Origin of the sequence: Novosphingobium sp. UBA1939 (assembly GCF_002336885.1) — a bacterium.
Taxonomy (GTDB): Bacteria; Pseudomonadota; Alphaproteobacteria; order Sphingomonadales; family Sphingomonadaceae; genus Novosphingobium.
Map to the genome: position 1 here is coordinate 1 of NZ_DDFB01000091.1, position 103,016 is coordinate 103,016.

104 protein-coding genes, 2 tRNA genes, 1 pseudogene and 2 riboswitches are annotated in these 103,016 nt (G+C 65.9%); of the genes and pseudogenes, 70 read left to right on the plus strand and 37 right to left on the minus strand.

All coding sequences use genetic code 11. The features are described 5' to 3' along the window. From B3547_RS11885 to gcvPB, 9 genes are all read left to right on the plus strand, one after another. Nucleotides 1–636 (plus strand): NAD(P)(+) transhydrogenase (Re/Si-specific) subunit beta (locus B3547_RS11885; RefSeq protein WP_292963361.1); only part of this gene is annotated, 636 nt, incomplete at its 5' end. Between the two features lie 13 nt (nucleotides 637–649). Beyond that, nucleotides 650–976 (plus strand): hypothetical protein, encoded by a 327-nt coding sequence (locus B3547_RS11890; protein ID WP_124807436.1) that lies wholly within the window; start codon nucleotides 650–652, stop codon nucleotides 974–976. Between the two features lie 129 nt (nucleotides 977–1,105). Further along, nucleotides 1,106–1,798 carry an aspartate/glutamate racemase family protein gene (locus tag B3547_RS11895; protein ID WP_124807435.1) on the plus strand — a complete coding sequence of 231 codons (693 nt, stop codon included), beginning with the start codon at nucleotides 1,106–1,108 and terminating at the stop codon, nucleotides 1,796–1,798. Between the two features lie 9 nt (nucleotides 1,799–1,807). After that, complete coding sequence (locus B3547_RS11900; RefSeq protein WP_292963365.1) at nucleotides 1,808–2,980, plus strand: deoxyguanosinetriphosphate triphosphohydrolase; 1,173 nt, start codon at nucleotides 1,808–1,810, stop codon at nucleotides 2,978–2,980. Beyond that, entirely contained in the window at nucleotides 2,973–3,647 is a 675-nt protein-coding gene (locus B3547_RS11905; RefSeq protein WP_125955440.1) for an NAD(P)H-binding protein, read from the plus strand. The genes B3547_RS11900 and B3547_RS11905 overlap by 8 nt, the downstream gene beginning before the upstream one ends. 103 nt (nucleotides 3,648–3,750) lie before the next feature. Then, nucleotides 3,751–3,853: riboswitch (glycine riboswitch) on the plus strand. After that, nucleotides 3,854–3,970, plus strand: a riboswitch (glycine riboswitch). It abuts the riboswitch before it with no gap. 32 nt (nucleotides 3,971–4,002) lie between these two features. Continuing rightward, on the plus strand, nucleotides 4,003–5,160 hold the full coding sequence (gene gcvT / locus B3547_RS11910; protein ID WP_292963368.1) for a glycine cleavage system aminomethyltransferase GcvT: 1,158 nt from the start codon (nucleotides 4,003–4,005) through the stop codon (nucleotides 5,158–5,160). Then, the gene (gene gcvH, locus B3547_RS11915; protein ID WP_292963371.1) at nucleotides 5,160–5,531 is read left to right on the plus strand and encodes a glycine cleavage system protein GcvH; all 372 of its coding nucleotides are present in this window, start codon (nucleotides 5,160–5,162) and stop codon (nucleotides 5,529–5,531) included. Before gcvT ends, gcvH begins: the two co-directional genes overlap by 1 nt. A gap of 4 nt (nucleotides 5,532–5,535) precedes the next feature. Continuing rightward, nucleotides 5,536–6,894 carry an aminomethyl-transferring glycine dehydrogenase subunit GcvPA gene (gene gcvPA / locus B3547_RS11920; RefSeq protein ID WP_292963373.1) on the plus strand — a complete coding sequence of 453 codons (1,359 nt, stop codon included), beginning with the start codon at nucleotides 5,536–5,538 and terminating at the stop codon, nucleotides 6,892–6,894. Continuing rightward, nucleotides 6,891–8,444, plus strand: coding sequence for an aminomethyl-transferring glycine dehydrogenase subunit GcvPB (gcvPB, locus tag B3547_RS11925; protein ID WP_292963375.1), 1,554 nt, complete (start codon nucleotides 6,891–6,893; stop codon nucleotides 8,442–8,444). Before gcvPA ends, gcvPB begins: the two co-directional genes overlap by 4 nt. Nucleotides 8,445–8,496: 52 nt before the next feature. On the opposite strand, the gene B3547_RS11930 is transcribed toward gcvPB, so the two are convergent. Next, nucleotides 8,497–8,631, minus strand: coding sequence for an entericidin A/B family lipoprotein (locus tag B3547_RS11930; RefSeq protein ID WP_124807428.1), 135 nt, complete (start codon nucleotides 8,629–8,631; stop codon nucleotides 8,497–8,499). Nucleotides 8,632–8,725: 94 nt separating this feature from the next. Then, on the minus strand, nucleotides 8,726–9,616 hold the full coding sequence (locus B3547_RS11935) for a DMT family transporter (protein WP_233497704.1): 891 nt from the start codon (nucleotides 9,614–9,616) through the stop codon (nucleotides 8,726–8,728). A 68-nt stretch (nucleotides 9,617–9,684) separates the two neighbouring features. Between B3547_RS11935 and B3547_RS11940 the strand changes: the two genes are divergently transcribed. Then, nucleotides 9,685–9,891, plus strand: a complete 207-nt coding sequence (locus tag B3547_RS11940) for a hypothetical protein (protein WP_124807426.1) — start codon at nucleotides 9,685–9,687, stop codon at nucleotides 9,889–9,891. 15 nt (nucleotides 9,892–9,906) lie between these two features. Here the strand turns inward: B3547_RS11940 and B3547_RS11945 are convergent, their stop codons facing one another. After that, nucleotides 9,907–11,439, minus strand: coding sequence for a CpaF family protein (locus tag B3547_RS11945; RefSeq protein WP_190287042.1), 1,533 nt, complete (start codon nucleotides 11,437–11,439; stop codon nucleotides 9,907–9,909). 228 nt (nucleotides 11,440–11,667) lie between these two features. Here B3547_RS11945 and B3547_RS11950 point away from each other — a divergent pair, with 228 nt between their 5' ends. Continuing rightward, on the plus strand, nucleotides 11,668–12,675 hold the full coding sequence (locus B3547_RS11950) for a glycosyltransferase family 2 protein (RefSeq protein WP_292963383.1): 1,008 nt from the start codon (nucleotides 11,668–11,670) through the stop codon (nucleotides 12,673–12,675). Further along, nucleotides 12,648–13,376, plus strand: a complete 729-nt coding sequence (locus B3547_RS11955; protein WP_292963385.1) for a class I SAM-dependent methyltransferase — start codon at nucleotides 12,648–12,650, stop codon at nucleotides 13,374–13,376. The genes B3547_RS11950 and B3547_RS11955 overlap by 28 nt, the downstream gene beginning before the upstream one ends. Before the next feature lies 1 nt (nucleotide 13,377). Here B3547_RS11955 and B3547_RS11960 read toward each other — a convergent pair whose 3' ends face one another. After that, nucleotides 13,378–14,820, minus strand: coding sequence for a hypothetical protein (locus B3547_RS11960; RefSeq protein WP_292963387.1), 1,443 nt, complete (start codon nucleotides 14,818–14,820; stop codon nucleotides 13,378–13,380). Between the two features lie 174 nt (nucleotides 14,821–14,994). Between B3547_RS11960 and B3547_RS11965 the strand changes: the two genes are divergently transcribed. From B3547_RS11965 to B3547_RS11975, 3 genes are all read left to right on the plus strand, one after another. Beyond that, complete coding sequence (locus B3547_RS11965; protein WP_158453982.1) at nucleotides 14,995–15,393, plus strand: GtrA family protein; 399 nt, start codon at nucleotides 14,995–14,997, stop codon at nucleotides 15,391–15,393. Nucleotides 15,394–15,471: 78 nt separating this feature from the next. Further along, complete coding sequence (locus B3547_RS11970; RefSeq protein ID WP_223806403.1) at nucleotides 15,472–16,380, plus strand: DMT family transporter; 909 nt, start codon at nucleotides 15,472–15,474, stop codon at nucleotides 16,378–16,380. Continuing rightward, nucleotides 16,377–16,655, plus strand: a complete 279-nt coding sequence (locus B3547_RS11975; protein WP_124807420.1) for an HNH endonuclease — start codon at nucleotides 16,377–16,379, stop codon at nucleotides 16,653–16,655. Before B3547_RS11970 ends, B3547_RS11975 begins: the two co-directional genes overlap by 4 nt. On the opposite strand, the gene B3547_RS11980 is transcribed toward B3547_RS11975, so the two are convergent. Genes B3547_RS11980 through B3547_RS12000 form a run of 5 tightly spaced genes read right to left on the minus strand, consistent with a single transcriptional unit; the run spans nucleotide 16,652 to nucleotide 21,972 of the window. Then, entirely contained in the window at nucleotides 16,652–17,494 is an 843-nt protein-coding gene (locus B3547_RS11980) for an HAD-IIA family hydrolase (protein ID WP_292963394.1), read from the minus strand. The genes B3547_RS11975 and B3547_RS11980 overlap by 4 nt on opposite strands. Continuing rightward, entirely contained in the window at nucleotides 17,491–18,963 is a 1,473-nt protein-coding gene (locus tag B3547_RS11985; protein ID WP_125955450.1) for a biotin carboxyl carrier protein, read from the minus strand. Before B3547_RS11985 ends, B3547_RS11980 begins: the two co-directional genes overlap by 4 nt. Further along, complete coding sequence (locus tag B3547_RS11990) at nucleotides 18,960–20,306, minus strand: acetyl-CoA carboxylase biotin carboxylase subunit (protein WP_292963400.1); 1,347 nt, start codon at nucleotides 20,304–20,306, stop codon at nucleotides 18,960–18,962. Before B3547_RS11990 ends, B3547_RS11985 begins: the two co-directional genes overlap by 4 nt. Then, complete coding sequence (locus tag B3547_RS11995) at nucleotides 20,303–20,758, minus strand: acetyl-CoA carboxylase biotin carboxyl carrier protein (RefSeq protein ID WP_292963405.1); 456 nt, start codon at nucleotides 20,756–20,758, stop codon at nucleotides 20,303–20,305. The genes B3547_RS11990 and B3547_RS11995 overlap by 4 nt, the downstream gene beginning before the upstream one ends. Further along, entirely contained in the window at nucleotides 20,755–21,972 is a 1,218-nt protein-coding gene (locus tag B3547_RS12000) for a Tm-1-like ATP-binding domain-containing protein (protein WP_292963407.1), read from the minus strand. Before B3547_RS12000 ends, B3547_RS11995 begins: the two co-directional genes overlap by 4 nt. Before the next feature lie 112 nt (nucleotides 21,973–22,084). On the opposite strand from B3547_RS12000, the gene B3547_RS12005 reads away from it, so the two are divergent. The 15 genes from B3547_RS12005 (at nucleotide 22,085) to B3547_RS12070 (ending at nucleotide 36,059) form a co-directional block, all read left to right on the plus strand. After that, nucleotides 22,085–22,888 carry an IclR family transcriptional regulator domain-containing protein gene (locus B3547_RS12005; RefSeq protein WP_292963410.1) on the plus strand — a complete coding sequence of 268 codons (804 nt, stop codon included), beginning with the start codon at nucleotides 22,085–22,087 and terminating at the stop codon, nucleotides 22,886–22,888. An 86-nt stretch (nucleotides 22,889–22,974) separates the two neighbouring features. Next, the gene (locus B3547_RS12010) at nucleotides 22,975–23,988 is read left to right on the plus strand and encodes a zinc-dependent alcohol dehydrogenase family protein (protein ID WP_292963412.1); all 1,014 of its coding nucleotides are present in this window, start codon (nucleotides 22,975–22,977) and stop codon (nucleotides 23,986–23,988) included. A 116-nt stretch (nucleotides 23,989–24,104) separates the two neighbouring features. Beyond that, nucleotides 24,105–24,647 carry a VOC family protein gene (locus tag B3547_RS12015; RefSeq protein ID WP_125955486.1) on the plus strand — a complete coding sequence of 181 codons (543 nt, stop codon included), beginning with the start codon at nucleotides 24,105–24,107 and terminating at the stop codon, nucleotides 24,645–24,647. Nucleotides 24,648–24,775: 128 nt separating this feature from the next. Beyond that, nucleotides 24,776–26,053 (plus strand): MFS transporter, encoded by a 1,278-nt coding sequence (locus B3547_RS12020; protein ID WP_292963415.1) that lies wholly within the window; start codon nucleotides 24,776–24,778, stop codon nucleotides 26,051–26,053. Nucleotides 26,054–26,065: 12 nt separating this feature from the next. Next, nucleotides 26,066–26,998: a helix-turn-helix domain-containing protein gene (locus B3547_RS12025; RefSeq protein WP_125955488.1), complete on the plus strand. Its 933-nt coding sequence runs from the start codon at nucleotides 26,066–26,068 to the stop codon at nucleotides 26,996–26,998. A gap of 150 nt (nucleotides 26,999–27,148) precedes the next feature. Continuing rightward, nucleotides 27,149–28,168, plus strand: coding sequence for a TonB-dependent receptor plug domain-containing protein (locus B3547_RS21990; protein ID WP_349676488.1), 1,020 nt, complete (start codon nucleotides 27,149–27,151; stop codon nucleotides 28,166–28,168). Beyond that, complete coding sequence (locus B3547_RS21995) at nucleotides 28,158–29,618, plus strand: TonB-dependent receptor (RefSeq protein WP_349676490.1); 1,461 nt, start codon at nucleotides 28,158–28,160, stop codon at nucleotides 29,616–29,618. The genes B3547_RS21990 and B3547_RS21995 overlap by 11 nt, the downstream gene beginning before the upstream one ends. Before the next feature lie 27 nt (nucleotides 29,619–29,645). Then, complete coding sequence (locus B3547_RS12035) at nucleotides 29,646–30,215, plus strand: 2,4'-dihydroxyacetophenone dioxygenase family protein (RefSeq protein WP_292963419.1); 570 nt, start codon at nucleotides 29,646–29,648, stop codon at nucleotides 30,213–30,215. 15 nt (nucleotides 30,216–30,230) lie between these two features. After that, entirely contained in the window at nucleotides 30,231–30,767 is a 537-nt protein-coding gene (locus tag B3547_RS12040; protein ID WP_125955490.1) for a 2,4'-dihydroxyacetophenone dioxygenase family protein, read from the plus strand. A gap of 14 nt (nucleotides 30,768–30,781) precedes the next feature. Further along, nucleotides 30,782–31,315, plus strand: a complete 534-nt coding sequence (locus B3547_RS12045) for a 2,4'-dihydroxyacetophenone dioxygenase family protein (protein ID WP_124807408.1) — start codon at nucleotides 30,782–30,784, stop codon at nucleotides 31,313–31,315. 131 nt (nucleotides 31,316–31,446) lie between these two features. After that, a complete protein-coding gene (locus B3547_RS12050; protein ID WP_292963424.1) occupies nucleotides 31,447–32,517 on the plus strand; it encodes an aromatic ring-hydroxylating dioxygenase subunit alpha in 1,071 nt (356 codons plus the stop codon). A gap of 28 nt (nucleotides 32,518–32,545) precedes the next feature. Then, on the plus strand, nucleotides 32,546–33,385 hold the full coding sequence (locus tag B3547_RS12055) for an SDR family NAD(P)-dependent oxidoreductase (RefSeq protein WP_292963427.1): 840 nt from the start codon (nucleotides 32,546–32,548) through the stop codon (nucleotides 33,383–33,385). Further along, a complete protein-coding gene (locus B3547_RS12060; RefSeq protein WP_124807405.1) occupies nucleotides 33,382–34,284 on the plus strand; it encodes an MBL fold metallo-hydrolase in 903 nt (300 codons plus the stop codon). The genes B3547_RS12055 and B3547_RS12060 overlap by 4 nt, the downstream gene beginning before the upstream one ends. After that, nucleotides 34,272–35,036, plus strand: coding sequence for an SDR family NAD(P)-dependent oxidoreductase (locus B3547_RS12065; RefSeq protein ID WP_292963432.1), 765 nt, complete (start codon nucleotides 34,272–34,274; stop codon nucleotides 35,034–35,036). The genes B3547_RS12060 and B3547_RS12065 overlap by 13 nt, the downstream gene beginning before the upstream one ends. Before the next feature lie 15 nt (nucleotides 35,037–35,051). After that, on the plus strand, nucleotides 35,052–36,059 hold the full coding sequence (locus B3547_RS12070; protein WP_292963434.1) for an alcohol dehydrogenase catalytic domain-containing protein: 1,008 nt from the start codon (nucleotides 35,052–35,054) through the stop codon (nucleotides 36,057–36,059). A gap of 8 nt (nucleotides 36,060–36,067) precedes the next feature. Here B3547_RS12070 and B3547_RS12075 read toward each other — a convergent pair whose 3' ends face one another. Beyond that, nucleotides 36,068–37,366: a sensor histidine kinase gene (locus B3547_RS12075; RefSeq protein WP_124807402.1), complete on the minus strand. Its 1,299-nt coding sequence runs from the start codon at nucleotides 37,364–37,366 to the stop codon at nucleotides 36,068–36,070. Nucleotides 37,367–37,376: 10 nt separating this feature from the next. Then, a complete protein-coding gene (locus B3547_RS12080; RefSeq protein WP_223806400.1) occupies nucleotides 37,377–38,126 on the minus strand; it encodes a response regulator in 750 nt (249 codons plus the stop codon). A gap of 256 nt (nucleotides 38,127–38,382) precedes the next feature. Here B3547_RS12080 and B3547_RS12085 point away from each other — a divergent pair, with 256 nt between their 5' ends. The 8 genes from B3547_RS12085 (at nucleotide 38,383) to B3547_RS12120 (ending at nucleotide 46,783) form a co-directional block, all read left to right on the plus strand. Continuing rightward, nucleotides 38,383–40,020, plus strand: coding sequence for an alpha-amylase family glycosyl hydrolase (locus B3547_RS12085; protein ID WP_292963437.1), 1,638 nt, complete (start codon nucleotides 38,383–38,385; stop codon nucleotides 40,018–40,020). A 107-nt stretch (nucleotides 40,021–40,127) separates the two neighbouring features. Further along, entirely contained in the window at nucleotides 40,128–41,567 is a 1,440-nt protein-coding gene (gene zwf, locus B3547_RS12090; protein ID WP_124807400.1) for a glucose-6-phosphate dehydrogenase, read from the plus strand. After that, a complete protein-coding gene (locus B3547_RS12095; protein WP_292963439.1) occupies nucleotides 41,560–42,186 on the plus strand; it encodes a 6-phosphogluconolactonase in 627 nt (208 codons plus the stop codon). Before zwf ends, B3547_RS12095 begins: the two co-directional genes overlap by 8 nt. Then, the gene (edd, locus tag B3547_RS12100) at nucleotides 42,186–44,006 is read left to right on the plus strand and encodes a phosphogluconate dehydratase (RefSeq protein ID WP_292963562.1); all 1,821 of its coding nucleotides are present in this window, start codon (nucleotides 42,186–42,188) and stop codon (nucleotides 44,004–44,006) included. Before B3547_RS12095 ends, edd begins: the two co-directional genes overlap by 1 nt. Before the next feature lie 22 nt (nucleotides 44,007–44,028). Further along, nucleotides 44,029–44,997, plus strand: a complete 969-nt coding sequence (locus B3547_RS12105) for a glucokinase (RefSeq protein ID WP_292963440.1) — start codon at nucleotides 44,029–44,031, stop codon at nucleotides 44,995–44,997. 115 nt (nucleotides 44,998–45,112) lie between these two features. Beyond that, nucleotides 45,113–45,895, plus strand: coding sequence for an enoyl-CoA hydratase-related protein (locus tag B3547_RS12110; protein ID WP_292963442.1), 783 nt, complete (start codon nucleotides 45,113–45,115; stop codon nucleotides 45,893–45,895). Nucleotides 45,896–45,959: 64 nt separating this feature from the next. Beyond that, nucleotides 45,960–46,337 (plus strand): tRNA-binding protein, encoded by a 378-nt coding sequence (locus tag B3547_RS12115; protein ID WP_292963444.1) that lies wholly within the window; start codon nucleotides 45,960–45,962, stop codon nucleotides 46,335–46,337. Then, nucleotides 46,337–46,783 (plus strand): DUF488 family protein, encoded by a 447-nt coding sequence (locus tag B3547_RS12120; protein WP_292963447.1) that lies wholly within the window; start codon nucleotides 46,337–46,339, stop codon nucleotides 46,781–46,783. The genes B3547_RS12115 and B3547_RS12120 overlap by 1 nt, the downstream gene beginning before the upstream one ends. An 8-nt stretch (nucleotides 46,784–46,791) precedes the next feature. Here B3547_RS12120 and aroB read toward each other — a convergent pair whose 3' ends face one another. Beyond that, a complete protein-coding gene (gene aroB / locus B3547_RS12125; RefSeq protein ID WP_292963448.1) occupies nucleotides 46,792–47,901 on the minus strand; it encodes a 3-dehydroquinate synthase in 1,110 nt (369 codons plus the stop codon). Nucleotides 47,902–47,910: 9 nt separating this feature from the next. Next, nucleotides 47,911–48,492 (minus strand): shikimate kinase, encoded by a 582-nt coding sequence (locus tag B3547_RS12130; protein ID WP_292963451.1) that lies wholly within the window; start codon nucleotides 48,490–48,492, stop codon nucleotides 47,911–47,913. Nucleotides 48,493–48,725: 233 nt separating this feature from the next. On the opposite strand from B3547_RS12130, the gene B3547_RS12135 reads away from it, so the two are divergent. From B3547_RS12135 to B3547_RS12150, 4 genes are all read left to right on the plus strand, one after another. Beyond that, nucleotides 48,726–50,612: a hypothetical protein gene (locus B3547_RS12135; protein ID WP_292963453.1), complete on the plus strand. Its 1,887-nt coding sequence runs from the start codon at nucleotides 48,726–48,728 to the stop codon at nucleotides 50,610–50,612. A gap of 5 nt (nucleotides 50,613–50,617) precedes the next feature. Continuing rightward, entirely contained in the window at nucleotides 50,618–51,541 is a 924-nt protein-coding gene (locus tag B3547_RS12140; RefSeq protein ID WP_292963455.1) for a tyrosine recombinase, read from the plus strand. A 32-nt stretch (nucleotides 51,542–51,573) separates the two neighbouring features. Next, on the plus strand, nucleotides 51,574–52,518 hold the full coding sequence (locus B3547_RS12145) for an acetyl-CoA carboxylase carboxyltransferase subunit alpha (protein WP_124807390.1): 945 nt from the start codon (nucleotides 51,574–51,576) through the stop codon (nucleotides 52,516–52,518). Between the two features lie 117 nt (nucleotides 52,519–52,635). Next, nucleotides 52,636–54,120 (plus strand): M48 family metalloprotease, encoded by a 1,485-nt coding sequence (locus B3547_RS12150; RefSeq protein ID WP_292963458.1) that lies wholly within the window; start codon nucleotides 52,636–52,638, stop codon nucleotides 54,118–54,120. Nucleotides 54,121–54,211: 91 nt separating this feature from the next. Here the strand turns inward: B3547_RS12150 and B3547_RS12155 are convergent, their stop codons facing one another. The 3 genes from B3547_RS12155 to B3547_RS12165 all read right to left on the minus strand — a co-directional run bounded on the left by B3547_RS12155 (nucleotide 54,212) and on the right by B3547_RS12165 (nucleotide 55,002). Then, nucleotides 54,212–54,406 (minus strand): Flp family type IVb pilin, encoded by a 195-nt coding sequence (locus B3547_RS12155; RefSeq protein WP_292963460.1) that lies wholly within the window; start codon nucleotides 54,404–54,406, stop codon nucleotides 54,212–54,214. A 153-nt stretch (nucleotides 54,407–54,559) separates the two neighbouring features. Further along, nucleotides 54,560–54,751, minus strand: a complete 192-nt coding sequence (locus B3547_RS12160) for a Flp family type IVb pilin (RefSeq protein WP_194920867.1) — start codon at nucleotides 54,749–54,751, stop codon at nucleotides 54,560–54,562. Between the two features lie 95 nt (nucleotides 54,752–54,846). Further along, entirely contained in the window at nucleotides 54,847–55,002 is a 156-nt protein-coding gene (locus tag B3547_RS12165; protein WP_255530414.1) for a Flp family type IVb pilin, read from the minus strand. Between the two features lie 166 nt (nucleotides 55,003–55,168). Here B3547_RS12165 and B3547_RS12170 point away from each other — a divergent pair, with 166 nt between their 5' ends. The 7 genes from B3547_RS12170 (at nucleotide 55,169) to B3547_RS12200 (ending at nucleotide 61,974) form a co-directional block, all read left to right on the plus strand. After that, nucleotides 55,169–55,570 carry a (deoxy)nucleoside triphosphate pyrophosphohydrolase gene (locus tag B3547_RS12170; RefSeq protein ID WP_292963465.1) on the plus strand — a complete coding sequence of 134 codons (402 nt, stop codon included), beginning with the start codon at nucleotides 55,169–55,171 and terminating at the stop codon, nucleotides 55,568–55,570. A gap of 41 nt (nucleotides 55,571–55,611) precedes the next feature. Next, nucleotides 55,612–55,688 (plus strand) — tRNA-Arg (locus tag B3547_RS12175). A gap of 541 nt (nucleotides 55,689–56,229) precedes the next feature. Next, a complete protein-coding gene (gene pdhA, locus B3547_RS12180; RefSeq protein WP_223806425.1) occupies nucleotides 56,230–57,240 on the plus strand; it encodes a pyruvate dehydrogenase (acetyl-transferring) E1 component subunit alpha in 1,011 nt (336 codons plus the stop codon). Nucleotide 57,241: 1 nt separating this feature from the next. Beyond that, nucleotides 57,242–58,606: a pyruvate dehydrogenase complex E1 component subunit beta gene (locus B3547_RS12185; RefSeq protein ID WP_292963469.1), complete on the plus strand. Its 1,365-nt coding sequence runs from the start codon at nucleotides 57,242–57,244 to the stop codon at nucleotides 58,604–58,606. Nucleotides 58,607–58,684: 78 nt separating this feature from the next. Beyond that, nucleotides 58,685–59,254 (plus strand): hypothetical protein, encoded by a 570-nt coding sequence (locus B3547_RS12190; protein ID WP_292963472.1) that lies wholly within the window; start codon nucleotides 58,685–58,687, stop codon nucleotides 59,252–59,254. A 207-nt stretch (nucleotides 59,255–59,461) separates the two neighbouring features. After that, complete coding sequence (locus tag B3547_RS12195) at nucleotides 59,462–59,929, plus strand: hypothetical protein (RefSeq protein WP_292963475.1); 468 nt, start codon at nucleotides 59,462–59,464, stop codon at nucleotides 59,927–59,929. 77 nt (nucleotides 59,930–60,006) lie between these two features. After that, nucleotides 60,007–61,974: an alpha/beta hydrolase family protein gene (locus B3547_RS12200; RefSeq protein WP_292963478.1), complete on the plus strand. Its 1,968-nt coding sequence runs from the start codon at nucleotides 60,007–60,009 to the stop codon at nucleotides 61,972–61,974. Between the two features lie 39 nt (nucleotides 61,975–62,013). Here the strand turns inward: B3547_RS12200 and trmFO are convergent, their stop codons facing one another. After that, entirely contained in the window at nucleotides 62,014–63,372 is a 1,359-nt protein-coding gene (trmFO, locus tag B3547_RS12205) for a methylenetetrahydrofolate--tRNA-(uracil(54)-C(5))-methyltransferase (FADH(2)-oxidizing) TrmFO (protein WP_292963481.1), read from the minus strand. Nucleotides 63,373–63,444: 72 nt separating this feature from the next. Here trmFO and B3547_RS12210 point away from each other — a divergent pair, with 72 nt between their 5' ends. After that, nucleotides 63,445–64,116 (plus strand): lysoplasmalogenase family protein, encoded by a 672-nt coding sequence (locus B3547_RS12210; protein ID WP_292963484.1) that lies wholly within the window; start codon nucleotides 63,445–63,447, stop codon nucleotides 64,114–64,116. A 2-nt stretch (nucleotides 64,117–64,118) separates the two neighbouring features. Here the strand turns inward: B3547_RS12210 and B3547_RS12215 are convergent, their stop codons facing one another. From B3547_RS12215 to gyrA, 3 genes are read right to left on the minus strand one after another with little or no spacing between them, the layout of a single operon-like run. Then, nucleotides 64,119–64,763: a hypothetical protein gene (locus B3547_RS12215; protein WP_292963487.1), complete on the minus strand. Its 645-nt coding sequence runs from the start codon at nucleotides 64,761–64,763 to the stop codon at nucleotides 64,119–64,121. Between the two features lie 8 nt (nucleotides 64,764–64,771). Continuing rightward, nucleotides 64,772–65,149: a DUF952 domain-containing protein gene (locus tag B3547_RS12220; RefSeq protein WP_292963490.1), complete on the minus strand. Its 378-nt coding sequence runs from the start codon at nucleotides 65,147–65,149 to the stop codon at nucleotides 64,772–64,774. Continuing rightward, on the minus strand, nucleotides 65,146–67,881 hold the full coding sequence (gyrA, locus tag B3547_RS12225) for a DNA gyrase subunit A (RefSeq protein WP_292963493.1): 2,736 nt from the start codon (nucleotides 67,879–67,881) through the stop codon (nucleotides 65,146–65,148). The genes B3547_RS12220 and gyrA overlap by 4 nt, the downstream gene beginning before the upstream one ends. A 320-nt stretch (nucleotides 67,882–68,201) precedes the next feature. Here gyrA and B3547_RS12230 point away from each other — a divergent pair, with 320 nt between their 5' ends. Continuing rightward, the gene (locus B3547_RS12230; RefSeq protein WP_223806397.1) at nucleotides 68,202–69,545 is read left to right on the plus strand and encodes a hypothetical protein; all 1,344 of its coding nucleotides are present in this window, start codon (nucleotides 68,202–68,204) and stop codon (nucleotides 69,543–69,545) included. Nucleotides 69,546–69,628: 83 nt separating this feature from the next. On the opposite strand, the gene B3547_RS12235 is transcribed toward B3547_RS12230, so the two are convergent. After that, nucleotides 69,629–70,282: a carbonic anhydrase gene (locus B3547_RS12235; RefSeq protein ID WP_125955541.1), complete on the minus strand. Its 654-nt coding sequence runs from the start codon at nucleotides 70,280–70,282 to the stop codon at nucleotides 69,629–69,631. 66 nt (nucleotides 70,283–70,348) lie between these two features. Between B3547_RS12235 and lipA the strand changes: the two are divergent. Both lipA and B3547_RS12245 read left to right on the plus strand, forming a co-directional pair. Next, nucleotides 70,349–71,294 (plus strand): annotated as a pseudogene (lipA, locus tag B3547_RS12240) (lipoyl synthase). A 6-nt stretch (nucleotides 71,295–71,300) separates the two neighbouring features. Next, the gene (locus B3547_RS12245) at nucleotides 71,301–71,762 is read left to right on the plus strand and encodes a type II toxin-antitoxin system RatA family toxin (protein ID WP_124807376.1); all 462 of its coding nucleotides are present in this window, start codon (nucleotides 71,301–71,303) and stop codon (nucleotides 71,760–71,762) included. On the opposite strand, the gene B3547_RS12250 is transcribed toward B3547_RS12245, so the two are convergent. Genes B3547_RS12250 through B3547_RS12260 form a run of 3 tightly spaced genes read right to left on the minus strand, consistent with a single transcriptional unit; the run spans nucleotide 71,723 to nucleotide 73,998 of the window. After that, entirely contained in the window at nucleotides 71,723–72,226 is a 504-nt protein-coding gene (locus B3547_RS12250; RefSeq protein WP_124807375.1) for a CinA family protein, read from the minus strand. The genes B3547_RS12245 and B3547_RS12250 overlap by 40 nt on opposite strands. 18 nt (nucleotides 72,227–72,244) lie before the next feature. Further along, complete coding sequence (locus B3547_RS12255) at nucleotides 72,245–72,802, minus strand: hypothetical protein (RefSeq protein ID WP_292963501.1); 558 nt, start codon at nucleotides 72,800–72,802, stop codon at nucleotides 72,245–72,247. Nucleotides 72,803–72,813: 11 nt separating this feature from the next. Beyond that, nucleotides 72,814–73,998, minus strand: coding sequence for a bifunctional 2-C-methyl-D-erythritol 4-phosphate cytidylyltransferase/2-C-methyl-D-erythritol 2,4-cyclodiphosphate synthase (locus B3547_RS12260; RefSeq protein ID WP_292963504.1), 1,185 nt, complete (start codon nucleotides 73,996–73,998; stop codon nucleotides 72,814–72,816). 82 nt (nucleotides 73,999–74,080) lie between these two features. Between B3547_RS12260 and dusB the strand changes: the two genes are divergently transcribed. The 7 genes from dusB to hflX all read left to right on the plus strand — a co-directional run bounded on the left by dusB (nucleotide 74,081) and on the right by hflX (nucleotide 83,592). Continuing rightward, complete coding sequence (gene dusB, locus B3547_RS12265) at nucleotides 74,081–75,097, plus strand: tRNA dihydrouridine synthase DusB (RefSeq protein ID WP_292963507.1); 1,017 nt, start codon at nucleotides 74,081–74,083, stop codon at nucleotides 75,095–75,097. Further along, on the plus strand, nucleotides 75,094–76,215 hold the full coding sequence (locus B3547_RS12270; protein WP_124807371.1) for a two-component system sensor histidine kinase NtrB: 1,122 nt from the start codon (nucleotides 75,094–75,096) through the stop codon (nucleotides 76,213–76,215). The genes dusB and B3547_RS12270 overlap by 4 nt, the downstream gene beginning before the upstream one ends. After that, the gene (locus B3547_RS12275) at nucleotides 76,212–77,684 is read left to right on the plus strand and encodes a sigma-54-dependent transcriptional regulator (protein ID WP_292963511.1); all 1,473 of its coding nucleotides are present in this window, start codon (nucleotides 76,212–76,214) and stop codon (nucleotides 77,682–77,684) included. Before B3547_RS12270 ends, B3547_RS12275 begins: the two co-directional genes overlap by 4 nt. Before the next feature lie 79 nt (nucleotides 77,685–77,763). Beyond that, nucleotides 77,764–80,010, plus strand: coding sequence for a sensor histidine kinase (locus B3547_RS12280; protein WP_414690556.1), 2,247 nt, complete (start codon nucleotides 77,764–77,766; stop codon nucleotides 80,008–80,010). 54 nt (nucleotides 80,011–80,064) lie between these two features. Beyond that, a complete protein-coding gene (locus tag B3547_RS12285) occupies nucleotides 80,065–81,450 on the plus strand; it encodes a sigma-54-dependent transcriptional regulator (RefSeq protein ID WP_124807368.1) in 1,386 nt (461 codons plus the stop codon). Nucleotides 81,451–81,636: 186 nt separating this feature from the next. Next, nucleotides 81,637–82,218 (plus strand): RNA chaperone Hfq, encoded by a 582-nt coding sequence (gene hfq, locus B3547_RS12290; protein WP_124807367.1) that lies wholly within the window; start codon nucleotides 81,637–81,639, stop codon nucleotides 82,216–82,218. A 24-nt stretch (nucleotides 82,219–82,242) separates the two neighbouring features. Next, nucleotides 82,243–83,592, plus strand: coding sequence for a GTPase HflX (gene hflX, locus B3547_RS12295; protein ID WP_292963518.1), 1,350 nt, complete (start codon nucleotides 82,243–82,245; stop codon nucleotides 83,590–83,592). On the opposite strand, the gene mazG is transcribed toward hflX, so the two are convergent. Further along, complete coding sequence (gene mazG / locus B3547_RS12300; protein WP_292963521.1) at nucleotides 83,569–84,381, minus strand: nucleoside triphosphate pyrophosphohydrolase; 813 nt, start codon at nucleotides 84,379–84,381, stop codon at nucleotides 83,569–83,571. The two genes, hflX and mazG, sit on opposite strands and share 24 nt — an antisense overlap. Nucleotides 84,382–84,563: 182 nt before the next feature. Between mazG and B3547_RS12305 the strand changes: the two genes are divergently transcribed. After that, on the plus strand, nucleotides 84,564–85,262 hold the full coding sequence (locus B3547_RS12305; protein ID WP_292963524.1) for a DUF4197 domain-containing protein: 699 nt from the start codon (nucleotides 84,564–84,566) through the stop codon (nucleotides 85,260–85,262). 99 nt (nucleotides 85,263–85,361) lie between these two features. Here B3547_RS12305 and B3547_RS12310 read toward each other — a convergent pair whose 3' ends face one another. The 9 genes from B3547_RS12310 to B3547_RS12350 form a co-directional block, all read right to left on the minus strand. Continuing rightward, complete coding sequence (locus tag B3547_RS12310; protein WP_158453984.1) at nucleotides 85,362–85,526, minus strand: hypothetical protein; 165 nt, start codon at nucleotides 85,524–85,526, stop codon at nucleotides 85,362–85,364. 18 nt (nucleotides 85,527–85,544) lie between these two features. Further along, complete coding sequence (locus B3547_RS12315) at nucleotides 85,545–86,312, minus strand: MBL fold metallo-hydrolase (RefSeq protein ID WP_124807365.1); 768 nt, start codon at nucleotides 86,310–86,312, stop codon at nucleotides 85,545–85,547. A gap of 10 nt (nucleotides 86,313–86,322) precedes the next feature. Then, nucleotides 86,323–87,099, minus strand: coding sequence for a TatD family hydrolase (locus tag B3547_RS12320; RefSeq protein WP_292963528.1), 777 nt, complete (start codon nucleotides 87,097–87,099; stop codon nucleotides 86,323–86,325). Beyond that, the gene (gene metG / locus B3547_RS12325; RefSeq protein WP_292963567.1) at nucleotides 87,099–88,676 is read right to left on the minus strand and encodes a methionine--tRNA ligase; all 1,578 of its coding nucleotides are present in this window, start codon (nucleotides 88,674–88,676) and stop codon (nucleotides 87,099–87,101) included. The genes B3547_RS12320 and metG overlap by 1 nt, the downstream gene beginning before the upstream one ends. A gap of 33 nt (nucleotides 88,677–88,709) precedes the next feature. Then, nucleotides 88,710–89,690 carry a DNA polymerase III subunit delta' gene (locus tag B3547_RS12330; RefSeq protein WP_292963531.1) on the minus strand — a complete coding sequence of 327 codons (981 nt, stop codon included), beginning with the start codon at nucleotides 89,688–89,690 and terminating at the stop codon, nucleotides 88,710–88,712. Then, on the minus strand, nucleotides 89,687–90,316 hold the full coding sequence (gene tmk, locus B3547_RS12335; RefSeq protein WP_292963533.1) for a dTMP kinase: 630 nt from the start codon (nucleotides 90,314–90,316) through the stop codon (nucleotides 89,687–89,689). Before tmk ends, B3547_RS12330 begins: the two co-directional genes overlap by 4 nt. Before the next feature lie 14 nt (nucleotides 90,317–90,330). Next, the gene (locus tag B3547_RS12340) at nucleotides 90,331–91,476 is read right to left on the minus strand and encodes a D-alanyl-D-alanine carboxypeptidase family protein (protein WP_292963535.1); all 1,146 of its coding nucleotides are present in this window, start codon (nucleotides 91,474–91,476) and stop codon (nucleotides 90,331–90,333) included. Between the two features lie 67 nt (nucleotides 91,477–91,543). Then, nucleotides 91,544–92,614, minus strand: coding sequence for an SPOR domain-containing protein (locus tag B3547_RS12345; protein WP_292963537.1), 1,071 nt, complete (start codon nucleotides 92,612–92,614; stop codon nucleotides 91,544–91,546). Then, nucleotides 92,598–93,650 carry a lytic murein transglycosylase gene (locus B3547_RS12350; protein ID WP_292963540.1) on the minus strand — a complete coding sequence of 351 codons (1,053 nt, stop codon included), beginning with the start codon at nucleotides 93,648–93,650 and terminating at the stop codon, nucleotides 92,598–92,600. The genes B3547_RS12345 and B3547_RS12350 overlap by 17 nt, the downstream gene beginning before the upstream one ends. Before the next feature lie 122 nt (nucleotides 93,651–93,772). Here B3547_RS12350 and B3547_RS12355 point away from each other — a divergent pair. The 3 genes from B3547_RS12355 (at nucleotide 93,773) to B3547_RS12365 (ending at nucleotide 96,353) form a co-directional block, all read left to right on the plus strand. Continuing rightward, a tRNA-Ser gene (locus B3547_RS12355) sits at nucleotides 93,773–93,862 on the plus strand. 160 nt (nucleotides 93,863–94,022) lie between these two features. Continuing rightward, nucleotides 94,023–94,592 carry a carboxymuconolactone decarboxylase family protein gene (locus B3547_RS12360; RefSeq protein ID WP_292963542.1) on the plus strand — a complete coding sequence of 190 codons (570 nt, stop codon included), beginning with the start codon at nucleotides 94,023–94,025 and terminating at the stop codon, nucleotides 94,590–94,592. 204 nt (nucleotides 94,593–94,796) lie between these two features. After that, the gene (locus B3547_RS12365; RefSeq protein WP_292963546.1) at nucleotides 94,797–96,353 is read left to right on the plus strand and encodes a sensor histidine kinase; all 1,557 of its coding nucleotides are present in this window, start codon (nucleotides 94,797–94,799) and stop codon (nucleotides 96,351–96,353) included. A gap of 13 nt (nucleotides 96,354–96,366) precedes the next feature. On the opposite strand, the gene B3547_RS12370 is transcribed toward B3547_RS12365, so the two are convergent. Further along, the gene (locus tag B3547_RS12370; protein WP_292963548.1) at nucleotides 96,367–96,798 is read right to left on the minus strand and encodes a response regulator transcription factor; all 432 of its coding nucleotides are present in this window, start codon (nucleotides 96,796–96,798) and stop codon (nucleotides 96,367–96,369) included. Nucleotides 96,799–96,817: 19 nt separating this feature from the next. Then, entirely contained in the window at nucleotides 96,818–97,477 is a 660-nt protein-coding gene (locus tag B3547_RS12375; protein ID WP_292963550.1) for a response regulator transcription factor, read from the minus strand. Nucleotides 97,478–97,784: 307 nt separating this feature from the next. Between B3547_RS12375 and B3547_RS12380 the strand changes: the two genes are divergently transcribed. Then, on the plus strand, nucleotides 97,785–98,369 hold the full coding sequence (locus B3547_RS12380; RefSeq protein ID WP_125955575.1) for a helix-turn-helix domain-containing protein: 585 nt from the start codon (nucleotides 97,785–97,787) through the stop codon (nucleotides 98,367–98,369). Between the two features lie 56 nt (nucleotides 98,370–98,425). On the opposite strand, the gene B3547_RS12385 is transcribed toward B3547_RS12380, so the two are convergent. Then, nucleotides 98,426–99,418, minus strand: coding sequence for an MBL fold metallo-hydrolase (locus B3547_RS12385; RefSeq protein ID WP_292963552.1), 993 nt, complete (start codon nucleotides 99,416–99,418; stop codon nucleotides 98,426–98,428). Between the two features lie 273 nt (nucleotides 99,419–99,691). Here B3547_RS12385 and B3547_RS12390 point away from each other — a divergent pair, with 273 nt between their 5' ends. The 5 genes from B3547_RS12390 to B3547_RS12410 all read left to right on the plus strand — a co-directional run. Further along, nucleotides 99,692–100,285, plus strand: coding sequence for a M17 family peptidase N-terminal domain-containing protein (locus tag B3547_RS12390; protein WP_292963554.1), 594 nt, complete (start codon nucleotides 99,692–99,694; stop codon nucleotides 100,283–100,285). A gap of 331 nt (nucleotides 100,286–100,616) precedes the next feature. After that, nucleotides 100,617–101,273 (plus strand): hydrolase, encoded by a 657-nt coding sequence (locus B3547_RS12395; RefSeq protein WP_125955580.1) that lies wholly within the window; start codon nucleotides 100,617–100,619, stop codon nucleotides 101,271–101,273. 89 nt (nucleotides 101,274–101,362) lie between these two features. Beyond that, nucleotides 101,363–102,181, plus strand: coding sequence for an alpha/beta hydrolase (locus tag B3547_RS12400; protein ID WP_349676489.1), 819 nt, complete (start codon nucleotides 101,363–101,365; stop codon nucleotides 102,179–102,181). Nucleotides 102,182–102,218: 37 nt separating this feature from the next. Next, nucleotides 102,219–102,467: a DUF1427 family protein gene (locus B3547_RS12405; RefSeq protein ID WP_292963557.1), complete on the plus strand. Its 249-nt coding sequence runs from the start codon at nucleotides 102,219–102,221 to the stop codon at nucleotides 102,465–102,467. Nucleotides 102,468–102,520: 53 nt separating this feature from the next. Beyond that, nucleotides 102,521–103,016: amidohydrolase family protein (locus B3547_RS12410; RefSeq protein WP_292963560.1), on the plus strand; the 496-nt coding region annotated here is incomplete at its 3' end.

The following is a 103,016-nucleotide window of genomic DNA, read 5'->3' on the forward strand; positions in this document are numbered from 1 at the left end:
ATCATGTGCAAGGCGATGAACCGCGGCTTCCTGTCGGTGATCGCCGGCGGCTTCGGCGCGGATGCGGGAGCCGGCGGCGCGGGCGGCGCAGCCAAGGAACAGCGCCCGTGGAAGCGCGGATCGGCCGAGGACGCGGCCTACATCATGAAGGAAGCCGAAAGCGTCATCATCATCCCGGGCTATGGCATGGCGGTGGCGCAGGCCCAGCACGTGCTGCGCGAGATGGGCGACCAGCTGAAGGCGGCCGGCGTCAACGTGAAGTACGCGATCCATCCGGTGGCGGGGCGTATGCCCGGCCATATGAACGTGCTGCTGGCCGAAGCCAACGTGCCCTATGACGAGGTGTTCGAACTGGAGGACATCCAGGGCGAGTTCGCGCAGGCCGACGTAGCCTTCATCATCGGCGCCAACGACGTGGTGAACCCGGCCGCCAAGACCGACAAGTCCAGCCCGATCTATGGCATGCCGGTGTTCGACGTGGAGAAGGCCAAGACGATCTTCTTCATCAAGCGTTCGATGGGCGGCGTGGGTTATGCCGGCGTGGACAACGACGTGTTCTACATGGACCAGACCATGATGCTCCTCGCCGACGCCAAGAAGATGGTCGAGGATATCGTCAAGGCGCTGGCCCACTGATGGAGGCACGTTGATGCGCCGGATCGGGATGTTCGCCGCGCTGACCGGCGCGCTGGCACTGGCTGCCTGCGCGCCGTCCAAGCTGGCCTATGGTCAGGTCAAGAGCGCGATGATGGATGCGGGGCTGTCCGAAGCCAATTCGGCCTGCATGGCGACGCGGATGACCGACCGGCTTTCGCTTGGCCAGTTGCAGAAGCTGAAGCAGCTCAAGGGCGATAAGCGTTCGCTGTTCGATTATGTTTCGGCGGTGCGCCGGGTGGGCGATGCGCAGGCGATCGAGGTGACGGCGAGTTCGGCGGCGCTGTGCGCGGTGGGGCTTGCGCCGGAGAAGCGCCGGTAAGGCGTTCCCTCGCGGGGGCGGGCCGAGGCACAATCCGCCGGATTCCGTGTCTCTCCCGCTGGACGGGGCGCACGCCCTTTCGTAAGGCCGGGGCGACGAGGGTGGTCGCATTCCCCGGGAGATCTGACTTTGCGTAAACTCGGCCTTATCGGCGGCATGAGCTGGGTTTCTACCCGCACCTATTACGAGCACATCAACCGTCTGGTGCAGGCGAGGACGAGCAAGCTGGCTAGCGCGCCGCTGCTGATCGAAAGCCTGGATTTCACCGATCTTGTCCGCCTGTCCACGCCCGAGCAGTGGAATCACGCGGCAGACGTGCTGACGGCCAGCGCGCAGCGGCTGGAGCAGGCCGGCGCCACCGCGATCCTGATCGGCGCCAATTCGATGCACAAGGTTTACGACAAGGTGGCGGGCGCGGTGCAGGTGCCAGTGATCCACATCGCCGACGTGGTGGGCCAAAAGATGCAGGCCAATGGCGTCAAGACGGCGGCGCTGATCGGATCGCGCAACGTGATGATCGAAAGCTTCTATCGCAAGCGGCTGATCGAACATGGCGTAACGCTGCTGCCCCCGGTGATGGACAGCGTGGAGGAAGTGGACCGCATCATCTACGAGGAACTGATGCAGGGCCGCGCCACGCGATCGGCGGAGCGTACGTTCAAGACCATGATCACCAACATGGAGCGCGATGGCGCGCAGGCTATCGTGCTGGGCTGCACCGAACTGGACATGGTGATCGATGTCGATGCCAACGTGCTGCCGATCTATGACGGCACCGCGATCCACGCCGAAGCGGCGGTCGACTGGATCCTGGGCGGGTAGCCGATTGCCGTGACCGCCACGCGCGCGCCCTATGCCAGCGATCCGGCGCGGTCGCGCGGACGGGAATACCCGCTTGAACCGTCGACGACGCGCGGCCCGCGCAGCGAATTCCAGCGCGATCGCGACCGGATCATCCATTCGATCGCGTTCCGCCGGCTGCGCCACAAGACGCAGGTGTTCATCGCGCCCGATGGCGATCATTACCGCGTGCGGCTGACGCACAGCCTGGAAGTGGCGCAGATCGGCCGCGTGATCGCGCGGGCGCTGGGGCTGGACGAGGATCTGACCGAGGCGCTGTGCCTGGCGCACGACATCGGCCACCCGCCGTTCGGCCACGCCGGCGAGGACGCGCTGGAAACCGCGATGGCGGACCACGGCGGGTTCGACCACAACGCCAACACGCTGCGCGTGCTGATGCGAATGGAAAGCCCCTATTGCGGGCACGAGGGGCTGAACCTTTCGTGGGAGCTGCTGGAGGGTCTCGCCAAGCACAACGGCCCCGTCCACGCGCCGACCTGGGCGCTCGCTGAACTCGACGCGGCGTTCCCGCTCGATCTGGGGCAGCGCGCTTCGCTGGAAGCGCAGGTGGCGGCGGTGGCGGACGACATCGCCTATGACAACCACGACATCGACGACGGCCTGCGTGCCGGCTTTCTGACGATCGACGAGCTGCTGGAACTGCCCTCCATCGCCGACCAGTGGCGCGCGATCGAACGGCGCTTTCCGGGTGGGCAGCGTGATCGCCTGCAGCGCGAGCTGGTGCGCGGGCAGATCGGCCGCATGGTCAACGACGTGATCGCGGAAACGCGCCGGCGCCTGATCGGAAGCGGCGCCGAAACGGCGGAGGACGTGCGCGCCGCGCCGCTGGCGCTGGCCGGTTTCTCGGCCGGGATGGCGGACGAGGAGCGCGCGCTCAAGCGCTTCATGTACGACCGGCTCTATTACCACCCCGAACAGATCGCCACGGCGGAACGCGCGTGTTCGGTGATCGCCGCGCTGTTCACGGCCTATGCCGAGGACCCTGCGCGGATGCCGGAAAGCTGGCAGCGGCAGATGCCGCAAGGCGAGCCAGGCCGCAGCCGGCATGTCGCCGATTTCATTGCGGGGATGACCGACCGCTATGCGATAGACAGCTTCACACGTCTGTTCGGCAGCGCTCCCGAGGGCCTGAGCAATGTCTAACGAAACGCGCATCGCGCTGCTGGGCGCCACGGGCATGGTCGGGCGGCAGGTGATGGAAAAGGCGGTGGGCCGGCGCGGCCAGCGGCTGATCGCCATCGCCCGGCGCGAAGTGCCGTTGCCACCGGGCGCGCGCATGGAAATGCTGCTGTCCGATCCGGATTACTGGCCCGATGCCATCGCCGCCGCGCGCGCGGACGTGGCGGTGATCGCGCTCGGCACCACGATCCGCGCCGTAGGCGGGGACAGGGACGCGTTTCGCGCGGTCGATCACGATCTGGTGCTGACCTGCGCCCGCGCCGCGCGCGAGGCCGGGGTGCGCCAGCTGATCGCGGTATCCTCGGTCGGCGCGCAACTGGCGTCGAAGAACTTCTATCTCTCCGTGAAAGGTGAGGTGGAGGACACGCTGTCGCGGCTTCGTTTCGGCCGACTCGACATCCTGCGCCCCGGGCTGCTGCGTGGGCGGCGCGAAGGGCCGTTGCGCATGGGGGAACGCGTGGCGATGATCGCCAGCCCGGCGGCGGACCTGTGTCTGCACGGTTCGCTGCGCAAGTACCGCTCCATCCGCGCTTCCGTGGTGGCGGAGGCAATCCTTGGCCTTGCCGGGATCAAGCCCGACGGGCGCTTCGTGCACGAACACGACGCGATCCTGCGCGCCACACGGCGTTAGCATCGGGCGCCGGAACCGTTAGCCTGCCTTGCGGATAAGTTCAGCCGCAAAGGGCGGCTGCGCGGATTGACTTGGCCTTGCTGCGGCGCGAAATGGACAGGTCGCTGATCGCGCGGGAGAGTTCCCGCGATTCGCCAGTCGGATCGCGGGACGCCGAAGGAGCAACCGCCCCGGAATCTCTCAGGCTTCAGGACCGCGTTGGTCGATAGCGACGCTCTGGAAAGTGTCCTTGCCGCAAGGAAAGGGCCGCCGAAGGGGTAACCTTGCCAGCCCGTGCGGGCGGCGGGGGAAAGCTCTCAGGTTTCCGTGACAGAGGGGGCACCGATGGGTGCCAGACTGTACGGAGACCGATTTTGTGAGCGACACATACAAAATTTCACCGGATGAAATCAGCGAGCCCGACGCCGGGCCGCTGACCTTGCCGCTCGATGGCTGGCACCGCGCGCGTGGCGGCCGCATGGTCGCGTTCGCCGGATACTGGATGCCGGTGCAGTACGAAGGCATCATCGCCGAGCACCTGTGGACGCGCGCGCACGCCGGGTTCTTCGACGTTTCGCACATGGGCCAGCTCTATATCGCGGGCGAAGGCGTCGAAGCCGCGATCGAGGCGGTGCTGCCGATCGACCTGTCCACCCTGCCGCTGGGCGGGGTGCGCTATTCGCTGCTGCTCGATGCCAATGGCGGCATTCTGGATGACCTGATGGTCACGCGCTGGGGCACGGGCTTCTATCTGGTGGTCAACGGCGCGACCAAGCACGACGACATCGCCCATCTGCGCGCAAACCTGCCCGAAGCCGTCTCGCTCACGCACCTGGCGGACAGCGCGCTGTTCGCGCTGCAAGGGCCGGAAGCCTTCGCCGCGCTCGCTCCGCTGGTGGGTGGCGAACACGCGCTTTCCGCGCTCAGCTTCATGCGCGGCGCCAGCTTCACGCTGGGCGGCGTGGACGCGTGGATCAGCCGCTCGGGCTATACCGGCGAGGACGGGTTCGAGATCGCCGTGCCGGCCGAAAGCGCCGCCGCGATCGCCGACCTGATCTGCGCGCAACCGCAAGTGAAGCCGATCGGCCTGGGCGCGCGCGATTCGCTGCGGCTCGAAGCCGGCCTGCCGCTCTACGGGCACGACATGACGCCGGACGTGGACCCGGTGAGCGCGGACCTGTTGTTCGGCATCAACAAGCGCCGGCGCGGTGACGGGGGCTTTCCCGGCGCGGACCGCATCCTGCCGCTGATCGATACCGGCAGCGTCACGCGCCGGGTTGGCCTGGTGCTCGAAGGCCGGATGGCCGCGCGCGAGGGCGCGAAAGTGCTGTGGTGCGAGGCCGAGGTCGGCAGCGTCACCTCCGGCGGCTTTTCGCCCAGCCTGGAGAAGCCCATCGCCATGGCCACCGTCGCCGCCGAACTGGCGCGGCCGGGCACCCAGCTCATCATCGACGTGCGCGGCCGCAAGATCGCGGCCACCGTCACGCCCATGCCCTTCGTTCCCCACCGCTATCACCGCAAAGGAGCCGCCTGATGCCCCGCTATTTCACCCAGGACCACGAGTGGATCGACGTTGACGGCAGCGATGCCACCGTTGGCATCACCGACTACGCGCAGAGCCAGCTTGGAGACATCACCTTCGTGGAACTGCCGGCGGCGGGTTCGGCGGTGACCAAGGGCGACAGCGCCTCGGTGGTGGATTCGGTCAAGGCCGCCTCGGACGTCTATGCACCCGTTTCGGGTACGGTGAGCGAGGCCAATGCCGCGCTGGAAGACGAGCCGGAACTGGTCAACACCGCTGCCGAAAGCGATGGCTGGCTGTGGCGCATGACGCTGTCCGACGCCGCCGAACTGGAAGGCCTGATGGACGAAGCCGCCTACAAGACCTACGTCGAGGGGCTTTGACCGGATGCGCTATCTTCCCCTGAGCGAGAATGATCGCAGCGCCATGCTGTCGGTCATCGGCGCGGGATCGATCGACGACCTGTTCGTCGACGTGCCCGCCGAAGCGCGGCAGGCGGGGCCGATCCCCGGCCTGCCGCTCCACGCCAGCGAAATGGCGGTGGAACGCCACATGGCGCGGCTCTCCGCCGAAAGCCTGACGGCGGGCGAAGCACCGTTCTTCCTGGGCGCGGGCGCCTATCGCCACCATGTGCCGGCCAGCGTCGACCACCTGATCCAGCGCGGCGAGTTCCTGACCGCCTACACGCCCTATCAGCCGGAAATCGCGCAGGGGACCTTGCAGGTGCTGTTCGAGTTCCAGACCCAGGTCGCACGCCTGTTCGGGACCGACATCGCCAATGCCTCGCTCTACGACGGGTCGACCGCGTGCTGGGAAGCAATCACCATGGCGGGCCGCATCACGCGGCGGAAGAAGGCCGTGCTTTCGAGCGGCCTCCACCCGCACTACGTCGAGACCGCGCGCACCATGGCGCGCTTTACCGGCGATGCGCTGGTGACCTCTGCGCCGGTGCTGGCCGCAGCGGCGGATGACGACGCCGTGATCGCCGCGATCGACGCGGACACGGCCTGCGTCGTCGTGCAGTATCCCGACGTGCTTGGCCGCATTCCCGATCTCGCGCGGATCGCGGCCGCCGCGCAGGCGCAGGGCGCCCTGCTGGTGGCGGTGGTGACCGAACCGGTCGCGCTGGGCCTGCTTGAAAGCCCCGGTGCCCTGGGCGCGGACATAGTCGTGGGGGAAGGGCAGTCGCTCGGCGTCGGCCTCCAGTTCGGTGGGCCGTACCTTGGCCTGTTCGGCTGCCGCGAGAAGTTCGTGCGCCAGATGCCCGGCCGCCTTTGCGGCGAAACCGTGGACGCCGAAGGTCGGCGTGGCTTCGTGCTGACGCTGTCGACGCGCGAACAGCACATCCGGCGCGAGAAGGCGACGAGCAACATCTGCACCAATTCCGGCCTCTGCGCGCTGGCGTTCTCGATCCATCTCAGCCTGCTGGGCGGCACCGGGCTGGAGCGCATGGCACACCTTAGCCATGCGCGCGCGCGCGCCACTGCGGATCGCCTGGCGCACGTGCCGGGCGTGGAAATCGTCAACACCGCGTTCTTCAACGAATTCGCGGTGACCCTGCCGCGCGATGCCCGGCAGGTGGTGCGCGATCTGGCGGAGCGGAAGGTGCTGGGCGGCGTGTCGCTGGGCCGGCTCTATCCGGGCGAAGCGGCGCTCGCCAATGGTCTGCTGGTGGCGGCCAGCGAATGCACGACGGCGGAAGACATCGACGCGCTGGGTACGGCGCTTGAGGAGGTGCTGGCATGAACGACCTCAATCCCGCGGGCTGGCGCCCGGCCATGTCCGCCGATCAGGGCGATAGCGCGGCGGTGACGACTTTCACCGGCAACCGCGCGCTGCATCTGGAGGAACCGCTGCTGTTCGAGATCGGCGCGGCCGACCGGTGCGGTGTCGATTTCGATGAAGCGCCGGACCTGCCCGACACGCTGGGCGCATTCCGGCGCAAGGCGCGGCTCGATCTGCCGGGCCTGTCCGAGCCGGAAGCGGTGCGGCACTATACCCGCCTGTCGCGGCAGAACTACGCGATCGACCTGGGACTCTTCCCGCTGGGAAGCTGCACGATGAAGCACAACCCGCGCCTGGACGAAAAGGTGGCGCGGATGCCGGGCTTTGCCGATGTCCATCCGTTGCAGCCGCAGCAGACGGTGCAGGGCGCGCTGAAGGTGATCAACGAACTGGCGCACTGGCTGATCAAGCTGACCGGCATGCACGGCGTGGCGATGACGCCCAAGGCGGGCGCGCATGGCGAACTGTGCGGGCTGCTGTGCATCCGCGCCGCGCTGGAAGCGCGGGGCGACGCGCGCGAGGTGATCCTGGTGCCCGAAAGCGCGCACGGCACCAATCCTGCCACGGCGGCCTTCGCCGGCTATCGCGTGGAGAACATCCCGGCGACCGAGGACGGCCGCGTGGATGTCGCGGCGCTGACCGCGCGGCTCGGGCCGGACGTGGCGGGGGTGATGATCACCAACCCGAACACTTGTGGCCTGTTCGAGCGCGAGTTGAAGACGATCGCCGATGCGGTCCATGCGGCCGGCGGCTATGTCTATTGCGACGGGGCGAACTTCAACGCCATCGTCGGGCGCGTGCGTCCGGGCGACCTTGGCGTCGATGCCATGCACATCAACCTGCACAAGACGTTCTCCACCCCGCACGGCGGGGGCGGGCCGGGGTCAGGGCCGGTCGTGCTGTCGGAAGCGCTCGCGCCCTATGGGCCATTGCCGTTCACCGCGCGGCAGGCCGATGGTTCGGTGCGGCTGGTGGAGGAAGAGGACGCGCCCGGCATCCATCCCGAAGGCTTCGGTCGGATGTGCGCGTTCCATGGCCAAATGGGCATGTTCACGCGCGCACTGGCCTATATCCTGAGCCACGGCGCGGATGGGCTGCGGCAGGTTTCGGGCGACGCGGTGCTCAACGCCAACTACGTGCTGCGCCGGCTTGAGGACGTGCTGGAAGCGCCGTTCGGCGCAGCCGGCCCCTGCATGCACGAAGCGCTGTTCAGCGATGACGGTTTCGCGGAAGGGTTCTCCACGCTCGATCTCGCCAAGGGGCTGATCGACGAGGGCTTCCATCCGATGACGGTCTATTTCCCGCTGGTGGTCCACGGCGCGATGCTGGTCGAGCCGACCGAGACCGAAAGCAAGGCGGGGCTGGACCAGTTCATCGGGGCGATGAGGTCGCTGGCCGAGCGCGCGCGGGAAGGCGATCCGCTGCTAAAGAGCGCGCCGCACCTGGCTCCACGTCGGCGGCTCGATGAAACGCTGGCCGCGCGCAAGCCGAAGCTGGTGTGGAAGGACTGACGACCTTCCGTGCGCAAAGGCCGCCGGGTGACCGGCGGCCTTTGTTCTGAACTTACTTGTGGATCGCGTCGGAACCGGCCTGGCCGACCGACTCGATGTCGCGGCCGGCGCCTTTCACGGTGTTGCAGGCGGCGGTGCCCAGCACCATTCCACTCAGAACCGTCGCGAGAACGATCTTGCGGATCATCGGAAATCTCCTCTCGTAAATAGCCGAACACCGCATTGGCGGTGATGAACCGCTGGAACGTTCGGAACGGCTAGCGGTTCCGCCGGTGGATCGGTTATGCGGTCAGCGCGTCGCCCGCGCGTTGGCGATGCAGCAGGTGTTCCCGCCAGGCGATGATCAGCCCGGCGGCGATCACGATCGGCGCGCCGATCCAGGTGGAGGCGGGCGGCAGATGGTCGAACACCAGCCAGCCCCACAGCGTGGCCCAGGCGAAGGCGGAATAATCCATCACGATCACGCTCGATACGCTGCCATAACGCAGCGCGGCGGTGAGAAAGATCTGGCCGATCAGGCCGGACAGGCCGATGCCGAACAGGATCAACCAGTCCGCCGCGTCATGGTGGACGCCGGTGCGCAGCAGGAACAGGGCCAGCACCGGCGAGGTGAAAGCGGAGAACCAGAATACCACCGTCAGCGGTTGTTCGGTCCGCCCCAGATCGCGCAACTGGATGGCGATCACCGCGACCATGAACGCCGCGCCCACGCCTACGGCAATGCCGAACAGCGGGAGATGCGATTGGTTCGGCCCCGCGATCACAAGGATGCCCGCCAGCCCCAGTATCACGGCCGACCAGCGCACCCAGCCCACCGGTTCCTTGAGCACCACCGCCGCAAGGATCACCGCGAACATCGGGGCGGTGAAGCCCAGCACGGTGGATTCGGCCAGGGGCAGTAGGATCACCGCGCCCAGGGTCAGGAACATGCCGGAGCCGCCGAAGGCCGCGCGGCGGGCATGAACCCACAACCGCTGCGTCTTGAGGACGGAAAGCTGGCCGCGCGCGGCAAGATAGCCGAGCAGCATCAGGCCGGGAAAGAACTGCCGCCAGAACAGGGTTTCCGGCAGGCTTACGCCGCGGGTGCCCGCCACTTTGACCAGCATCAGCATGACCGAGAGCGAAGCCATGGCGGCCAGGCGCAACCCCAGCGCCAGGATCGGTCGGTTCATGCGGTCCATGCGCTTGCCCATAGGCGCACGGGGCTTGCGATCAAGCGCTTCGTTCCCATCTTCGGCGCATGGACGACGCGGTGACGATGGGTTCGATCGGGGGTGTAGCCATTCTGCTGGCAATGATCGCGTGGTGGGCCGACCGCCGGCGGTTGCGCCGCAGCGACCCCGACGCCGTCGGCTTCATGCCGTGGACGACGATCTATTTCCTGGCGATGATGATCGGCTGCGTCGCGCTCGGCCTGGCCGCGCGCGACTGGTTCCACACCGCCTGAACCGGCGGCAGCCGATCAGAGGCAGGCGTCGAGGTAGGCCTGGTCGAACCCGAACTGGCGCGCCTTTTCCAGCGTGTAGGGGCGCAGACCGGTCGAACGGAATTCGCCGATGATCTTGCCGTCCTCGCTCTCGTCCAGATATTCGAACTTGAACAGTTCCTGCGTCACGATCACGTCGCCTTCCATGCCGATCACTTCGGTCACGTTGGTGGTGCGGCGCGAACCATCGCGCAGGCGCTTCACCTGAACGATCAGATCGACCGATTCCGCGATCTGGCGGCTGATGGCTTCCTTGGGGATCTTGATGTCGCCCATCATGATCATGTTTTCCATACGGCCCAGGCATTCGCGCGGGCTGTTGGCGTGCAGCGTACACATCGAACCATCGTGGCCGGTGTTCATCGCGGCCAGCAGGTCGAAGCATTCGGCGCCACGGATTTCGCCCAGGATGATCCGGTCAGGGCGCATACGCAGCGCGTTCTTGACGAGATCGCCGATGGTGATGGCGCCCTGACCTTCCAGGTTCGGCGGGCGGGTTTCCAGCGGCAGCCAGTGCGGCTGCTGCAGGCGTAGTTCGGCCGCGTCCTCGATCGTCAGCACGCGCTCGCCCGGATCGATCATCTTCGACAGGGCGTTGAGCATGGTCGTTTTGCCCGAACCGGTACCGCCCGAGATCACGATGTTCATGCGGCACGCACCGGCAACCTTCAGCGCGGTGCACATCTTGTCGGACATCGAACCGAAATCGCGCAGCATGTCGAGCGTGATCGGCTTTTCGGAAAACTTACGGATCGAGATGGCAGTGCCGCGCAAGCTGAGCGGCGGCACGATCACGTTGACGCGGCTGCCGTCCTTGAGGCGCGCGTCGGCCAGCGGCGTGGTCTGGTCGACGCGGCGGCCGACCTGGTTGACGATGCGCTGCGCGATCTGGAACAGGTGGCTTTCATCGCGGAACCGGATCGGCGCGATGGTCAGCTTGCCCTTCTTTTCGATGTAGGTCTGTTCCGGGCCGTTGACCATGATGTCGGTCACGTCAGGATCGTTGAGCAGTTCTTCCAGCGGACCGAAGCCCAGCAGTTCGTCGATCAGCACCTTTTCCAGCGCGAACTGTTCGCGCCGGTTGAGCGTGACTTTCAGTTCCGCCAGCACTTCCATGATGATCGGGCGGAATTCCTCGGACAGTTCGTCCTTGGTCAACGTGGCGGCGGCTTCGGGATCGACGCGTTCGAGCAGGCGCGGCAGCACCTGTTCCTTGATCTTGTGGACCGAGGCTTCGAAGCCTTCGGCCTGATACGTGCTTTCGTGGACGCCGTTGACGCGATCGGCAAGGCGCGTCATCGCATCCGCCTTCATCGGGTTCTGCGGCGCGGCGCTTTCGGATTCGGCAGGAAGGGGCGGGAACTGCTGGCCACCGACCGGCGGTTGGCTCGCTGGCGCGGGCTGGCCCGCGGGAGCTTGTTCGCCAGCCCGCATGGGCCGCGCGACACCGAAGGAAGGCCGCATGGAACCGCCGCCGCCAAGTCCGTTCTTTCGCCCAAAAGCGCTCATTAAATAGATCCCGTCTTGCGACCCCTTCCGGAAAATGGAGGAAGAAGGTCACCAGTCCTTATGCAAACGCGGTGAATAATCGGGAAACGTTCAGGAATTCCTAACCGGGCGAGGGGCATGGCCAGTACGCACCCATCGCGGAGATCCGTCAGCGGAAAACGGCGAAAGCGTCCCGCGGCAATTACCTCCGGTTAACCATCCGGCGCTAGAACGTCGGGCGGAGATGCCATGCCACCCCAACTGACGATCATCATTCCGGTCTTCAACGAGCAGGAAAGCCTTGGCGCGTTTCTCGATGCCGTTCGGATGCCGCTGGCGCAGGCGCTCGATGTTATCGGGGCGCACGCTTCGGCGGAATTGCTGTTCGTGGATGATGGCAGCAGCGATCGCACGCCGGATATGCTGGCGATCCTTGCCGGGCTGGACGCGCGCGTCCGCTATCTCCGCTTGTCCCGCAATTTCGGCAAAGAAGCCGCGATCGCGGCCGGCTTGCAGCACGCGCGCGGGGCGGCCGTGGTGCCGATGGACGTCGACTTGCAGGATCCGCCGGAACTGCTGCCAGCCTTGGTACGCGAGTGGGTGGCGGGTGCGAAAGTCGTCAATGCCCGCCGCGTCGACCGCTCCAGCGACAGCCGGTTGAAGCGCTGGACGGCGCATGGGTTTTACCGCGCGGTCAACCTCATGGCTGAAACACCTATCCCCGAGAATGTGGGCGACTATCGCCTGCTCGACCGGGCGGCTGTCGATGTCATCAACCGGCTTGGCGAAAGCGCGCGGTTTAACAAGGGCCTGTTCGCGTGGGTGGGTTTCCGGGTCGCGACGGTGGACTATGTCCGGTCGCAGCGCCATGCCGGTGAAACGAAATGGCGCTGGCGCCGGCTTTGGAGCCTCGCGCTCGACGGGATAACGGCTTCGACCACGGCGCCGTTGCGGATCTGGACATATGTTGGCGGCGTGACCGCCCTTGGCGCATTTGCCTATGCGGCATTTCTGGTGCTGCACACGCTGATAACCGGCATCGACACGCCAGGCTATGCGTCGATCATGATCAGCGTGCTGATGCTGGGCGGCATCCAGCTGCTGAGCATCGGAATCATGGGGGAATATATCGGCCGTATCGCCAAGGAAGTGCGGCAGAGGCCCCTGTATGTCGTTGAACAGGACAGTGCGGCAGAGCCGGATCAAGGCTCCAGCGAAAGGGAAGAAGCGTGGACCAGGCCGCCTATGCGGGCATGAATGCGGTGGAGGAACGGCACTGGTGGTTCGTCGCCCGTCGGCGCATCATCGCTAGCCTGATCGACCGTTTTGCATTGCCGCCGCGCAACGCGAAGGTATTGGAAGCCGGATGCGGAACAGGCGGCAACCTTGCCCTGCTGGCCCGCTATGGCCATCTCGAGGCGTTCGAATTCGATGATGGCGCGCGCGATCTTGCCTCCGCCAAGGGTGTCGCGGACATCGGTTTCGGCGCGCTGCCGGATCGCGTTGAGCTGCCCGATCGCTCCTATGACCTGATCGCCTTGCTGGACGTGCTCGAACACATCGAGGACGACCGTTCGTCGCTGCGACGCCTGGGCGATCTGCTCCGCAGCGAAGGCCGGTTGATCCTGACCGTCCCGGCGATTCCGTCGCTGTGGTCAAGACACGACGAAATCCACCACCATCATCGGCGCTATACGCTGGAAACCTTGCGTACGTGCATTGCCGACGCCGGGCTGAAAGTAGAAAAAATAGGCTACTTCAACTCGCTGTTGTTCCCGCTGGCGTGGCTGCAGCGGCAGGCGCAGCGCGTGCGTGGTCACGATGCGCCGCTGGACGACATGCCGGGCCGGCTTCTCAACGGAGCATTGCAGGCGGTGTTCGCGCTGGAGCGCTTTCTGCTCGGGCGCGTGAGGATGCCCATCGGCCTTTCCCTCTACGCCGTGGTTTCGGCGCGCTGAGCTAAACCCCGACGGGGCGGCGCCATACGCCATCCCAGCACGCATCGGGTTCGACGACCGGCACGATGCTGACGCGCTGGCCAAGCAGGCGCGGGGGAACCTTGCCCAGGGGCGCCAGATAGCTGCCCTTGGGATAGCGCGCGAAACCCTGGTCCCACGCCTTGAAGAAGCTGCAGCGGCCGTGCCCCACCGGCGCAAACCGGAAGGCGCGGCTTATCTCGGAGGCGCCGGTACAGGCCGCAAGCGCCAGCATCGCGGCCAGCCACCAATGCCGCCCGCGCGCGCTCCCGTCGGGCGATGCCGCGAGAATTTCTGCAACCAGCACGGCGAGCACGGTTTGCGAGGGTATCGCGCCACGCATCATCAGGTCGATCGACCAGCCGATCTGCGCTTGCGGTATGATCAGCAGCACCACGCCCGCCAGCGTTGCCGTGTAGCGGCCAAAGCGGGATTGCCGGCTTGCCGCCATCACGGGCACCAGCCAGGGCAGCGCTTCCAGCGCTTCGAACAGGGCGTACCGCGGGAAATCGTAGGCATAGAGCCGTATGCCGACGTTATCGCCCGCCATGCCCAGGTACGCGAGCGCAGGAAGCGACAGGGCGGAGGCGCCGAGGGGCAGTACCAGCGATCGCCACGAAAGCGTTCCCTGCCGCAAGGCCTCCACGCCCGCCAGCGCCGCCCAGGGCAGCGCGCCGATCATCGACAGCGGCGACCACAGCGCGGTCAACGGAACTACGGCAAAGAACACGCCGATGTCCAGCTTGCCGACCCGCCAAAGCAGGAACAGCAGGCCGCAAAGCCAACCCGCCAGGGCATGCTGAGGCACCCAGAACGCCAGCGTGATGAACGAGCTGAATTGAAAGCCGGGAAGCCAGCCTTCAAGATGATCGATGAAGCGCGGGCCGACAATGGCATTGCCGACAATGTCCAGCCCGCCGAAGCACAGCGCGACGATCAGGGCGATCCAGCGGGCCCGGCGGCTGTCGAAAAGCGGCGACGCCAGCGCCAGCAGCCCTCCGAGAAGCAGGGCATTCTGGACCAGAAGCGTCACCCCCCCCGCCGTTTCGCCCCAGGCTTTCCAGGCGAGGGCAGGTAGCAGATACATGCCGATAGGCGCGCGCAGCAGAAACGGCTCGCCCTGGTAGAGATAGGCGAACGGCCATGGATGAATGGCCATGTCGCGCAGCACGGCATCGCGAACCTGCCAGTCGATGTTGGCGTAGAACAGCCGCCCTTCGCCACCGAGAAGAAGCAAAACAAACGCGATCGCCACGCAAAACCCGATCCTGCGGAGCGGGATGGGGCCGATCTGCCGGGCGCCTCTTGTCAGGCCGAAGACAAGCAGGCTGGAAGCCAGCGCCTGCAGGCCAAGCAACAGGGGCGAGGTGAAGCCCAGAAAAGCCGAAAGCAGCACGAGGTCGGCCGCGAGCCAGCCGGCGAACATGCCAAGAAGCCAGTGGCCTGGAAGCGAAGCCAGGCGATCAGCGCGGACGGGCGTTTGCGATAGCGGTGAGGTCATCCGGCGATCATCTGGTTGTTGCTGTCCATAGCCTCCGACATGCCAGCCTAGGCACGCGCAATTTATGCCGTCTTAACCCGATCTGTGCAGATTGGCAGAATGTTCGAACGCCTGCCAAGCTGGTTTCGCTTCCTGATCGTGGGCGGCATCAACACCGCTTTCGGCTATGCGCTGTTCGTAGGCCTGATTTTGCTGGGAGCGTCAAGACTGACCGCTGTGGTCGCTGCAACGGCGCTGGGTGTCGCGTTCAATTTCCACACCATCGGCAAGCATGTCTTTGCCAACCGCGATCTTGCCCTGCTGCCACGGTTCCTGGGTGTTTATACGGTTCAGGTTTGCGTCAACAGTCTCGCACTGACCTTGTTGGGACGGCTGGGATTTCACCCCCTGGTCGCGCAAGCATTGCTCGTTCCTTTTCTTGCCGTTTCTGTCTATCTCGCGCTCCAGCATTTCGTGTTCCGACCGGTGAGAGCGCGCCCTGCGCAGCCCGTTCGCTGAAGCGAACCCGCAAATGCGTTGAAATCGAAAGGCGGATGAACGGCACCGGTGTGCCCCCATCAGCGTAAAGGCGCGTTAGTGGACCATCGATCACGTGAAGCATCCGGCCTCCTGTTCGCGCTCGCCGGGTTCGCGCTGCTTTCGGTCGGGGATGCGGTCGTCAAGTCAATGGCCGGGCTGTGGCCGGGGCTGGCTATCGCGGCGCTGCGCTATGTCGCGGGCGTGATCGGGCTGGGCGTGGTGCTGGCGCTGCGCGAAGGGCGGGCCGGGTTCCGCATGGCGCGGCCCGGCTGGCAAATGCTGCGGGGCGGGGGCGTGGCGATATCGGCCATGGCGTTCTTCACCGCGCTGTTTCTGATGCCGATCGCCACCGCCACCGCGATCACCTTCACCAGCCCGATGATTACCGGGCTGCTTGCCGCGCTGATCCTGCGCGAGCCGATGCGGCGCGCGACGTGGATCGCCAGCGCCTTCGCTTTCGCCGGCGTGCTGATCGTGCTGCGGCCCAATCTTGCCACACTGGGCGCGGTGGCGTTCCTGCCGCTGCTTTCCGCCATCGGCATGGCGCTGCTGATGATCGGCAACCGTGCGGTGGCGGGCCATGCCAGCGCGCTGGCGATGCAGTTCAGCGTGGCGTTCTTCGGCACGCTGATCCTGGTACCCGCCGCGATCATCGGGCATTTCAGCGGCTTGCCGATGTTGCATATCGGCGTGCCGGAATGGAGCGTGGCGGCGCGGTCGGTGCTGATCGCCTGCAGCGCGAGCCTTGCCCACACGCTGGTCTACATGGCGACCACCCGCGCCGGCGCGGCGACGATCGCGCCGATGACCTATGTGCAGTTGCTGATGGCTGGCTTCTTCGGCTGGCTGCTGTTTCGCGAGCGCCCCGATGCCACCGCGCTGTTCGGCGCCGCGGTGATCGTCGCGGCGGGGCTGTACCTGTGGAACGCCGGGCGGGCCGACGCGCCGGCCAGACCGGGCCGGTGAGCGACGCGGCGGCCTGCTGCTGGTTGTGCGAACGGCCGCTGGGACGACGGATCGAATGGCATCACCCGGTACCGAAAAGCCGGGGCGGGCGCGAGACCGTGGCCGTCCATCCGATCTGCCACCGCACGCTGCACGCCCAGTTCGGCAACGGGGAACTCGCGCGCATCGGCCATGATGCCGACACGCTGCGGGCCAATCCGGTGATCGCGAAATTCGTAGCATGGGTTTCGGGCAAGCCGCCCGATTTCCACGCTCCCACGGCAAAACGGCGTTAGAGGATATCCAGCAGCGGCTTCAGGCTATCCAGCAACACGGCGGGCCGGTCGCGCTCGGGCAAGTCGTCGCTTTTCGCCATGATCCCCGTGGCCATGCCGACCGAGAGCGCCCCTACGGCATTGGCCATGCGCATTTCCAGCGCCGGATCATCGCCCACCACCACCATATGCTTCGCCGCGCTTCGCGGCAGGCCCATCAGCAACCGCGCGGTATCGAACGCGACGCGCGAAGGCTTGCCCAGGATGCGCGGGCGCTTGCCGGTCATCGCGGTCAGCATCGCGTTGATCGGATAGCTGGCGCCGATGGCGCGGCCACTGGCCGTCGCAAAGAACGGCACGTTGCTGGCGGTCAGTAGCCTCGCACCCTTCCACAGCGAATCGCAGGCGGCTTCCAGCGCCGCAAAATCGAACTCGCGGAACCAGCCGGTATAGACCGCTTCCACCCCCTCGGCCGCCTCGTCCGGCCCCACCACAGCGAGCCCTGCGTCGTCGAGCGGCGCGCGGCAACCGGCATTGCCCAGCACGCGAACCTTCCCCACGCCGGAGCGCTTCAGCCAGTCCGCCGTGGACGAGGAGGGAGTAAGCATCTGCCTGTCCTCCACCGGAAATCCCGCCTTGCGCAGCGATGCGGCATAGGCGGCGGGCGGCTTGGCCGTGCCGTTGGTGAAGACGACATAGGGCGTGCCCCGCGCCTTCAGCCCTTCCAGAACGGCAATCGCATGGGGCAGGGCCTTGTGCCCGCCACTGGCGGCATCGCCCAGCGCGATCGTGCCGTCCATGTCGAACACGTAGCCGGCGGCATCGCGCAGGCGGGCGGATACGTCCTTCGACACAGTCATGCGGCGGCTCCGGCATGGAGGGCGAGGCGGAAGCCCGGCCGTTCGATCACGATGTCGCGCGCCTGTGGTTGCGCGGCGAGCTTGCGCAGCAGGGCGAGCATCGGCGCGGCCTGGGGCGTATACCCCGGGCGGGAACGCCCCGCCGCCTGCATGGCATCGACCTGTTCGGGCGGCATCACCGCGCGCAGCAGGAACTCCTCGTCGGACAGATGCACGCCGAACTGGCGGCGCAAGTCGGCGAGCGCGGGGAAGGTGGGCTCGTGCTCCAGTTCGCGCGCGCGGGGCCGGTCCATGATCGCCGCCAGGACTTGCGGATCGATGGGGGATGTCGGTTTGCCGAACTTGCCCAGGCAATAGCGCACCACCTGATCGGATACCTGCGCATAACGGCGGTCGCCGATCACGTTGAACAGCGCCTGGCTCATGACCATCTGCGGGAAGGGCGTGACCATGATCGGATAGCCCAGCTCCGCGCGCACCTGCTCGGTTTCCGCGATCACCGCGCCCAGCCGGTCGGACAGGCCCAGTTCGTCGAGCTGGCGCGCGGTGGTGGTCATTACCCCGCCGGCGATCTGGTGGCGCAGGAAGCTGGCATCGAAGTTCTGCGGCTGACCCGGGGGGAGGCCTTCGGCAGCGGCAAGGCGCGTCCAGTATTGCGTCAGCCTGGCGAGCGCGGCCTTGTCGATGGCGACCGCGTGTCCCGCTTCCTCCAGGTTTGCCAGCATCCGGTTGGCTTCGGGCAGCGAAGACCCGTCGCCCCCCGGCCCGATGCCGACGTGGATCGCGGAGACGCCGAGCTTTGCCGCTTCCAGGCTCGAGAGCATCCCCTGTCCGATCGTGGTATGGGCATGGATTTCCAGCGGACGGTTGCCGATCGCGGCCTTCACCGCCGGCACCAGCGTGCGCGCGCGGTCCACCGAGAGCAGGCCGGACGGGTCCTTGATATAGAACAGGTCGATATCGGCGCTCTGGCCCACGGCACGCGCGAAATCGGCGTAGAACGCATCGGTGTGAATGTTCGAGAGCGTGAAGGTCAGCGCGCACATGACCTCCGCTTCACCTTCCTGCTTCACCAGCCGGGCGGCCTCGATCACGGCCGGCACCTCGTGCATCGGATCGAGCAGCACGAAGCGACCGATCCCGTCGCGCTGGAGCTGGCGATAGACCAGCCGCATGAACTCGGGGTCGGCTTGCTGCCAGGCGATGAAGCGCAGGCCGGTGGTGATGAACTGCAAGGGCGTGGTGGGCATCGCCGCGTGCATCCGGCGGATACGCTCCCACGGGTTGTCGCGGAAATAGCGCACGGCCACGGCCATGTGGCTGGACGAGGTGAAATCGATCGCGCGGAAACCGCAGGCTTCGGTCAGCGCGGCAGCGGCAAGCATCTGCGCTGTATCGAGGCCGGTGGCCCCCCACAGGCTCTGGTTGCCATCGCGCATGGTAACGTCGACGAGACGCAGTTCGGTCATTGTCCCAACCCTCCGGAAAGCCCCACAAGAAATCCCGTATCTACGCCGCCCGCCGCAAAGCGGGGATCGGCCAGGATGCGGCGGTGCAGCGATGCGGTGGTGGGCAGCCCGTCGATCGCCAGCGTGGACAAGGCATCGGCCAGACGGTCCACCGCTTCCCCCCGGGTGGCGCCATGAACGATCAGCTTGCCCATCAGCGAATCGTAGAACGGCGGGATTTCCCCTCCGTCGGCGATGTGCGTGTCCACGCGGATGCCCGGTCCCGCTGGCCAGGCCGCCCGCATGGCGCGGCCGGGGGAAGGGCGGAAATCGGCATCCGGGTCCTCGGCGTTGATGCGCACCTCGATGGCGTGGCCTTCGGGGCGCACCATCGCCTGCGTCAGCCCCAGCGGCTTGCCGGCGGCGACGAGCAACTGCTGCTCCACCAGATCGATGCCGGTGATCGCTTCGGTCACCGGATGCTCGACCTGGATACGCGCGTTGAGTTCGAGGAAGTAGAACGAGAAATCGTCGGCATCGACAAGGAATTCGACCGTGCCCGCGCCCCGGTATCGCAGATGACGGGCAAGGCGGACCGCCGCGTCCTCGATCGCCGCGCGCGCGGCTTCGGGCATGGCCGGGGCAGGGGCTTCCTCCACCAGCTTCTGAAACCGCCGCTGGATCGAGCAATCGCGCGTGCCGAGGTGGAGCGCGGTTTGCCCGTCGCCCAGCAGTTGCACTTCGACGTGGCGGCCGCGCGCGACGAAGCGCTCGACATAGACCGCCGGGTTGCCGAATGCCGCTTGCGCCTCGGCGCGGGCCATCGCCAGCGCGCTGTCGAGGTCTTCGGCGCGGTCGACCCGGCGCATGCCCTTGCCGCCACCGCCGGAAACGGCCTTCAGCAGCAGGGGAAAGCCGGTTTCCGCGACACGGGCCTGCACGGCCTCGGCGGTTTCCGCTTCGCCGCCGGGCAGCACGGGCAGGTCGGCTTCCAGCGCCAGCCGGCGCGCGGCGAGCTTGTCGCCCATGCCCTCCAGCGTGGCGATGTCCGGCCCGACGAAGCGCATGCCCGCCTCGGCCACGGCCCGCGCGAACGCGGCGTTCTCCGACAGGAAGCCGTATCCGGGATGGACCGCATCGCACCCCGCATCGCGCGCGGCGGATACCACCCGATCAATCACGAGATAGCTTTGTGACGAAGGCGCCGGCCCGATCACGACCGCCTCGTCGGCAAGGCGGGCGGGCAGCGAAGAAGCGTCCGCTTCGGACACGCCCAGCACCGTGGCGATGCCCATGCGGCGCGCGGTGCGGATCACGCGCAGCGCGATCTCGCCTCGATTGGCGATGAACAGCTTGCGGATCATGCCAGCCGCACGAGCGCCTGGCCCTTGGCGACCATCGTCGCGTTGGGCACGATCACTTCGGCGACGACGCCGCTGCGGCCGGCATGAACCGGGTTCATCAGCTTCATCGTCTCGACAATGCCGACCACGGTTTCGGCATTCACGTTGTCGCCCGGTTGGACGAACGGCGGCGCGCCCGGTTGCGGCGCGTGGTAGAACGTGCCGGGCAGCGGCGCGAGAACGGCGTCCGGGTCGCTTTCGGGGCCGACGGTTTCACCGGTGCTGGCCTCGCCGGCGCCCGTCGCGCCGGCCCATTGCCATTCCTGGGTGAAGCCGGATTGCGCGCCATCGCCGCGCGCCACGCGCAGACGGAAGCGGTTGGTCGCGATATCGACTTCGCGATAGCCGGAGCTTTCGAGGATGGCGACGATCTCGGCGACGTCCTCGGCGGTAAGGGGCAGATCTTCGGTCATTTGGCTTCCAGAAGTTCGCGCGCGGCGGCGATGATGGCGTCGGCAAACGCTTCGTCGTTGAAATGCGCGTCGATGACGGTGACGGGCGCGCTGGCCGGCATCACCTGTTGCAGATATTCGGCGAACGGCGCGGGCACCGTGGTGTCCATCAGGTGCCCGCTGGTGCTGTCGTGGCTGGAGAAGCCGCCCAGCGGGGTGAACACGCGCACTGGTCCCTTCGCCTCGCGCACGTTGGCGGCAAGATGATCCGCCACCTTGCGCAAATCCTCCAGCTTGGTCCGGACGGCGGTGAGTTGCGGATTGTGCTCGTGATAGCGCCGGTCGGGGAACTGCACGCGCGAAACGTCGATCGGGCCGCCGATAATGAAATCGGCGTTGCCCGGCGCGATGATCGTGGGAATGCCCTTGCGCAGGGCGGGGCGGCCGCGATCGGGGCCGGTATCGGCAAGGCCGCCGAACAGGTGGTCAATGATCTCGGTGACCGAAAGGTCGAGCACCAGCGCCACGTCCTTGTCCTGCGCCAGCGCATCGAGCGTGGGGCCGCCCGCGCCCGAGGAATGGAACACCATGACTTCGCAGCCATCGGCTTCCAGCGCCTGGCGGATGCGGCGCGTGCCCGCTTCGGTGGTGCCCAGCGTGGTCATCAGCACCAGCGGGCGCTCCGGCCCCTTGTCGCGGTCATAGCCCTTGGCCATGCCGGCCACGGCGAAAGCGGCGTTGCGGAACACGTCGCGGCTGATCGTGTTGATGCCGGCGATATCGGTCACCGCGTTCATCATCGCGATGTCCTTCACGCCCATGTAAGGCTTGGTGAAGCCCGAGGCCATCGTCGAGACGATCAGCTTGGGCAGGCCATAGGGAAAGCTCTGCATCAGGGCGCCGGCCAGCGCCGACCCCATCGAACCGCCGATGGCGAGAATGCCCGAGATCGGGTCCTTAGCATCCCACGCATGAGCGGCGGTGACCGCGCCGCGTATCATCGCGTCCTGGCAATGCCCTTCGTGGCCCAGCCCGCGCACCGCCTCGATCGTGGTGCCGGCGGCGGCGGCCACATCTTCGGGTGAAATCTCCGCACCGCCCAGGGTGCGCCGTACGCTGGGGTCGAGATGGACCACGCGCACGCCTGCTTCTTCCAGCGCCGCCCGCGCGAAGCGGGCTTCCTCTTCCTTGGTATCCTGCGTGATAATCAGCAGGACGCTTGGCTTGTTGTCCATCTTGCCGTCCATTGTGGCCCCCAGGGGCGTGTCTCCCGCCTTAAAGCTGCGACAGCGCGATTGACTTTGCACGATGGTTTGGCGACTTTGCGTTGCATAAGGTGAAACGGGGATGATGCTGGAACGGAAGGTCAAGACCGTCCGCGCGCTTGAACGCGGGCTGGACGTGCTGCTCGAAGTGCAGGCGCGCAAAGCGGCCAGCCTGCACGAATTGCACCAGGCGCTTGGCTTGCCCAAGGCCACCTTGCTGCGCATGCTGATGACGCTGGGCCGTAAGGGACTGATCTGGCAGCGCCTTGCCGATGGCGCCTATCTGCCGCACGCCTATGCCTCGACGGCGGCCCCGGTCGCTTCGGCGGAGCGCATCGCCGAAGTCGCCTCGCAGCACATGAAGGCGCTCAGCACGCGGATCGCCTGGCCTTCGGTCCTGGCCGTGCCGCGGCTCGATCACATGGAGATCATCGAGACCAACGGGCCGCTGTTCCGACTCGATTCGGCGGTGCTGGGGCCGGTGGGGGTAAAGCTGTCCTATATCCACACCGCGACGGGCCGGGCCTATCTGGCGGCGTGCGGCGAGGCCGAGCGCGAGGCGATCATCGCGCGGCTTCGACCGAAGGAAACGAGCGAGGGAACCGAGGAAGACTTGCGCCAGATCCTGCAGCAGACGCGCCAACGCGGCCACGCCTCGCGCGAGCCGCTGCATCCGTGGCCCGACCGGTCGCGGCAACTGGTGCTGCGCGATGGCCGCCGGTCCATGGCCGTGCCGATCATCGTCGAAGGCACGCCTGTCGCGGCGATCAACGTGACGTGGCCCGCGCGGCGGGGAGCGGATGAGGTGGTAATCGCACGCAATCTCGAAGCGTTGCGCCGGACCGCACGGATCATCGGGCTCGAGATCGAAGGGAAGGACAAATAAGTTTCGTACAGTGAAATCCGTTTGCGTTGCTGATTAATTACGCCAGCCGCTTCGGCGAGACTGCTTGGCGGGAGAGGAAAGGCACGATGCGGCAGTGGGTGATCGAAAAGGGGTCTTCTTCGCTCGACGGGCTGAAGCTCGTTGAGGCGGAAAAGCCCGTCCCCGGGCCGGGTGAAGTGCTGGTTCGGGTCAGGGCCTGTTCGCTGAACTATCGCGACCAGATCATCCCGCTGGGACTGTACATGGGCGGAGCGGTCGATCGCGACACGGTTCCCCTGTCCGATGGCGCGGGCGAGGTCGAGGCGGTGGGTGCCGGCGTGACGAGCGTTCGCGTCGGCGATCGCGTGGCCGGCACGTTTTTCCAGAACTGGGCCGATGGCCCGCCCAATCCGCAGGCAGGCCCGGCGCTTGGCGCTCCGCCGGCAACGGGCATGTTGCAGGACTATGTGGTCCTGTCCGAACGGGGCGTGGTGCCGCTGGCGCAAAGCCTGGGCTTCGAGGAGGCGGCCTGCCTGCCCTGCGCCGGTGTGACCGCGTGGAACGCGCTGATGGAAGGGCCGCGTCCGGTGCAGGCCGGTGAAAGCGTGCTGGTGTTGGGCACCGGCGGCGTATCGCTGCTGGCGCTCCAGATCGCCAAGGCAGCCGGCGCGCGCGTGATCGCCACCTCGTCCTCCGACGAGAAGCTGGATCGGGTCCGCGCGCTGGGTGCGACCGAAGGGATCAATTACCGCGCGGTGCCCGCGTGGGGCGCGGAAGCCGCGCGGCTGGCGGGTGGCGGTGTCAATCACGTCGTCGAGGTCGGTGGCGCGGGCACGCTGGCGCAGAGCATACAGGCAGTGGGTTTCGCGGGCGAGATAGCGCTGATCGGCGTGCTGACGCGCGAAGGCGATACCAGTCCGCACGCGCTGATGTTCAAGGGCGCCACGCTGCGCGGAATTTTCGTGGGATCGCGCGGCATGGCGCAACGGCTCAACGCCTTTGTCGACAAGCACGCGATCAAGCCGGTGATCGACCGGACGTTCCCGATCGAACAGGCGCGCGATGCCTGGAACTATCAGGGATCGGCCAGCCTGTTCGGCAAGGTCGTGATTACGCTCTGAACGGGCGCTGACGCTGCGGACCACCGCCGGGAAAGACGGTGGCCGCGACAGGGACGAGGGACGGGTGTTCCGCCGGTAATCCGGTGGAATCGCCCGTGCATGAAGGAAGCATGGGCATGACGAAACTAGGGTTCGGGCAGCCATTCGGCGGGATCATGCAGACGGCGTTCGTCGTCGCGGACATCCGCGCGTCGATCGATCATTTCATACGCGATTGCGGGGCTGGCCCGTTCTTCCTGCTCGACCATTTTCTGGCGCCGGACCAGTTCTACCGGGGCGAGCCCTCGCGCGCCGATGTCACCATAGCGATGGGCTTTGCCGGGCATATGCAGATCGAACTGATCCAGCCGCTCGACGATCATCCCTCGGTCTATCGCGAGACGATCGAGGAGCGGGGCTATGGCTTCCATCATTTTGGTATCGCCTGCGCCGATGTGGACGCGGAGCTGCCGGGATACCTCGAACGCGCCTATCGCCTGGCCTTCCGTGCCGCCGTGCCCACCGGGGGCGCTGTCGCCTATCTGGAAGGCGGAGACGCGGCCGCGCCGGGGTTTCTCGAGCTGATCCCGGCAACGCCGGGCATGGACGAGCATTTCACGCGGTTCTGGAAAGCCTCTTTGGACTGGGACGGCGCCGATCCGGTGCGCCCGTTCCTCTGAGGATGCCGGGCATGAACTTGCGCGCTGATCCTGATGGTCTGCGCGCCAATGCAAGAGAGGAGAGGGCACGCGGCCTAACAGGAAAGGGAAATTGGCGTGATTGCCGGATAAGAGAACGGGAGAACAGCATGCGCGACGGCCAGATGAACGATGCCGGGAAGGCGGCCGCTGGAACGGTGGCTGGAGGGGGATACCAGGTCTGGGTCACCGCGCTGCTCAGCCTGAATTTCGGCATCCTGTTTTTCGACCGCAACGCGCTCAACTTCCTGATGCCGTTCGTGCAGCCGGACCTGCACCTGTCGAACACGCAGGTCGGCATGTTCAGCTCGGCGCTCTCGCTCACCTGGGCGCTTTCGGGCCTCGCGGTCGGCCGCATTTCCGACCGGCTCGGTTCGCGCAAGCCGGTGGTCGTGGTCGCGACGCTGGCGTTCTGCCTGTGCTCGTTCGTTTCGGGCATGGCGTCCTCGTTCATGATGCTGCTGGGTGCGCGCCTGCTGATGGGCGCGGCCGAAGGCGGGGTGATGCCGGTCAGCCATTCGATGATCGTCAGCGAAGTGGCGCCCGAACGGCGAGGGCTGGCGATGGGCGTGGCGCAGAACCTTGGTTCCAACCTGCTGGGATCGGGCCTCGCGCCGATCCTGCTCGTCCCCGTGGCGATGGCGGTGGGCTGGCGCGGCGGGTTCTATCTCGCCGCCGCGCCCGGCCTGATCACCGCCGCGCTGATCTGGTTCACGCTGCGCGAACCGCCGGCGCCCGCGGACGATGGCGATCATCCCCGCGTCACGCTGCGCGAGGCTTTCGCGCACCGCAACGTGGTGCTGTGCGCAGTGATCTCGGTGCTGCTGGTCTCCTACCTTGTCGTGTGCTGGACGTTCATGCCGCTGTTCCTGACCAAGCATCGCGGGTTCGCGCCCGAGACGATGAGCTGGCTGATGGCCACGCTGGGCATTTCCGCCGGGATCGGCAGCTTCGTGGTGCCGGCGATTTCCGATGCCATCGGCCGCCGCCCGGTAATGATCTTCTTCGCCTTTCTGGGCGTGATCCTGCCTTTGGGTGGACTGTATTACAACGGATCGCCCTGGGTCCTGGCCGCGATCTTCTTCTTCGGGTGGGGGCTGAACGGCCTGTTCCCGATGTTCATGGCGACGATCCCTTCGGAATCGGTCGACCCGCGCCTTACCGCCACGCTGACCGGCGTGGTCATGGGCACGGGCGAGGTTCTGGGCGGCGTGCTGAGCCCTTTCCTGGCCGGCACGCTGGCCGACGGGTGGGGCCTTTCGGCGCCACTGTGGCTGATGCTTGTCCTGACCATCCTTGCGGGCCTGTGCGCGCTGGGGCTGGTCGAATCCGCGCCGCGCATCGTCGCGCGGCGCAGCGGCGCCGTCGGTGCGGCGGCTTTGACCTGAACGGAGGGGGCGATGGGGGCAATCGAGAAGTTCGCGACAACGGGCATCGCACCCACGCAGCGGTTGCGGTACTGGAACGATCTTGTCGACCGGATCTACACGGGCACGTTCGTCAACACCCCCGGCGAGGAGTTCCGGGGGGAGATGTGGAGCTGGAACGTTGGCGATCTCGCCATGATCCGCCCGCGTTCGACCCAGTCCTTCGTCGGCCGGCGCGGTACCGACAGCGCCGAGGAGCGGGTGATCCTGCACCTGCAATGCCGGGGCAAGAGCCGCCACATGCAGGACGGCGGGGAAAGTCTTCTCCAGCCCGGCGATTTCGTACTGGGGTCGGCACACCGCCCCTATTCGATCGAACTGACCGGGCACGAGTTGCTGGTGGTGGAATTTCCCCGCGCGCCGCTGGTCGAGCGCTTTCCGGGGCTAGACGATCTGATGCGGCAAAGGTTGCATGGTGGCACCCCCGGGGGACGCGTGTTCCACGATTTCCTGCTGTCGCTGTGGCAGCTTGGCGATCAGAGCCAGCAGGACCCGGAATGGGAGCGCGGCGTCACCTCGGTGTTCTATGATCTGTTCGCTCTCGCGATGCGGGGGGCTAAGCGGCCGGCCGAGGATCGCGCCAACGATCACGTGCTGCGGGAGCGCGTGCTGTCGGTCGTGGAAGCCAGCCTGGGCGACCCGGCGCTGCGCACGGTGATGCTGGCGCAAGTCTGCAACACTTCGGTCCGCACGATCCAGAATCTGTTCGCGGGGATGGGCACCACGCCCACCGCCTACATTCTCGAACGCCGTCTGCGCCGCGCCGCGGACCGGCTGGTCTCCACGCCGGATGCCAGCATTACGGACATCGCCTTCGAGCTGGGGTTCAACGACAGCGCCTATTTCGCGCGCTGCTTCCGCCAGCACTTCGGCGTCGCGCCGCGCGATTGGAGGGCAGCGCGCTGAGACGTGCGTGAAGGATTTGCGTTTCCGTCCTGATCGCCCTGCGCACCAGTGCAAGCAGGCGAAAGAGGGAGGGGTTACAGAACACTGCCAACAGTGTCCGCGTGTTGCGCGGTAGCACCAGATAACGGACTTTTGGGAGAGGAGAAGAGCATGAAACTCGCACCGGTTTCACTTGCCGTGCTCGCCACGGCGCTGGCCACACCGGCCATGGCTGCGGACGAACAGGAATCCAGCGGCGGCATCGAGCAGATCGTCGTCACCGCGCAGAAGCGCGCGGAAAACGTGCAGGACGTGCCGATCGCGATCAGTGCGTTCACGGCGGGCGCCTTGCAGGAGCGCGCGGTGACCAGCGTCGCCTCACTATCGAACATCGCCCCGAACGTGACGCTCGATGCGGGCACGCCGTTCTCGGGGTCGAGCCAGGTCCTGGCCGCCTATATCCGCGGCATCGGCGCCAACGACTTTGCGTTCAACATCGATCCGGGCGTGGGCATCTACCTAGACGGCGTCTATCTCGCCCGCTCGGTCGGCGCGAACCAGGACCTGCCCGATGTTGACCGTGTCGAAGTGCTGAAAGGTCCGCAGGGCACGCTGTTCGGCCGCAACACGATCGGTGGCGCGATTTCCATCGTCACGCACGATCCGGGCGATCAGTTCCGCTTCGTGGGCAGCGTCACCACCGGCAGCTATAGCCTGATCAACGTCAAGGGTACGGTGGATGTGCCGATCGCCGAAGGCCTTGCCTCCTCGCTGAGCTTCGCGGTCAACCGCCGCGGCGGCTACCTGCACCGCATGCCCTATCCGGGTGCGTCGTCGTATGCGTTTGATCCGATCACCTCGCTGAAAGCCGCCGGCTACAACAACAGCGGCTACGGCACCGAGGGTGGCGACAATACCTACAACCTGCGCGGCAAGATCAAGTACACCAACGGGGCCTTCCGCGCGACGGTGACCGGNNGCGGTGTTCGCCGGCACCTACAACTGCGCCATCGCGGGCAACCCGACGGTGACGGTGGGCGGCGCGACCGGCCCGTGCGATTCCTTTATCGGCGGCCCGCCCTCGATCGCCTACACCGCGCGGCGCGGTGGCCTGAACAGCCTGTTCGACCTGCCGGCGCTGTTCGGCGTCAACACCGATGCCAATCCGGACAACAACCGCCTGCCGTATGACAACCGGTTCGTCACCAACAACATCGATACCAGCTATGCCAACGGCAACAACTTCAACAAGCTGAAGCAGGGCGGCGCGGCGGTGACGCTGGAGTACGACCTGTCGGACAACGCCACGCTGAAGTCGATCACCGCCTACCGCGAGCTGCACTGGAAGGTCGGCATGGACCTCGACAGTTCGCCGCTGAACTTCCTGCACACCAGCTTCTCGATGAACCAGAAGCAGTTCAGCCAGGAATTGCAGCTGACCGGCACGGCGATGGACAAGAAGCTGAAGTATGTGCTGGGCGGGTACTACTTCAAGGAATCGGGCGACCTGCACGATTACGTGACGTTTGCCGAGGGCCTGCTGCAGGTGGACGGGCCGAACAACCTGGCGACCCGCAACTACGCCTTCTACGGCCAGTTGGACTACATGCTGACCGAGCAGCTCTCGATCACGCTGGGCGGCCGCTACACCCACGAGAACAAGGACTTCGAAGGCTTCCAGTCGGACGCCAACGGGTTGAACTACAAGCTGGCACAGGCGTTCGGCGATCCGAACTGCGCTTCGCTCAATCCGATCAGCAACCAGTGCCGCATCGACAACAGCTTCCCCAATCCGGGGCAGCCGCTGCGCTATTACGTGGCCGGCGTGCAGCACAAGACGTTCAGCAACTTCTCGCCCAAGGTCGGCATCCAGTACCATGCCACCGACGACGTGATGCTCTACGGCTCGTGGTCGCGCGGCTACAAGACCGGCGGCTGGACGACGCGCCTGTCGAACCCGCTGCCCTATGCGCCGGGCTTCGGGCCGGAAAAGGCCGAAACCTGGGAAATCGGCGTGAAGTCGGAGTTGCTTGACCGCCATCTCCAGATCAACGCCGCCGCCTTCCTGACCAATTACAAGGGCATCCAGCTCAATTTCCAGCAGGGCGTTTCGCCGACCATCCAGAACGCCGGCGATGCGCGCATCAAGGGCTTTGAAATCGAGATGACGGCGGCGCCGGGCGGCGGGTTCACGCTGACGGGATCGGTCGGTTATACCGATGCCTATTACACCAGCGTCCTGGCCGGCGCGCAGGTGGCGCCTTCGGCGCTGCAGGCGGGCGTGATCCCGGGCGCCACGCTGCCCAAGACGCCCAAGTGGAAGGTCAACATCAGCCCGCGCTACGAAGCGGACCTCGGCGATCACGGCAAGCTCGTGTTCCTGGGCGACGTGACCTACACCAGCGCGGTCAAGAACGACACCGAAGGCACCTATCTGCTGATGCGGCCCGGCAACGCGCTGGTCAACGCCAGCGCCACTTACAAGGCGCCTTCGGGCAATTGGGACCTGACCGTCGGCGGCACCAACCTGACCAGCAAGCGCCTGCTCATCACCGGCCAGGCCCAGCTTGCCGGCGGGCAGATCTACGGCACCTACAACCGCCCGGCCGAATGGTACGCCCGGCTTGGCGTGAAGTTCTGACGTTCTGACACTTGCGCGAGCGGCGGGATGCCTGCCGCTCGCGCCTACCCCAACGAGGATACCATGCCCGAATCCCCGCATTCCGAATTCTGGAAGGACATCAAGCCGGTCGCCAAGGTCTTTCGCGAAGGCGGGCTTCCCGAAGTTTACATGCCGAAGATCGCCGAAGGCGACGAACGGTACTGGGTGCCGATCAGCGAGACCGTGTTCTCCAAGCCGGTATGGATCAGCCCGGCCAAGAACATGTGGGCCGACGTGCTGATGTCGAAGCAGGCGGGCCTCGTGAACCGGCACTATCACCCGCACCCGATCTGGGCCTACACGATCAGCGGCAAGTGGGCCTATCTTGAGCACGAATGGACCGCGACGGCGGGCGATTTCATCTACGAGACGCCCGGCGAGAGCCATACGCTGGTGTGCTATGACCATCCCGATCCGATGAAAGTGTTCTTCGTCGTGTCCGGCCCGCTGATGTGGCTGGACGAGGAAGGCAACACCACAGGGCATTACGACGTGTTCGACTACATGGCCGCCGCGCGTGCGCACTATGCCTCGAATGGCATCGGCGCGGACTACGTCGATACCCTGATCCGCTAAGGTGAGGACTTTCCCATGACCGTGATGACTGCGCCGCCGTCCACCAAGGCCGAAATAGTCGACGTTCCGTTCGCCCACCGCGAACTGGTCCAGCGGCTCAGCCCCGGCGGCCGCTATATCGACGCGCAGACCGATGTCGACAGCCCCTGGGTGCCGTTCGGCGACAACGCGGCGATCAAGCACCTGGCGTTCGATGTGCGCCAGAACCTGTTCTCCAACATCCTGTGGGTGAAGGGGCCGGGCGTGATCGGCACGCATTTTCACCGCGGCACGATCACCATGGTCTGCCTGGAAGGCAGCGTCCGCTATCTCGAATACGACTGGGTGGCGACGCCCGGCGGGTTGATCCTGGAAACGCCGGGGGAAAGCCACACGCTGGTCAGCGACCATCCGGAAGGGTGCAAGCTGTTCGGCTGGATGCAGGGGCCTATCGAGTTCTACGACGACAAGGGCGTGTTCGTGGATACCACGGACGTCTGGTGGTTCATCAACCACTACGAGACCCATTGCCGCGAGCACGGCCTTGCCATCAACCCCAAGCTCTATCTCTGAAGGACAAGACCGTCATGGGTACGATGAAGGCCCCGCCGTCGGGCGCATACAAGATCGTTCAGGTTCCGGAGCTTTATGGTGACCTGATCCGCGCCAAAGGCGTCGAAGGCACTTATGTCGGCGCTTCCGAGGCGGAAAGCCCGTGGGTGCCGTTCGGCGACAACGCCGCGATTCGCCATCTGGCGTTCGACGTGCGCGAGAACATCTACGTCAACATCCTGTGGATCAAGGGGCCGGGCGTGATCGGCACGCACAAGCACCGTGGCCGCGTCTGGGCGGTGGGACTGGAAGGATCGTTCCGCTATCTGGAATATGACTGGGTGTGCCGCCCGGGCGAGTTCATCACCGAAACGCCGGGCACCGCGCACACGCTCGTCACCGACGACCCCAACGGCATGAAGGCGCTGTTCCACATGCAGGGCGCCAACGAGTTCTTCGACGAGAACGGCAACCACGTGGAAACGCTCGACGTGTGGTGGTTCATGAACCACTACGAAAGCTATTGCCGGGAGAACAACATCCCGATCAACCCGCAGTTGTATCTCTAGGGCGCGCGCAGTGCCCAACCCGCTGCGACTAGCCGCCCCTAAGGGCTGGCAAGTCTCGCTCCCCTCCCGCAAGCGGGAGGGGTTGGGGGTGGGCTTTCCGACGCTGCGATATCGTGTGTGAGCAACGAGTCATGAGGGGAGAGGGCCGACCGGTCCCGAGGCTTTCGGAAACCCCACGCGGAACCTACCTGCGCAATTGCTGGTATGTCGCCGCCTGGGCTTCCGATCTGGACGCTGCGCCGATGGCGCGGGTCTTTCTCGAGGAACCGGTCGCCCTTTTTCGCGACGAAACCGGCAAGGCCCGTGCCGTCGGCGGGCGCTGCCCGCACCGTTTCGCGCCGCTGGGCAATGGCACGGTTGTCGATGGCACGCTGATGTGCCCCTATCACGGGCTGCGTTTTGATGGGGCGGGCCGCTGCGTGCACAACCCGCACCCCGGCGGGCAACTCCCCGAAAGCCGGCTGCCGGTCTATCCGCTGGAAGAACGCCACGGGCTGCTGTGGATTTGGATGGGCGATCCGGCGAAGGCGGATGCCGCACGCATTCCCGATTTCGCGTGGCTGGCCGATCCGCGCTGGGAAGCGGTGCGCGGCGCGACCGTGGCCGAAGGGCACTACGAGCTTTATAGCGACAACATCCTCGATCTCAGCCACGCCAACTTCGTCCATCCCGCGCTGGTCGCGAGCGCCTTCACCGAAGGCGAGCGGCGGTTCTGGCAGGACGGCGAAACCGTTCACGCCGAATATGTGCGGCTGGACGATTACCTGTCCGAAGGCATCGGCGGGATGCTCGGGCGGATCGGCCGCAAGCAGGATTTCTATGGCGAGGTGGTGTGGCACGCGCCCGCCGTGCTCTATTTCGATTTCCGCGCTGGCGATCCGGGGACTCCGCGCGAGAGCTGCACGCTGCTGCCCTCGGTCCACGCCTTCACGCCGGAAACACCCGATACCACCCATTACTTCTGGGCGACGGCACGGGATTTCGCTCTGGGAAACGCAGAGTTCGCAGCGGGCATGCGCGCGGCGCTGGAATATGCTTTCGAACACGAGGACATGCCGATCATCCGCGACAGCCACCGGCTGATGCGCCGCCACGATTTCTGGGATCTGCGCCCGCTGATCCTGAATGGCGACGGCGGCGGAGTACGGGCGCGGCGGATGCTGCAACGGCTGATCGAGCGGGAAAGACAGGCCGAAGCCTGAACGGCGCGGCGGGAGAAGGAAGAGCCACATGGCGACACTGGATTGCTTCGACATCAAGGGCAGAAGCGCGCTGGTTACCGGCGCGGCTTCGGGGATAGGCCTTGCCTATGCCGAGGCCATGGCCGAAGCCGGCGCGGCAGTTACGCTGGCGGACATCGACGCCGAGGGCGCCGAACGCGAGGCCGCACGCCTGCGCGAAGCCGGGTACGAGGCACGCGCCGACGTCTGCGACGTTTCCCGCTCCGATGCCGTGGCCGCCGCGTTCGATGCGCACGACAAGGCCTATGGTGGCCTCGATATCTGCTTTGCCAACGCCGGGATCGATGCCGGCGCCGGCTTCTGGAACCCGGCGGGCCATCGCAACCCGGACGGCCAGGTCGATACCTACGATCCGGCGCGCTGGGACAAGTCGATCGCCGTCAATCTTTCCGGCGTGTTCTACACGGTCAGCAATGCCGTGCGGATCATGAAGAAGGAAGGGCGCGCCAACGGCCGCACCGGCGGTTCGATCATCACCACCGCGTCGAACGCAGGCCTGGTCACCGAACCGATCGTGGGCCTGCCCTACATGCCGGCCAAGGCGGGCGTGCTGCACATGGTGCGCGCGCTGGGGCTGGAACTCGCCGAGTTCCGCATCCGCATCAACGCGATCGCGCCGGGGCCGTTCGTCACCAACATCGGCGGCGGCTGGCTCAAGAAGGACCCGGTGGCGCGGCAGGCGTGGGACGCGATCGTTCCTCTGGGCAAGCTGGCCGAAACCGACCAGATCAAGCCGCTGGCGCTGCTGCTCGCTTCCGACGCCTCGGACTACATGACCGGAAGCCACGTCGTCATCGATGGCGGGATGATGCTGGGGAAATACAAATGATCCGCAAGACCCTGCTCGCGGCTCTTGCCGCCATCGCCCTGCCTTGCGCGCCAGCGCAGGCCCAGACGCAAGCTCCGCAGAAGCCGTTGACGGTGGAAGTGCTGCGCACCAGCGGCGGATCGCTCTATGCCAACATCGCCCTGATCGAAGGCGAGCGGGATGCGGTGCTGGTGGACGCGCCGTTCACTCTGGCCGACGCGCACCGCGTCGTCGCGATGGTGCTCGACAGCGGCAAGCACCTGACCACGCTCTACGTCACGCACGATCATCCCGATCACTTCTTCGCCATGGAAGTCATCAAGGATGCCTTTCCCGACGTGAAGATCGTGGCGCATCCCACGGTGACGGCCGACATCTGGAAATCGCTTCCGTTCAAGGTCAAGCGCTGGACTCCCGTGCTGGGCGCGAATGCCCCGCGCCATCCCACCGCGCCCGCGCCGCTCGATGGCGATACGATCATGCTGGAGGGCCGGGAGCTGAAGGTGATCGGACCGATGGCCGGCGATCACGTCCATGCCACCGCGCTGTGGGTGCCATCGATCAAGGCGCTGTTCCCCGGCGATCTGGTCTATAACCAGATGTACCTGTGGTTCGGCGAGCATGATGCCGCCGCCATCGCCGCCTGGGGCCGGTCGATCGATCAACTCGCCGCGCTGAAGCCCGACATGGTGGTGCCCGGCCATAGCAAGCCGGGCCTGCCCAACGATACCAGCGGGCTGGACTTCAGCCGGCGCTATATCGCCGACTGGCCGAAGCTGGTCGCCGCCAGCAAGGACAGCGCCGATCTGCGCGCGCGGGTGCAGAAGGCCTATCCGGATGCAGTCGACGTTCTGGGCGATTTCCTGCTGGGGAACTCGTCGAAAGTGGCCAAGGGGGAGCAGCCGGCATGGCAGGAGTGAACGGAACCTATGCCGGCAAGGCGGTGCTCATTACCGGCGGCGCGACGGGCATAGGCCGCGCCACGGCGCTGGCCTTCGCGCGTGAAGGCGCGCGGGTGATGATCGGCGACAAGGACGACCGCGCGGGCGAAACGGTGGCGCTGATCGCGCAGGCGGGTGGCGAAGGCGCGTTCGTACCGACCGACGTGACCGATGCCGCCGCCGTCGAAGCCTTGGTGGCGGCCTGCGTCGAACGCTTCGGCCGGATGGACGCGGCGTTCAACAACGCGGGCGTGCTACCGCCGCAGCGCCCGTTGCACGAGGTGCCGCCCGAGGAGATGGCGTTGGCCGTCGATGTCGATTTCAAGGGCGTGTGGTACGCGCTGCAATCGGAAATCCGACATTTCCTGAAAGTGGGTGGCGGCGCGATCGTCAACACCGCTTCCGTCGGCGGGCTGATCGCCGATCCCAACATGGCGGCCTATGTCGCGATGAAGCACGCGGTCGTGGGGCTGACCAAGGCGGCGGCGATCGATTACGCCCGCTCCAACATCCGCATCAACGCGATCGCACCGGGCTTCGTCGTCACCCCGATGACCCAGCACTGGGCCGACAGCGCCGAATTCCGCGCGGCGTTCTTCGCGGGCAACGTCAGCGGCCGCGCCGCGCAGCCGGAGGAGATCGCGGGCACCGTGCTGCATCTCTGTTCGGACGCCGCCACCTTCATCAACGGCGCGACGTTCGTGATCGATGGCGGCCAGACCGCGCATTAGGAAGGAAGCAGGACGATGCGCGCAGCCGTGATGCAGGGCCTTCACCGGCCTCTGGCGATCGAGACCGTGCCCGATCCCGTACCGGGCGCGGGCGAGGTCGTCGTGCGCGTGGGCCGTTGCGGCATCTGCGGCTCGGACCTGCACATGACCGAAGACCCCGCCTATGGCATGGGCGCGGGATCGGTGCTGGGGCACGAATTCGCCGGTGAAGTGGTGGCGCTGGGGAAGGGCGTGGAAGGGCTGGGCATGGGCGATCTCGTCTCGGTCGTTCCGCTTCGCAGTTGCGGCCAATGCCCCTCGTGCTGCTCGGGCGAAGTCGCCTGGTGCGATCAGTTCGGCCTGCAGGGCGGCGGCTATGCCGAATATGCGCTGACCCGGCCCAACCAGTGCGTGCGCCTGCCGAAGACGGCCAGCCTGGCTGATGGCGCGATCATCGAACCGCTGGCCGTGGCGCTGCACGGCCTGGCCATGAGCGGGATGCGTATTGGCGACCGGGTGCTCATCCTCGGCGCCGGGCCGATCGGCCTTGCCGTCGCGTTCTGGGCGCGCCGCCATGGCGCGGGGCGCGTGGTGGTGCAGGATCTCGCAACGTGGCAGCGCGATCGCGCGCTGGCGATGGGCGCGCACGATTTTGTGGTCGATCCCGCCGATCCGATCGGCAGCGCCGAACGCGCGCTGGGTGGCAAGGCCGACGTGGTGTTCGAATGCGTCGGCGTGCCGGGCCTGATCGCGCAGGCGGTGGATCAGGTGCGCAACCGGGGCACGATCCTGCTGCTGGGCCTGTGTACCCGGCCCGATACCTTCAACAGCTTCGCCATGCTGTCCAAGGAAGTGCGCCTCGTGACATCGGCCTTCTTCACCCGGCAGGAATACGAGGCGGCGCTGGACGCGCTCGATAGCGGTGCGGCCGAACCGCGCCTGCTGGTGACCGAAACCATCGCGCTCGATGCCACGCCCCAGGTGTTCGAGACGCTGCGCAAGCGCACGCACCAGTGCAAGGTGCTGATTGACCCCACCGCCTGAAGCCGGGGTCAGCCGCGCGGCAGGGTCAGCACGAATTCCGCCCCGCCGCCCGCGCGGTTCGCCGCGGTCAGCGTGCCGCCATGCGCTTTCGCCACGTCGCGCGCGGTGGCAAGGCCAAGCCCGGTGCCGGCGGTTTCGCGGCTTCGTGACCCTTCCACGCGGAAGAACGGCTCGAACAGGCTTTCGGCAAGCTCGGGTGGAAAACCCGGTCCGCGGTCCGCCATGCGTGCGACGATCCCGTGCGCATTCCCCTCCAGCGTCAGTTCGCCGCCGCCGGCATAGCGCAGCGCATTGACCGCCAGATTGGCGATCAGCCGGTGCAGCGTCATCGGATCCCCGTTGACGGTGCAGTCTTCCTCCGGCGCACGGAACGCCAGCCGGCCTTCTTCCTGATCGATCGTCGCGATTGCATTCGCGCACAGCGCCTTCATGTCCACCGCGCGTTTGCGGCTGCCCGCCGTTCCACGCGCATAGTCGATGATGCTGCCGATCATGTCGGCCAGTTCCGTAAGGTCCCGCTCGGCACCGTTGCGCGCCTCGGGCGGCAGCTGATGCAAGCGGAATTCCAGGCGCGAGACCGGTGCGGCCATATCGTGCGCGATAGCCGCCAGCATCTGCGTGCGGTTTTCCACTAGCCCGGCCAGACGATCACGCATAGCGGCCACGGCCTGCGCCAGTTGCGCGACTTCGGGTGGCCCGCCGCTAGTGATGGTGATGCCATCGTGTTCGTTGACGACGCGGTCCGCTTCCGCACCGAGGCGGCGCAACGGTTGGACGATGCTGCGCGCGAGGCGGAACGACACGCCCGCCAGCAGCACGGCCAGCGCCAGCGTCATCGCCAGCGTCGCCCAGTGCCATCCGGTAATGAACGGCCGCCGGGTATAGCGCGCGATCGACCATGTGCCGTCCGCGCGGCGTATGCCGAGCGAGAAGGTTTCGCGGATCGCCAGCGGCGCTTCCAGTGGATGGCGCTGGATCATCGCGCCCGGCTCCACCGAAAGCTGCACGCACCCGTCGCAATCGGGCAGGAGATCGTCGATCCGCGCGGCGGCGGCCGGCACGGGCACTTCGCCCGGCTGTGGCAGGAACTGCGCGCTGCCGCGTTCGATCCGGGTGGTCGAGGCAAGGCGCGACAAGGGCCGGTCCTTCGCGAGAACCGGCAGCAGCTCCTCGATCGGCATCGGGCGCGGATAGGGCGGCGGCCCGGAGAAGGTGACGATGAAATTGCCAAGCGTCGCCAGCAGCAGAGCCGCCAGCATGACAACGCCCAGCCGGGTCGTCAGGCTGGCGCTTTTCCAGCCCGCCATCAACGTCTCATCAGTTGCGGGCGGCGAACAGATAGCCTTCGCCGCGGATGGTGCGGATCAGGCTATCGCCATCGTGCCGCATCAGCTTGGCGCGAAGGCGCGAAACCGCGACGTCTATCGCGCGATCGAAAGCCTCGCCTTCATCACCATAGAGCGCGGTGAGCAGTTCCTCGCGGCTGATGACCCGACCGGCGCGCACGGCCAGCGCATGCAGCAGCTTGAACTCCCCGCTGGTCAGTTCGACTTCTGCGCCGGCCGCATCGCGCACGGTGTAGTACTGCGCATCAAGCGTCCATCCGGCAAAGCGCGTGATGGCGCTGCCATCGGCGGGAACGCTGGTGCCGCGCCGGCGCAGCACCGCACGCAGCCGCGCCAGCAGTTCGCGCGGGTTGACCGGCTTGGCGAGGTAGTCGTCCGCCCCCAGTTCGAGCCCCACGATCCGGTCGATGTCGGCCGCCATCGCCGACAACATCAGCACTGAAGGCGCGCCGGGGCGATCCGCCAGGTCGCGCAGGATCGAAAGGCCGTCCTCGCCCGGCATCATCAGGTCGAGCACGACTGCATCGACCTTGCCCGCAGCAAGGGTCGTGCGCAGTTGTTGCCCGTTCGCCGCCAGCGTGACGGCCAGCCCCTGCTTTTCCAGGTAGTCACCGATCAACGCGCGCAGATCGGCGTCGTCGTCCAGGATGACGACATGCGCTTCGGCGCGGGGCTGGACGGGGGCGGATGTGGGAAAGGATGTCATAGGGAGCAGTTCCATGGTGGCTCCTTGTTTCAGGGTGCGAACCCGATAGTGGACGTTGCAGCGCAGCACGCGCCGGACGATCCGTTCATGGCCGACACCCCTAAAACGGGGCGGGATCGCAAACCCTTCGCGGATATTCGATAAAACTGTCGCGTCAGCGCTCGATCGGGATCGCGCATACGAATTGTCGGGCGGCATCGCGGTTTGTGTGCATTGCGGGATGACCGTGATCGGGTATGTTCCGTTTCGCCAACCTGTCGAAATGAGGCCCATGACCGCAAGCCGTGACGCCAGCCTGTCCGCTCCAGTCACCGCGCCGTGGTGGCGCGGGGCGGTGATCTACCAGATCTATCCCCGCAGCTTCGCCGATGCCGATGGTGATGGGGTGGGCGATCTTGCCGGGATTACCGCGCGGCTCGATCACGTGGCGAAGCTCGGGGTAGACGGCATCTGGATATCGCCGTTCTTCACCTCGCCGATGCGCGATTTCGGCTATGACGTGGCGGATTATTGCGATGTCGATCCGATCTTCGGCACGCTCGCCGATTTCGATGCGCTGGTGGCCCGCGCGCACGAACTGGGGCTGAAAGTCACCATCGATCAGGTCTATGCCCATACCTCGGACCTGCATCCATGGTTCACGCAGAGCCGGCAGGGCCGCGACGGTGACAAGGCGGACTGGTATGTCTGGCGCGATCCGAAGCCCGATGGCACGCCGCCCAACAACTGGCAGTCAGTGTTCGGTGGTCCGGCGTGGACGTGGGACGCGCGGCGGCGGCAATATTACATGCATACCTTCCTGCGCGAACAGCCGCAGCTCAACGCCCACAGCCCGGTGGTGCAGGACGCGCTGCTGGAGGCCGCGAAGTTCTGGCTGGATCGCGGGGTCGATGGTTTCCGGCTCGATGCGCTCAACCATTCGATGTTCGACCCGCAATTGCGTGATAACCCGCCGGTGGCGGACGACGGGCGTATCCGCACGCGGCCGTTCGATTTCCAGGAAAAGGTGTTCAGCCAGTCGCACCCCGATGTCGCGCTGTTCGTGGAGCGTATCCGCAAGCTGTGCGACCGTTACGACGCGATCTTTACCGTGGCCGAGGTGGGCGGCGCCCGCGCCGAGATCGAGATGAAGGAATACACCGCCGGCGCGCACCGCCTGAACAGCGCCTATGGCTTCGATTTCCTCTATGCCGAAAGCCTGACGCCCGCGCTGATCCGCGATACCCTGGCGAAGTGGACCGGCGCGCCGGGCGAGGGCTGGCCAAGCTGGGCCTTCGAGAACCACGATGCGCCGCGCGCGGTCTCCCGCTGGTGCGCGCCGGAGGAGCGCGCCGCCTTCGCGCCGCTCAAGAAGATGCTGTTGCTGGCCCTGCGCGGCAACGTGATCCTCTATCAGGGCGAGGAGCTGGGGCTGGTGCAGGACGATATTCCGTTCGAGCTGCTGCAGGACCCGGAAGCCATCGCCAACTGGCCGCTGACGCTCTCGCGCGATGGCGTGCGCACGCCGATGCCGTGGCGGGCGGACGCGCCGAACGGCGGCTTCACCACCGGCACGCCGTGGCTGCCGATGGGCGCGGAGAACCTTTCGCGCGCGGTCGATGTGCAGGAGGCTGAGCCCACCTCGTTGCTTCACTGGACGCGCAGTTTGCTGGCCTTGCGGCGCGCCACGCCCGCGCTGCGCCTCGGTTCGTTCGAGGTGATCCATGCGGATGCGGACGTGCTGGCCTTCGTGCGCAGGCACGAGGGACAGGCGGTGGCCGGCCTGTTCAATCTTTCGTCGCGCCCGGTCGCCTTGCCCGAAGGGCTGGCGATCGCCGGACAGGTGCTCGCCAGCGTTAACGGCGCCAGTCTGGAGGGAGCGGGCGACCTGCCGGGCTACGGCGGATTGCTGGTCGCGCTTCCGGGATAGGCCACCGATCGCATACTTATGCGTTGTGCAAGTTTGGAATGACCGGGCTAACGGGGTCCTCGAGGGCATGGCCCCGGTCCGGACGAAACCATAAGGAGAAGCATCCGATGGCTGAGGCAAGCTGTTCCGCCCTGCTGTTGTTCGGGGCCACCGGCGATCTTTCGCGCCGGATGCTGCTGCCCTCGCTCTATGCGCTGCACGAGGACGGGCTGATCGAGCCGGGCCTGCGCATCGTCGGCACCGCCCGGTCGGAGCATGATGACGCCGATTTTCGCGATTTCGCGAAGGCCGCGCTCGACGAGTTCCTGCCCGCCGACCGCAAGGACGAAACCAAGCTGGCGAGCTTTCTGGAACGGCTGGAATACCAGACGCTCGACGCGTCCGACATCGCCGGCTTTGCCGGGCTGGCGGAGAAGTTGGGCGATACCTCGTGCGGCCTCTCGATCTTTCTCTCGACCGCCCCGGCGCTGTTCGAACCGACCATTGCCGGGTTGAAAAGCGCAGGGTTGGCGCACGAAGGGGTGCGCATCGGCCTGGAAAAGCCGCTGGGCAACGATCTGGCATCCAGCAACCGCATCAACGATGCCGTCGCCGCCGCCTTTGCCGAAAACCAGATATTCCGCATCGATCACTACCTCGGCAAGGAAACCGTCCAGAACCTGATGGCGCTGCGCTTCGCCAACATGATGTTCGAGCCGCTGTGGAACAGCGCAGGGATCGATCACATCCAGATCACCGTCAGCGAAACGGTGGGGCTGGAAGGGCGCAAGGGGTTCTACGACGATACCGGCGCCCTGCGCGACATGGTGCAGAACCACATGCTCCAGTTGCTGGCGCTGACCGCGATGGAACCGCCCGTCGATTTCGACGCGACTGCGATCCGCGACGAAAAGGTCAAGGTGCTGCGCGCGCTGCGCCCGGTGAAGGCCGACGAGATGGTGCGCGGCCAGTATCGCGCCGGCGCGGTGAAGGGCGAAAGCGTCAAGGGGTACGAGGACGATCTGGGCCAACCTTCGGAAACCGAGACGTTCGTGGCGATCAAGGCGCATGTCGAAAACTGGCGCTGGCAGGGCGTGCCGTTCTATCTGCGCACCGGCAAGCGGCTGGGCGAACGGCGCTCGGAAATCGTCGTCGAGTTCAAGCAGGTGCCGCACAACATCTTCGGCAGCCGGTTGCGCGCCAACCGGCTCGTCATCCGCCTTCAGCCCGAGGAATACGTGCGGCTGCAGGTCATGGCCAAGGAACCGGGGCTGGATCGTGGCGGCATCGTGCTGCGCGAGGTCAATCTCGACCTCTCGCTGACCACCGCTTTTGCCAAGGCCCGCCGCCGCATCGCTTACGAACGCCTGCTGCTCGATCTGATCGAAGGCCAGCAGACGCTGTTCGTGCGGCGTGACGAGGTGGAGGCGCAGTGGCGCTGGGTCGATGGCATCCGCAAGGTCTGGGCAACGGAAAGCATGGAAGTGAAAGGCTATTCCGCCGGAAGCTGGGGGCCGAACGCGGCGATCGCGCTGACCGAACGCGACGGGCGAAGCTGGAATGACTGACCCGCGCCCCGCCGAGGTGCGCTGGGCAGAGCCCGGCGATGCGGCCGCCGTGGCCGATCGCATCGCGGCGGAACTGGCGAAGCCAGGGCCGAAGCGGATCGCGGTGCCGGGCGGCTCCACGCCGGTGAAGGTGTTCGCGCTGCTGGCCGACCGCGCGCTGGACTGGTCGGAGGTCATGCTTTGCCTCACCGACGATCGGCAGGTGCCCGACGACCATCCGGCGTCGAACTACGGCAAGCTCGTTGCCGCGCTGGGCGATAGCGGCGTGACCGTGGAGCGGTTGGTCGAAGGCGCTGCTGTCGCGCCGTTCGATCTGGTCTGGCTGGGCATGGGCGAGGATGGCCATGTCGCCTCGCTGTTCCCGCACATGCACGCGCTGGTCCGGCCCGGCCCGGCGGTGATCGCCACCACGCCGGTGCCGCTGCCGTCCGAAGCGCCGTTTCCACGCCTCACGCTCAACCGCCGCGCGCTCAAGGCCACGGCCGAGATCATCCTGGTCATCACCGGCGCGGCGAAGAAGCAGCTCGTCGAACGGGTGCTGGGCGGGGCGGACACTTATCCCGTTTCCGATTTCCTGCGCGGCTTCGGCCCGCCGGTCACGATCTACTGGAGCGCATGATGACCCTGAACCCGATCGTCGCCAAGGTCACCGACCGTATCATCGAGCGTTCGCGCGACAGCCGCCGCCGCTATCTCGACCTGATCGACCGCGCGCGCGAACAGGGAGTCAACCGCCCTATCCTGTCGTGCGGCAATCTTGCCCACGGCTTCGCGGCGAGCGGCGACGACAAGGCCACCATCCGCACTGGCAAGGCGATGAACATCGGCATCGTCACCGCCTATAACGACATGCTTTCGGCGCATCAGCCCTATGGCCGCTATCCCGAACAGATCAAGCTGTTCGCGCGCGAGGTAGGCGCGACGGCGCAAGTAGCGGGCGGCGTGCCGGCCATGTGCGACGGGGTGACGCAGGGGCAGGATTCGATGGAGCTGTCGCTGTTCAGCCGCGATACCATTGCCCTGTCCACGTCCGTCGCGCTCAGCCACGGCATGTTCGAATCCGCGCTGCTGCTGGGCATCTGCGACAAGATCGTGCCGGGCCTGCTGATCGGCGCGCTCCGCTTCGGGCATCTGCCGATGATGCTGGTGCCTTCGGGGCCGATGCCGACGGGCCTTGCCAACAAGGAGAAGGTGCGCATCCGCCAGCTCTATGCCGAAGGCAAGGTAGGGCGCGAGGAACTGCTGGAAAGCGAAAGCGCCAGCTACCACGGCGCGGGCACCTGCACGTTCTATGGCACCGCCAATTCCAACCAGATGATGATGGAGATGATGGGGCTGCACATGCCCGGCTCCAGCTTCGTCCTGCCGGGCACCAAGCTGCGTCAGGAACTGACCCGCGCCGCCGTTCACCGCATCGCCGGGATCGGCTGGAACGGCGACGACTATCGCCCGCTGGGCCACTGCGTCGATGAAAAGGCGATCGTCAACGCCATCGTCGGCCTGCTGGCGACGGGAGGTTCGACCAACCACGTCATCCACCTGCCCGCCATCGCCCGCGCGGCCGGCGTGCAGATCGACTGGAACGACATGGACGAACTCTCGCGCGTGGTGCCGCTGATCGCCAGCGTCTATCCCAACGGCGCGGGTGACGTGAACTACTTCCACGCCGCCGGCGGCATGCCCTACGTGATCCGTGAACTAGTGGAATCGGGCCTGGCCCATGCCGACATCCGCACCGTCTATGGCCAGTCACTGGCCGAAGGCGCGCAGGAACCGGTGATGGACGGCGAAACGCTGCGCTGGACCCCCGCGCCAAAGGCGAGCGCGGACGAATCCATGCTCCGCCCCGTGGCCACCCCGTTCCAGCCCGAAGGCGGCTTGCGCCTGCTCGAAGGCAATCTGGGGCGCGGCACAATCAAGGTCAGCGCGGTCGATCCGGCCCGCTGGACGATCGAGGCGCCGGTCCGCGTGTTCGATGACCAGAACCAGGTGATCGCCGCATTCAAGGCGGGCGAACTGGAACGCGACGTGGTCGTGGTCGTCCGCTTCCAGGGGCCGGCCGCCAACGGGATGCCCGAACTGCACAAGCTCACGCCCCCGCTCGGCGTATTGCAGGATCGTGGCTTCAAGGTGGCGCTGGTCACCGACGGGCGCATGTCGGGCGCGTCGGGCAAGGTGCCGGCGGCGATCCACGTTTCGCCCGAAGCCAAGCTTGGCGGCCCGCTGGCCAGGTTGCGCGATGGCGATGTGGTGCGCGTCTGCGCGGACAGCGGCGAACTCGTCGCGCTCGTCGATCCTGCCGAATGGGCTGCGCGCGATGAAGCGATTGCGCCGGCCGAGGCGGTTGGCGTAGGACGCGAACTCTTCGCCCTTATGCGCCACCACACCGACCCGGCCGAACGCGGCGGTTCGGCGATGCTCTCGGCCGCAGGGCTCTGAAACGCACAAGCCGGGGATGGGGATGCAACTGGTCGCGGTCGATATCGGCGGAACGCACGCGCGCTTTGCCCTTGCCGAAGTGGAGCAGGGCCGCGTCGTCTCGCTGGGCGAGGCAGTAACGCTGAAGACGGCCGAACACGGCAGCTTCCAGCTTGCCTGGGAGGAGTTCGGCCGCACGCTTGGCACGCCCTTGCCGAAGGCGGCGGCGATCGCGGTGGCCGGCCCGGTCGGCGGAGAGATCATCCGCTTCACCAACAATCCTTGGATCATCCGCCCGGCGCTGATTCCCGAGAAGCTGGGCGCGGACGACTATGTGGTGGTCAATGATTTCGCTGCCGTGGCCCATGCGGTGGCACAGGCCGCGCCCGAACATTTCGTCCACCTGACCGGACCGGATACCCCCCTGCCCGAAGAGGGGGTGATCAGCGTGGTCGGCCCCGGCACCGGGCTGGGCGTGGCGCAATTGTGGCGTTATGGCGGCACCTATCGCGTGCAGCCGACCGAGGGCGGCCATATCGATTTCGCGCCGCTCGACGGGATCGAGGACGCCATCCTCGCCCGCCTGCGCAAGCGCCACCGCCGCGTGTCGGCGGAACGCGTGGTCGCCGGCCCCGGCATCGTCGACATCTACGAAACGCTGGCCGCGATCGAGGGCAAGCCGTTTACCCCGCGCACCGACAAGGAGCTGTGGATGCTGGGCATGGCGGGCGAGGACAGCCTGGCGGCGGCAGCGGTCGATCGTTTCTGCCTGTCGCTGGGCAGCGTGGCGGGCGATCTGGCGCTGGCGCACGGTTCGGCGGCGCTGGTGATGGCTGGCGGACTGGGGCTGCGCATCAAGGACGTGTTGCTGACCTCCGGCTTCGCCGAACGCTTCCGCGCCAAGGGGCGTTTCGAAGGGATCATGGCCGCGATGCCGGTGCGGCTTATCACCCATCCGCAGCCCGGCCTGTTCGGCGCGGCGGCCGCTTTCGCGCAGGCACACACGCGCTGAACGGGCTTGCAAAGCGCGCGCCGCTCGCATAGCCCTTGCACTTAAACGATCGATTAAATCGACTGGCGACCGGCCATCGCGCCGCGTGCGCCAAGCACGGAAGGGGTGTCTGACGATGGCTTACGAAACGATCCTGCTCGATATCGCCGATGGCGTGGCCACGATCACACTGAACCGGCCGGAACGGCTCAATGCCTGCTCGCTGCCGATGGCCGGCGAGATTTCCGACGCGCTCGATCATCTGGGCGATGCCCGCGTACTGGTGCTGAAAGGCGCGGGCCGGGCGTTCTGTTCGGGCGCCGACCTTCAGGCGCGCGGCGATCGCACCACCGGCGCGGGCGAGGGAAGCTATCTGGCGCTGCAGGGGCACTACAACCCGGCGGTCATGAAGCTCGCCCGGCTGAACCTGCCGATCATCTCGGCGGTCAACGGCGCGGCGGCCGGCGTGGGCTGCTCGATCGCGCTGACGGCGGACTTTGTGGTGGCGGGCAAGAGCGGTTATTTCCTCCAGGCGTTCGTCAACATCGGCCTGGTTCCCGACGGCGGATCGAGCTGGATTCTCCCTCGCCTGATCGGAAAGGCCCGCGCCACCGAGATGATGATGCTGGGCGAGAAGATCGGCGCGGACAAGGCGCTGGACTGGGGCCTGATCCACAAGGCGGTGGAAGACGCCGATCTCGAGGCCGAAGTTTCCGCGCTGGCCGCGCGGCTCGCCGCCGGGCCGACGCTGGCCTATGCCACGATGCGCCGCAACATCCTGACCGCGCTGGAAAGCAGCCTGACCGAAACGCTGTTGGCCGAAGCGGAAGGGCAGCGCGTGGCGGGCAACAGCGCCGATGCGACGGAAGGCGGCCTGGCCTTCCTCCAGAAGCGCAAGCCCGCGTTTACGGGGCGCTGACCGGCGACCGGCGAATGCGGCGGACGGGGGTTGCGGTCCGCGCCGCGATCCCCACAATGGCCCCATGCATCTCGATCTCGATCACGATCCCGCCGCGCCGCCGTCCGAAACCATATCCTTCGACGATTTCCTGAAAGTCGACATCCGTGTCGGCACGATTATCCAGGTCGAACCTTTCCCGGATGCACGCAAGCCCAGTCTCAAGCTGTGGATCGATTTCGGCGCTGGGCTGGGTGTCAAGAAAAGCAGTGCGCAGATCGCGGCGCTCTATGAAGGCGAACTGCTGCTGGGGCGGCAGGTGGCGGCGGTGGTCAATTTCCCGCCGCGCCAGATCGGCAAGATGCTGTCCGAAGTGCTGACGCTGGGCTTCGCGGACGAGCAGGGGCGCGTGGTGCTGTTCTCGCCCGACAGGCCCGTGCCCGACGGATCGCGGCTGTTCTGATGCCGGTGATCTGGACAATCGGTTACGAACAGGCGACCGTGGCCGGGGTGATGGCCGCACTCAACCGCGCGGGCGTGGACCTGTTGGCCGACGTGCGCGCCCTGCCGCTTTCCCGCCGCCCGGGCTTCTCGAAGTCCGCGCTGGCCGCCAACGCGCGCGAGGCCGGCATCGAATACCGCCATTTCAAGGCGCTTGGCACCCCGGCGGACGGCCGCGCCGCCGCGCGCCGTCACGATCATGCCGCGCTGGCACGCATCTACGCGGCGCAACTCGACCTGCCCGAAGCGGTGATCGCGGGCGCACAACTCGCGGAGCTGGCGCGCGAGCGCAAGGTGGCCCTGCTGTGCTACGAACGCGCCGCCAGCGAATGCCACCGCACCCTGCTGCGCAAGGCGGTGCTGCCCGATTTTGAAGTGGTCGATCTGCTGCCAGACGAGGCCGGCTGACGCGCTGCTCAGCCCCGCGCCAGTTCCTCGTCCAGGAACGCCGCGACGTCGCCCAGGTCCACGTCCTTGGCCAGGAACGTCTCGCCGATGCCGCGCAGCAGCAGGAAGGGCAGGGTGCCCGCGTCCATCTTCTTGTCGTGGAGCATGTGATCGGCCAACCGCCGTCCGTCGCAAGAGAGGTTCAGCGCGGCGAGCGAGGCGGGCAGGCCCACCGCGCCGATGTGCGCCGCCACGCGTTCGGCATCCTGCCCGCGCATCAGCCCCTGCCGCGCGGAAAAGCGCGCCGCCAGCACCATGCCCAGCGCCACGCCTTCGCCGTGGAGCAGGCGGTCGGAAAAGCCGGTTTCGGCTTCCAGCGCATGCCCGAACGTGTGCCCCAGGTTGAGCAGCGCGCGGACACCGGTAGTTTCCTTCTCGTCCGCCGCCACGATCCGCGCCTTGGCAGCGACGCTGCGCGCGATCGCATATTCGCGTGCGTCCGCCTCGCCCGCGAGCAGGCGGTGGCCGTTGGCCTCGCACCATTCGAAGAACGGCGCGTCATCGATCAGGCCATACTTCACGACCTCGGCATAGCCCGCCCGCACGTCGCGCGCGGGCAGAGTATCGAGCGAGAGCGGATCGGCCAGCACCAGCACCGGCTGGTGGAACGCGCCGACCAGGTTCTTGCCGGCTGGCGTGTTGATCGCGGTCTTGCCGCCCACGCTGGAATCGACCTGTGCCAGCAGCGTCGTCGGGATCTGGATGAAGCCGCAGCCGCGCTTCACGATCGCGGCGGCAAACCCGGTCAGGTCACCGATCACGCCGCCGCCCAGCGCCACGATATTGTCCTTGCGCTCGACTTCCTGCGCCAGCAGCCAGTCGATCACGCGGGCCAGCTGTTCCCAGCTCTTGGTAGACTCACCGGCTGGCAGCACCAGCCAGCGGCTTTCGATCCCCTCGGCCGCGAACGAAGCCGCCACCGTCTCGCGCCAGCGCGCGGCGACGTGTTCGTCGGTGACGATGGCCACGGTATCCTTGCGCAGGAAGGGGCGGCAATGCGTGCCGGCTTTCGCCAGCAATCCGGCTTCGATCCGGACATCGTATGGCGCGCCGGCGATGGCGACGGGGATGGTGGCCATGCTGTTTTCCTACAACCAGTTGTCGATCGCCCGCAGGATGCGCACGGCAGTCACCTGATGCGGCTGGTTGCCGCTGGTAACGTGTATCGGCGCCTGGGCATAGGCGGGCCGGCGCTCTTCGCGCAGATTGGCAAGGATTTCACGAGGGTTGCCGCCGCGCAGCAGCGGGCGATTATCCTTGCGGCCAACGCGTTCCACCAGCGTGTCGACGTCGCTGTCCAGCCAGACCGCGATTGCGCGGTCGAGGATCAGCTGGCGCGTTTCCGCATCGCAGAAGGCGCCACCGCCGGTCGCCAGGATCTTGCGGTCGGTGGTCGCGCCCTCGCCCACAAGACGGGCGATCACCCGCCGTTCGCCGCTGCGGAAGTAAGGCTCGCCATAAGTCGTGAAGATTTCCGGGATCGACATCTGGGCCGCCCGTTCGATTTCCTCGTCCGCATCCACGAACGGCTGGTGAAGCATCGCCGCCAGCTTTCGGCCTACGGTGGTCTTGCCAACGCCCATCATGCCGACCAGCACGATCGGCCGGTCGATCCGGCGGGTGATCCGCGCCAGATCGGAACTGTTGAGCGAGGCGGCGTCTTGGTCCATTGCCGGGCCGCCTATAGTTGCGCTACTGCGCAGCGCAAGCGTCGCGCGGTTTCCGCGGGATGACGCGCGTCAGGCAGCGGCAGGTGAGGTCGCGTGAACAAGGTATTGGTCGCTGGCGGCGTTGTCGCGCTTGTTGCGATAACGGCGGCATTATTGGTGGTAGCATGGATCAGGGGCGGAGCGGAGCCGACACAATGGATCGAAGAGCCGGTAAACGCCCCGGGGACAGCACCGTGAGCCACGATACCCCGACAAGATCGAAGAACGGGCGTGCGTTCATGCATCGCTGGCGCCTTGCCTTGCTGGGCTGCGCCGCGCTGACCTGCATCTCGGGCATGGTTGCCGCGCAGGAATCATTGCTACCTCCCGGTTTCGATAACGCGCCCGCGCCGGCGGCATCGCCCAAGCCCAACGCCTCGCGCCCAGCCACTTCAACTCCCGCTCAACCGGCGACGGCGCCCGGATCGGCCGCCTCCACATCGGTGCCGGTGGTCCAACCCGTTCCCGGCGCGCCGGCGGTGGCATCGGCGCCAGTCGACGACGGGCTGCTCGATGCGATCGACCCTGCGTTGCTGGACCAGCTGATCGCCAGCGCCACGCCGAAGTTCGATACGCCGGTCTCCAGCCAGCGCAGCTTGTCGCGGGTGGGCGTGATCGACGAACAGGACGGCGGTTTTCCCGCCACGTCCACCCATTTCCTCAACGGCGCGTTCGTCGAAGGCGTGATCGGCCGGATGAGCGGCGATTTCGTTTCGCGCTGGGGGCACATCCTGGTGCGCCGCGCGCTGGCAAGCCGGCTGGATACACCGGTCGGTATGAACGGCGCGGACTGGGCAGCCCTGCGCGCGCAAGCGCTGCTGCGCATGGGCGAGGCCGATGCCGCGCGCGCCATGGTGCAGGAAGTCGATAGCGGTTTCTATACCCCCGGGCTGGAGGATGCCGCGATGGGCAGCTACCTCGGCACCGCCGATCCGGTGGGCCTGTGCCCCATCACCGGGCTGACGGCGGCTGGGCGCCAGGGCTGGGACTGGGATCTCGCCCGCGCGATCTGTTCGGCCTTCACCGGCGATGGTCCGCCGGCGATGGCGCAACTCGATCGCGCGATGCGGCGGGGCGACGGCGAGAAGATCGATATCCTGCTGGCGCAGAAGTTCGCGGGCGCGGCATCGAACACGCGCCGTGCCGTCACGATCGAGTGGAAGGACGTCACCACGCTCACGCCGTGGCGCACGGGCATCTCACTTGCCACCGGGCTTGAACCCCCCCAAGACTTGCGCGCCAAGGCGGGGGCGGCCTATCAGTTCTATGCCGTTCGCGCACCCATGCTTTCCCTTGCCGCGCGCGCGACCGCAGCCGACGTGGGCGCCGGGCGAGGCATCCTGTCGAGCGCGGCGATGGTCGATCTCTATGGCGAGATCGCCGCGCAGGAAGATCCGGACAAGGCCTGGGGGCCGCTCGCCGACAAGCTGCGTACCGCCTACGTTGCACCCGATGCGGATGATCGACTGGGCGCGATCAAGGAACTGTGGGGCGATGGCAGCGATCCTGATCGCGCCTATTCCCGGCTTGTGCTGACGGCCTATGCCGCCGCGCGGGTGGTGCCGGGCGATGGCATGGCCGATAGCGCCAGCGGCTTGATCGCCTCGATGCTGACCGCTGGCCTCGATCAGAACGCGGTGCGCTGGGCGCCCTATGTCAAGGCTGGTAGCGAAGCCTGGGGATTGCTGGCGCTGGCCGCGCCAAACAAGCTGTCGGCAGTGGACGCGGGAACGCTCGATACCTTCCAGTCCAACGATGACAGCACCGATCAGATGCGCTCGCGCTTTCTGCTTGCCGGGCTGATGGGGCTGGGCCGCATCGATTCCTCGGCCGCCACCACGCTCGCGGGCAAGCTCTCGGTGGACATGAACCGGCAGACCCGATGGACGCGTGCGATCGACGCGGCGGCGGAATCGAACAATCCCGCGCTCGTCGCGCTGCTTGCCGGTTTCGGGATGCAGGGCGCCTCGTGGGACCGGATGACGGCGGTTCACCTGTTCCATATCGTTTCCGCGCTGCGCCGGGTCGGCCTGGACGGTGAGGCCCGGATGATCGCGGCAGAGGCAGTGGCGCGAGTCTGATCCGGATGGCCGGCGCCGCCCTTTCCGCCGCGATGCCCGGCGGCCTGATCGGCGCGTTTCTCTCCATGCTTGCGGCGGAACGCGGCGCGGCCGCCAACACCATCGAGGCTTATCGCCGCGATCTGACCGGTGCGCAGGCCATCGTCGGCGATCTGGCTGGCGCGGACCGGGAAGCCATCGCCAGCCTTGCCGGGCACTGGGCCGAGCTTTCCCCCTCGAGCATCGCGCGCAAGGCTTCGGCGTTGCGCCAGTTCTACGGCTTCCTGATCGACGAGGGCCTGCGCACCGACGATCCCTCCATCGCCATGCCGCGCCCACGCGCGCGCCGTCCGCTGCCACGCCTGCTCGATCACGGGGAGATCGCCCGGCTGTTCGCCACGGCGGAGGAGGAAGCGGGCGCCGGCACGCACGATGGCGTGCGCATGCTTGCCCTGCTTGAATTGCTCTATGGGTCCGGCCTGCGCGCGACGGAACTGGTCTCGCTGCCGCTCGTCGCCGTGCCGCGCGATGCGCCGTTCCTGGCGATCACCGGCAAGGGCGGGCAGCAACGGCTCGTGCCCGTGGGCGCTCGCGCGATCCGGGCGCTGGCGGAATGGCTGCGGCTGCGCCCGGCGGGCGGCCGCTTCGTGTTTCCCTCGCCGCGCGGCGGGCACCTTACGCGCGTGCGCCTGTTCCAGTTGCTGCGCGATCTGGCCGCGCGCGCCGGAATCGATCCCGAAAAGGTCAGCCCACACGTGCTGCGCCATGCCTTCGCCACGCATTTGCTGGAAGGCGGGGCGGACCTGCGCGTGCTGCAGACCCTGCTGGGCCATGCCGATATCGCGACCACCCAGATATACACCCACGTCGATGCCTCGCGGCTTGTCGCGCTGGTCAACGAACGGCATCCGCTGGCCGCGTCCACAGGACGCGCCGCAGGACGCAGTTGACCACGGGCGCGCACCGCCCTAGCGCGTCTGCCATGATTTCGTATCTCGAATTCGAGAAGCCGGTCGCCGCGCTGGAAGCGCGCATCGCCGAGCTTCGGGAGACCGCGCAGAGCGGCGAACTGGACATCGCGTCCGAAATCCGGCGGCTGGAAAACAAGTCAGCCGAACTGCTGGCCAGCACCTACAAGGCGCTGACGCCCTGGCAGAAGACCCAGGTGGCCCGCCATCCCGCCCGCCCGCATTTCCGCGACTATGTCGAACGGATGTTCGAAGGCTTCATGCCGCTGGGCGGCGATCGGCTCTATGGCGAGGATCAGGCGATCATCGGCGGGTTCGCGCGGTTGGGCGATCGCCGGGTCATGCTGATCGGCCACGAGAAGGGCAACGATACGCAAAGCCGCATCCGCCACAACTTCGGCATGGGCAAGCCCGAAGGCTACCGCAAGGCGGTGCGCCTGATGGAACTGGCGAGCCGCTTCGGCCTGCCGGTGGTGACGCTGGTCGATACTTCGGGTGCGTTCCCGGGCGTGGAGGCGGAGGAGCGCGGACAGGCCGAGGCCATCGCCCGTTCGACCGAGGCCTGCCTGGCGCTCGGCGTGCCGATGGTGGCGACGATCGTGGGCGAGGGCGGTTCGGGCGGCGCGGTGGCGCTGGCGAGCGCCGAGCGCGTGCTGATGCTGGAACATGCGGTCTATTCGGTGATCTCGCCCGAAGGTTGCGCCTCGATCCTGTGGCGCACGGCGGAAAAGGCGCCCGAAGCGGCCGAGGCGATGAAAGTTACGGCGCAGGATCTGCTCGCGCTGGGCGTGATCGACCGGATCGTGCCCGAACCGGTGGGCGGCGCCCATCGCGATCCCGCAGCAACGGCGGCGGCTCTGTCGCAGGCGATCGCGCAGGAACTGGACGGACTGGCAGGCAAGTCGCCCGATGCTCTGCGCACGATGCGGGCGGATCGTTTCCTCCGAATTGGTGCCTGATCCGTTCGTCGCGCTGGCGCGCGGGAACCGGATTTGGCACAGAAGATTTCGGTTTGCGACAAAGCGTCGCGGCATTTGCCGCAGCCGTTGCGATCGTGATTGTTCGAGGGAGATGCCATGAAAAGCCGAAACCGCCTGCGTCTTGCTGTTGCCGGACTGTCGGTTCTTGCGGCGGGCGTGGCCGGGTCTGCCATGCTGCCGGGCGCTCCCGTGCGCGCTCAGGCCAATGCCGTCCAGGCGATCAGCGCGTCCGACAAGAAGCAGGGCGCTGAAGCGCACCCCCAGCTCCTCCAGGAATACGGCGGTGGCCTCACCGGACCGCAGGCGACTTACGTCGAATCCGTGGGCAAGACCATCGCCGTTCAGTCGGGCCTCAGCAACGCGCGGGGCGATTTCACCGTCACGCTGCTCAATTCACCGGTGAATAACGCCTTCGCCATTCCGGGAGGCTATATCTACGTCACCCGGCAACTCGTGGCGCTGATGAACAACGAGGCGGAACTGGCCGGCGTGCTGGGGCACGAAGTCGGCCATGTCGCCGCGCGCCACGCCGCAAAGCGGGAAAGCGCCGCCACGCGCAACACGATCCTTGGCGTGCTCGGTTCGGTCCTCTCCACCGCCGTGCTCGGCAATTCGGCGGCCGGCCAGATCGGCCAACGCCTGTTCTCCACCGGTAGCCAACTGCTGACGCTTAAGTATTCGCGGTCGCAGGAAACCGAAGCGGACAATCTTGGCATCACGTATCTGGGCCGCGCCGGCTACGACCCCCGCGCAATGTCCACGGTGTTGCAAAGCCTGGCCAATCAGACCGCGCTGGACAGCCAGATCGCGGGGCAGGGCAATTCGGTGCCGGAATGGGCCAGCACGCACCCGGACCCCGCCTCGCGCGTGCGCGCCGCGTTGCTGCGCGCCGGGACCACCGCCACGGGGATGACCAACCGCGACACGTTCCTCACGCGCGTGCGCGGCCTGACCTATGGCGACGATCCCAATCAGGGTGTTGTCGACGGGCGCACGTTCACGCACCCGCAGTTGCGGCTCGCCTTCCAGGCGCCGGCGGGATTCTCGCTGGTCAACAGTGCCACGTCGGTTGCGATTTCCGGCCAGTCGGGCAAGGGCGAGTTCGCATCGGGCAAGTACAGCGGCGATCTTTCTGCCTATGTCCATTCGGTGTTCGCCGGGCTTTCGTCGCAGGGACAATTCGCGCCCGATACGCTGCAGACGACCACGATCAACGGCATACCCGCCGCCTATGGCACGGCCAGGACCACCAGCAACGGTTCGACGGTGGACGTGGTGGTCTATGCCTATGACTGGGGGCAGGGGCAGGCCTTTCACTTCGCCACGATCAGCCAGGCCGGGCAGGCGGGGCAGTTCGACTCCATGTTCCGCTCGATCCGTCGCATCAACGCGACGGAAGCGAGCGCGGTCAAGGCGCGCAAGCTTGATGTGGTGACGGTGAAGAGCGGCGATACCGTGCAATCGCTGGGCGCGCGCATGGCCTACACGGACCGGCCGGTGGACCGCTTCCTCGTGCTCAACGCGCTGACCGCCTCCAGCAGGCTGGTGCCTGGCCAGAAGGTCAAGCTGATCGTCTATTGATAGCGGGCGCAGGGCCATTTCAGGGCCGGCAAACAGAAACGGCCGGCGTGAAGCCGGCCGTTTCGTTCGTGTCAGGCAAGGCGACGGACGATCAGATCGTCTTGGCCGCGGCCTTGGTGTTGGCGTTGTTCATCTTGCCCGACACCGTGTTGAAGGTGTTGGTCAGCGAATTGCCGAGCGAACCCATCGCGGTGATGGCGGCAACGGCGATGAGCGCGGCAATCAGGCCGTACTCGATCGCGGTTGCACCTTCTTCGTCGCGCAGCAGCGCGTGGAAGAGCTTCATGGTCGGTCCCCTTTTCAGATGCCTTGCGGTACAGCCTTCCGGCGGTGACGGACGCCGGGCGAGGGGCTGCAGCGAAAAAGGCGGCCGGCGATTGCGCCGACCGCCTCTTTGGCTTGGATCGCGGTCCAGGACCGCGACCGATCACGTTTGCGATTAGTTCTTCGCAGCAGCGGCCGTGTTGGCGTTGTTCATCTTGCCCGACACCGTGTTGAAGGTGTTGGTCAGCGAGTTGCCGAGCGAACCCATCGCGGTGATGGCGGCGACGGCGATGAGGGCGGCGATCAGGCCGTATTCGATGGCGGTCGCGCCTTCTTCGTTCGCGAGCAGATCACGGAAAAGCTTCATGTCAGGTCTCCTTAAGCGTCTTCTTGTTCCCGACCCGCTCCGTGTTGTCCCTGGAGCAGGTAGGGCTGAATTAGGCGGCATTTCCTAAAACGACGTTAATTGGCCGCGGCGCTGTTCGATGCGTTTTCGACCGAATGCCACAGGGCAACCATCTGGTTGGTGAAGTTGTTCATGCCCCCAATAATGGCAAGCGCGATGAATCCCACCAGCAAGCCGTATTCAACGGCCGTGGCGGCGCTTTCATCGCGCATAATTTTATGCCACAATTCCAACATATTACTTGGCCCCCGCGTCACGGTGGCGAAAGGTTACGGGATTGTTCCTAAAATTTGATTTACGAAAAGTTTCGGGCCTTCCAGCGGAGCCGGTTGTCGCGTCCTTTGCGATCCGCCAGTATTTTTTATCCGGAGTGGATCGATGCGAATTGTTGTTGCGGCAGCCATGATCGACGGGTGGGGCAGGGTCCTGCTCCAGCGTCGTCCGGAAGGAAAACAGCATGGCGGCCTGTGGGAATTCCCCGGCGGCAAAGTCGAAGCCGGCGAAGGGCCAGTCCAGGCGCTGATCCGCGAAATCGACGAGGAACTGGGTGTGACCCTGTCGGCGGCTGATATCACGCCGCTGTCGTTCGCCCACACAGATGATTCGAGTGGCACGCCGCCGATTCTGCTGCTGCTATACGTCTGCCGTCTGTGGAAAGGGGAACCGGTCTGTGAAAAAAATGCGATGCTGAAATGGGCGGGAAGACCGGAAATATCGACGTTTCCGATGCCGCCCCTGGATGTTCCGCTGGCAAAAGCGGTGCTTGCGTTGCTGAAGTGACTTGCCAACACGGAATCGCTCTCCTAAAGGCGCGTCTCCCGGCGCCCGTAGCTCAGCTGGATAGAGCATCAGACTACGAATCTGAGGGTCGGACGTTCGAATCGTTCCGGGCGCGCCATTCCCCCGAAAGGGCGGAAATGTTCAGGCCGGCCAGGTTATCCTGGTCGGCCTGAAACGTTCTGGCGGTTCGTAATTCCGTCCTCTCGCTGCCTCTCCCGCCCTGCCTCCCTTCCGGGCGCATGACGTACCCATCTGCATCCGCAGCCCTGTCACGGTTGATTCGGATGTTGCGGGCGCGCCGTCATGCGCCCAGCGCGTCTCCACCCCCGTGAAACGCCAAATTGAATTGTCCTTCTTACGATAATAACCAAATCGGTGTGAATAGCTATCCGGGAACGGGAGCAGGCCGGTTGGACGTTGCGGAATCCTCGCAACTGGCTCATACGCAAGCCAAGCTTCGCACGATCGAAGCCGAGGCTGCCAGAAAAAGGATCATCGACTTGGCCAAGTCCGCCAGGCCCCGCGCCGCCAAACCTGCCGCTCCCGTCACCAAACCCGCAGCAACGCGCCGCCGCGCCGCCAAGGCCACGCCGCCCGCCGCCGCGGAGCCGGTGATCGCTTCGGCGGCGGATGAACCGCTCGACGAGGCCACGTTCGCGTTGCGCAGCCTGCAACAGGCCCACGCCAACAATCGCCGGTTCGAGGCGAGCGACGACGAACTGCTGCACTTCTACGAACAGATGGTGCTGATCCGCCGGTTCGAGGAAAAGGCGGGCCAGCTCTATGGGCTGGGCCTGATCGGCGGGTTCTGCCACCTCTACATCGGGCAGGAAGCGGTCGCGGTCGGGCTCCAGTCGGCGCTCAGCGAAGGGCATGACAGCGTCATCACCGGCTATCGCGATCACGGGCACATGCTGGCCTATGGCATCGATCCCAAGGTGATCATGGCCGAACTGACCGGGCGCGGCGCGGGCATCTCGCGCGGCAAGGGCGGGTCGATGCACATGTTCAGCACCGATCACAAGTTCTACGGCGGCCATGGCATCGTCGGCGCGCAGGTGCCGCTGGGTGCGGGCCTGGCCTTCGCGCACAAGTACCGCAACGATGGCGGCGTGTGCATGGCCTACTTCGGCGATGGCGCGGCCAACCAGGGCCAGGTCTATGAAACCTTCAACATGGCGGCGCTGTGGAAGCTGCCGATCGTGTTCGTGGTGGAAAACAACGGCTACGCCATGGGCACGGCGGTCAAGCGCGGTTCGGCCGAGACGCATTTCTACCGTCGCGGCACCGCCTTCCGCATCCCCGGCATCGACGTGAACGGCATGGATGTGCTGGAAGTGCGCCAGGCGGCCGAAGTGGCGCTGGAATTCGTGCGCGGCGGCAACGGGCCGGTGCTGCTCGAACTCAAGACCTATCGCTATCGCGGGCACTCGATGTCGGACCCGGCCAAGTACCGCAGCCGCGAGGAAGTGCAGGAAATGCGCGAGAAGCACGATCCGATCGAGGCCGCGAAGACCGAGCTGCTGCAGCGCGGCGTGGCCGAGGACCGGATCAAGGACATCGACAAGAAAATCCGCCAGGTTGTGGCAGAAGCCGCCGATTTCGCCGAAAGCTCGCCCGAGCCGGCATTGGCCGAACTGTATACCGACGTGGTGGTGGAGCAGTACTGACATGGCGATCGAACTGAAGATGCCCGCGCTCTCGCCGACGATGGAAGAGGGCACGCTGGCCAAGTGGCTGGTCAAGGAAGGCGATGAAGTGAAGTCCGGCGATATCCTCGCCGAGATCGAGACCGACAAGGCGACGATGGAATTCGAAGCCGTGGACGAAGGCACCGTCGGCCAGATCGTCGTTCCCGAAGGGACCGAGGGCGTGAAGGTCGGCACCGTGATCGCGCTGCTGCAGAGCGAGGGCGAGGAAGCCGCGCCGGCGCCTGCCGCGGCTTCCGCGCCGGCTCCAGCCGCAACGCCGACCCCGGCCCCCGCACCTGCGCCAGTTGCCGCGCCGGTTGCGGCCAAGCCCGCCGCCGATCCCGAAGTGCCCGCCGGCACCGCTATGGTTCCCACCACCGTCCGCGAAGCGCTGCGCGATGCCATGGCCGAGGAAATGCGCGCCGACAGCCGCGTGTTCGTGATGGGCGAGGAAGTGGCCGAATACCAGGGCGCCTACAAGGTCACCCAGGGGCTGCTGGACGAATTCGGCCCCCAGCGCGTGATCGACACCCCGATCACCGAATACGGCTTTGCCGGCATCGGCACCGGCGCGGCGATGGGGGGCCTGCGCCCGATCGTGGAATTCATGACGTTCAACTTCGCCATGCAGGCGATCGACCACATCATCAATTCCGCCGCCAAGACGAACTACATGTCCGGCGGCCAGATGCGCTGCCCGATCGTGTTCCGCGGCCCCAACGGCGCGGCGAGCCGCGTCGGCGCGCAGCATTCGCAGAACTACGGCCCGTGGTACGCCGCCGTCCCCGGCCTTGTCGTGATCGCGCCTTATGACGCGGCCGACGCCAAGGGGCTGATGAAGGCCGCGATCCGCAGCGAGGACCCGGTGGTGTTCCTCGAAAACGAGCTGGTCTATGGCCGCACGTTCGATGTGCCGCAGCTGGACGATTTCGTCCTGCCGATCGGCAAGGCCCGCGTGGTGCGCGAAGGCAGGGACGTGACCATCGTGTCCTATTCCATCGGTGTGGGCTATGCGCTCGAAGCGGCGGCCAAGCTCGCCGACGAGGGCATCGACGCCGAAGTGGTCGACCTGCGCACGCTGCGCCCGCTCGACAAGGAAACGGTGCTGGCCTCGCTCGCCAAGACCAACCGCCTTGTCGTGGCCGAGGAAGGCTTCCCGGTCTGCTCGATCGCGTCGGAAATCATCGCGATCTGCATGGAGGAGGGCTTCGACAATCTCGATGCCCCGGTCCTGCGCGTCGCCAACGAGGACGTGCCGCTTCCCTATGCCGCCAATCTTGAAAAGGCGGCACTGATCGACGCCAACAAGATCGTCGAGGCGGTGAAGAAGGTCTGCTATCGCTGAGGGCGAGGGGCGCTGCGGTTTCCGCACGGCAGCGCCTGCCCCGGCGAAAGACCCTGATTTCCGATGGATCAGCCGATCATGGACCTGGCTGACCAGCTTGCCCCGCTGGAACGGTTCGCCGTGGCCTATGCCCCGGCGGCGGCGCGGGCGGCGTGGATCGGCCTGTTCGCGTTCGAACAGCGCCTGGCCGATACCGCGAAGCCGGGGCGCGATGCGCTGATGATCCAGCTGCGGCTCGCGTGGTGGCGCGATCGCATGGCGCAGGAGGCCGCGCTGTGGCCACGGGGCGAACCGCTGCTGGCCGGCCTGCAAGTCTGGGATGCCGAGCGCCCGGCGCTGGGCGCGCTGGTCGATGGTTATGAGGCGCGCCACGTTGGCGAGGATGGCGGCGCCGAACTCGCCCAAGCCCGGATCGAGGCGTTCGTGGCGCTCGGGCGCCTTTCGGGCGTGAGCGATCCCGGCCCGATCCGCGCGAGCGTGGCGCAATGGCTCGATCCCGATCCCGCCGCGCCGATGCCCCGGCTGCCCCGCCCGATGCGCCCGCTGGCGATTCTGGCCGGCATGGCGCGACGGCAGGCGAGGGGCCTGCCCGACACCGGCCTGCGCGGCTTCGGCGCGGCGCTCCGGCTGGGCCTGACCGGCCGCTGACCGGCTCGCGCGGAGGCGCAAAGGCACCCCGGCCGCAGGCCCCCAAACCCATTCCAGAGCCCCAATCCCCGGCTGCCATGAGCCGCCCACCTCTGGCGCCCCCCTCTGCGCTTCCGCGCGAACAAGTATCTACCAAATCGGTCCCAACTCGCCCTGCCGCCCTCGTCCCGCGCGCGATAGCTTGGTCCGGATCGGAGGGAACGCGCGGTGAACCGGATCGTGCTGGGAGCGCTGGGCGCCTTGTTGGTGGTGGCCGCCGGCCTGTTCTGGTGGCAGGGCCGCGCGACGAATGCCGACCCGCCGCCCGCACCCCGGCTCGCACTCGATACGCCCACCGCCGAGACGGACGAGCTGCCCGATGCCGACGGGGAAGGGCTGCAAGGCCCCGCGCTGCCGCAGGCGACCGAGCAGACCCGCGAACAGAAGCGCTTCGACCGGCTCGACCGCGACCGCGACGGCCGCATTACCCGCAACGAGATGCTGGCCCCCCGCGTCCGCGATTTCCGCAAGCTCGACGTGGACGGCAACAACCTGCTCAGCTTCGAGGAATGGGCCGTCAAAACCGCCGACCGCTTCAAGACCGCCGACGCCAACGGCGACCAGTCCCTCACCCGCACGGAATTCGCGACGACGAAACCGAAGGTGAAGAAGAGGCAGGATTGCGCGTGCCGGTGAGTTTTCTCCCCTTGACGGTTAACCCGCGATTGTCTCCGCATAGAGACTACTGGCGATGGCGCGTTGGAGGATTGTTGATGACCATGCGGAGGTTGCTGGGCATTTGCGCAGCAGTGGTTCTAAGCTTTGGGAATATCGTTCCCTGTGCCATCGCATATGCTGGCTCGCCTCCACCGCTCGCGGCTTACGGGCAACTGCCCGGCGTGGAAATGATGGCACTGTCTCCGTCCGGTGAACGTCTCGCGATAGTGGGCCTGGCAGAAAACGTCCGGCGCCTCGTGGTCCTTGACGCCAACAAAAAACCGTTGCTGGCGATCCCTGTAGGGGATGCAAAGGTACGCGGGATATATTGGGCCGGGGAGGACCGGGTCCTTATCATGAAATCGGAAACGACAAAGCTGGATGCCGGCTTTTCTACCGACATGACTGAACTTTTCACGATGGTGGTGGTGCCGCTCAACGGTGACAAGCTCTGGTCTGTTTTTGCCAATGACGAAAAAATCACCGGCGGCGTTCGCGGATTTTACGGAATTCGGCAAAGGGATGGGCGCTTTTATGGATACTTTGGCGGCCTGACCTACAAGGGTGATTTTAGGTCACCGGTGGGCTACCTGACATCCGGCGGGCCGGTGCTGTACGAAGTCGATCTGCAGAACCGGCAGTCCAGAATGGTTGCCCCGCGCTTCGAGAACAACGGCTTTCGGCAATGGGTTCTGGGTAAGGATGGCAAAGTCGCGGCGACGCTGGACTATATTTCCACCAACGGAACCTGGACGATCCGCAACGCGGATGGAACGAAAATCCAGGAAGGGGCTAACCCGCTCGGCGATGTTGGTCTGGTTGGCTTGGGGACGACGGTGGAAACCGTCATTCTAAGCGATGAGCGTGAAAATGGGGAAGTACGCTGGTTCGAGACGCCGCTGGGTGGTGGCGCATCGAAAGAAATCCTCGCCGATGTTTACGTCCACAAATACTTCACCGACACTTATACGGGCCGGTTGATCGGGTATCAGCAGGAGGGAGATACACCAGCCTATACCTTCTCCGATCCGCGCCAGCAAAAGATCGTAAGCGCCGCAATGAAGGCATTTCCGGGTCTGATAGTTCATTTGATCGATTGGAGTGAAAATTTTGACCGGCTCGTCGTCATGACGGAAGGGGCAGACGATCCGCAAACATGGTGGAAGATTGATATTGCCAACGGCAAGGCAGAAGAGATCGGCTTTTCCTATCCGATCGATCATGCTGACGTGGGCCCGGTGCAGGTCTTCAAATACAACGCTGGTGATGGCACCGCCATCGAAGGCGTTCTGACACTCCCGCCCGGTCGCGACCCCAAAAATCTGCCTGTGGTCGTTCTTCCGCATGGCGGCCCAGCGGCTCGGGACTACCCCGGCTTCGATTGGTGGGCGCAGGCATTCGCCTCCCGTGGTTATGCCGTGCTTCAGCCCAATTTCCGCGGCTCGACCGGTTATGGCGCGGCGTTTCAGCACGCTGGTAACGGCCAATGGGGGCGGATCATGCAAAGCGACATTTCCGACGGTCTGGCCGCGCTGGCCAAACAGGGGATCGTCGATCCTAAACGTGCTTGTATCATGGGCGCCAGTTACGGCGGGTTCGCTGCACTCGCCGGAGTCACTCTGCAACATGGGATCTATCGCTGCGCGGTGTCTGTGGCAGGCGTCAGCGATGTTGCCCGTCTGGCGTCAACTAACATTGTGGGAAGTAACTATGACAAGGCAATGAGGCACGCGGTTGAACAGGAATTGGGTGCGCGGCGCGATTTGCGTGCGATCTCGCCTATCAACTTCGCTACCGGGGCGGACGCTCCGATTCTGCTGATCCATGGCAAGGACGACATCGTGGTGCCTTACGATCAGAGCAATGACATGGCGGTTGCGCTCCAGCGCGCCGGCAAGCCTGTCGAACTGGTGACTCTGACGGACGAGGATCACTGGCTTTCGCGCAGCACAACCCGGCAGGAAATGCTGGAAGCGGCTATGCGCTTCATGGAGCAGCACAATCCCGCCGATCCTGTGCGTTAACCTTTAGGGATTGCGCCGTCGCGCGTGCCGGGCGGGGGCTCAAACCCCCGCCACCAACCACTCCCCCAAATCCCGCTTCGCCCGCGCCGTGTACGCCTCCTTGCGCTCCTTCTTCTTCACGCTGGCGTCCACCGGTGGGAACAGGCCGAAGTTCACGTTCATCGGCTGGTAGCTTTCCGCTTCGGCATCGCCGGTGATGTGGGCGAGCAGCGCGCCCAAGGCGGTGGTGCGCGGGGGTGGGGTCCAGGGGCGGCCGGCGAGTTCGTGCGCGGTCATCAGCCCGGCGAGCAGGCCGACCGAAGCACTTTCGACATAGCCTTCGCAGCCGGTGATCTGCCCGGCGAAGCGGATGTGCGGGCGGCTTTTCAGGCGCAGTTCCCGGTCCAGCAGCGTGGGCGAATTGAGGAAGGTGTTGCGGTGCAGCCCGCCCAGCCGTGCGAATTCCGCGTTTTCCAGGCCGGGAATGGTGCGGAACAGCCGCACCTGTTCGGCGTGCTTCAGCTTGGTCTGGAAGCCCACCATGTTCCACAGCGTGCCCAGCTTGTTGTCCTGCCGCAATTGCACCACGGCATAGGGCCAGCGCCCGCGCGGAAATTCGGGCGTGGCGCTGTGCGGGTTGTCCAGCCCCACCGGCTTCATCGGCCCGAAACGCAGCGTGTCCTCGCCCCGTTCGGCCATCACCTCGATCGGCATGCAGCCATCGAAATAGGGCGTATCCGCTTCCCATTCCTTGAACGCGGTCTTGTCGCCATCGAGCAGGCCCTGCCGGAACGCGCGGTATTGATAGCGGTTCATCGGGCAGTTGATGTAGTCCTTGGTCTCGCCCCGGTCCCACCGGCTCGCCATCCAGCACACGTCCATGTCGATGCTGTCGCGGTGGACGATGGGGGCAATGGCATCGAAGAAGGCGAGCGCTTCCGCCCCGGTGGCGCCGCCGATGCTTTCGGCCAGCGCCGGCGCGGTGAGCGGGCCGGTGGCGACGATCACCGGCCCCTGCGCCGGCAGCACGTCCACCCGCTCGCGCACGATCTCCAGATTGGGCAGCGCCGCCAGCGCCTGTTCCACCGCCGCCGAAAACACGTCGCGGTCCACGGCGAGCGCGGAGCCCGCCGGCACGCGCGCCGTTTCGGCCGCCGCCATCAGCAGGCTGTCGCAGCGGCGCATTTCCTCGTGAAGCAGACCGACCGCGTTCTTTTCGTGATCGTCCGACCGGAAGCTGTTGGAGCAGACCAGTTCGGCCAGCCCCGTGCCCTGGTGCGCCGCCGTGGTGTCGCCGCCGCCTGGCAGATTGGCGCCGCGCATTTCCGAAAGGCGCACGCGCACGCCGCGCCGGGCAAGCTGCCATGCCGCCTCGCTGCCGGCCATGCCGCCGCCGATGATGTGAACCTGATGCGTCATGCCCCGCGCATTGGCATTGCCTTGCGGCGCGGACAACCCCAAGGTGCGCGGCCATCACGCGGGAAGGACGGTATGACAGGTCGCGCATTGGCCGAGCGGCGGCCCTGGCTGCTCGCCAGCCTGGTCTTCGGCATCAGCTACTGGTTCATCGCCGGCGGGCCGGTGCCGGGGCTCTACCAGATCGCGTGGAAGGGCGCGGGCGTGGGCCTGCTTGCCGTCTACGCCTGGCTGCACCATCCTTCGCGCGGGGCGCACCGGATCGCGCTGGTCATGGCGCTGGGCGCGCTGGGCGACATGGTGCTGGAAGTGGCGTTCACCGCCGGCGCGGCGGCGTTCTTCGCGGGCCATCTCGTCGCCATCGCGCTCTACCTGCGGCACGGGCGGGGCAGGGCGGTGCGTCCGCTGGACAAGGGCATCGCGATCGCGCTGGTCGTCGGCGTGCCGGTGCTGGCCTGGCTGCTGCCGGCGGATCGGGCGATGGCGATGCAGGTCGCGCTCTATGCCCTGCCGCTGGGCGGGATGGCCGCGGCGGCGTGGCTCAGCGCATTTCCGCGCGGACGCGTGGGCGCGGGCGCGCTGCTGTTCGTGGCTTCGGACCTGCTGATCTTCGCGCGCATGGGGCCGCTCGCCACCAGCGCGCTGCCACCCCTGTTGATCTGGCCCCTCTATTACTTCGGCCAGTTCCTGATCTGCACCGGCGTGATCGCCACGCTGCGCCGCGAAGGGGAGTTCAGCGCGGAGTAGCCTTATCCAGCGTAGGCGAAATAGACCTTACCATGCTTGGGATCGACTACCGTTATGGCTCCGCCGGCCCCGTAAGTGTAAAAGGATCCGGGGGTGCGGATCACCAGATTGAACGCGTCCGCCCTATCGTTTTCCAAAGGGAGACCGAAACCATACTGGTCCAGGTAGGACCGAATATCCGCAGCGCCCCCTGTCGCTGGATGGTCGACGTAGGAGTGCCACTTCCTGCCATTTTCCACGCGATCATCCACTGGCGTCTCAAGCCACCCCAGGTTCTCTCCGCCTAACGCCGCTCCAAGATTTTTCCCCTGGTCTATGGCCCACGTAGCGCTCGATTCCGTAAGTCTGTAGACCACGAATCCTGTCTCGTTTCCGCCAGGCCCAAACCCCCAAGCCTTTTCGACTCTGTACTCGATAGCAGATGCGTGAAGCGGTTCAGGCACTCTGGACAGAGCCGAGAAATAGTCCCCTGTTTTGAGCGCCAGATAAGGGGAGGCGATCACCGCAAAAGCAATCGCTCCAAAGCCCAGCCTTTGCCGCCAGTGCCAATCGTGCCACTTCCTGAACAATTTTCGGGAAAACCAGAAAATTCCATATAAATAGAGCGCGATAAGGAAAAGGATCAGAAAAAGAACGGCAAGCAGCATGCCTTTGCCTATTTCCCGCTTCCTGAAACGGGTTGATATATCTGTTTTGGCAGGATGATCGATCCATCCCCTCGTCGCTCCAGCGGACCATAGGCGATCACCGCGTCCAGCGGCAGGCCGGTGCCGTAAATGTGCGGGAACAATTGCCCCCCGCGCGAAGGTTCCCACTTCACCGCATCGCCCAGCGCGTCCAGATCGACCATGACGATGTGCAGGTCGGTCTGCCCGGCGAAGTGCTTGCCGATCGTTTCGGCAAGCTGCCCGGCGGTGGAGAGGTGGATATAGCCGTCGGCCAGATCGACCGGCGCACCGGCGAAGCGGCCGCTATCGGCCAGCTCCGCCATCTGCGGCGCGGTCAGCACCTTGTAGGCGACGGCAGGGGTCATGCCTCGGACGGCGCCTCGCCATCGGGCGCACCTTCCGGCACTTCGCCTTCGCTGCCCTCTTCCTCGGCCAGACGCACCGCGCTGACCACATGTTCGTCATCGGCGACGTGGAAGAGCCGCACGCCCGCGCTGCCGCGCCCGATCACGCGCAGCGAATCGAGCGGCAGGCGGATCAGCTTGGCCTGATCGGTAACGAGCATCAGCTGGTCGGCCTGCACCGCCGGGAAGCTCGCCACCACCGGGCCGTTGCGGCCGATGTTGTCGATATTGGTGATGCCCTGGCCGCCACGGCCGGTGCGCCGGTACTCGTAGGCGGACGATAGCTTGCCATAGCCGTTGGCGCAGACGGTGAGGATGAACTCCTCCTTCTCGGCCAGCTCGGCATAGCGCTCCGCCGCCATCTGCGGTTCGCCTTCCTTTTCCGCCTTCCACGGGGCGAAGCGAAGGTAGTCCTCGCGCTCGTCCTGATCCTTCACGCCGACGCGGTGGAGGATGGACAGCGAGATGACCTCGTCGCCTTCCTTCAGCGACATGCCGCGCACGCCGGTGGACGTGCGGCTCTGGAATTCGCGCACGTCGTCCGCCGGGAAGCGGATGGCCTTGCCCTGCCGGCTGGCCAGCAGCACGTCATCGCCTTCGGACAGCAGGGCCACGCCGATCAGGCGATCCTCGCTCTCTTCCTCGAACTTCATCGCGTACTTCCCGTTCGACGGGATGTTGGCGAACAGATCCATGGCGTTGCGGCGCACGTTGCCTTTCGCCGTGGCGAACATGACGTGGAGCTTGCTCCATTCGCCTTCGTCCTCGGGCAGCGGCAGCACGGCGGCGATCGTCTCGCCCTGGTCAAGCGCGGGCAGCAGGTTGACCACCGGACGGCCGCGCGTGGCCGGCCCACCTTCGGGCAGGCGCCACACCTTCAGACGGTAGACCTTGCCAGCGGTGGAGAAAAACAGAACGGGCGTGTGGGTGCTGGTGACGAACATGTTCGCCACGGCATCCTCTTCCTTCGTCGCCATTCCGGAACGGCCCTTGCCGCCACGGTTCTGCGCGCGGAAGGTGGAGAGCGGTGTGCGCTTGATGTAGCCATCGAGCGTGATCGTGACGACCATGTCCTCGCGCTCGATCAGGTCCTCGTCCTCGATCCCGTCCGCCGCCGGTGCGATCAGCGACACGCGCGGCGTGGCATAGGCATCGCGCACCTCGATCAGTTCCTGGCGCATCACGCCATAGAGCTTCACGCGGTCGGCCAGGATCGAGAGGAACTCCTCGATTGCCTTGGCCAGCACTTCCAATTCGTCGCCGATCTCGTCGCGGCCGAGCGCGGTCAGGCGATGCAGGCGCAGGTCGAGAATGGCGCGAACCTGCGTTTCCGACAGGCGATAGCTTTCGCCGCCGATGCTGGCATCATCCTCGATCGCTTCGACCAGCCGGATATAGGGCGCGATCTCGCCCATCGGCCATTCGCGGGCGAGCAGCGTTTCGCGCGCCAGCGCGGGATTGGCCGATCCCCGGATGATCCGCACGACTTCGTCGAGATTGGTGACCGCGATGACGAGGCCGAGCAGGATATGCGCCCGGTCCCGCGCCTTGTTCAGTTCGAACTTGGTGCGCCGCGTGATCACTTCCTCACGGAAGCGCACGAAGGATTCGATGATGTCCTTCAGGCTGAGGATTTCCGGGCGGCCGCCACGGATCGCCAGCATGTTGGCCGGGAAGTTCGATTGCGCGGGCGTGTTGCGCCAGAGTTGGTTCAGCACCACTTCGGGCGTAGCGTCGCGCTTGAGGTCGATGACCACGCGCACGCCTTCGCGGTTGGATTCATCGCGAATGTCCGAGATGCCCTCGATCCGCTTGTCCTTGGCCGCTTCGGCGATCTTCTCGACCAAGCCGGACTTGCCGACCTGATACGGGATCGAGGTTAGCACGATCGAGCGGCGATCGCCCCGGCCTTCCTCGATCTTGTGGCAGGCGCGCATGATGATCGAGCCGCGGCCTTCGTGATAGGCCTTGCGCGCTCCGGCCGCGCCCAGGATCAGCGGCGCGGTTGGGAAGTCCGGCCCCGGAATGATCTCGATCAGTTCGTCGATCGTGATCAGCGGGTTGTCCATGTAGGCAAGGCAGCCGTCGATCACCTCGCCCAGGTTGTGCGGCGGAATGTTGGTCGCCATGCCGACCGCGATGCCGCCGGCGCCGTTGACCAGCAGGTTCGGGAAGCGCGCGGGCAGCACCGAGGGTTCCTGCCGCGACCCGTCGTAGTTATCGGTGAAATCGACGGTATCCTTGTCGAGATCGTCGAGCAGCGAATTGGCCACGCGCGCCAGCCGCGCCTCGGTATAGCGCATCGAGGCCGGCGGATCGGGATCCATCGAGCCGAAGTTGCCCTGGCCGTCGATCAGTGGCAGGCGCATCGACCAGTTCTGCGTCATGCGCGCCAGCGCATCATAGATCGCGCTGTCGCCGTGCGGGTGATAGTTGCCCATCACGTCGCCGACGATCTTGGCCGACTTGCGATAGGGCCGCCCGGCGACGAAGCCGCCTTCCTGGCTGGCGAAAAGAATGCGGCGGTGGACCGGCTTCAGCCCGTCGCGCACGTCGGGCAGCGCACGGCTGACGATCACGCTCATCGCGTAATCGAGATAGCTGGTCTTCATTTCATCGACGATGTCGATCCGCTGGAATTCGGGTTCCGGCGCGGGGGCAGGGGGATCGATGATGGTGGTGTCGTCGCTCACGTCGGTGGCTATTTCGCTCTAGTTGTCAGGATTGAACGATGGCCCTAGGACAATCGGGCGGGAATGGCCAGCAACGCCGGGAATTTCGGGCCGTTTCGGGGGTAGTTTTCCACACATGCGACAGGTTGACCGTGTTGCGGGACGAAGTGCCGTTCAATCGCGGTTCACTGCGCAAAAGGTATCGCCGGAGCGGTTGCAAAGGTCATGATTCCGCGCCACTAGCGGAGCCGGCCACAAGTCAACGAACGCCGGCCGGGGCAGGGTGCAAAAGCGATTTCACAACGCTTGCCTTCGGGTTTCCGGGTCGAACAGGAGAATGCATGATGCGGGTTTCTTTCGGGAAGTTTGCCAAGGGTGGTGCAGCCCGCATGGCGCTGGCGACCGCGCTGGCAACCGGCCTTGTCGCGGGTGGAGCGACGCTGGGCGCGACAGCCGCCGTCGCCAAGGAAAAGGAAGCGGCCAAGGCCGGCGCCTTCTCCAAGGAATTCGTCGCCGTCGCCGGGCCTTTGCAGAAGGCTCTGGGCGATGCGGCCGCCGCCAAGGCGAAGGGCGCTTCGGACGCCGATATCAAGACGCAGCTTGCCGGCGCTCCGGCGCAGCTGGCAGCCGCCGAAGCCGCGATCAAGAACCCCACCGACCGGATGACGGCCGGCCAGTTCGCGGTGAACCTCGGCGGCATGCTGGGCGACATCGGGATGCGCGAGCGCGGCATCAAGAACATGCTCGACAGCGGGCTGGTGCCCGCCGACAAGGTCAGCGAATACCAGTTCTATCTCGGCAACTTCGCCTATACGCAGAAGGACTGGCCGGTCGCTGTCGATGCGCTGACCAAGGTCGTGCAGGCGAACTACAGCGAGGACACGGCGGCGGAGTTGCTGGCTGATGCCTACGTGCAGCAGGGCAAGTCGGCGGAAGGCCTTCAGGCGCTCAAGCTCGCCGTCGACACGCGCAAGGCCGCCGGTGGCACCGTTCCCGCCGACTGGTTCAAGCGCGCCAACCTGATCGCCTACAAGGCGAAGCTGGGGCCGCAGGCGATCGAATGGTCGACGATGATGGTCGCAAACGATCCCTCGCCGATCAACTGGCTGGGCGCCGGCCAGCTGACCCGCGAATTCGGTACGTTCACCAATCAGGAATCGCTCGATCTGGGCCGCCTGATGATGCGTTCGGGGGCTTTCCAGAGCGATCCCAAGTATCTCGAACGCGAATACGTCGAATATATCGAGGCCGCCGACCCGCGTCGTCTGCCGGGCGAAGTTCTGAAGGTGGCGGAAGCCGGCGTCGCCGCCGGCGTGCTGCGCGCGAACGACCAGTTCGTGGCGGACGCGATCTCGCAGGCCAAGGGCCGCATCGCGGCGGACAAGGCCTCGCTGCCCGGCCTGGAGCGCGATGCCCGCGCCGGCGCCGATGGCAAGGGTGCGCTGGCAACGGCCGACGCCTACCTGTCCTATGGCGATGCCGCCAAGGCCGAGGATCTCTACAAGCTGGCGATCCAGAAGGGCAACATCGACAAGGATCGCGCGCTGACCCGCCTGGGCATCGCCCAGTGCGATGAAGGCAAGTACGAGGAAGCCAAGGCCACCTTCGCCCAGATCACCGGTGCCGTCCGCGCGCCGCTGGCCAAGCTGTGGACGGTTTACGCGACCACCAAGGCCGCCAAGTAGCCGCTGGCGCCAGGTGTATGAAAAAAGGGGGCGGCCACTGCGGTGGTCGCCCCCTTTTTTGCGTCCTTCACCCGGACAGGGGTTTACCCGACGGGATGGAAATCGCCGCTGGCTTCATCCAGCAGGTGAAGAACGCCGTCTGAAATCGCGAAGAAGGCGCCGCGCAGGATGAGTTCGCCCCTGGCCTCCTTGCGCTGGATGCACGGGAAGGTGCGCAGATTCTTGAGGCTGGCCTTGACGCCGGCCTGCTCCATCGCACGCTCGGCCGTGCGCCCGGTCGTGCCGTGCGCCTCGGCCACGGGCTCGCGCGCCTCGTCCAGCAGGGCGATCCAGTCGGCGATGAAGCCCCCTTCGCCCGGTTCTGTTCCGCGCAGTTCCTGTGTCAGCGCGGCCTTGCAGCCGCCGCACATGCCGTGGCCCATGACCACGACTTCCTTCACCTTCAGTACCTGCACCGCGAATTCCAGCGCGGCGGACACGCCGTGATGGCCCGGGGAAGTTTCGAACGGCGGCACCATCGCCGCCACGTTGCGCACCACGAACATCTCGCCGGGGTCCGTATCGAAGATCTGCGCGGGATCGACGCGGCTGTCGGAGCAGGCGATGATCATCACGCGCGGCTCCTGCCCTTCGCTCAGCTGCTGCCAGCGTTCGAGGCGAGGCGTCCATCCATGGTCACGGAAACGGCGATAGCCGGCGATGAGCTTGTCCAGCTCTGGCGATGAATCGTCTGACATGGTGAAGGCTAATGCGCGGGTCGATTGCCACTTTCAAGTGCCCGAAGATGCGCCTATCTGGACGCCATGAACGATCTAGCCTCATCGCCTCGCCCGGAACGCCAGCGCAAGCCGGACTGGATCCGCGTGAAAGCGCCGACCAGCCGTGGTTACGGCGAAACGCGCCAGCTGATGCGCGACCTTCGGCTGAACACCGTTTGCGAGGAAGCGGCCTGNNCCGAACATCGGCGAATGCTGGACCAAGAAGCACGCGACCGTGATGATCCTGGGCGACGTCTGCACGCGCGCCTGTGCGTTCTGCAACGTCAAGACCGGCATGCCGCGGGCCGTCGATCCGCTTGAGCCGGATCACGTGGCCGAAGCGGCCGCGAAGATGGGGCTGGAACATATCGTCATCACCTCGGTCGATCGCGACGACCTGCCCGATGGCGGCGCTTCGCAGTTCGTCAAGGTGATCGAGGCGCTGCGTCGCGCCACGCCGAAGACGACCATCGAAATCCTGACGCCCGATTTCCGCAACAAGATGGAAAGCGCGGTGGAATCGATCGTCGCGGCCGGGCCGGACGTGTACAACCACAACCTTGAAACCGTGCCCCGGCTCTATCCCACGATCCGGCCCGGCGCCCGTTATTACGCTTCGCTGCGTCTGCTGGAGCACGTGAAGCGGCTCGATCCGCGCATTTTCACCAAGTCGGGCATCATGCTGGGGCTGGGCGAGGAGCGCCTCGAGGTCCATCAGGTGATGGACGACATGCGTTCGGCGCAGATCGACTTCCTGACGATGGGGCAATACCTCCAGCCCACTCCCCGCCATGCCAGCGTGGCCGAGTTCGTGACGCCCAAGGCATTCGAGGCCTATGGCGCGATCGCGCGGGCCAAGGGCTTCCTGCAGGTCGCCGCCAGTCCGCTGACCCGGTCCAGCTATCACGCCGGTGACGATTTCCGCGAAATGCGCGCCACCCGTGAAGCGCAATTGGCCAAGGCCGCGCAGAAGGCCGCAGCGCAGGGCTGATCGGGCGTGCCGCATATCGCCGAGAAGCGGCGCCTGCCCTGGTCGCCCGAACAGATGTTCGATCTGGTGGCGGACGTGCGCCGCTATCCCGAATTCCTGCCATGGGTCGTCGCCACGCGCATCCGTTCGGAAAACGAGTCGGAAATGATTGCGGATATGCTGGTTGGCTTCAGCGCGCTGAAGGAGAAGTTCACCTCGCGCGTGCGGTTCGATCGTCCGCGGGGAATCGTCGTCGAATACCTCGACGGCCCGTTGCGCAAGCTGGAGAACAACTGGGCCTTCGCGCCGGATGGGGAAGGGGGCTGCATCGTCGATTTCCAGGTCGACTTCGCGTTCCGCAACGTCATTTTCGAAAAGCTTGCCGGGCAGTACCTCGACAGCGCCTTCCGCAAGATGGTGGCCGCGTTCGAGACGCGGGCGGAAGCGCTTTACGGCAGCAGCAGGTCCAGCGCGACCAGCGTTGCCTGACGGCGCACGTCCGCGCGCGTCTTCGCGTCCTCGAAGAACTTCATCTCGGCATTGACCGCTTCCGGGTCCTCGCCGCGTTCGGCCTTGGCGAAAACGACCGTCCCCACCGGCTTCTGCGGCGATCCCCCGTCCGGCCCGGCCACGCCGGTGATCGCCACCGCCACGTCCGCGCCGGAATGCTTGAGCGCTCCCTGCGCCATCGACCAGGCGACGGCGACCGAGACCGCGCCGAACGTGTCGATCACGTCCATGGCCACGCCCAGCATCTCGTTCTTGGCTTCGTTGGAATAGGTCACGAAACCGCGATCGAGCACGGCCGAACTGCCGGCGATTTCGGTCAGCGCGGCAGCGACTAGCCCGCCGGTGCAGCTTTCGGCCACGGCCACCTTGCGGCCGGCAGCCAGATTAGTCTCGATCACGCGGCGCGCCAGATCGGCGATGTCGGCGGGAAGCAGGTTGTCCATGAAATCGGGCTTTCGGTGTCAATTCTGCGCGGGGCAGATCAACAGCTTGGGAGTCTTGCCGGGCTTGGGCTTGTCCGCGACAGACAGGATGAAGGTGATCAGTTCGGCGGTGTTTTCCGGCGGCAGCGGCGCCAGCAGGCGGGCACCGCGTTCGATGGCGACGCATTGATCCGGCTTGATCCCGCTGCCGACCAACTGGCCGACCATGCCTTCCGCAAAGGGCTGAAGCGCCTCGTCAGGCATCTTGGCGAGAAGATCGCGCGTCTGGGCATCGCCCTTGTCCCCGCCCAGCTTGAACAGGGCGGCCTTGGCCGTGGGCCAGGCGGCGGCCTTGCCCGCCGCATAGCGGGCAACCAGCGATCGTCCCTGCGTGGCGAAATAGCCGTTGGGGGAAAGCTGAGGCTGGGAGGTGGTGATGGCGCTGTTCATCACGGTCGGCAGCGCGAACGTGACAAGGCCCGTCACTTCCCGTTCGGTCAGGCAATTCTGCGCCAGAGCGGCCTGCGACTGGAGAACAAGCGCGGCACCCGCGACCAGCGTCGCGGCGATTCTGGTGGAAGAACTGACAGGACGCATGGCGTTTCCTTTCACTGGACCGGAACGACGGTGGCGACGGCTTGTGCGGCGATGCCTTCACCCCGTCCGGTCATGCCAAGCCGTTCGGTGGTCGTGGCCTTCACGCTCACCCGGCCAATGTCAATTGCAAGAATCTCCGCCAGCCTTGCGCGCATCGTCGCCTTGTGCGGGCCGATTTTGGGCGCCTCGCAGATGATCGTGACGTCAACATGCGCGATGGCGTGGCCGGATTGCGCGACAAGCTCGGCCGCGTGCGCCAGGAACCGGTCGGAAGAAGCGCCTTTCCAGCGGGCATCGGACGGCGGAAAATGGTCGCCGATGTCGCCGGCGGCGATGCTGCCAAGCAGCGCATCCACCAGCGCATGGATCGCCACATCGGCATCGCTATGCCCGGACAGGCCGTGGGTGTGATCGATGCGCAGCCCGCATAGCCACAGTTCCTCGCCGGGGACGAGGCGATGGACGTCAAAGCCCGATCCTGTGCGGGGAAAAGGAATCGTCACCGCGTTCTCCTGAAGGTCACTCTCTCGCAGGTCACTGGCGAATGTGACCTTGCGCAGCCTTTCCTCACCCTGAACCAGCGCGACCGCGTGCCCGGCGGCGACGGCGACCTGCGCGTCATCACCCGCTTCGGCTTCGCCCTGCCAAGCACGGTGCGCGGCTAGGATCACCGGGTAGCGGAACGCCTGGGGCGTCTGCACTCTATAAAGCCCTTCGCGCCGCGCCGGTTCCAGCATCATGCCGTCTCCGCCGCGCACGAGGCTGTCGACGACAGGAAGGACCGGAATGGCCGCTTCGTGCCGGGTCAGCGCTTCCACCAGCGCCACGATCACGCTTTCCGGCAGATCGGGGCGGGCGGCATCGTGGATCAGCACCAGGTCGGGGGCGTCGGCTTCGAGCGCTTCCAGCGCGGCGCGCACCGAAAGCTGGCGTGTGGCGCCACCCGCCACAAGGCGGACATCGGAAATCCCGGCGAGCGACTCCTCGGCGGTTGCGCGCCAGTTCTCCGGAATGGCGACGACGATGGGAGCGATGCCTGCGTCCGCCATCCGCTTCACCGAATGGCGGACAAGCGGTGCGCCGTGCCACTGGGCGAACTGCTTGGGGACGGAGCCACCGGCGCGCAGACCTTGGCCAGCCGCGACGACAACGGCCGCGACTCGCTTGCCGGCCGGATCGGGAAACGTGTGGTTCATGCGGGCGCGCCTCTATCAGCCTTGCCGTGCGCCCCGCAATGGACTAAGCGCTGCCTGTTTTTTAGGCAGATTTGTACATACGATGAGCACGCTCCCGCATCCTCCGCGCCTCGCACCGCTTCAGGTCGGGCCGGTGCGTATCGATTGTCCGGTGATCCTCGCCCCGATGACCGGCGTTACGGACATGCCCTTTCGCACGCTCGTGCGGCGCTTCGGATCGGGCCTTAACGTTACCGAGATGATCGCCAGCCCGGCGATGATCCGCGAGACCCGGCAATCGCTTCAGAAGGCCGCCTGGGATGCCGTGGAGGAGCCGGTTTCGCTCCAGCTGGCCGGTTGCAACCCGGTCGAGATGGCGGAAGCGGCGAAACTGAACGCCGACCGTGGCGCCGCGATCATCGATATCAACATGGGCTGCCCGGTGAAGAAGGTGGTCAACGGCGATGCCGGATCGGCTCTGATGCGCGATCTGCCGCTGGCCGCTTCGCTGATAGAGGCGACGGTGAAGGCGGTGGACGTGCCCGTTACCGTCAAGATGCGCATGGGCTGGGATCACAACGCGCTGAACGCGCCCGAACTGGCGCGGATCGCCGAGGATCTCGGCGCCAAGCTGATCACCGTTCACGGCCGCACGCGCAACCAGATGTACAAGGGCAGCGCGGACTGGGCCTTTGTGCGCAAGGTCAAGGAAGCGGTATCGCTGCCGGTCATCGTCAACGGCGACATCTGCGGCATCGAGGACGTGGCCACCGCGCTGGAACAGAGCGGCGCGGATGGCGTGATGATCGGGCGCGGCGCCTATGGCAAGCCGTGGCTGCTGGGGCAGGTGATGCACTGGCTCGAGACCGGCCATTTGCGGGCAGATCCATCGATCGACGAACAGTATCGGCTGATCGTGGAACACTACCAGGCCATGCTCGATCACTACGGCGCGGAAACCGGCGTGAAAATGGCGCGCAAGCATCTTGGCTGGTACACCAAGGGGCTGCCCGGATCGGCCGAATTCCGCAACCGGGTGAACTTCATCGATGACCCGCGCGAAGTGCTCGATAGCCTGGCACGCTTCTACGCGCCCGCGGAGCATCGCGCGGCGGCATGACCGGGGCGGCGGACTGGCGCCTGCCCGACGCGGCCAGGCCGGATGCCAAGCGCCTGATCGGCAGCATGCCGATGGCGGTTCTGCTGATCGCGCCCGACCTGTCGATCGTCTCCGCCAACCCGGCCGCCGAACAGTTGACGGGGCAGGGCGCGAGCCGCCTCGTGGGGCGCCGCGTGTCGAGCCTGTTCGAGTTCGACGAACCACTGATCATGAATCGGCTTACGGAAGGCGAGGCGCAGCTTTCCGCGCGCGACGCGCAAGTTCGGATCAACAACCAGCCCGCGCGCAGGCTTGACGTCATGACCGCGCCGGTGGCGCATACCCCGGGCTGGCAATTGCTCGTGCTGCACGAACCCATCGGGGTCGAGGCGCTGGGCGGCAGCGTGGGCGGGGCAAGCGATCAGGGCGGGGTAACGCTGCGCGCGCCCGAAGTCTTGGCGCACGAGATCAAGAATCCGCTCGCGGGAATCAGGGGGGCGGCCCAGCTTCTCAACCGCAAACTGGAAGGAAGCGACCGGGCGCTGACGGAATTGATCACCTCGGAAGTCGACCGCATTGCGAAACTGATCGACCAGATGCAGTCACTTTCCCGGCGCAGCCAGGAACCGGCGGTGCCGTGCAATCTGCATGAAGCGGTGCGGCGCGCGCAGGCGGTTATCGCGGCAAGCGACCCGGGGCGGGTGGTGATCGAAGAGGAGTTCGACCCTTCGCTGCCGCCGATCATGGCCAATCCCGACGCTCTGGTGCAGGTCCTGCTGAATCTTCTGACCAACGCGCGTGAGGCGTGCGAAGGGCAGACGGACCGCCGCATCGCGGTGCGCACGCGCTTCGCCAGCGGTATCCAGTTGCACACGGGGCCGGAAGGCAAACCCTTGCGCCTGCCGATCGAACTTCGCGTGAGCGATAACGGGCCTGGCATAGACCCCGCGCTGCGCGATCATATTTTCGAGCCGTTCGTCACCGCCAAGAAGCAGGGGCAGGGGCTGGGATTGGCGCTGGTGCAGAAGCTGGTGCGTGAAATGAACGGGCGGATCAGCCATGATCGGGACGAGGCACGGGGCTGGACGCATTTCCGCCTGCATCTGCCGGTGGCGGGAACGGTGAGAGGACAGGCATGAAGAAGTACGTCCTGCTGGTGGAGGACGACGCCTCGATCGCCCTGGTCATCACCGCGGCGCTGGAAGCGGAGGGCTTCCTCGTCGACCGCTGCGACAGTATCGCCGAACGCGACCGGCTGCTGGCCGGCCAGCGCTATGGGCTGATGCTGACCGACGTTATGCTGACCGATGGCGACGGCATCGAAACGCTGGGGCGCGTGCGGCAGGGCTATCCGCGGCTGCCGATCATCATCCTGTCCGCCCAGAACACGCTGGATACCGCCGTGCGTGCCAGTGATACCGGCGCCTTCGAATATTTCCCGAAGCCTTTCGATCTTGAGGAACTTGTCCGCACCGTGCGCCAGGCTTTTGCCTCGGCGGCGACCACGGAAACCGAGAACGAGCACGAAGACGTGCCACAGGCGCTGCCGCTGGTCGGGCGCAGCCAGGCCATGCAGGCGGTCTATCGCATGATCACGCGCGTCCTGCGCAACGATCTTACCGTCCTGATCCTGGGTGAGTCCGGAACGGGCAAGGAACTGGTCGCCGAAGCGGTCCATCAACTTGGCAATCGCTCCGCCGGGCCGTTCGTGGCGGTGAACACCGCGGCCATTCCCGGAGAACTGATCGAAAGCGAACTGTTCGGCCACGAAAAAGGCGCGTTCACAGGCGCGGTGGCGCGCCATGTCGGCAAGTTCGAGCAGGCGGGCGGCGGCACGCTGTTCCTCGACGAAATCGGCGACATGCCGATGCAGGCGCAGACCAGGTTGCTGCGCGCGCTCCAGTCCGGGCGGATCCGCCGCGTCGGCGGGCGTGACGAAATCACGCTGGATTGCCGTATCATCGCGGCCACCAACAAGGATCTGCTGCCGATGATCGCGGCCGGGCAGTTCCGCGAAGATCTGTACTACCGCCTTGCGGTCGTGCCGATCGAATTGCCCCCCTTGCGCGATCGGGCGGACGATATCGAGGCGTTGTCGCGGCATTTCCTGTTCCAGGCCGCGTCCGAAGGGCTGCCGCGCCGCCAGCTTTCGCCCGGCGGCGTGGCCTTGCTCGCCCAGCAACCGTGGCGCGGCAACGTGCGTGAACTGCGCAACTTCATCTATCGCCTCGCGCTGCTGGCGCGCGACGAAGTGATTGACGCCAGCGCGATCGAGCCCCTGCTGATCCAGGACGGTCCGGCATCCCCTCGGCCCGTCGAAGACATCGGCGCGCACACCACGGCCAGCAGCGGCACGTCGGGTGAGGGCGGGGCGACCGATTTCGCCTCCGCGTTGGCGCACTGGTTGGAGCAGGCGCGTCCCGCAGCCGGCGTTCTCTATGATGAGGCGCTGGCCGCTTTTGAGAAGCCGCTGTTCCTTCATGCCTTGTCGCAGACCGGCGGAAACCAGCTGCGCGCGGCCCACTTGCTGGGGATCAATCGCAACACCTTGCGCAAACGTCTGGCCGAACTGGGCATCCATCCCGACGAGGCGATCCAGCGCGTCTGATTTCCGGATCGTTCCACCTCCCGCCGAACGGCAGAATTTACTTGCGCTTGTGCAACAGCGGTGTTGTATATGAGCAACTATGGTTGGTGAAGGCAAAGCTGGCGTGAACCGCTCGCCGCGCTGGTGGCGGCGCTTGCTGATCGGCCTGCGGCGCGCCAACGTGTTCTTTCTGCTGGAACTCGTCGCCACGACCGCGCTCGTCGCCATGCTGGCGGTAAGCTGGATGTCGGTCAGCGCCAATACTGCCAGCAACCAGTTGCTGCCTTCGCGGCTGACGTCCACGCTGCTGATCGGCACGCTGGTTCCGGCGATGGCGCTGATCGTGCTTGTGGGCCGGCGGATCGCGCTGCGCCGTGCCAAACAGAGTGGTCTGGGCGCCAGTGGGCGCCTGCACGTCCGCCTTGTCTGGCTGTTTTCGCTGATCGCCGCGATCCCGACCCTGCTGGTGGTGATCTTCGCCTCGCTGCTGTTCCAGTCGGGCGTGGAGTTCTGGTTTTCCGACAACTCGCGCGGAATGCTGGAGAACGCCAACAGTCTGGCGCGCGGATACTACGCGGACAAGCTGCGCGATGTCGGCAACGAAAGCGTAGCCATGGCCAGCGATATGCGCGCCTATCTGAACCAGACGCCGATCACCAGCCAGGACTTTGCCGAGGGGTATTCGTGGCAGGTGATAAGCCGCAAGCTGAACGAATCCGCGCTGATCGAAAAGGGACCGGACGGCAATTTGCGCACCGCCGCCATTGTCGATCCCAACAGCGACGAGAGCCGCGAGCGGATCACGCCGGACGATATGAAACGGCTCAATGCGGGCGAAGCCGTGGTGGTCAAGGCTTCCGCCCAGCGGATCGAGGCGATCTCCACGGTCGATCCCGTGCGGGGCATTTATCTTTATGTCGCGCGCAATTCCGATACCTTGGCGCTCAACCAATGGGCGCGCGCGCAGAGCGTGCTCAAGGCCTATGACATTCTCAGCGGCCGCGCGCGCGCGCTGCAGTTGCGATTCAACCTCGCGCTGCTCACGATCAGCCTGGCGCTCGTGGGGCTGGCGGTGTGGGTGGCGCTGCGCTTCGCCGACCGGCAGGTTTCTCCGTTGGTGGAACTGGTGTCCGCCGCGCGGACGGTGGGTAGCGGCAATTTCTCCATGCGCGTGGCGCATCGCGGCGGCACCGACGAAATCGCGCTGCTGGCGCGCGCGTTCAACCGCATGACCGCGCAACTTGAAGGACAGACGCAGGCGCTGGTCAGCGCCAACAGCCAGCTCGAGGTGCGCCGCGCCTTCATCGAGGCGGTGCTGGAATCGATTACCGCCGGCATTATTTCGGTCGGACCTGACGGGACCATCCAGCTCGTGAACAGTTCGGCGCAAAAGCTCCTGCAGGCGGCGGGCGCGCCCGATCTGCTCGGCCGCCCGCTGGACCGGATCGCCCCGCAGTTCTCCCAGCTTGCCGCCAGCGGCCAGCACGGGGGCATCGTTCAGTATGCCAAGGGCGGCGATCTGCTGACGCTGGCGGTGAAAATCACCGCCGATCGCAACGGCCACGTCATCACCTTCGAGGACATCACCCGCCAGTTGCTAGACCAGCGGCGCGCGGCCTGGTCCGACGTGGCGCGCCGGATCGCGCACGAGATCAAGAACCCGCTGACGCCGATCCAGCTTGCCACCGAACGCCTGCGCCGCCGCTATGGAAGGCAAATCACCACCGACCCGGAGCTGTTCGAGGAACTGACCAGCACCATCATCCGGCAAGTGGGCGATCTGCGGAAGATGGTCGACGAATTCTCGTCGTTCGCGCGGTTGCCCAAGCCCGTGTTCAGGGCGGAGGATGCGAGCGATCTCGTGCGGCAGGCGCTGTTCCTTCAGGAAGTGGCGCATACCGAGATCACCTATAGCTTCAGTTCCGACGGGGATTCGGCCGCTATCCAGTGCGATCGGCACCAGTTCGGCCAGGCGATGACCAACGTGCTCAAGAACGCGGCGGAAGCGATCGACAGCCGGGCGCGCAAGGAGGATGTCGATTTCAGGGGGCGCATCGCCGTGCACCTGGCCAGTACCGATACCGCCGTTACCGTCACCGTCACCGACAACGGGATCGGCCTTCCGGCGGAGCGCGAGCGCATCCTGGAACCGTATATGACCACGCGCGAGAAGGGCACCGGTCTGGGGCTCGCCATCGTGAACAAGATCGTCGAGGAACACGGCGGGGAAATGACGTTCTCATCGGCGGATGAAGGTGGCACGTGCGTCTCCATGCGCTTCGCGCGCGAGCCGCAATCCGAAGCGGCGGCGGCACCGGAACCACCCGGCGTCGTCACGGTCTCCTGAACCGGCGCGTGAAATCAAGATTTACGGAACCTGCTCGATTTACGGAACCCGCACATGGCACTCGATATCCTGATCGTTGACGATGAACGCGATATTCGCGAGCTCGTCGCGGGCGTCCTCAGCGACGAAGGCTATGGCTGCCGTCTTGCCGCCGACAGCACCGCCGCGCTGGCGGCGATCGACGAGCGCCGGCCCAGCCTCGTCCTGCTCGACGTATGGCTTCACGGCAGCCCGATGGACGGGCTGGAAGTGCTGGACGAGATCAAGAAGCGCGAGCCGGAACTGCCGGTGATCATCTTTTCCGGTCATGGCGGCATCGATACCGCGGTATCCGCGATCAGCCGCGGCGCGATGGACTTCATCGAAAAGCCGTTCGAGGCGGAACGCCTGCTGCTGCTGGTCGAGCGCGCCACCGAGACCGAAAGACTCCGTCGCGAGAACGCGCGGCTGCGCAGCGGCTTTGCCACCGCTGACGAGTTCACCGGCAACAGTTCATCGATCAATGCGGTGCGCGCCACGCTGAAGCGCGTGGCCAACACCGGCAGCCGCCTGCTGATTTCAGGCCCGGCGGGATCGGGCAAGGAAGTGGCCGCCCGCCTTCTTCACAGCTGGAGCCCGCGCGCGCAGAGCGCGTTCGTCACGGTCAATTCCGCCCGGATCACGCCCGAACGGTTCGAACAGGAACTGTTCGGGGAAGAAGCCGATGGCAAGCTGGTTCGGGCCGGGCTGCTCGAAATGGCCGATGGTGGCACGCTGTTTCTCGATGAAGTGGCGGACATGCCGCCTTCCAGCCAGGCGCGCATCCTGCGCGTGTTGACGGAACAATCGTTCGTGCGCGTGGGCGGGCATCGCCAGATCCGCGTGGACGTGCGCGTGGTCTCGTCGTCGTCACGTCCGCTGGAAAAGGAAATCGCCGAACGACGCTTTCGCGAGGACCTTTACTACCGGCTCAATGTCGTGCCGGTGACGATTCCCTCGCTGGCGGAACGGCGCGACGATATTCCCGCGCTGGTGGACCATTTCTTCACCCGCTACGCCACCGAGCAGGGAATTACCCCACCGGCCATATCGCCAGAGGCCATGGCCGCGCTGCAAAGCCACGACTGGCCCGGCAACGTGCGCGAACTGCGCAATGTCGTGGAACGGACCGTCATCCTGGCACCGCGCGACCGGTTGGGCCGGATCGATTCCGACATGCTGCCGTCAGAGATCGTCAGCGGCCGCCTGGGGGCGGAAGCGGGTACGCCGGCGCTGATGGGCGTGCCGCTGCGCGAAGCGCGCGAGAACTTCGAGCGGGAATATCTCAAGGTCCAGATCCGGCGCTTTTCGGGCAATATCTCGAAAACCGCGAACTTCATCGGCATGGAGCGCTCGGCGCTGCACCGCAAGCTCAAGCTGCTGGGCATGGTCGACCGGCGCGAAGACGAAATCGACGACTGATTTCCGACGGCGAGGGGGCAATTGCGTTTTCTGTCGGAACTCTTGCGCATTTTCCAAGTTTACGCGCAAGGGTTCCCGCAATAAGAGAGTCATCGAAACCGGCTTGAACGGGTTCCGGCGACGGAGCTTCGAACACGCCAGATCGCGACGCCACAAAGGGCGCGCCAATACGAAGGAGTCACAAGAATGACCGGCAAGACACTTTCCGCACGTCCGCGCGCGAAGGCCGAAGCGGCACCCGCGGCCGAAACTGCCCCAGCACCTCAGTCCGGCGCGCCGGCAGGCGGGGCCAAGGGCCAGAACCTTCAGGACCTTTTCCTGAACCACCTGCGCAAGAACAAGATCCCCGTCACCATGTTCCTGGTGAAGGGCGTGAAGCTGCAGGGCATCGTGACGTGGTTCGACAATTTCTCCATCCTGCTCCGCCGGGATGGGCAATCGCAGCTTGTCTACAAGCACGCGATTTCCACGATCATGCCGGGCCAACAGCTTTCCGTGGCGCACTTCCAGGGCGCGAATGACGAAGGCGGCCGCAAGCGCCTGCTGCAGGAAGTTTTCCTCTCCAGCGTGCGCGATGCCGGCGTGCAGGTGACGATGTTCCTCGTCAACGGCGTGATGCTGCAGGGCAAGGTCGCGGCCTATGACCTGTTCTGCATGCTGCTGGAGCGCGAAGGCTACGTCCAGCTTGCCTACAAGCATGCGGTTTCCACCATCCAGCCCGCAGGCCATGTCGACCTGACCGGCGATTGGGACGGCGAAAGCGCCTGACCCGGTGGCTTCGGACGCGTCCTGATGAGTTCGTTCGAGTTCGGGAACCGCTCCGAAGAACAGCGCAATGAAGTGGCCCGCGGCGCCCGCGCGCTCGTCGTTCTGCCGGATATCCGGCAGCGCGGCGGCGGGCTGGGCGACGATACCGAGGCGCGCCTGGAAGAAGGGAAGGGGTTGGCCCTCGCGATCGGGATCGAGGTGGTAGATGCCTTTGTCCTGCCGATCCGCGCGGTGCGTCCCGCCACCCTGTTCGGCGAAGGGCAAGTGGAGCGGATGGCGGTTGCCGCCAACCAATCCGATGCCGAACTGGTCATCGTCGATGGCGCGCTTTCGGCGATCCAGCAGCGCAATCTCGAAGACAAGCTCAAGCGCAAGGTCATCGACCGCACCGGCCTGATCCTGGAGATCTTCGGCGAGCGCGCGGCGACTGCCGAAGGGCGTCTGCAGGTTGAACTCGCCCATCTCGATTACCAGGCGGGGCGGCTCGTGCGCAGCTGGACCCACCTTGAACGCCAGCGCGGCGGCTTCGGCTTCCTGGGCGGTCCCGGCGAAACCCAGATCGAGGCCGACCGGCGGCTGATCCGCAACCGCATGGCGCGCATCCGCCGCGAACTGGAGCAGGTCCGCCGCACGCGCGGGCTCCACCGTGACCGGCGCCAGCGCGCGCCCTGGCCGATCATCGCGCTGGTCGGCTACACCAACGCGGGCAAGTCTACGCTGTTCAACCGCCTGACCGGCGCCGGGGTGATGGCCGAAGATCTGCTGTTCGCCACGCTGGACCCCACGATGCGGGCGATCCGCCTGCCGGGCGTTGAAAAGGCGATCCTTTCCGATACCGTGGGTTTCATTTCCGATCTGCCGACCCAGCTTGTCGCCGCCTTCCGCGCCACGCTGGAGGAAGTGACGGCGGCGGACGTCATCGTCCATGTCCGCGATATCGCCAACCCGGCCACGTCCGCGCAGAAGAAGCAGGTCGAGGAAGTCCTCGCCGATCTCGGCGTGATCGGGGAGGAGGGGGCCACCATTCCGATCATCGAGGCGTGGAACAAGTGGGACCTGCTCCCGGCCGACGAGCGCGCGATGCGGCTGGACCTGATCGCGGCCGACGTGCCAGACCGCCCTGTCGTGCCGATTTCCGCGATGACGGGCGAGGGTGTGGATGACCTGCTTGCGCGCCTGGGCACGATGCTGACCGGCGGCGCGACCGAGCTGGAACTCTCGATCCCGATGGGCGACGGCCAGAAGCTGGCGTGGCTCCATGCGCATGGCGAGGTTCTGTCGGAGCGCGAAACGGAGAGCGGCACGGGCGAACCGCAGGTGCGGCTGAAAGTGCGGCTGACGCCGCGCGAACTAGGGCGCTTCAACAGCCTCTGACGCTTTGACCGCCTGCCACAGTGCTTCCTGTTCATCCAGCGTCAGATCGGCAAAGCGCCCCCCCGCCATGGCTTCCATCGCCCGGAATCGCCGCTCGAACTTGGCGTTGGCGGCCCGCAGCGCGTCTTCGGGCGCAATGCCGTGGCTTCTGACCACGTTGACGGCGGCGAACAGCAAATCCCCCGCTTCTTCCAGCCGTTCCGCATCGTTCCGCGCGGCTTCCAGTTCAGCGGCTTCCTCGGCCAGCTTGGCTGCCGGCCCGGCGGTGTCGGGCCAGTCGAAGCCTTGCCGCGCGGCCCGTTTCTGGAGCTTTTCCGCACGCATCAGCGCGGGCAGGGCAACGGCCACGCCGTCCATGGCGCTTTGTTCGCCCTTGGCGGCCCGTTCGCCCGCCTTGAGCGCTTCCCACCGGTCCTCGCGGGACTGGTCCGGATCGCCGTCCCCAGTGCTGGCATCGCCGAAGATATGCGGATGCCGTTTCTCCATCTTGTCCGAAATCGCGTTGGCGACGTCGGCGAAGGCGAACAGGCCGGCTTCCTCGGCCATGCGGCTGTGGAACACCACCTGGAACAGCAGATCGCCCAGTTCCTCGCGCAGCGCCGCCATGTCGCCGCGCGTGATCGCATCGGCCACTTCGTAGGCTTCCTCGATCGTGTAGGGGAAGACGGTGGCGAAAGTCTGCGCCCGGTCCCATTCGCACCCCGATTGCGGATCGCGCAACCGCGCCATGATCGCCAGAATGCGGGATATCGCGTCGGCGGGCAGGGGAGTGGATGCTGGCGTTGTCACGGGGAATCGTCCTGGCCGGGGAAGGGCAGCTTGTTCCCTATGCCAGCGCAACGGCGATGTCACCGGCGGCGCATCGACCATCGGATCTGGGGCGGAATGGAGCATTCTCGCCCACCGTTCCCTTGATCCGATCCGGCGCATGTGAAACCGTCGGGGAGCACTTCGGGAAAGGACGTTCGACCATGGCGGAACACGATCAGCAGCGGCGTATGGTTCTGGCGGGCATGGCGTCCATGGCCGTGGCCCCCCTGTTCGGCGCAACCGCGCAGGCGCAGGTCCTCGGCAGCGGCCTGACCGGCATTCTCGGCAATGCCTCGGACAGCGCGCTCGACAAGCTGGCTCAGCCCGGCGCGTTCTACAACGATAGCGCGGTGCGCATCCTGCTGCCGCTGGTGGGCAATGCCGGCGGACTGGGCGGTGCGCTGGGATCGGTGCTGGGCGCCGGCGACCGGCTGGGGCTGACGGACGGCATCACCCGCAAGCTCAATGATGCGGCGGGCCTTGCGGCCAAGGAAGCCAAGCCGATCTTCCGCGCCGCGATCAGCCGCCTGTCGCTGAACGACGTTCCCGGCATCGTTTCGCAGAACGACGGCGCCAGCCAGTACCTGCGGCGCAGCGCCGGCACGGAGCTGACCGGCAGGATGCGCCCGCTGATCAACGCCGCGCTCGGCAAGGTCGGCGCGTTCAACCAGCTCGACAGCCTCTCGCGCCGCTCCAGCCTGATTTCGGCCGCCGGCATCACGCGCGACAAGCTTGGCAATTCGGTGACCGACCAGGCGCTCAACGGCATCTTCAAGTACATCGGCAGCGAGGAAGGCCGGCTGCGCGCCAATCCCGCCGGAACCGCCGGTTCCTTGCTCAAGGGCATTCTCGGAAACTGAGGCACCGGGGGAAGCGATCGGCATCCCCCATCACATCGCCTCATTAGGTGCGATAATAAGTATTATGTAAATTGGCGTCGAAGCAGAAGGGCGCTCCGATCACCTCAAACGGCTGAATGCCAGCGCCGCTACAGCGATGATGGCAACCCACGCTAGGGCCATCCAGGCTTTCGTTCCCAGCGGCAATCGTGTCAGCCGACGATTGGAAAGCACCAGGACCAGCGCGGCAAGGATTCCGATAATGCTGATCCATTGATCGGTCACGGCGGTGATCCTTCGGCCTTAGAGTTCGATCTCCATCCCGTCGTAACCGGGATCGACGTGCGGCGGCGTCTCATCGCAAAGCGTACGGTAATCCATGCTCTTGTCGAGATGCGTCAGGACGGCGCGCCCGGCGCGGCACGCCTCGACCAGCTCGAGCGCCATAGCCAGATGCGCGTGCGTGGGATGCGGCTGCCGGCGCAAGGCATCGACCACCAGCACGTCCACGCGATCGAACAGCGCGACCATATCCGCATTTATCTCGCTGAAATCTGTTGCGTAACCTATTGATTTTCCGTCTTGATCGAAGCGAAACGCGGTTGATTGCGCGGGACCGTGCGGCATCTGGCAATGGCTGATGCCGATGCCGGCAATCATGCGCACACGGTCGAGATTATCGAGATTGCAGATCGTGTGATAGCCGTGCTGGCCGGCAAAGACATAGCCGAAGCGCTGGCGCAGGCGGCGGACCGTTTCTTCGGCTGCATAGCCCGGCAAAGGCCCGCCACGCCCCATGCGCAGCGGTCGCAGATCATCGATGCCATGCGTGTGATCGGCGTGATCGTGCGTCCACAACACGCCGTCGAGCCGGTCAATTCCGGTGGCCAGCAATTGCTGGCGCAAGTCCGTCGGCGTATCGACCAGCAGGCGCGAACCATCGGCGCCTTCAACCACGATCGCCACGCGCGTTCGGCGGTTGCGCGGCTCCTCCGGATCGCATGCGCCCCAGTCGTTGCCGATGCGCGGAACGCCGGTCGACGTGCCGGACCCCAGGACAGTCAGCTTCACGCGGCGGCTTTCACAGGCTGGCCTTGCGGAACAGCCGGAAGAAGTTTTCCCCGGTCACCTCGGCCAGACGCTCGCTGCTGATGCCGCGCAATCCGGCCACGAACGCGCACGTGTCGGACACGAACGCCGGCTCGCAAGTTTTGCCGCGATGCGGCACTGGCGCCAGAAACGGAGCGTCGGTCTCGACCAGCAGGCGATCTTCAGGCAGTTCCGCCGCAATCGCCTGCAAGTCCTTGGCGTTCTTGAACGTCACGATGCCGGAAAGCGAAATCGTCAGGCCAAGGTCCAATGCGGTCCGGGCCAGATCAGCCGACGCGGTGAAGCAATGGATCAGCGCGGGGAAGGCCCCCTTCCCCATTTCCTCGGTCAGGATGCGGGCCGTATCCTCCTCGGCATCGCGCGTGTGGATGATCAGCGGCAGCCCGGTTTCGCGCGCCACGCGGATATGCGCGCGGAACAGGTCCTGCTGCACGGCGCGATCCGAATGATCGTAGAAGTAATCCAGCCCGGTTTCGCCGATGCCGATGACCCGGCTGTCGCGCGTCGCCTCCAGCAGCACGCTTTCGCCAAGGTCCGCATGGGCATCGGCTTCGTGGGGGTGGATGCCCACCGTGGCCCAGACATCCTGCTCGCGATGGGCGGTGGCAATGATGTCGGCCCATTCGCGCTCGCGCGTGGCGATGTTGAGAAAGCCCTGCACGCCGGTTTCGCGCGCGCGCGCCAGCACCGCATCCTGCTGCTCGACCAGGCCCTTGTAATTCAGATGGCAGTGGGAATCGATCAGCATCAGGCGTCCGTTTCCGCGCCTTCGGCATCGGCGGGCAGTTCGAGGCGCGGGAACGCGCCGACCGGCTGCGCCAGGCGCTCCCCGGTGGCGACGCGCGCCATGTACCAGTCCGCGTCGGTGAGATTGGCGATGTTGCGTTCGGCCGGCGGAATGCCCAGCTGGTCCAGCACCTTGTTCGCCGCATCGGGAACCACGGGAAGGATCGCGATGGTCAGATCGCGAATGGCCATGAACAGGGTCAGCAGGACGGCGCGCATCCGCTCCGGATCGGTCTTGCGCAAGGTCCACGGAGCCTGCTCGTCGATGTACTGGTTGCAGGCGAACACCGCGCGCATCCAGGCGTCGATCCCGGTCGAGAAGTTCAGATCGGCAAACGCGGCGGGCAGTTCGTCACGGCAGGCGAGCGCCACGATGGCCAGCAAGGCATCGTCCGTCTCGGTGCTCGAAAACGCGCCAAGTTCGCCATCCAGGTTCTTGAAGATCATGGACAGAACGCGCTGGACCAGGTTGCCATAGCTGTTCGCCAGTTCGGCGTTGCAGCGGGTGACGATGGCCTCGGGCGAATAGCTGCCGTCCTGCCCGAACGCGACTTCGCGCAGGAAGAAATAGCGCAGCGGATCGACTCCGAACCGTGCGGCCAGCGCCAGCGGATCGGTGACGTTGCCGAGCGACTTCGATTCCTTCTGCCCCCGGTTGAGCAGGAAGCCATGGCCGAACACCTGGCGGGGCAGCGGCAGGCCCGCACTCATCAGGAAGGCCGGCCAGTAGATCGTATGGAAGCGTACGATGTCCTTGCCGATCAGGTGCAGGTTCGCCGGCCAGTAGGCCTTGAACTCCGCCGTCTCTTCCGGCCAGCCAAGGCCGGTCAGGTAGTTGGTCAGCGCGTCCACCCACACGTACATGACGTGGTTTTCGCTGCCGGGCACCTTGACGCCCCAGTCAAAGCTGGTGCGTGAGACCGACAGATCGCGCAAGCCCTGGCTGACGAAGGCGATCATCTCGTTGCGGCGGCTTTCGGGCCGGATGAAATCGGGATTGTCGCGATAATGCGCCAGCAGTTTCTCGCCATAGTTGGACAAGCGGAAGAACCAGCTCTCCTCCACCGTCCATTCGACCGGCGTTCCCTGCGGCGAGAGCTTCTCGCCCCCTTCCCCCGCCACGAGTTCGCTCTCGTCGTAATAGGCTTCGTCGCGGATCGAGTACCAGCCCTCGTAGCGGCTGAGATAAAGATCGCCGTTGGCCTCCATGCGCCGCCATAGTTCCTGCGTGGCAAGGTGATGACCCGGTTCGGTGGTGCGCTGGAAGCGATCATAATCGACGTTCAAGGCATCACACATGTCAATGAAATATTGTGACATTTCATCGCTAAGCTGCTTCGGCGTCACACCCAGTTCGCGCGCCTTCTGCGCCATCTTCAGGCCGTGCTCGTCCGTTCCGGTCTGCAGGCGCGCATCGCGGCCCATCGATTTCTGGAAGCGCGTGATGACGTCGGCGGCAATCGCTTCATAGGCGTGGCCGATGTGCGGCTTGCCGTTGGGGTAGCTGATGGCGGTGGTAACGTAGTAAGGTTCGCCCATCGGGCCGGTCGCTTTCACTCTGGAGACATGCGCTTAATGCGCCCCTTCCCTAGTGCGCGCGACCGATGCCAGCAACCCGCCGATTTCCATCATCAGCAAGGCCGGGTCGAAGTTGTAGGTCGGCGCCTGCCCGGCAAGGCGGACCAGCGCGGCATGGGCATCGGCGATGCGGAAGCGGGAATCGTCGTCCCCATCACGCATATGCTCGACCAGCACCATGCGCGCGCATTCGATCGCGGCGAGCTGGCGCTCCCGGTCGGGCCGCTGCCCCATCGCTCCACTCAAGGCCCCGCGCAGGGCGAAATCGGCATCGCCCTGCGCCACGAGCTTGCGGAACAGGCCGTGCACCTTGCCGAGATCCTGCTCGGCGAAAGCGATGGCCGCGCCCGGCGATCCCCCGGCGACCGCGATCGCGGCCGCACGCGTCGCGCTGTCCAGCCCCGGCGTCGCCGTATCGACCGCCCGCGCGAGTTGGTCCCGGTCGAGCGGGTGGAACCGCATGACAAGGCAGCGCGAACGGATCGTCGGCAGCAGCCGTCCCAGCCCATGCACCACCAGCAGGAAGAACGTGCCTTGCGGCGGTTCCTCAAGACTTTTCAGCAGGGCATTGACCGCGCTCTTTTCCAGCTGGTCCGCGGCGTCGATGATGACCGCCCGGCGCGCGCCCAGCGTGGGGCGGGTTACCAGGCGCCGCTGCATCTCGCGCACCTGATCGACGGAAATGTTCCGCTTGGTGAGATAGGGTTTGCCGTCCGCCTTCTTCTTCGCCTCGTCATCGTTGGCCGGCAACGGCGACAGCGTGAAAATATCGGGGTGGGAGTCCGGCGGCGGCTGGGAAATGCCCCTTTCCGCGACCAGTTCCGCCGCTGCCATCCGCGCGAAGCTGGCTTTGCCCAGCCCTTCGCGGCCAGCCAGGAGCCAGGCGTGGTGCATCCGGTGCCCGGCCATGGCAGCGCGCCAGGTACGCCAGGGCTCCTCGTGGCCGATCATCGGCGCGTTTGCCGGCACGATCATGGCGAGGGCATCCGGTCGAGCGCGGCAACGATGCGATCGTGCACCGCCTCGGGCGATCCGGCGGCGTCGATCCGCGCAAAACGGGTCGGCTCTTCCTCGGCAAACCGCCGGAACGCGCCGGCCACGCGCGCGTGATAGGGGGCCGCGCGCCCGCCGATGCGATCGGCGCCGTTCGTATCACGCAACGCCAGCCTTCTGTCCGCCTCGTCCGCCGGCAGTTCCAGCAGGAGCGTCAGATCGGGTAGCAATCCCTCGCTGCCGATCCGGTGCAGGGTGCGGATGTCATCATCCGAAAGCCCGCCACCGCCGCCCTGGTAGGCGCGGCTGCTGTCGAGGAACCGGTCGCAGATCACCCAGCCCCCACGTGCCAGCGCCGGACGGATCAGCCGTTCGACATGATCGGCCCGCGCGGCGGCGAACAGCAGGGCTTCGGCCCGAGCGCCCCAGCCCTCGCCCTCGGTGGACAGCAACAGCGCGCGGATCGCTTCGGCGCCGGCGGTACCGCCCGGCTCGCGCGTGACGACCACTTCCACCCCGCGCCGGCGCAGCGCCTCGGCCAGCAGACGGGCCTGCGTGGACTTGCCAGCCCCTTCGCCGCCCTCGAATGCGATGAAGCGCCCTTTCATCGGAGTTATCGGCGTCATTGCCCGACCAGCGAAAGCAGGCCATCGCGCATTCGCGCCACCGGTCCGCCGGCGTCCACGGCATCCGCCGCGATCAGCGGCAGGCGTTCATCGGGCAGTCCGGGAACCTTGGCGATCAACGTGGCCACTTCCTGCCCCCTCGCGATGGGGGCGCGCAATGGCCCCTTGTAACGGATCGAGAGCGTATAGCCCGCGCGCTCGCCAGCCGGCATCGAAATCGCCAGCGTCCGGGGCGCGATCAGCCGCACTGCCCGGCTTGTCCCGCCGCGCACGCGCGCTTCGCCCACCAGCGCGCCGGGGCCATACAGCGGCCGTTCCCGCCAGGCGGCGAAACCCCATTCCATGAAATCGCGCGACTGCTTCGCGCGCAGGGCCGGCTTGTCATAGCCCCCGACGACCATGATGATGCGCCGGCCGTTGCGGATGGCCGACCCCACGAAACCGTAGCCGGCTTCGTTGGTGAAGCCGGTCTTCACCCCGTCCGCGCCGGCGGTGTAGCCGTAAAGCGGGTTGTGGTTTTCCTGCTCGATCCCATCCCAATCCATTTTCGCGTGGCCATAGAAGCGGCGGTAGAGTTGGGGGTGACGCAGGATCAGAGCCTGGCTCAGCGTGGCGAGGTCGGCGGCAGAGACATAAGTCTGACCCCCGTCGGGCCACCCGTTGGGCGTGTTGTAGTGCGTATCGCGCATGCCCAGCTTGCGCGCTTCGGCATTCATCATCGCGGTGAAGGCCGGCACGCTGCCGGCCACGCCTTCCGCGAGCACCACGCAGGCATCGTTGGCCGATACGGTGACGATGCCGCGCAGCAGATCCGCGACGGTCACTTCGGCGCCGTCGGCCAGGAACATCGTGCTGCCCACGCCGCGCCATTGCTTGAACGTGTCATGGCGGACCGGCAGCTTGCGATCGAGCGAAAGCTTGCCCTGCGCGACGAGTTCGAAGGCGACATAGCTCGTCATGATCTTGGTCAGCGAGGCCGGAATGAACCGCCGATGGGCATCGCGCTCGAACAGCACGCGCCCGGAACTGACATCGACCATGTAAGCCGTTGGCGCATCGAGTTGCGGCATGGCGATCACCGGCGGCGCCTGTACCGTGGCGGCCGAAGGCGCCGCGCCAACGGCCAGCGCCGTCAGCGTCATCAGCGGTAAAAGATACGGGCGTTCAGGCAATCGGCATCCCCGGAGGCTTGCGGATTCCCTGCCCCTTTCAGGGCGCGCGCAGAATCCGCGCATCCGCATAGCCGGAGCGACGCGCTTTCGCCAAGGCCGCATCTGCTTCCGCCTGTGTGGCGAAGGGGCCGCTGCGCACGCGCCACAGCGATCCCGCGGCCGTCACGCCGCCACCGGCCGCCCGGGCGACCGTTTCGGCCCGTTGCCGCGTGGAAAATGCGCCGACCTGCACGAAGAGGCCGGCGGGCTGGCGCGCGGCGGCGGGTGCCGGCTTGGGCGCGGGTCTCGGAGTNNTCGGAGCCGGCCTGGGCGCAGGCGTCGCGCGTGGCGTTGGTGTGGCCACGGGATGCGGTGCGGGTTTCGCTGCCGGGGCCGGCTTCGGCGCGGGCGTTGCGGCCGAGACTGGCACCGGCACGGGCGGAACGGGGCGCAACACCGGCTTCGGTGCCGGGGAAGCCGCCGGCCTTGGCGCCATGGCGGGCGGAGACACGGGGTGCGGCGTGGCCACCGGCGCGGGTGTCCCGGTGGGTGCTAGCGTCACCCCGGTCGCGGTGCCCAGTTTGCGGCGTAGCGCGGTGAGCAAGCCCGGCGGCGTATCCATGCGCGCCGGGGCCTGTTCGCCCTGCCGTAGCAAGGCGCGTTCCGGCTCGATCGGATTCACGCGGCGGACGCGCACCGGCGCCTGCGATCCCGGCACCAACCCCAGTTGCGCCCACGCGGCGGGCGAGAGGTCCAACAGCATTTTGCCCGACATCGGCCCGCGCCGTTCAAGCCGTACGAGGATGGTCTTGCCCGAATCGAGCGCCGTCACTTCCACGTAGCTGGGCAGCGGCAGCGTGCGGTGCGCGCCGCTGATGCCTTCGCCTCCGTCCTCGCCGGCATAGCCGACCGCATCGTAGTTCATCGTGTCGGCGGGCGTATAGGTAACGCCATCGACCATGAACGGCGCGCCCAGCACCATCGGGTAATCGCCCGCCGGCCCGGCCCGATCTTCCACGGGCTGGGTTTTCGCCAGCGCCATCTCGCCCATGACCGGGGCTGAAAAGGCAAGAGCGGTGACCGCGATCATCGCGGTGGCGGAAGCGAAGCGGCTAACGGCTGATCTCATCTGCAAGAAGTCCTACGGACAGAGCGTAAAAGTTCGAGCAGTTGTAATCGAGGATAACTCGATAATTTCCGGTTAGCAGATAGGCGGTTCGTCCCCGCCCGTCCGGTTCCAGCAGCGAGGCCAGCACATCGTCGCCCGGCCAGACGCCCGTTTTCGGCGCCAGACCCAGCGCGCGCCATTCGCGCATGGTCTTCCAGCGGCTGTGCCGCGCGAACACCTGCGGGCAGCGCGGGCTGGCCAGCGCCGTGCCCAGCGCGGCGCGGTCAAGCCCGTCCGGCACGCTGACGGCAAGGCCCCACGGCTCGCCCGGACGCCAGCCGGCATCGCGGAAATAATTGCCGATCGAGGCCAGCGTATCGGCCCGGCTGCTCCAGATGTCGGCCAGCCCATCGCCATCGGCATCCTGCGCCACGCGCAGATAGACGCTGGGCAGGAACTGCGGATTGCCGAACGCCCCGGCCCAGCTACCGACCAGCTTGGAGCGCGGCACGCCCCGGTCCATCATCTTCAGCAGCGCGATGAATTCCTCGGTGAACAGATCGCGCCGCCGCCCTTCGTAAGCCAGCGTCGCCAGCGAGCGGGCCAGATCGAAATCGCCGGTATAGCCGCCGTAGTGGCTCTCGTGCCCCCAGATGGCGAGGATGATCGGCAGCGGCACGCCATAGCGCCGCTCGAGCGCGCCGGCCTGTCCGGCCACCGCCTCGTACTGCCGCCGGCCGCCGCCGATCCGCGCCGCATCGACATGCTTGCGGCGATAGGGCTCGAACGCCGGGATCGACGAGGACGGGCCGCCGCCGGGCTGGCTCCGGTCGAACGCGATCACGCGCGGGTTGAACGTCAGCCCGGGCAGCACGCTGTTGATCGTCGATTCGCGCACCCCTTCGGCGCGCGCCTTGGCGGCGAGCAATTGGAGATAGCCCTGGAAGCCCGCTTCCTCGCTGCTGTTCTGGGCGCTGGCGGGCGCCCCCAGCGCAAGGGCGGCAACGGCGGCCACGGTCACGCGCCACGATGATCGGATACTGGCAAGAAGCGTCATCCGGCCGACACTCGCACAGGGGGCAGCGATTGGGAATCCCCCGCGGCGCAAATCCTCTTCACGACGGAGCGGTTCGCCGCTATCGCCCCTCCACGCCGCGCGCCCACGGGTCGCGCCGGTGCGGACAGGTGGCCGAGTGGTTTAAGGCAGCGGTCTTGAAAACCGCCGTGGGTGCAAGCTCACCGTGGGTTCGAATCCCACCCTGTCCGCCACATTTCCTCGCAAATTCAACGGCGGCACGCTCTTCGGGGGGCCGAAATGGCGATTTGGACAGGCCAAACATGAACCGGCCGAATTCGACGCAAACTTTGCGCGCCTGCTGTCGCCCGCCGCAGGAGCGGGTAGACCGCTCCGAAAGCAGGAGCGATCGATATGCGTCTTGACCCTCTGACTCCCGGCCAGTTGTCTGATACCCAGCGTCCGCTTTTCGAGAGCATGAAGGCAGGCGTCAGCGCCAAGTATTCGAACTTCGTGACGACGCGGGCCGATGGCGCTTTACTCGGCCCCTGGAACGCGTGGCTCCATGATCCTGAAATTGGATCGGGCATCTGGCATCTCTCGCAGACGATGACGCAAGCGCGAAGGATCCCGGACCGCGCCCGTCAGGTTGCTATCCTGGTTACCGGTGGACGGCTGGACGCGGCATACGAAATCTACGCGCATGGCGCCGTTGCGACCGCCATTCACGGGATGAGCGCGGCGCGGGTGGAGGCGATAGCGTCAGGCAATCGGCCGGACGATCTTGACGACGAAGAGGAGGTCGCATTCGAGGTTGCCCATACGCTCGTCAAAGGCGGTGTGCTGCCGCAAGCCCTGTATGATCGCGCCTTGGACGTGTTCGGTCGTGAAGGAGCGACCGAGCTGTTCTACCTCGTCGGCTACTACTGCCTTGTCGCGATTACGCTGAACGCATTCGACATTCGCGTACCCGTTCAACCCTGATCCGTAAGCCGCCCCGCTGACCGGGAGCATCGATCCGGCTTTCCTTCGGGATGGCGGCGGGAAATCGCCATGACGGGCCACGCGCCAGCCAAGGAGGGGTGAATCCCTCCCCCTTCCGGGTGTGAAATGGGCTCCCGCCTTGGGCTATCGCCGAGCCGATGACTGCACCATCATGCAACGATGTCAGTCGGTTTGCATCATAGGATGGCGTTTGCGGCCGATCCGGCAGCTTCAATGGTGGCCGGGACAGGTGTTTCCCGTTCTCTGCCGGTTACGCGGCAGGTTGCGGCGGCCCTTCTCGCCGTGGCAATCTTCTGGGCGGACACTTTCACCGACTTCGGAAGCGCCTTCGCCACTCTTTACGTGCTGGTGCTGCTTCTCGCATGCAATCGGGCGGCGCGAGCGCACATTTTCGGATGGTCCGCCGTCTGCGCGCTATTCACCGTCGCGAGCTTCGCCTTCGTCCATGGCATGACCGCTCACGCCGATGCGACATTGCGCATGGTGATCAGCCTGGGCGCGAATGCGGTAACGACCGGCCTCCTGCTGCATCGGCAAGCGGTGGACGACCGGGCAACTCGCGGCGAGCGCCGTCATGAGGATACGCTCAATTCGCTGGCCGTCGCGATCTGGGAACATGACTTTCGCCCCGTGGCCGCCGCGATCGCCGCGGTGCGAGCGGCCGGGGTCGAGGACCTGCCGGCGTTCCTCGACGAAAATCCCGATTTTATCGTCTCGGCGCGCTCACTGGTGCGCATCACCGATGTGAACGAAACTGCCCTCGATCTCATGGGCGTGCCGTCCAAGCAGGCCTTCTTCGAGCATCTGAGCGATTTTCTGCCCGAAAGCGATGCCAGCTTCCGCGAGTGCATCCTCGCGATCGACGAACGGCGCGATATGTTCCAGGCGGAAACGCAGGTTCGCGCCGCAAACGGGGAGCCGATCGACATCTTTGTCGCCTTCAGCCTGTCGCCCGATCGCGGGCTTGATCGCGTGCCCGGGAGCATTTTCGACATTCGCCAGCGCAAGCGGCTCGAAATGACGGTCGAACGTACGCGATCGGAACTGGACAAGGTGCAGCGCAGCGCCGCGCTCGGAGCAATGTCGGCGATGATCGCGCACGAGATCAATCAGCCTTTGACCGCGGTCCAGGGATTCGCGTTTTCAGCGCAACGCTGGATTGAACGCGACGTGCCGGATCTGGACGAGGCGCGGCAAGCGCTTGCCGGCCTGCACGACGCGGTGCTCAACGTTCACGAGGTCATGCAGCGCGTCCGGAATCTGGTCGGTAACTCGCAGACCGAAAATGCGCCGGTGAATCTGCATACGCTGATCCGCAATACCGTGTCGTTCGCTTCGCGGGACGTGGAAGCCCAGGGGGCGAGAATCAGCTTTTCCCACTGTGCCCCGGACGTGATGATCCTGGGGGACCGGGTGCTCCTGAAGCACCTGCTGCTCAATCTCGTCGCCAATGCGCTTCAAGCCATGGAAACTCCGTCGCGCGAGGAAAAGCTGATCGAGATCGACCTCAGTCTCGCCGGGAACCAGGCCAGCATCATCGTGCGCGATACCGGACCAGGCTTGCCCGCATCCACGCGCGAGAAGCTCTTTGAACCCTTCTTTACGACGAAACCCGTCGGCATGGGTCTGGGCCTGTCGATATGCAGGTCCATCGTGGAGCTTCACGACGGGCAGATAACGCTGGCGAATCATCCGGAAGGCGGCACGCGGGTTTCTCTAACCCTGCCCGCGCGGGTATGACCTGCCGAGCGGCTTATGCGGGAAGCGCCTGCCGAAGAACCTCGAGAAGCCGATCGGGGTGCAGCGGCTTCTCCAGAAAACCTGCCATCTTCAGCATCCGCGCCTTGGCCCGCACGCCCGGCGATGGAAATGCCGTCATCAGGATCACGGGCACGGAGGACCCCCGTTCCCGAAGGGCAGCACCGAGGTCCAGTCCGGTCAGCCCAGGCATCTGCAGATCGGTCAGAACACAATCGACCGCCGTTTCGGTCGATCCAAGGAAGTCCGCAACCGAGGCATAGGCCATAGCGACACAGCCCAACGAACGCAGCAGGCTGGCCGTGGATGCCCGAACACGCGCATCATCGTCGATGACGGCTATGACTTTATTTCTCAAGCGCATGATCTCCGGCCCTGCCTGCTCCCTCAGAAAGCCTGATGGACCGGATATATGGGCTGCAGCCACGCTGTAACCATACGGAAGTCTAAGCCGGTATTTTTGAGCCGTCGGATGCAAATTGTGTTGCGATTGCATCGGCTGCCCGCACCAGATCGGGCACTGTGCGCATTTCCATCTTCCGCATCATGCTGGAGCGGTGCAACTTCACGGTGATCTCGCTGATCCCGATTTTTCCCGCGATCTGCTTGTTCAACAGCCCCCGAACCACCCCATCCATGACCTGCCGCTCGCGCCTCGTCAGCAAGGCATAGCGTTCGCGAAGGGCTTTCGTCTGCTCGCCCGCGCTCCGTTTGACCGTGGCCGACGAGAGGCCCGCGTAGACTGCCTCCAGTATGTCCTGCTCACGGTAAGGCTTGGTCAGGAAATCGACGGCGCCGGCCTTCATCGCCTTCACCGTCATCGGTATGTCTCCATGCCCGGTCAGGAAAATGGCAGGGATGTCGATGCCCCTGTCGAGAAGCTGTCCATGGCATTCGAAACCGCCCATCTGCGGCATCCGCACATCGATGACGAGACAAGCCGGCACGTCAGGCAAATCGGCATCAAGGAGATCGTGGGCGGAGCCAAAGGCAAGGACCGCAAAATCCACCGAACGGAACAGCGATTCCACCGACCTACGCACGAGGGCATCGTCGTCAACAATGATGACGACGGGGTTGCCGGCCTTGATCTGAATCGTCGCCATGGCGCGTCCTTTCCGGGCAGGAAAGGACAAGGAACGCGCATCCGATACAAGCCCCTGGCGGGTTAATGGCGACCACCCGATCGAGGGGGTTCGGTATCAGAGGTCGCATACGGTTTTGACATTAAAGGAGAATTTTAGGCTGTTGTTTGAGGCGCCGCACGTCGCACCACGGCAGGGGAGTTTCGCTTGCCAAGCTGGACCATGGTTTAATCTTCTCAAACGATGGCGATGATCAACTCAGCCGCCGCTCGATTTCGCCCCCTGAAGGATCCGGCGACACTCCCGTCAACCAAGATCGGGAGTCATTATGCTTCAAGAGCTGCAACGCGCGTCCGCGGCGCGCATCCAACCCGCTGGCGTCCAGCAATCGATCTCCCCGCTTCAGGTCGCGTCGCTTCTGGCCGGTGCGCGGCGTTCGCTTGACGACGATCCCGGCCTGGCGCGGCATTATCTGGAGCAGCTCTCGGCCATATTCGACAAGGAGCTCGATGAAGGAACGCCTGACCGGCTTCTCCTTCCGCAGCGTCTTTCGAACGGGATAATCCAGACCAAGGGGGGGCTGGCAAGCTGGCAGGTCCGCCGCGTTACCGATTATATCGACCAGAAGCTGGAAACGCCCCTCATCACGGAGGAACTTGCTGCCGTAGCCAGGCTCAGCACCGGCCATTTCTGTCGCGCGTTCAAGGTGAGCCTTGGGGAGACGCCGCACGCCTACGTCATCCGCCAGCGCCTGCGGCGTGCCCAGACTCTCATGATCCACACGCGCGATACGCTGTCCCAAATCGCGTGCGCTTGCGGCCTGACCGACCAGGCTCATCTGACGCGGCTCTTCCGTCGCATTGTGGGAAAAACTCCGATGTCGTGGCGTCGAGACCACCAATGCGTCGCCTGAGCGGCGCAGGAAGGCTGCTGGGCCGCTGACCGCCCGGTCGCCCGCGACATCGGCCTTTACCGGTTGAGCGTGTAGTTTACCGGGAGCCACTGGTAGGCGCCGTGGGGAAGTTTGGTCACGTGCCCGATCCCGGGGAACGAGATGTGCGCCGCCGCAACGAGCCATCCCTTGTCGGCTGCTTCGGCCAGGACCGCCTTGCGGGCCGCGATTGCTTCGGGAACGTTCCAGTCATACTTGATCGCGATGTCCGGCTCGGGGAACTGGACCGGCGCCATATGGACGGTGTCGCCCCAGAACAGCATGGTGGCGCTTGCGTCCTGGAGACGGAAGAAGCTGTGGCCGGGCGTGTGCCCCGGCGCCGATATTGCGCTCAGCCCTGAACCGAAGTCGGCATCGGGAGCAAAGGGTTTGACGCGCCCGGCAGCGACATAGGGTTTCAGAACCTTCTGGATCGCCGGAAAGAAGGGCTGCAACAAGGGGCTGACCGATGCCTTGTTGCTGTCGTTGGTCCAGAAATCGAAATCGGCCTGAGAGACGTGGACAATGGCCCTGGGGAAGACCGCCTTCCCGCCCCTGAGCAGCCCGCCGGCATGATCCTCGTGCAGATGCGTGATGTAGATGTCGTCGATCTGGTCCGGGCCGTATCCCGCTGCCGCCAGCACGCCGACGAGCCCGCCACCTTCCTTGCCATAGAGATCCCCCGCCCCCGTATCGATAAGCACCAGGCGATCGCCGAGATTGACCAGAAACGCATTGATCATGCCTTCGAATGGCGCAGGCAGGAACTGATCGGCGAGAAGACGCTCGATTTCGCCCGGTCGGGCGTCGACCGCCACCGTCGATGCGGGAAAGGGGTGGGTTCCATCGAGCAAAGCGGTCACCTCGAAGCGGCCGACATGCATCCGAAAGAAGCTCGGCGCCTGCCGGATGGACGATGGCGGCACGGCCGTCGTGACGGCGAGCGCCGTTGCGCGGGGCGTGGCGGGGTAAAGAGCGAGGCAAGTCGCCATGGCGATGGCCGCCGCCGCTTGCGGATACGGTCCGTTCATCGAAAGGGGCCTCCGGTCGAATAGTGTCCTTATTGGATGGGGATGGACGAACGAAGGCGGGCCGGATTGGACATTAGCCACGCAAACAACAGGTTTTCGACAAGAACGCCGGGACATTCAGGCTGCTCGGCAGGCCTGTGGCGCGCCCGATACGCGGACGAGATTGGCTCACATATGTCCAAATCCCGTCACTCGGAAACAGGACGCGCGGGGGCTGCGATACGAGTTTGACTGCTTCGCGCGATGAGAATGCCGTGACGGAGGCTGTAAAAAATGGGCGAGATTTCGGCGCGTACATTGGGTGAGCGACGCGGGGTCCGCTTCAAGGTCGCGCAGATCGATGTGCTGACGGAGGATGTCGAACTTCTGGTCGTGGGAATGTTCGAGCACGATGGCAGCAACCTGCCGACCGGCGGCGCCAATCAGCTGGACACCGTCTTCCAAGGCACGCTTAGCCGGCTGCGTGAAGGCGGTATCTTCAAGGGCACGATCGGCGAGACTCTGATGCTGTCGACGCCCCCACCCCCGATCAAGGCGCGTGCGCTGATGCTGATTGGAATGGGCGGCAGCGTGCCCTCCCCGCATTTGTCGATCGGCGGGCTCACCGAACTCGCCATGCGCACGGCGCTACGCATGGACGCCCGATCCGCCGGCTGCTTGCTGGCCTGGTCGGAACGGGAAATCCCGTCGGACCTGGTGGAGGAGACCGCCACGGCCATGATGGAAGGGGCTCTCAAGGCAATCGAGGAAGCCGGCAAGAGTGCGTCAGGCGAGATGGACTGGATATTTGATATCCGGAACGGAGACGCCACACGGACGGCCAATGCTCTGGAACAGAGGCTGAAGGTCGGCCGTGCGCAGGATTGAGAGCGCCCGGCGGCGGTCGCTCATGCGCGCCACGCGCAATTCAGGGCGGGCCGGGGCGGGATCGCGGATGACGCGCGGTTTCGCGTACAGATGCGGGTTGCCATCATTCCGGTCCAAGACGGGTGAAGGCAACCGACCTAGTCTCGGGTGCATGTCAGCCTTCGCCTCTGGAAACGGTGCCGTCGATTTGGCCCGGGCCGGCGCGGCACATGCATGACAATTTTGCCGCGTTGATGCCGCCTCGGCGATTTCCGCGGCCGATCTGAAGTCGTCAGTGTGCTTCGCACGCACCCATGCCGTAGTCGAACGTAGTCCGAAAAGGAAATCCCGCATGACGATCAAAGCCACGCCAACCCCCGGCAGGTCGCTTATCTCGCCCACCGACCATACACTCATCCTGATCGATTTTCAGTCGCAGATGTCCTTCGCGACCAGATCGATAGCGATGGAGGTTTTGCGCAACAACGCGGCCCTGATCAGCCGCGCGGCAAAGGCGTTCAACGTACCGACCATCCTGACCACCGTTGCCGAGAAGAGCTTCTCGGGACCGATGTACAGCGAGATCACCGATGCCTTTCCGGGCCAACCGCTTTTCGACCGGACTTCGATGAATACGTGGGAGGACGCCGCGGTGATCGCGGAGGTCAACCGGATCGGCAAGGAGCGGATCGTGTTCGCCGGCCTGTGGACCGGCGTTTGCATCGTGGGACCGGTCGCCTCGTCGATCGATCAGGGATTCGATGCCTATTTCATCGCGGACGCCTGCGGCGACGTGTCCGACGAGGCGCATGAGCGTGCCTGCCAGCGCATGATCCAGCTGGGCGCGAAGCCGATGACGTCGCTCCAGTATTTGCTCGAACTGCAGCGCGACTGGGCGCGGGCCGACACGTACGACGCCACGACGGGAATCGCGAAGGAATGGGGCGGCGGCTACGGCCTCGGAATTACGTACGCGAAGACCATGTTCGGTGCCTCCGAGGGGCACTGACCTCCCTCGGGACCGGCAGCGCCTTCGCCCCTCTCCCGCCCCCGCGCTGTCGGTCCCGTTCTCTCAACCCAGACAAGAGGAACGCGATTATGAGTTTCGCAACGGCCAAGGACGGCACCCAGATATACTATCGCGAATACGGTGAAGGCCAGCCATTCGTCTTCTCGCACGGCTGGCCTCTCAACGCCGATGCCTGGGACGGCCAGATGCTGTTTCTCGCGAACAACGGTTTTCGTGTGGTCGCCCATGATCGACGGGGACATGGGCGCTCAGAGGAGCCTGCGAAGAACAACGACATGGACACCTATGCGGACGATCTGGCCGCCGTAATCGAGGCCCTGGATCTTCGGGACGCAATTCTGGTGGGGCATTCCACCGGCGGTGGCGAAGTCGCGCGCTATATTGGCCGTCACGGTACGTCACGCGTCGCCAAGGTGGTGCTCGTCGGCGCGGTCACGCCGGTCATGAAGGTTGGCCCCAACAACCCGGATGGTGTCCCGGCGGAGGTCTTCGATGGAATCCGCAAGGCGGTGCTCGACAACCGCTCCGGCTTTTACATGTCGTTTCCGGAAACCTTTTATGGATGGGACATCGGCAAACCAAGGGACGAGAGCCTGCGGTACGCCTTCTGGCAGCAGGGAATGGCAGGCGGCGCCTATGCGCAATATGCCTGCGTGCAGCAGTTTTCCGAAAGCGATTTCACGGAAGATCTCAAGAAGATCGACGTACCCGCCCTGTTTGTCCACGGCGACGCCGATCATGTCGTGCCGATCGATGTCTCCGCGCGCAGGGCGGTCAAGATTGCGCCGCATGCCACGCTCTCGGTGTACGAGGGCAGCACGCACGCGATCCCCACGCTGGATCAGGACAGGTTCAACGCGGAACTGCTCGCCTTCGCGCGCAACTGACGCGGGAATCTGACGGGTCCGCCGGGGAGGAAAATCCATGAAGCCCTATCTGATCTCGCTGGCCGCCGGCTTGCTGATCGGCCTCATTTACAGCCTCCTCGGCGTCCGCTCGCCTGCGCCCCCGGCAATCGCCCTGCTCGGGCTGCTCGGCATACTGCTGGGTGAGCAGGCGATCCCGGCCGCCAGGCGGGTCTTCTCCGGGAAAGAAGTCATTCCCTTTCTGCGTTCGGACCACGCTGGGTACGTGCAGGACCTGCCTGCCAACCAGCAGAAGGACGACGTGTGAAGCTCACTCGGCGCAAAACGGTCGTCGGAGCCGGCGCAACCGCGTTTGGCGCCATGCTCCCATCCCCCTTGTTCGGAAGGACTCCTTCGGTGCCACAATCCGACCTTCTCCTCGTCAACGCCAAGGTGTCGACGCTTGATCGTGCCAATCCGGTGGCGGAGGCCATCGCGATCCGGGATGGCCGGTTTCTGGTGGTGGGGAGCGAGGGCGAGGTTCGCGCCGCGGTCCTGCCCGATGCGCGGGTGATCGACGTGGGGGGCCGCCGCGTCATTCCGGGGCTGATCGACAGCCACATGCACATCATCCGCGGTGGCCTGAACTTCAACATGGAACTGCGCTGGGATGGCGTGCCTTCGCTGGCCGAGGCGATGGCCATGCTGAAGCAGCAGGTCGATCGCACCCCCGCGCCGCAATGGGTGCGCGTGGTCGGCGGGTTCACCGAGCACCAGTTTGCCGAGAAGCGCCTGCCGACGATCGCCGAGCTCAACGCCGTCGCGCCCGATACGCCGGTGTTCATCCTGCACCTCTACGACCGCGCCCTGCTCAACG

Coding starts and splice junctions, on each gene's coding strand:
- B3547_RS12110 (WP_292963442.1), top strand. CDS start 45,113: ATGGCTTACGAAACGATCCTGCTCGATATCGCCGATGGCGTGGCCACG.
- B3547_RS12395 (WP_125955580.1), top strand. CDS start 100,617: ATGACGATCAAAGCCACGCCAACCCCCGGCAGGTCGCTTATCTCGCCC.
- B3547_RS12065 (WP_292963432.1), top strand. CDS start 34,272: ATGGCAGGAGTGAACGGAACCTATGCCGGCAAGGCGGTGCTCATTACC.
- B3547_RS12150 (WP_292963458.1), top strand. CDS start 52,636: ATGAAAAGCCGAAACCGCCTGCGTCTTGCTGTTGCCGGACTGTCGGTT.
- gcvH (WP_292963371.1), top strand. CDS start 5,160: ATGCCCCGCTATTTCACCCAGGACCACGAGTGGATCGACGTTGACGGC.
- B3547_RS12025 (WP_125955488.1), top strand. CDS start 26,066: ATGGGGGCAATCGAGAAGTTCGCGACAACGGGCATCGCACCCACGCAG.
- B3547_RS11890 (WP_124807436.1), top strand. CDS start 650: ATGCGCCGGATCGGGATGTTCGCCGCGCTGACCGGCGCGCTGGCACTG.
- gcvPB (WP_292963375.1), top strand. CDS start 6,891: ATGAACGACCTCAATCCCGCGGGCTGGCGCCCGGCCATGTCCGCCGAT.
- B3547_RS12380 (WP_125955575.1), top strand. CDS start 97,785: ATGCTTCAAGAGCTGCAACGCGCGTCCGCGGCGCGCATCCAACCCGCT.
- zwf (WP_124807400.1), top strand. CDS start 40,128: ATGGCTGAGGCAAGCTGTTCCGCCCTGCTGTTGTTCGGGGCCACCGGC.
- B3547_RS12255 (WP_292963501.1), bottom strand. CDS start 72,802: ATGCGTCCTGTCAGTTCTTCCACCAGAATCGCCGCGACGCTGGTCGCG.
- B3547_RS12190 (WP_292963472.1), top strand. CDS start 58,685: ATGGACCTGGCTGACCAGCTTGCCCCGCTGGAACGGTTCGCCGTGGCC.
- B3547_RS12155 (WP_292963460.1), bottom strand. CDS start 54,406: ATGAAGCTCTTCCACGCGCTGCTGCGCGACGAAGAAGGTGCAACCGCG.
- B3547_RS12220 (WP_292963490.1), bottom strand. CDS start 65,149: ATGACCCCTGCCGTCGCCTACAAGGTGCTGACCGCGCCGCAGATGGCG.
- edd (WP_292963562.1), top strand. CDS start 42,186: ATGACCCTGAACCCGATCGTCGCCAAGGTCACCGACCGTATCATCGAG.
- B3547_RS12085 (WP_292963437.1), top strand. CDS start 38,383: ATGACCGCAAGCCGTGACGCCAGCCTGTCCGCTCCAGTCACCGCGCCG.
- B3547_RS12305 (WP_292963524.1), top strand. CDS start 84,564: ATGGCGGAACACGATCAGCAGCGGCGTATGGTTCTGGCGGGCATGGCG.
- B3547_RS11990 (WP_292963400.1), bottom strand. CDS start 20,306: ATGATCCGCAAGCTGTTCATCGCCAATCGAGGCGAGATCGCGCTGCGC.
- B3547_RS12035 (WP_292963419.1), top strand. CDS start 29,646: ATGCCTGCCGCTCGCGCCTACCCCAACGAGGATACCATGCCCGAATCC.
- B3547_RS12070 (WP_292963434.1), top strand. CDS start 35,052: ATGCGCGCAGCCGTGATGCAGGGCCTTCACCGGCCTCTGGCGATCGAG.
- B3547_RS12140 (WP_292963455.1), top strand. CDS start 50,618: ATGGCCGGCGCCGCCCTTTCCGCCGCGATGCCCGGCGGCCTGATCGGC.
- B3547_RS12045 (WP_124807408.1), top strand. CDS start 30,782: ATGGGTACGATGAAGGCCCCGCCGTCGGGCGCATACAAGATCGTTCAG.
- B3547_RS12280 (WP_414690556.1), top strand. CDS start 77,764: ATGGTTGGTGAAGGCAAAGCTGGCGTGAACCGCTCGCCGCGCTGGTGG.
- metG (WP_292963567.1), bottom strand. CDS start 88,676: ATGGGCGAACCTTACTACGTTACCACCGCCATCAGCTACCCCAACGGC.
- B3547_RS12005 (WP_292963410.1), top strand. CDS start 22,085: ATGATGCTGGAACGGAAGGTCAAGACCGTCCGCGCGCTTGAACGCGGG.
- B3547_RS12350 (WP_292963540.1), bottom strand. CDS start 93,650: ATGACGCTTCTTGCCAGTATCCGATCATCGTGGCGCGTGACCGTGGCC.
- B3547_RS12230 (WP_223806397.1), top strand. CDS start 68,202: ATGATGCGGGTTTCTTTCGGGAAGTTTGCCAAGGGTGGTGCAGCCCGC.
- B3547_RS12055 (WP_292963427.1), top strand. CDS start 32,546: ATGGCGACACTGGATTGCTTCGACATCAAGGGCAGAAGCGCGCTGGTT.
- B3547_RS12130 (WP_292963451.1), bottom strand. CDS start 48,492: ATGGACCAAGACGCCGCCTCGCTCAACAGTTCCGATCTGGCGCGGATC.
- B3547_RS12000 (WP_292963407.1), bottom strand. CDS start 21,972: ATGGACAACAAGCCAAGCGTCCTGCTGATTATCACGCAGGATACCAAG.
- B3547_RS12275 (WP_292963511.1), top strand. CDS start 76,212: ATGAAGAAGTACGTCCTGCTGGTGGAGGACGACGCCTCGATCGCCCTG.
- B3547_RS12165 (WP_255530414.1), bottom strand. CDS start 55,002: ATGCGCGATGAAAGCGCCGCCACGGCCGTTGAATACGGCTTGCTGGTG.
- B3547_RS11950 (WP_292963383.1), top strand. CDS start 11,668: ATGCCACCCCAACTGACGATCATCATTCCGGTCTTCAACGAGCAGGAA.
- B3547_RS11935 (WP_233497704.1), bottom strand. CDS start 9,616: ATGAACCGACCGATCCTGGCGCTGGGGTTGCGCCTGGCCGCCATGGCT.
- B3547_RS12050 (WP_292963424.1), top strand. CDS start 31,447: ATGAGGGGAGAGGGCCGACCGGTCCCGAGGCTTTCGGAAACCCCACGC.
- B3547_RS11980 (WP_292963394.1), bottom strand. CDS start 17,494: ATGACTGTGTCGAAGGACGTATCCGCCCGCCTGCGCGATGCCGCCGGC.
- hfq (WP_124807367.1), top strand. CDS start 81,637: ATGACCGGCAAGACACTTTCCGCACGTCCGCGCGCGAAGGCCGAAGCG.
- B3547_RS12120 (WP_292963447.1), top strand. CDS start 46,337: ATGCCGGTGATCTGGACAATCGGTTACGAACAGGCGACCGTGGCCGGG.
- B3547_RS12015 (WP_125955486.1), top strand. CDS start 24,105: ATGACGAAACTAGGGTTCGGGCAGCCATTCGGCGGGATCATGCAGACG.
- B3547_RS12375 (WP_292963550.1), bottom strand. CDS start 97,477: ATGGCGACGATTCAGATCAAGGCCGGCAACCCCGTCGTCATCATTGTT.
- B3547_RS12235 (WP_125955541.1), bottom strand. CDS start 70,282: ATGTCAGACGATTCATCGCCAGAGCTGGACAAGCTCATCGCCGGCTAT.
- gcvPA (WP_292963373.1), top strand. CDS start 5,536: ATGCGCTATCTTCCCCTGAGCGAGAATGATCGCAGCGCCATGCTGTCG.
- B3547_RS12040 (WP_125955490.1), top strand. CDS start 30,231: ATGACCGTGATGACTGCGCCGCCGTCCACCAAGGCCGAAATAGTCGAC.
- B3547_RS12285 (WP_124807368.1), top strand. CDS start 80,065: ATGGCACTCGATATCCTGATCGTTGACGATGAACGCGATATTCGCGAG.
- B3547_RS12215 (WP_292963487.1), bottom strand. CDS start 64,763: ATGCTGCTTGCCGTTCTTTTTCTGATCCTTTTCCTTATCGCGCTCTAT.
- B3547_RS12260 (WP_292963504.1), bottom strand. CDS start 73,998: ATGAACCACACGTTTCCCGATCCGGCCGGCAAGCGAGTCGCGGCCGTT.
- trmFO (WP_292963481.1), bottom strand. CDS start 63,372: ATGACGCATCAGGTTCACATCATCGGCGGCGGCATGGCCGGCAGCGAG.
- B3547_RS11960 (WP_292963387.1), bottom strand. CDS start 14,820: ATGTTCGCCGGCTGGCTCGCGGCCGACCTCGTGCTGCTTTCGGCTTTT.
- B3547_RS11985 (WP_125955450.1), bottom strand. CDS start 18,963: ATGACCGAACTGCGTCTCGTCGACGTTACCATGCGCGATGGCAACCAG.
- B3547_RS12095 (WP_292963439.1), top strand. CDS start 41,560: ATGACTGACCCGCGCCCCGCCGAGGTGCGCTGGGCAGAGCCCGGCGAT.
- B3547_RS11940 (WP_124807426.1), top strand. CDS start 9,685: ATGGACGACGCGGTGACGATGGGTTCGATCGGGGGTGTAGCCATTCTG.
- B3547_RS11945 (WP_190287042.1), bottom strand. CDS start 11,439: ATGAGCGCTTTTGGGCGAAAGAACGGACTTGGCGGCGGCGGTTCCATG.
- B3547_RS12210 (WP_292963484.1), top strand. CDS start 63,445: ATGACAGGTCGCGCATTGGCCGAGCGGCGGCCCTGGCTGCTCGCCAGC.
- B3547_RS12080 (WP_223806400.1), bottom strand. CDS start 38,126: ATGGAACTGCTCCCTATGACATCCTTTCCCACATCCGCCCCCGTCCAG.
- B3547_RS12160 (WP_194920867.1), bottom strand. CDS start 54,751: ATGAAGCTTTTCCGTGATCTGCTCGCGAACGAAGAAGGCGCGACCGCC.
- B3547_RS12365 (WP_292963546.1), top strand. CDS start 94,797: ATGGCGTTTGCGGCCGATCCGGCAGCTTCAATGGTGGCCGGGACAGGT.
- B3547_RS12250 (WP_124807375.1), bottom strand. CDS start 72,226: ATGGACAACCTGCTTCCCGCCGACATCGCCGATCTGGCGCGCCGCGTG.
- dusB (WP_292963507.1), top strand. CDS start 74,081: ATGAGCACGCTCCCGCATCCTCCGCGCCTCGCACCGCTTCAGGTCGGG.
- B3547_RS12075 (WP_124807402.1), bottom strand. CDS start 37,366: ATGGCGGGCTGGAAAAGCGCCAGCCTGACGACCCGGCTGGGCGTTGTC.
- B3547_RS12060 (WP_124807405.1), top strand. CDS start 33,382: ATGATCCGCAAGACCCTGCTCGCGGCTCTTGCCGCCATCGCCCTGCCT.
- B3547_RS11905 (WP_125955440.1), top strand. CDS start 2,973: ATGTCTAACGAAACGCGCATCGCGCTGCTGGGCGCCACGGGCATGGTC.
- B3547_RS12200 (WP_292963478.1), top strand. CDS start 60,007: ATGACCATGCGGAGGTTGCTGGGCATTTGCGCAGCAGTGGTTCTAAGC.
- B3547_RS12185 (WP_292963469.1), top strand. CDS start 57,242: ATGGCGATCGAACTGAAGATGCCCGCGCTCTCGCCGACGATGGAAGAG.
- tmk (WP_292963533.1), bottom strand. CDS start 90,316: ATGAAAGGGCGCTTCATCGCATTCGAGGGCGGCGAAGGGGCTGGCAAG.
- B3547_RS12010 (WP_292963412.1), top strand. CDS start 22,975: ATGCGGCAGTGGGTGATCGAAAAGGGGTCTTCTTCGCTCGACGGGCTG.
- B3547_RS12145 (WP_124807390.1), top strand. CDS start 51,574: ATGATTTCGTATCTCGAATTCGAGAAGCCGGTCGCCGCGCTGGAAGCG.
- B3547_RS11930 (WP_124807428.1), bottom strand. CDS start 8,631: ATGATCCGCAAGATCGTTCTCGCGACGGTTCTGAGTGGAATGGTGCTG.
- B3547_RS12105 (WP_292963440.1), top strand. CDS start 44,029: ATGCAACTGGTCGCGGTCGATATCGGCGGAACGCACGCGCGCTTTGCC.
- B3547_RS12115 (WP_292963444.1), top strand. CDS start 45,960: ATGCATCTCGATCTCGATCACGATCCCGCCGCGCCGCCGTCCGAAACC.
- B3547_RS11965 (WP_158453982.1), top strand. CDS start 14,995: ATGTTCGAACGCCTGCCAAGCTGGTTTCGCTTCCTGATCGTGGGCGGC.
- B3547_RS12400 (WP_349676489.1), top strand. CDS start 101,363: ATGAGTTTCGCAACGGCCAAGGACGGCACCCAGATATACTATCGCGAA.
- aroB (WP_292963448.1), bottom strand. CDS start 47,901: ATGGCCACCATCCCCGTCGCCATCGCCGGCGCGCCATACGATGTCCGG.
- B3547_RS12270 (WP_124807371.1), top strand. CDS start 75,094: ATGACCGGGGCGGCGGACTGGCGCCTGCCCGACGCGGCCAGGCCGGAT.
- hflX (WP_292963518.1), top strand. CDS start 82,243: ATGAGTTCGTTCGAGTTCGGGAACCGCTCCGAAGAACAGCGCAATGAA.
- B3547_RS12320 (WP_292963528.1), bottom strand. CDS start 87,099: ATGCTGATCGATTCCCACTGCCATCTGAATTACAAGGGCCTGGTCGAG.
- B3547_RS12330 (WP_292963531.1), bottom strand. CDS start 89,690: ATGATCGTGCCGGCAAACGCGCCGATGATCGGCCACGAGGAGCCCTGG.
- B3547_RS11995 (WP_292963405.1), bottom strand. CDS start 20,758: ATGACCGAAGATCTGCCCCTTACCGCCGAGGACGTCGCCGAGATCGTC.
- B3547_RS12020 (WP_292963415.1), top strand. CDS start 24,776: ATGCGCGACGGCCAGATGAACGATGCCGGGAAGGCGGCCGCTGGAACG.
- B3547_RS12170 (WP_292963465.1), top strand. CDS start 55,169: ATGCGAATTGTTGTTGCGGCAGCCATGATCGACGGGTGGGGCAGGGTC.
- B3547_RS12340 (WP_292963535.1), bottom strand. CDS start 91,476: ATGACGCTGACGGCGCTGGCCGTTGGCGCGGCGCCTTCGGCCGCCACG.
- B3547_RS12405 (WP_292963557.1), top strand. CDS start 102,219: ATGAAGCCCTATCTGATCTCGCTGGCCGCCGGCTTGCTGATCGGCCTC.
- B3547_RS12360 (WP_292963542.1), top strand. CDS start 94,023: ATGCGTCTTGACCCTCTGACTCCCGGCCAGTTGTCTGATACCCAGCGT.
- B3547_RS12385 (WP_292963552.1), bottom strand. CDS start 99,418: ATGAACGGACCGTATCCGCAAGCGGCGGCGGCCATCGCCATGGCGACT.
- B3547_RS12390 (WP_292963554.1), top strand. CDS start 99,692: ATGGGCGAGATTTCGGCGCGTACATTGGGTGAGCGACGCGGGGTCCGC.